The organism is Buttiauxella gaviniae ATCC 51604 (genome assembly GCF_001654835.1).
Classification (GTDB): Bacteria; Pseudomonadota; Gammaproteobacteria; order Enterobacterales; family Enterobacteriaceae; genus Buttiauxella; species Buttiauxella gaviniae.
This window is the reverse complement of record NZ_LXEP01000028.1, coordinates 1-115343: the sequence shown is the minus strand read 5'-3', so window position 1 is coordinate 115343 and position 115343 is coordinate 1. Positions and strand designations below refer to the sequence as shown.

General features: G+C 49.8%; 106 protein-coding genes, 2 tRNA genes, 1 pseudogene and 1 riboswitch (1 of these 110 running past the window's edge). Of the genes and pseudogenes, 40 read left to right on the top strand and 69 right to left on the bottom strand.

What is annotated here, in order from left to right:
• Together zapD and yacG are read left to right on the top strand one after the other, a co-directional pair.
• On the top strand, positions 1-698 hold the 3' portion of the coding sequence (gene zapD, locus M977_RS14380) for a cell division protein ZapD (RefSeq protein ID WP_064516209.1). 46 nt of this gene lie to the left of the window's left edge; 698 of the gene's 744 nt are visible here — the last part of the coding sequence; the start codon falls outside the window, past its left edge; it ends in the stop codon at positions 696-698.
• A 9-nt stretch (positions 699-707) separates the two neighbouring features.
• Entirely contained in the window at positions 708-905 is a 198-nt protein-coding gene (yacG, locus tag M977_RS14375) for a DNA gyrase inhibitor YacG (protein ID WP_034460927.1), read from the top strand.
• Here yacG and mutT read toward each other — a convergent pair.
• From mutT to secM, 3 genes are all read right to left on the bottom strand, one after another.
• A complete protein-coding gene (gene mutT / locus M977_RS14370) occupies positions 902-1306 on the bottom strand; it encodes an 8-oxo-dGTP diphosphatase MutT (RefSeq protein WP_064516207.1) in 405 nt (134 codons plus the stop codon). The genes yacG and mutT overlap by 4 nt on opposite strands.
• A gap of 64 nt (positions 1307-1370) precedes the next feature.
• Positions 1371-4076: a preprotein translocase subunit SecA gene (gene secA / locus M977_RS14365; RefSeq protein ID WP_064516205.1), complete on the bottom strand. Its 2706-nt coding sequence runs from the start codon at positions 4074-4076 to the stop codon at positions 1371-1373.
• Positions 4077-4142: 66 nt separating this feature from the next.
• A complete protein-coding gene (secM, locus tag M977_RS14360) occupies positions 4143-4649 on the bottom strand; it encodes a secA translation cis-regulator SecM (RefSeq protein WP_064516203.1) in 507 nt (168 codons plus the stop codon).
• A gap of 22 nt (positions 4650-4671) precedes the next feature.
• Here secM and M977_RS14355 point away from each other — a divergent pair, with 22 nt between their 5' ends.
• Complete coding sequence (locus tag M977_RS14355) at positions 4672-5190, top strand: DUF721 domain-containing protein (protein ID WP_064516202.1); 519 nt, start codon at positions 4672-4674, stop codon at positions 5188-5190.
• Between the two features lie 8 nt (positions 5191-5198).
• Here M977_RS14355 and lpxC read toward each other — a convergent pair whose 3' ends face one another.
• From lpxC to leuO, 20 genes are all read right to left on the bottom strand, one after another.
• Positions 5199-6116 carry a UDP-3-O-acyl-N-acetylglucosamine deacetylase gene (lpxC, locus tag M977_RS14350; RefSeq protein WP_064516200.1) on the bottom strand — a complete coding sequence of 306 codons (918 nt, stop codon included), beginning with the start codon at positions 6114-6116 and terminating at the stop codon, positions 5199-5201.
• A gap of 100 nt (positions 6117-6216) precedes the next feature.
• Positions 6217-7368: a cell division protein FtsZ gene (gene ftsZ, locus M977_RS14345; RefSeq protein ID WP_064516198.1), complete on the bottom strand. Its 1152-nt coding sequence runs from the start codon at positions 7366-7368 to the stop codon at positions 6217-6219.
• Between the two features lie 63 nt (positions 7369-7431).
• Entirely contained in the window at positions 7432-8688 is a 1257-nt protein-coding gene (gene ftsA, locus M977_RS14340) for a cell division protein FtsA (protein ID WP_064516196.1), read from the bottom strand.
• Between the two features lie 2 nt (positions 8689-8690).
• Entirely contained in the window at positions 8691-9527 is an 837-nt protein-coding gene (gene ftsQ, locus M977_RS14335; RefSeq protein WP_064516194.1) for a cell division protein FtsQ, read from the bottom strand.
• A 1-nt stretch (position 9528) separates the two neighbouring features.
• Positions 9529-10449, bottom strand: a complete 921-nt coding sequence (locus tag M977_RS14330) for a D-alanine--D-alanine ligase (protein WP_064516192.1) — start codon at positions 10447-10449, stop codon at positions 9529-9531.
• A complete protein-coding gene (gene murC, locus M977_RS14325) occupies positions 10442-11917 on the bottom strand; it encodes a UDP-N-acetylmuramate--L-alanine ligase (protein ID WP_064516190.1) in 1476 nt (491 codons plus the stop codon). Before murC ends, M977_RS14330 begins: the two co-directional genes overlap by 8 nt.
• 67 nt (positions 11918-11984) lie before the next feature.
• Positions 11985-13052 carry an undecaprenyldiphospho-muramoylpentapeptide beta-N-acetylglucosaminyltransferase gene (murG, locus tag M977_RS14320; RefSeq protein ID WP_064516188.1) on the bottom strand — a complete coding sequence of 356 codons (1068 nt, stop codon included), beginning with the start codon at positions 13050-13052 and terminating at the stop codon, positions 11985-11987.
• The gene (gene ftsW, locus M977_RS14315) at positions 13049-14293 is read right to left on the bottom strand and encodes a cell division protein FtsW (protein WP_064516187.1); all 1245 of its coding nucleotides are present in this window, start codon (positions 14291-14293) and stop codon (positions 13049-13051) included. The genes murG and ftsW overlap by 4 nt, the downstream gene beginning before the upstream one ends.
• Positions 14293-15609, bottom strand: coding sequence for a UDP-N-acetylmuramoyl-L-alanine--D-glutamate ligase (murD, locus tag M977_RS14310; protein WP_064516185.1), 1317 nt, complete (start codon positions 15607-15609; stop codon positions 14293-14295). The genes ftsW and murD overlap by 1 nt, the downstream gene beginning before the upstream one ends.
• Positions 15610-15611: 2 nt before the next feature.
• Complete coding sequence (gene mraY, locus M977_RS14305) at positions 15612-16694, bottom strand: phospho-N-acetylmuramoyl-pentapeptide-transferase (RefSeq protein WP_034460947.1); 1083 nt, start codon at positions 16692-16694, stop codon at positions 15612-15614.
• Positions 16688-18046 (bottom strand): UDP-N-acetylmuramoyl-tripeptide--D-alanyl-D-alanine ligase, encoded by a 1359-nt coding sequence (gene murF, locus M977_RS14300; protein ID WP_064516183.1) that lies wholly within the window; start codon positions 18044-18046, stop codon positions 16688-16690. The genes mraY and murF overlap by 7 nt, the downstream gene beginning before the upstream one ends.
• A complete protein-coding gene (gene murE, locus M977_RS14295) occupies positions 18043-19530 on the bottom strand; it encodes a UDP-N-acetylmuramoyl-L-alanyl-D-glutamate--2,6-diaminopimelate ligase (RefSeq protein ID WP_064516181.1) in 1488 nt (495 codons plus the stop codon). The genes murF and murE overlap by 4 nt, the downstream gene beginning before the upstream one ends.
• Positions 19517-21283, bottom strand: a complete 1767-nt coding sequence (locus M977_RS14290; RefSeq protein WP_064516179.1) for a peptidoglycan glycosyltransferase FtsI — start codon at positions 21281-21283, stop codon at positions 19517-19519. The genes murE and M977_RS14290 overlap by 14 nt, the downstream gene beginning before the upstream one ends.
• A 15-nt stretch (positions 21284-21298) precedes the next feature.
• Positions 21299-21664: a cell division protein FtsL gene (ftsL, locus tag M977_RS14285; RefSeq protein ID WP_064516177.1), complete on the bottom strand. Its 366-nt coding sequence runs from the start codon at positions 21662-21664 to the stop codon at positions 21299-21301.
• Entirely contained in the window at positions 21661-22602 is a 942-nt protein-coding gene (rsmH, locus tag M977_RS14280; protein ID WP_064516175.1) for a 16S rRNA (cytosine(1402)-N(4))-methyltransferase RsmH, read from the bottom strand. Before rsmH ends, ftsL begins: the two co-directional genes overlap by 4 nt.
• A 3-nt stretch (positions 22603-22605) precedes the next feature.
• On the bottom strand, positions 22606-23064 hold the full coding sequence (gene mraZ, locus M977_RS14275) for a division/cell wall cluster transcriptional repressor MraZ (protein ID WP_064516173.1): 459 nt from the start codon (positions 23062-23064) through the stop codon (positions 22606-22608).
• A 564-nt stretch (positions 23065-23628) separates the two neighbouring features.
• Positions 23629-24633, bottom strand: coding sequence for a catabolite repressor/activator (gene cra / locus M977_RS14270; RefSeq protein WP_064516171.1), 1005 nt, complete (start codon positions 24631-24633; stop codon positions 23629-23631).
• Between the two features lie 174 nt (positions 24634-24807).
• Positions 24808-25299, bottom strand: coding sequence for an acetolactate synthase small subunit (ilvN, locus tag M977_RS14265; RefSeq protein WP_034460956.1), 492 nt, complete (start codon positions 25297-25299; stop codon positions 24808-24810).
• Between the two features lie 2 nt (positions 25300-25301).
• Positions 25302-27026 (bottom strand): acetolactate synthase 3 large subunit, encoded by a 1725-nt coding sequence (gene ilvI / locus M977_RS14260; RefSeq protein WP_064516169.1) that lies wholly within the window; start codon positions 27024-27026, stop codon positions 25302-25304.
• Between the two features lie 411 nt (positions 27027-27437).
• A complete protein-coding gene (gene leuO / locus M977_RS14255; protein ID WP_064516167.1) occupies positions 27438-28382 on the bottom strand; it encodes a transcriptional regulator LeuO in 945 nt (314 codons plus the stop codon).
• 841 nt (positions 28383-29223) lie between these two features.
• On the opposite strand from leuO, the gene leuA reads away from it, so the two are divergent.
• From leuA to leuD, 4 genes are read left to right on the top strand one after another with little or no spacing between them, the layout of a single operon-like run.
• The gene (gene leuA / locus M977_RS14250; RefSeq protein ID WP_064516165.1) at positions 29224-30795 is read left to right on the top strand and encodes a 2-isopropylmalate synthase; all 1572 of its coding nucleotides are present in this window, start codon (positions 29224-29226) and stop codon (positions 30793-30795) included.
• A gap of 1 nt (position 30796) precedes the next feature.
• Positions 30797-31888: a 3-isopropylmalate dehydrogenase gene (gene leuB / locus M977_RS14245; protein ID WP_064516163.1), complete on the top strand. Its 1092-nt coding sequence runs from the start codon at positions 30797-30799 to the stop codon at positions 31886-31888.
• Positions 31889-31890: 2 nt separating this feature from the next.
• On the top strand, positions 31891-33291 hold the full coding sequence (gene leuC, locus M977_RS14240; protein ID WP_064516161.1) for a 3-isopropylmalate dehydratase large subunit: 1401 nt from the start codon (positions 31891-31893) through the stop codon (positions 33289-33291).
• A 10-nt stretch (positions 33292-33301) separates the two neighbouring features.
• Positions 33302-33907: a 3-isopropylmalate dehydratase small subunit gene (leuD, locus tag M977_RS14235; RefSeq protein ID WP_064516159.1), complete on the top strand. Its 606-nt coding sequence runs from the start codon at positions 33302-33304 to the stop codon at positions 33905-33907.
• Positions 33908-34046: 139 nt separating this feature from the next.
• Here the strand turns inward: leuD and M977_RS14230 are convergent, their stop codons facing one another.
• From M977_RS14230 to trmB, 3 genes are all read right to left on the bottom strand, one after another.
• On the bottom strand, positions 34047-34763 hold the full coding sequence (locus M977_RS14230) for a YggN family protein (protein ID WP_064516157.1): 717 nt from the start codon (positions 34761-34763) through the stop codon (positions 34047-34049).
• Between the two features lie 195 nt (positions 34764-34958).
• Positions 34959-35285 (bottom strand): YggL family protein, encoded by a 327-nt coding sequence (locus tag M977_RS14225; RefSeq protein ID WP_064516156.1) that lies wholly within the window; start codon positions 35283-35285, stop codon positions 34959-34961.
• On the bottom strand, positions 35285-36004 hold the full coding sequence (gene trmB / locus M977_RS14220) for a tRNA (guanosine(46)-N7)-methyltransferase TrmB (RefSeq protein ID WP_064516382.1): 720 nt from the start codon (positions 36002-36004) through the stop codon (positions 35285-35287). Before trmB ends, M977_RS14225 begins: the two co-directional genes overlap by 1 nt.
• A 158-nt stretch (positions 36005-36162) precedes the next feature.
• Here trmB and mutY point away from each other — a divergent pair, with 158 nt between their 5' ends.
• From mutY to M977_RS14200, 4 genes are all read left to right on the top strand, one after another.
• Entirely contained in the window at positions 36163-37248 is a 1086-nt protein-coding gene (gene mutY / locus M977_RS14215; protein WP_064516154.1) for an A/G-specific adenine glycosylase, read from the top strand.
• Between the two features lie 2 nt (positions 37249-37250).
• Positions 37251-37523, top strand: coding sequence for an oxidative damage protection protein (locus M977_RS14210; protein ID WP_034460971.1), 273 nt, complete (start codon positions 37251-37253; stop codon positions 37521-37523).
• Positions 37524-37586: 63 nt separating this feature from the next.
• Positions 37587-38663 carry a membrane-bound lytic murein transglycosylase MltC gene (gene mltC, locus M977_RS14205; RefSeq protein WP_064516152.1) on the top strand — a complete coding sequence of 359 codons (1077 nt, stop codon included), beginning with the start codon at positions 37587-37589 and terminating at the stop codon, positions 38661-38663.
• Positions 38664-38921: 258 nt separating this feature from the next.
• Positions 38922-40175 (top strand): nucleoside permease, encoded by a 1254-nt coding sequence (locus M977_RS14200; RefSeq protein ID WP_064516150.1) that lies wholly within the window; start codon positions 38922-38924, stop codon positions 40173-40175.
• Between the two features lie 44 nt (positions 40176-40219).
• Here the strand turns inward: M977_RS14200 and M977_RS14195 are convergent, their stop codons facing one another.
• Entirely contained in the window at positions 40220-42358 is a 2139-nt protein-coding gene (locus tag M977_RS14195) for an ornithine decarboxylase (protein ID WP_064516148.1), read from the bottom strand.
• Between the two features lie 630 nt (positions 42359-42988).
• On the opposite strand from M977_RS14195, the gene M977_RS14190 reads away from it, so the two are divergent.
• The 3 genes from M977_RS14190 (at position 42989) to M977_RS14180 (ending at position 45372) form a co-directional block, all read left to right on the top strand.
• A tRNA-Phe gene (locus tag M977_RS14190) sits at positions 42989-43064 on the top strand.
• Positions 43065-43459: 395 nt separating this feature from the next.
• Positions 43460-43699 (top strand): hypothetical protein, encoded by a 240-nt coding sequence (locus tag M977_RS14185; RefSeq protein ID WP_064516146.1) that lies wholly within the window; start codon positions 43460-43462, stop codon positions 43697-43699.
• A gap of 311 nt (positions 43700-44010) precedes the next feature.
• A complete protein-coding gene (locus tag M977_RS14180) occupies positions 44011-45372 on the top strand; it encodes an HdeD family acid-resistance protein (protein ID WP_064516144.1) in 1362 nt (453 codons plus the stop codon).
• 2 nt (positions 45373-45374) lie between these two features.
• On the opposite strand, the gene M977_RS14175 is transcribed toward M977_RS14180, so the two are convergent.
• From M977_RS14175 to M977_RS14160, 4 genes are all read right to left on the bottom strand, one after another.
• Positions 45375-46733: an 8-oxoguanine deaminase gene (locus tag M977_RS14175; RefSeq protein ID WP_064516142.1), complete on the bottom strand. Its 1359-nt coding sequence runs from the start codon at positions 46731-46733 to the stop codon at positions 45375-45377.
• A 204-nt stretch (positions 46734-46937) separates the two neighbouring features.
• Positions 46938-47363: an OmpH family outer membrane protein gene (locus M977_RS14170; protein ID WP_064516141.1), complete on the bottom strand. Its 426-nt coding sequence runs from the start codon at positions 47361-47363 to the stop codon at positions 46938-46940.
• Positions 47364-47642: 279 nt separating this feature from the next.
• Positions 47643-48203: an NlpC/P60 family protein gene (locus M977_RS14165; RefSeq protein ID WP_064516139.1), complete on the bottom strand. Its 561-nt coding sequence runs from the start codon at positions 48201-48203 to the stop codon at positions 47643-47645.
• Positions 48204-48396: 193 nt separating this feature from the next.
• Positions 48397-48900 (bottom strand): ESA_00282 family adhesion-associated protein, encoded by a 504-nt coding sequence (locus M977_RS14160; RefSeq protein WP_064516137.1) that lies wholly within the window; start codon positions 48898-48900, stop codon positions 48397-48399.
• Between the two features lie 103 nt (positions 48901-49003).
• Between M977_RS14160 and M977_RS14155 the strand changes: the two genes are divergently transcribed.
• Both M977_RS14155 and M977_RS14150 read left to right on the top strand, forming a co-directional pair.
• Positions 49004-49402, top strand: a complete 399-nt coding sequence (locus tag M977_RS14155; protein ID WP_064516135.1) for a hypothetical protein — start codon at positions 49004-49006, stop codon at positions 49400-49402.
• Positions 49402-49794: a cytoplasmic protein gene (locus tag M977_RS14150; protein WP_245163511.1), complete on the top strand. Its 393-nt coding sequence runs from the start codon at positions 49402-49404 to the stop codon at positions 49792-49794. The genes M977_RS14155 and M977_RS14150 overlap by 1 nt, the downstream gene beginning before the upstream one ends.
• A 70-nt stretch (positions 49795-49864) precedes the next feature.
• On the opposite strand, the gene M977_RS14145 is transcribed toward M977_RS14150, so the two are convergent.
• The 3 genes from M977_RS14145 to exbB form a co-directional block, all read right to left on the bottom strand.
• The gene (locus M977_RS14145; protein WP_064516132.1) at positions 49865-51316 is read right to left on the bottom strand and encodes a methyl-accepting chemotaxis protein; all 1452 of its coding nucleotides are present in this window, start codon (positions 51314-51316) and stop codon (positions 49865-49867) included.
• Positions 51317-51534: 218 nt separating this feature from the next.
• Positions 51535-51960, bottom strand: coding sequence for a TonB system transport protein ExbD (exbD, locus tag M977_RS14140; protein WP_064516131.1), 426 nt, complete (start codon positions 51958-51960; stop codon positions 51535-51537).
• 4 nt (positions 51961-51964) lie between these two features.
• The gene (gene exbB / locus M977_RS14135; RefSeq protein WP_064516129.1) at positions 51965-52699 is read right to left on the bottom strand and encodes a tol-pal system-associated acyl-CoA thioesterase; all 735 of its coding nucleotides are present in this window, start codon (positions 52697-52699) and stop codon (positions 51965-51967) included.
• Positions 52700-52887: 188 nt separating this feature from the next.
• Between exbB and metC the strand changes: the two genes are divergently transcribed.
• Complete coding sequence (gene metC, locus M977_RS14130) at positions 52888-54075, top strand: cystathionine beta-lyase (protein ID WP_064516378.1); 1188 nt, start codon at positions 52888-52890, stop codon at positions 54073-54075.
• 180 nt (positions 54076-54255) lie between these two features.
• Entirely contained in the window at positions 54256-54915 is a 660-nt protein-coding gene (locus M977_RS14125) for a DedA family protein (protein ID WP_064516127.1), read from the top strand.
• A gap of 48 nt (positions 54916-54963) precedes the next feature.
• On the opposite strand, the gene M977_RS14120 is transcribed toward M977_RS14125, so the two are convergent.
• The gene (locus M977_RS14120; RefSeq protein ID WP_064516125.1) at positions 54964-55854 is read right to left on the bottom strand and encodes an AraC family transcriptional regulator; all 891 of its coding nucleotides are present in this window, start codon (positions 55852-55854) and stop codon (positions 54964-54966) included.
• 193 nt (positions 55855-56047) lie between these two features.
• Between M977_RS14120 and yqhD the strand changes: the two genes are divergently transcribed.
• Both yqhD and dkgA read left to right on the top strand, forming a co-directional pair.
• Positions 56048-57211, top strand: a complete 1164-nt coding sequence (yqhD, locus tag M977_RS14115; RefSeq protein WP_064516123.1) for an alcohol dehydrogenase — start codon at positions 56048-56050, stop codon at positions 57209-57211.
• Positions 57212-57316: 105 nt separating this feature from the next.
• Positions 57317-58144, top strand: a complete 828-nt coding sequence (gene dkgA / locus M977_RS14110) for a 2,5-didehydrogluconate reductase DkgA (protein ID WP_064516121.1) — start codon at positions 57317-57319, stop codon at positions 58142-58144.
• A 110-nt stretch (positions 58145-58254) separates the two neighbouring features.
• Here dkgA and M977_RS14105 read toward each other — a convergent pair whose 3' ends face one another.
• From M977_RS14105 to M977_RS14085, 5 genes are all read right to left on the bottom strand, one after another.
• Positions 58255-60540, bottom strand: a complete 2286-nt coding sequence (locus M977_RS14105) for a YgiQ family radical SAM protein (protein ID WP_064516119.1) — start codon at positions 60538-60540, stop codon at positions 58255-58257.
• A 141-nt stretch (positions 60541-60681) separates the two neighbouring features.
• On the bottom strand, positions 60682-62094 hold the full coding sequence (gene ftsP / locus M977_RS14100) for a cell division protein FtsP (protein ID WP_064516117.1): 1413 nt from the start codon (positions 62092-62094) through the stop codon (positions 60682-60684).
• A 139-nt stretch (positions 62095-62233) separates the two neighbouring features.
• Entirely contained in the window at positions 62234-62989 is a 756-nt protein-coding gene (locus M977_RS14095; protein ID WP_064516115.1) for a 1-acylglycerol-3-phosphate O-acyltransferase, read from the bottom strand.
• Between the two features lie 179 nt (positions 62990-63168).
• Entirely contained in the window at positions 63169-65439 is a 2271-nt protein-coding gene (gene parC, locus M977_RS14090; RefSeq protein WP_064516114.1) for a DNA topoisomerase IV subunit A, read from the bottom strand.
• A 227-nt stretch (positions 65440-65666) separates the two neighbouring features.
• Positions 65667-66071, bottom strand: a complete 405-nt coding sequence (locus tag M977_RS14085; RefSeq protein WP_064516112.1) for a YgiW/YdeI family stress tolerance OB fold protein — start codon at positions 66069-66071, stop codon at positions 65667-65669.
• A 192-nt stretch (positions 66072-66263) separates the two neighbouring features.
• Between M977_RS14085 and qseB the strand changes: the two genes are divergently transcribed.
• The 4 genes from qseB (at position 66264) to M977_RS14065 (ending at position 69326) form a co-directional block, all read left to right on the top strand.
• Positions 66264-66923 carry a quorum sensing response regulator transcription factor QseB gene (gene qseB, locus M977_RS14080; RefSeq protein WP_064516110.1) on the top strand — a complete coding sequence of 220 codons (660 nt, stop codon included), beginning with the start codon at positions 66264-66266 and terminating at the stop codon, positions 66921-66923.
• Entirely contained in the window at positions 66920-68275 is a 1356-nt protein-coding gene (qseC, locus tag M977_RS14075) for a quorum sensing histidine kinase QseC (protein ID WP_064516108.1), read from the top strand. Before qseB ends, qseC begins: the two co-directional genes overlap by 4 nt.
• A 121-nt stretch (positions 68276-68396) precedes the next feature.
• Positions 68397-68978 carry an NAD(P)H-dependent oxidoreductase gene (locus tag M977_RS14070; protein WP_064516106.1) on the top strand — a complete coding sequence of 194 codons (582 nt, stop codon included), beginning with the start codon at positions 68397-68399 and terminating at the stop codon, positions 68976-68978.
• 30 nt (positions 68979-69008) lie between these two features.
• Positions 69009-69326 (top strand): putative quinol monooxygenase, encoded by a 318-nt coding sequence (locus M977_RS14065; RefSeq protein ID WP_064516104.1) that lies wholly within the window; start codon positions 69009-69011, stop codon positions 69324-69326.
• Between the two features lie 82 nt (positions 69327-69408).
• Here the strand turns inward: M977_RS14065 and M977_RS14060 are convergent, their stop codons facing one another.
• From M977_RS14060 to M977_RS14035, 6 genes are all read right to left on the bottom strand, one after another.
• A complete protein-coding gene (locus M977_RS14060) occupies positions 69409-70299 on the bottom strand; it encodes a dihydrodipicolinate synthase family protein (RefSeq protein ID WP_064516102.1) in 891 nt (296 codons plus the stop codon).
• 147 nt (positions 70300-70446) lie between these two features.
• The gene (locus M977_RS14055) at positions 70447-71328 is read right to left on the bottom strand and encodes a MurR/RpiR family transcriptional regulator (protein ID WP_064516100.1); all 882 of its coding nucleotides are present in this window, start codon (positions 71326-71328) and stop codon (positions 70447-70449) included.
• Positions 71329-71507: 179 nt separating this feature from the next.
• Entirely contained in the window at positions 71508-71972 is a 465-nt protein-coding gene (nanQ, locus tag M977_RS14050; RefSeq protein WP_064516098.1) for an N-acetylneuraminate anomerase, read from the bottom strand.
• 11 nt (positions 71973-71983) lie between these two features.
• Entirely contained in the window at positions 71984-73465 is a 1482-nt protein-coding gene (locus M977_RS14045; RefSeq protein ID WP_064516096.1) for a sodium:solute symporter family protein, read from the bottom strand.
• 66 nt (positions 73466-73531) lie between these two features.
• Positions 73532-74407, bottom strand: coding sequence for an N-acetylmannosamine kinase (gene nanK, locus M977_RS14040; RefSeq protein WP_064516095.1), 876 nt, complete (start codon positions 74405-74407; stop codon positions 73532-73534).
• Between the two features lie 13 nt (positions 74408-74420).
• Positions 74421-75101: an N-acetylmannosamine-6-phosphate 2-epimerase gene (locus M977_RS14035; RefSeq protein WP_064516093.1), complete on the bottom strand. Its 681-nt coding sequence runs from the start codon at positions 75099-75101 to the stop codon at positions 74421-74423.
• A gap of 550 nt (positions 75102-75651) precedes the next feature.
• Between M977_RS14035 and M977_RS24970 the strand changes: the two genes are divergently transcribed.
• A complete protein-coding gene (locus M977_RS24970; protein ID WP_167351095.1) occupies positions 75652-77376 on the top strand; it encodes an EAL domain-containing protein in 1725 nt (574 codons plus the stop codon).
• A gap of 175 nt (positions 77377-77551) precedes the next feature.
• Here the strand turns inward: M977_RS24970 and parE are convergent, their stop codons facing one another.
• The 5 genes from parE to nudF are packed head-to-tail and all read right to left on the bottom strand — an operon-like array spanning position 77552 to position 81977.
• Complete coding sequence (parE, locus tag M977_RS14025; protein ID WP_064516089.1) at positions 77552-79447, bottom strand: DNA topoisomerase IV subunit B; 1896 nt, start codon at positions 79445-79447, stop codon at positions 77552-77554.
• A 44-nt stretch (positions 79448-79491) separates the two neighbouring features.
• The gene (gene yqiA / locus M977_RS14020; protein WP_064516087.1) at positions 79492-80067 is read right to left on the bottom strand and encodes an esterase YqiA; all 576 of its coding nucleotides are present in this window, start codon (positions 80065-80067) and stop codon (positions 79492-79494) included.
• On the bottom strand, positions 80067-80894 hold the full coding sequence (gene cpdA, locus M977_RS14015; protein WP_064516085.1) for a 3',5'-cyclic-AMP phosphodiesterase: 828 nt from the start codon (positions 80892-80894) through the stop codon (positions 80067-80069). The genes yqiA and cpdA overlap by 1 nt, the downstream gene beginning before the upstream one ends.
• A gap of 25 nt (positions 80895-80919) precedes the next feature.
• The gene (locus M977_RS14010; protein WP_064516083.1) at positions 80920-81342 is read right to left on the bottom strand and encodes a DUF1249 family protein; all 423 of its coding nucleotides are present in this window, start codon (positions 81340-81342) and stop codon (positions 80920-80922) included.
• Positions 81343-81344: 2 nt separating this feature from the next.
• Positions 81345-81977, bottom strand: a complete 633-nt coding sequence (nudF, locus tag M977_RS14005) for an ADP-ribose diphosphatase (RefSeq protein ID WP_064516081.1) — start codon at positions 81975-81977, stop codon at positions 81345-81347.
• A 207-nt stretch (positions 81978-82184) separates the two neighbouring features.
• Here nudF and tolC point away from each other — a divergent pair, with 207 nt between their 5' ends.
• From tolC to M977_RS13990, 3 genes are all read left to right on the top strand, one after another.
• On the top strand, positions 82185-83678 hold the full coding sequence (gene tolC, locus M977_RS14000) for an outer membrane channel protein TolC (RefSeq protein WP_074392033.1): 1494 nt from the start codon (positions 82185-82187) through the stop codon (positions 83676-83678).
• Positions 83679-83847: 169 nt separating this feature from the next.
• On the top strand, positions 83848-84522 hold the full coding sequence (locus M977_RS13995; RefSeq protein WP_064516077.1) for a DUF1190 family protein: 675 nt from the start codon (positions 83848-83850) through the stop codon (positions 84520-84522).
• Between the two features lie 6 nt (positions 84523-84528).
• Complete coding sequence (locus tag M977_RS13990) at positions 84529-85689, top strand: glutathionylspermidine synthase family protein (protein WP_064516075.1); 1161 nt, start codon at positions 84529-84531, stop codon at positions 85687-85689.
• 153 nt (positions 85690-85842) lie between these two features.
• On the opposite strand, the gene ygiD is transcribed toward M977_RS13990, so the two are convergent.
• Positions 85843-86631, bottom strand: coding sequence for a 4,5-DOPA-extradiol-dioxygenase (gene ygiD / locus M977_RS13985; protein WP_064516073.1), 789 nt, complete (start codon positions 86629-86631; stop codon positions 85843-85845).
• 199 nt (positions 86632-86830) lie between these two features.
• Here ygiD and zupT point away from each other — a divergent pair, with 199 nt between their 5' ends.
• Positions 86831-87598, top strand: coding sequence for a zinc transporter ZupT (zupT, locus tag M977_RS13980; protein ID WP_064516072.1), 768 nt, complete (start codon positions 86831-86833; stop codon positions 87596-87598).
• A 49-nt stretch (positions 87599-87647) separates the two neighbouring features.
• On the opposite strand, the gene ribB is transcribed toward zupT, so the two are convergent.
• Positions 87648-88301 carry a 3,4-dihydroxy-2-butanone-4-phosphate synthase gene (gene ribB, locus M977_RS13975; RefSeq protein ID WP_064516070.1) on the bottom strand — a complete coding sequence of 218 codons (654 nt, stop codon included), beginning with the start codon at positions 88299-88301 and terminating at the stop codon, positions 87648-87650.
• 96 nt (positions 88302-88397) lie between these two features.
• Positions 88398-88545: riboswitch (FMN riboswitch) on the bottom strand.
• A gap of 134 nt (positions 88546-88679) precedes the next feature.
• Here ribB and ubiK point away from each other — a divergent pair.
• Positions 88680-88964: a ubiquinone biosynthesis accessory factor UbiK gene (gene ubiK, locus M977_RS13970; protein ID WP_064516068.1), complete on the top strand. Its 285-nt coding sequence runs from the start codon at positions 88680-88682 to the stop codon at positions 88962-88964.
• 45 nt (positions 88965-89009) lie between these two features.
• Here the strand turns inward: ubiK and hldE are convergent, their stop codons facing one another.
• Genes hldE through M977_RS13955 form a run of 3 tightly spaced genes read right to left on the bottom strand, consistent with a single transcriptional unit; the run spans position 89010 to position 94674 of the window.
• The gene (gene hldE / locus M977_RS13965) at positions 89010-90440 is read right to left on the bottom strand and encodes a bifunctional D-glycero-beta-D-manno-heptose-7-phosphate kinase/D-glycero-beta-D-manno-heptose 1-phosphate adenylyltransferase HldE (protein ID WP_064516066.1); all 1431 of its coding nucleotides are present in this window, start codon (positions 90438-90440) and stop codon (positions 89010-89012) included.
• A 55-nt stretch (positions 90441-90495) separates the two neighbouring features.
• Positions 90496-93345, bottom strand: coding sequence for a bifunctional [glutamate--ammonia ligase]-adenylyl-L-tyrosine phosphorylase/[glutamate--ammonia-ligase] adenylyltransferase (gene glnE, locus M977_RS13960; RefSeq protein ID WP_064516376.1), 2850 nt, complete (start codon positions 93343-93345; stop codon positions 90496-90498).
• A gap of 30 nt (positions 93346-93375) precedes the next feature.
• Positions 93376-94674 carry a CYTH domain-containing protein gene (locus M977_RS13955; RefSeq protein WP_064516064.1) on the bottom strand — a complete coding sequence of 433 codons (1299 nt, stop codon included), beginning with the start codon at positions 94672-94674 and terminating at the stop codon, positions 93376-93378.
• Positions 94675-94917: 243 nt separating this feature from the next.
• On the opposite strand from M977_RS13955, the gene M977_RS13950 reads away from it, so the two are divergent.
• A complete protein-coding gene (locus tag M977_RS13950) occupies positions 94918-95538 on the top strand; it encodes a TIGR04211 family SH3 domain-containing protein (protein WP_064516062.1) in 621 nt (206 codons plus the stop codon).
• A 60-nt stretch (positions 95539-95598) separates the two neighbouring features.
• Positions 95599-96852 carry a multifunctional CCA addition/repair protein gene (locus M977_RS13945; protein WP_064516060.1) on the top strand — a complete coding sequence of 418 codons (1254 nt, stop codon included), beginning with the start codon at positions 95599-95601 and terminating at the stop codon, positions 96850-96852.
• A gap of 79 nt (positions 96853-96931) precedes the next feature.
• Here the strand turns inward: M977_RS13945 and bacA are convergent, their stop codons facing one another.
• Together bacA and folB are read right to left on the bottom strand one after the other, a co-directional pair.
• Positions 96932-97750, bottom strand: coding sequence for an undecaprenyl-diphosphate phosphatase (gene bacA, locus M977_RS13940; protein ID WP_064516058.1), 819 nt, complete (start codon positions 97748-97750; stop codon positions 96932-96934).
• A gap of 106 nt (positions 97751-97856) precedes the next feature.
• Positions 97857-98225, bottom strand: a complete 369-nt coding sequence (gene folB / locus M977_RS13935) for a bifunctional dihydroneopterin aldolase/7,8-dihydroneopterin epimerase (protein WP_064516056.1) — start codon at positions 98223-98225, stop codon at positions 97857-97859.
• A gap of 107 nt (positions 98226-98332) precedes the next feature.
• Here folB and plsY point away from each other — a divergent pair, with 107 nt between their 5' ends.
• Positions 98333-98950 carry a glycerol-3-phosphate 1-O-acyltransferase PlsY gene (gene plsY / locus M977_RS13930; protein WP_064516054.1) on the top strand — a complete coding sequence of 206 codons (618 nt, stop codon included), beginning with the start codon at positions 98333-98335 and terminating at the stop codon, positions 98948-98950.
• A 35-nt stretch (positions 98951-98985) separates the two neighbouring features.
• Here the strand turns inward: plsY and tsaD are convergent, their stop codons facing one another.
• Positions 98986-99999, bottom strand: a complete 1014-nt coding sequence (tsaD, locus tag M977_RS13925) for a tRNA (adenosine(37)-N6)-threonylcarbamoyltransferase complex transferase subunit TsaD (protein WP_064516052.1) — start codon at positions 99997-99999, stop codon at positions 98986-98988.
• A gap of 247 nt (positions 100000-100246) precedes the next feature.
• On the opposite strand from tsaD, the gene rpsU reads away from it, so the two are divergent.
• From rpsU to M977_RS13905, 4 genes are all read left to right on the top strand, one after another.
• Positions 100247-100462, top strand: a complete 216-nt coding sequence (gene rpsU, locus M977_RS13920) for a 30S ribosomal protein S21 (protein ID WP_001144069.1) — start codon at positions 100247-100249, stop codon at positions 100460-100462.
• Between the two features lie 166 nt (positions 100463-100628).
• A complete protein-coding gene (dnaG, locus tag M977_RS13915) occupies positions 100629-102374 on the top strand; it encodes a DNA primase (RefSeq protein WP_064516049.1) in 1746 nt (581 codons plus the stop codon).
• Positions 102375-102528: 154 nt separating this feature from the next.
• On the top strand, positions 102529-104367 hold the full coding sequence (gene rpoD / locus M977_RS13910) for an RNA polymerase sigma factor RpoD (RefSeq protein WP_064516046.1): 1839 nt from the start codon (positions 102529-102531) through the stop codon (positions 104365-104367).
• Between the two features lie 207 nt (positions 104368-104574).
• Positions 104575-104650 (top strand) — tRNA-Ile (locus tag M977_RS13905).
• 57 nt (positions 104651-104707) lie between these two features.
• On the opposite strand, the gene M977_RS13900 is transcribed toward M977_RS13905, so the two are convergent.
• From M977_RS13900 to M977_RS13885, 4 genes are read right to left on the bottom strand one after another with little or no spacing between them, the layout of a single operon-like run.
• Entirely contained in the window at positions 104708-105418 is a 711-nt protein-coding gene (locus M977_RS13900; RefSeq protein ID WP_064516044.1) for an amino acid ABC transporter permease, read from the bottom strand.
• The gene (locus M977_RS13895) at positions 105408-106187 is read right to left on the bottom strand and encodes an amino acid ABC transporter permease (RefSeq protein WP_064516042.1); all 780 of its coding nucleotides are present in this window, start codon (positions 106185-106187) and stop codon (positions 105408-105410) included. The genes M977_RS13900 and M977_RS13895 overlap by 11 nt, the downstream gene beginning before the upstream one ends.
• Positions 106184-107008 carry an amino acid ABC transporter ATP-binding protein gene (locus M977_RS13890; protein WP_064516040.1) on the bottom strand — a complete coding sequence of 275 codons (825 nt, stop codon included), beginning with the start codon at positions 107006-107008 and terminating at the stop codon, positions 106184-106186. Before M977_RS13890 ends, M977_RS13895 begins: the two co-directional genes overlap by 4 nt.
• 1 nt (position 107009) lies before the next feature.
• A complete protein-coding gene (locus M977_RS13885) occupies positions 107010-107828 on the bottom strand; it encodes an ABC transporter substrate-binding protein (RefSeq protein ID WP_064516374.1) in 819 nt (272 codons plus the stop codon).
• Between the two features lie 218 nt (positions 107829-108046).
• On the opposite strand from M977_RS13885, the gene M977_RS13880 reads away from it, so the two are divergent.
• Together M977_RS13880 and nepI are read left to right on the top strand one after the other, a co-directional pair.
• Positions 108047-108769: a DUF2461 domain-containing protein gene (locus M977_RS13880; protein ID WP_064516038.1), complete on the top strand. Its 723-nt coding sequence runs from the start codon at positions 108047-108049 to the stop codon at positions 108767-108769.
• 91 nt (positions 108770-108860) lie between these two features.
• Positions 108861-110045, top strand: coding sequence for a purine ribonucleoside efflux pump NepI (gene nepI, locus M977_RS13875; protein ID WP_064516036.1), 1185 nt, complete (start codon positions 108861-108863; stop codon positions 110043-110045).
• A 52-nt stretch (positions 110046-110097) separates the two neighbouring features.
• Here the strand turns inward: nepI and tauD are convergent, their stop codons facing one another.
• From tauD to M977_RS24960, 5 genes and pseudogenes are all read right to left on the bottom strand, one after another.
• On the bottom strand, positions 110098-110946 hold the full coding sequence (gene tauD, locus M977_RS13870) for a taurine dioxygenase (RefSeq protein WP_064516034.1): 849 nt from the start codon (positions 110944-110946) through the stop codon (positions 110098-110100).
• Positions 110943-111770, bottom strand: a complete 828-nt coding sequence (tauC, locus tag M977_RS13865; protein ID WP_064516032.1) for a taurine ABC transporter permease TauC — start codon at positions 111768-111770, stop codon at positions 110943-110945. The genes tauD and tauC overlap by 4 nt, the downstream gene beginning before the upstream one ends.
• Positions 111767-112534 carry a taurine ABC transporter ATP-binding subunit gene (gene tauB / locus M977_RS13860; RefSeq protein WP_064516030.1) on the bottom strand — a complete coding sequence of 256 codons (768 nt, stop codon included), beginning with the start codon at positions 112532-112534 and terminating at the stop codon, positions 111767-111769. Before tauB ends, tauC begins: the two co-directional genes overlap by 4 nt.
• A gap of 10 nt (positions 112535-112544) precedes the next feature.
• The gene (gene tauA, locus M977_RS13855; protein ID WP_064516028.1) at positions 112545-113516 is read right to left on the bottom strand and encodes a taurine ABC transporter substrate-binding protein; all 972 of its coding nucleotides are present in this window, start codon (positions 113514-113516) and stop codon (positions 112545-112547) included.
• Between the two features lie 178 nt (positions 113517-113694).
• A pseudogene (locus M977_RS24960) lies at positions 113695-113895 on the bottom strand (glycogen synthesis protein GlgS).
• Between the two features lie 182 nt (positions 113896-114077).
• Here M977_RS24960 and M977_RS13845 point away from each other — a divergent pair.
• On the top strand, positions 114078-114530 hold the full coding sequence (locus tag M977_RS13845; protein WP_064516026.1) for an acyltransferase: 453 nt from the start codon (positions 114078-114080) through the stop codon (positions 114528-114530).
• A gap of 77 nt (positions 114531-114607) precedes the next feature.
• Here the strand turns inward: M977_RS13845 and M977_RS13840 are convergent, their stop codons facing one another.
• The gene (locus M977_RS13840; RefSeq protein ID WP_064516024.1) at positions 114608-115081 is read right to left on the bottom strand and encodes a VOC family protein; all 474 of its coding nucleotides are present in this window, start codon (positions 115079-115081) and stop codon (positions 114608-114610) included.
• Positions 115082-115343 lie beyond the last annotated feature (262 nt).

Below are 115343 nucleotides of genomic sequence, written 5' to 3'. Positions count from 1 at the left end.
GTACCTGGTTGCGTATCGAGTTCTTAATCCAACAACTCGAAAGTTCATTACCGGTAGACGAAACAGCCAAAGCACTTCATTTTTTCCGCAATATCGGTGACCTGCTCGATGTCTTTGAGCGTGGTGAGATTCGCACAGATATTCTTAAAGAGCTGGAACGCCAGCAGCGTAAATTATTGAACTGGTCTGAAGTTCCAGGCGTAGATATGCAGCGCATTGATTCACTGCGTAGCCAACTCAAAGAACGTGGTGGTGTTTTAATGGCAGCCCCTCGCTTGGGACAAGCATTACGTGAAGACCGTTTGATTGCCCTCGTTCGCCAGCGCCTGAGTATCCCAGGCGGGTGCTGTAGTTTTGATTTGCCGACATTGCACATCTGGCTATATTCCCCCCAGGATCAGCGTGATGCGCAAATTAATAGCTGGCTTGCGACGTTGCAGCCATTAAAACAAGCGCTGGATCTGGTACTCGATATTATTCGTAATTCTGCACCATTACGTAGACAAACCAGCCTCAATGGTTTTTATCAGAATAACGGGGATGACGCCGATTTACTGCGTTTACAGCTGGACCTTTCCTCACAGCTTTATCCGCAGGTTTCTGGTCATAAGAGCCGTTTTGCGATCCGTTTCTTACCACTGGATAGCGAAAATGGACTCATCCCTGAACGTCTCGATTTTGAGCTCGCGTGCTGTTAAGGAGCGAATATGACTGAAACAATAAAAGTGAATTGCCCGGGTTGCGGTAAAGTTGTCATCTGGGATGAAACCAGCCCATATCGCCCATTTTGCTGCAAACGCTGCCAGTTGATTGACCTAGGTGAATGGGCCGCCGAGGAAAAACGAATTCCTAGCAGCGGCGATTTATCAGAAAGCGACGACTGGAGTGAAGAAGACCTGCGTTAACCTTGCTGTAGTTTGTTAATAACTAATTTGCTAATTACTGGTTCATTGGCTGGTGGAAAATCTGACGCCACCAGCGCATTTTGCGCAATCCATTGACCCGGTTGCCCTTCTTTACCCCACGGTTCACCTTCCCAACTTTCCACCATGAAAAACCACAGCGTGATATGCCGGTCCGGGAACTCATAAGCCAGTTTATCAAAAAGAGTAAAGCCGGTAGCCGTGATACCTGTCTCTTCCTGAAGCTCACGAACTAATGCCTGCTCAGGCGTTTCATCGGCTTCAATCTTCCCACCGGGAAATTCAAGCTTATTGGCCATGTGAGCATCGGCGGCTCTTTGAGTAATAAAAATCTCACCCGCTTGATTGCGGATTATGCCAACGGCGATTTCTAGTTGTTTCATTTTTGTGCAGCTGCTCCATAGAAAAAAGGCGCAGCAAGCTGCGCCTTTATCAACAATTACATTCTTAGCTTAAACGGCCATGGCACTGTTTGAATTTCTTACCTGAACCGCATGGGCACGGATCGTTACGGCCCACTTTGCGCTCACCTGTTTCCGCAGCCAACTCTTCAGCAGCAAGTGTGTCAGCATCCTGATGGCTCAACTGTTGCATCTGCGCCAAACGTTCAGCTTCTTCACGACGCTGCTGCTCCATTGCCTCTACTTCTTCAGGCATACGAACCTGCACTTTGCTGAGCGTACTGATCACTTCATATTTCAGCGCTTCAAGCATTGATGCAAACATCGCAAAGGATTCACGCTTGTATTCTTGCTTAGGATCTTTCTGCGCATAACCACGCAAGTGGATACCCTGGCGCAGGTAATCCATCGCTGCAAGGTGCTCTTTCCACAGTGAATCCAGAGTCTGCAACATGACGCCTTTTTCGAAGTGGCGCATCATTTCAATGCCAACAACCTCTTCTTTACGCTTATACACTTCAATAGCGTTCTGCAAAATACGCTCACGCAGAGTTTCTTCGTGCAGTTCAGGCTCTTTATCCAGCCACTCTTTAATTGGCAGTTCAAGGTCGAAATCGTTTTTCAGGCGTTCTTCCAGGCCTTCAACATCCCACATTTCTTCCAGTGATTGCGGTGGAATGTGTGCGTCGATAGTCACTTTGAAGACGTCTTCGCGGATGCTGTTGATGGTTTCGCTAACGTCGCTCACATCCAGCAATTCGTTACGCTGGCTGTAGATCGCACGACGCTGATCGTTGGCCACATCATCATATTCCAGAAGCTGTTTACGGATATCGAAGTTACGGCTTTCAACTTTACGCTGGGCGTTAGCAATTGCCTTAGTAACCCATGGGTGTTCAATCGCTTCGCCCGGCTTCATACCGAGTTTACGCATCATGCCTGAAACACGATCCGATGCGAAAATACGCATCAGTGAATCTTCCATGGACAGGTAGAAACGAGATGAACCCGCATCGCCCTGACGGCCGGAACGGCCACGCAACTGGTTATCGATACGGCGAGATTCGTGACGCTCGGTACCGATAATGTGCAAGCCACCTGATGCCAGAACTGCGTCATGGCGAATCTGCCAGTCAGCTTTAATCTGCGCGATTTGCTCAGGCGTTGGGTCTTCAAGCTCAGCAACTTCTGCCTGCCAGCTACCACCCAACACGATATCCGTACCACGACCAGCCATGTTGGTTGCGATGGTCACAGAGGCTGGGTAACCGGCCTGAGCAACGATACCTGCTTCGTTGGCGTGGAATTTGGCGTTCAGAACGTTGTGTTTGATACCGGCTTTGGTCAATTCAGCAGAAACCACTTCGGATTTCTCGATTGAAATAGTACCGACAAGAACAGGCTGACCGTTGATCGTGCGCTCTTTAATATCTTCAATGATTGCCATAATCTTGTCTGCTTCGGTCATATAGACCAGATCAGGCATGTCTTTACGGATCATTGGACGGTTAGTCGGCACAACAATGGTATCGAGTTTGTAGATAGAGCTAAATTCGAATGCTTCTGTGTCCGCAGTACCCGTCATACCGGCCAGTTTTTCATACAGGCGGAAGTAGTTCTGGAAGGTGATGGATGCCAGCGTCTGGTTTTCGTTCTGAATGTCGACGCCTTCTTTAGCTTCAACAGCCTGGTGCAGGCCATCAGACCAGCGACGGCCTTGCATGGTACGACCGGTGTGTTCATCAACGATGATAACTTCGCCATCTTTAACGATGTAATCAACGTCACGGGCGAACAGCACGTGCGCACGCAATGCAGCAGTTACGTGGTGCATCAGCATAATGTTCGTCGGGGAGTACAGAGACTCACCTTCTTCCATAATGCCTTCGCGTACCAGCAACTCTTCAACCAGCACCAGACCGCGTTCGGTAATGTTTACCTGACGAGATTTTTCGTCCACCGAGAAGTGGCCTTCGCCCTGGAAAGTATCAGAATCTTCTTTTTCCTGACGGATTAGGCTCGGGATGATTTTGTTTACTTTACGGTACATCTCGGAGCTATCTTCAGCAGGGCCGGAGATAATCAGCGGCGTACGTGCTTCATCGATAAGAATTGAGTCAACCTCATCCACCAATGCATAGTGCAGTTTGCGCTGAACGCGTTCTTCAGGGCTGAACGCCATATTGTCGCGCAGGTAGTCAAAGCCGTACTCGTTGTTGGTGCCGTAAGTAATGTCAGCTGCATAAGCTTCGCGCTTTGCAGGTGCTGGCATGTTTGGCAAGTTGATACCAACGCTCAGGCCAAGGTATTCGAACAAAGGACGGTTGTTTTCAGCATCGCGCTGGGCCAGATAGTCGTTCACAGTAACAACATGAACACCACGGCCGCTTAATGCGTTCAGGTATGCAGGCAGAGTTGCAGTCAGTGTTTTACCTTCACCAGTACGCATCTCTGCGATGCAGCGTTCGTTCAGAACCATACCGCCCAGCAACTGCACGTCGAAGTGGCGCATGCCGAATACACGTTTACTCGCCTCACGAACAACAGCAAAAGCTTCTGGGATCAGATTCTCCAGCACTTCGCCTTTCTCAAGACGCGCACGGAATTCGCCAGTTTTTGCTTTTAATTCATCATCCGAAAGTTTTTCAATTTCCGGTTCCATACTATTGATAATATTGACAACTTTACGCATGCGACGCAGGGTGCGGTCGTTGCGGCTACCGAAAACTTTAGTTAATAATTTGATTAGCATAATTAATTCTCAAACGCCTACCGTCAGGGCAGAGCTAAAATAACGTTATAATTAAAGGAAATGGAGTTAGCTGAGGCGTTGTGGGCCAGCGCGGATACCCTGGACCTGGCTTATCCAAATGGCAGGACTAAAAGTCTCGACAGCTGGCGATTGCCAAAGTGCAGTGTGGCGCACAATAACTGGGGGTTTGCTTTCCTGGGTGAGCAGCGCACTGAGCGTGTCCAGTAAAGCGAGTTTATGTGCCTGAAGTGGCAAACTCTCTTGTGCTGCTGGCTGCGTTTGCGGCGCCATAGCAAAAGAAAGGTGACGAATTACAGTTCGAATTGCATGCTGATGCCAGTAATCGACACTAAATGATGGTCGGCGGGTACTTTCCTGCAATAATGCCAGACTATTGAAGCTGACCTTGTTGAGGTAATCGTGGCTACTGGTGGATGTTTCAGCAGGGGCTGTTGGCTCGGTATTTTGGCTGAGCGCAGGCATACCAAAACTCGCCGCGACCATCCCTAATAAGAGATGCGGCCAGAAATAACGTCTGCCAAACTGTCGCCAACAATTTAGAATACCAATCACTTTATCCGCCGGAGCATTATGTATGCGTGATAGTCGCCCACAATCTTTAGATCATTTGTTCGATGATGCTGGAGCCGAAAGCGTGTTGCAAAACGTGCAACAACGCGCAACTGCACTACTTAGGCTCAACAGGGCTGTGAAAGGGATATTACCCGCTCAACTACATCCCTGGTGCCGGGTAGCAAATTTCCGACAAGGCATTCTCGTACTTGAAACTGCAAATGCTAGCTGGCTGATGCGTTTACGCTATGAACAAGCCACGCTACTGAGTGCATTACGTGCACAAATATTACCATCATTGACATCAATCGACATCAGGATTAATCCATCACTGGCTGCAATTGGGCAAGAATCAGTACAAGAAAACAGCATTCAAACAGTGAAGGGTAAAACTGGAGGGGTTAACAGAGTTCTGAGTCAGCAAAGTGCAGAGGCATTAAGAATGGTGGCTGAACGTAGCCCGGAAAAATTAAAGGCAATAATAGAACGACTGGCGTCATTGGCCGGAGAGAGTACCAATGAAACCAGTCGCAATAAATAATTCTGGTGTTATGCCAGAACCATTTTCGGTGCTTTGAACGCTAGCGGAAGCTCAGCATCGTCTTCGAAGGTTGCCCATTCCCAGGCTTCCTGCTTCGCCAGAACCGCTTGAAGCAATTTGTTATTCAGTGCATGACCAGATTTATAGGCGGTAAACGCGCCGATAATGTTGTGGCCACACATGAACAAGTCACCAATCGCATCGAGCATTTTGTGACGAACGAATTCATCTTCAAAACGCAAGCCGTCTTCGTTCAGTACGCGATAATCGTCAACAACGATGGCACAATCGAAGCTACCGCCCAGGCACAAACCACGGGACTGCAGATATTCGATATCACGCATGAAACCGAAGGTACGAGCACGACTAATCTGGCGCATAAACGCGTCGGCAGAGAAATTCATGCTGTAGCGTTGGGTGCTGGCATCAATCGCCGGATGGTTAAAGTCGATGGTGAAATCCAAAGAGAAACCATTATACGGCTTGAATTCAGCCCATTTGTCGCCGTCTTCAACACGAACTGTTTCTTTGACGCGTACAAATTTCTTCGCACAGTTTAATTCGTCAATCCCGGCATCAAGCAGCAGGTAGACGAATGGCGCTGCACTACCGTCCATGATTGGGATTTCAGGGGCATTGACTTCAACAATGATGTTATCAATACCTAATCCCGCAAGGGCGGCATTCAAATGCTCAACGGTAGAAATCCGCACATCGTGCTCGTTCACCAGGCAAGTACAGAGCATGGTATCACGCACAGATTTGGCATCTGCCGGAAAATCTACCGGAGGATTCAAGTCAGTGCGACGATAGATGACCCCGGTATTTGCCGGCGCAGGGCGTAACGTCAGCATGACTTTCTTGCCGGTATGTAAACCGACACCAGTCGCCTGAACGATACGTTTAAGAGTCCTTTGTTTGATCATCGTATAATCTCGCCAAATTAACTATCCAACCGAAGTGTATATCACAATCGGTGGGCCAGTTTAGCACAAAGAGCGCAGTTCCCCAAATTCCGGTTTATTCTTAATCAGCTTGCTTGCGCAAAAACGCTGGAATATCCAGATAATCAGGCTCTTTCGTCGTTTGTGGCGTATTGTCATTAACTACCTTGGCAACAGGTTTCTGCTCTTGCTGAAGCGGAGCCATACCGTGTTGTTGGTAGCGATCCATAACTGGCTGTTGAGTCTGCTTGTTGGTCACCAGGGTGATTTCTGGACGTTTGTCCATGCCAATACCGGTTGCAACAACAGTTACACGCAGTTCGTCGTTCATCTCTGGGTCCAGAGAAGTACCGATAACCACAGTCGCGTTATCAGATGCGAACGCACGAATGGTGTTACCCACCGTTTCGAACTCATCCAGACGCAGGTCGAAGCCAGCGGTGATGTTAACCAGAACGCCACGAGCGCCGGACAGATCGATGTCTTCCAACAGCGGGCTGGAAATCGCCATTTCTGCCGCTTCTTCAGCACGGTCTTCACCACTTGCCACACCAGAGCCCATCATGGCATAACCCATTTCGGACATTACTGTGCGCACGTCAGCAAAGTCGACGTTCATCAGGCCCGGACGAGTAATCAGTTCTGCGATACCCTGCACCGCGCCTTTGAGCACATCGTTTGCTGCGCCAAAAGCGTCAAGCAAAGAAATACCACGGCCCAGTACTTTCAACAATTTGTCGTTAGGGATAGTGATCAAGGAGTCGACGTGCTTAGAGAGCTCAGCAATACCCTGCTCCGCGAATGCCATGCGCTTCTTGCCTTCAAAATTGAATGGCTTAGTCACAACAGCAACGGTCAGAATGCCCAGATCTTTAGCAACCTCTGCAACTACAGGTGCAGCACCTGTACCTGTACCACCGCCCATACCTGCAGCGATAAATACCATGTCTGCGCCTTCAAGGGCCGTACGTAACGCTTCACGGTCTTCTTCCGCAGCGGTACGACCCACTTCAGGGTTCGCTCCAGCACCCAGACCTTTGGTAATACCATTACCAATCTGGATAGTCTGGCCTACAGCAGTTTTACGTAACGCTTGAGCATCAGTATTCACTGCAAAGAATTCAACACCTTCGATGCGTTCGCGCACCATGTGTTCAACGGCATTACCGCCGCCACCACCGACGCCGATGACTTTAATCACCGCGTCGTTGGTCAGTTCCATAGGTTCAAACATAGTTTCTCTCCGTTTTGTGCCTGTCGCCTGAGACCGCTAATTTTGTCTGGTCTCTTATAAAATTTAAAACTCTTTTCTCAGCCAGCTGTTGATTCGCTTAATCCATGAGCCGACAGAGGTTCGTTTTTCCACTTCTGCTTCACCACTGAGATGTGTTTCTTTCCCGTAGTGCAGCAAGCCGACTGCTGTGGAGTAATAAGACTCCTGGGCATAATCAGTCAGGCCTGTAATATTGAGCGGCTGTCCGATACGTACTTGCGTATGGAACACCCGTTGCGCGCAAGCTGCCAGCCCTTCAATTTGCGCGGCGCCACCTGTCAGAACAATCCCAGCGGCCAGGTGGTGCTTCACACCTTGCTGACGAAGTTGTTCTTGTAACTGCAAAATCTCTTCGTTTACCAGGTTCAATAATTCGGTATAACGAGGCTCGATAACTTCAGCGAGCGTCTGGCGTTGCAGGCTACGCGGTGGACGTCCACCGACACTTGGCACTTCAACGTTTTCATCTTTACCCACCATCGAACCTAGCGCGCAGCCATGGCGCACTTTAATGGCTTCTGCGTCACTCGGTGGTGTGCCGAAGGCATAAGCGATATCGCTGGTCACCACGTTCCCTGCATAAGGGATAACTTTGGTGTGGCGCAGTGCGCCGCCAGTGTAGACCGCGATATCCATTGTACCACCACCGACATCGACTACGCAGACCCCTAATTCACGCTCATCTTCGGTCAAAACTGCGTAGCTTGCTGCAAGGCCTGCAAAGATCAGTTGGTCAACTTTCAGACCACAACGTTCAACAGCTTTGACGATGTTTTTAGCCATGTCGTTGTGGCAGGTAATCAAGTGCACTTTAGCCTGCATGCGAACACCTGATAAACCTACAGGATTTTTGATGCCTTCCTGGTAGTCAATTGCATATTCTTGCGGGATTACGTGCAAAACACGATGTTCGTCACGTACGCGTACTGACTTCGCGGTGTGAACAACGTTCTCAACGTCTTCCTGTGTCACTTCTTCTTCTGAAATCGGCACCATGCCAATCTCGTTTTGACAGCTAATATGCTTACCTGACAGCGCAAGGTAGACCGAAGATATCTGGCAGTCCGCCATTAATTCGGCCTGGTCAATCGCGCGCTGAACGCATTTCACGACTGACTCAAGATCGTTTACGCCACCTTTGTCCATACCACGCGATGGGCAACTGCCCACGCCAATAATATTGACCATACCGTCAGGCAGAACTTCCCCTACTAAAGCGGCAACCTTTGCGGTACCGATCTCCAGTCCTACTACCAGTTTTCTGTCCGTCGCCTTGATCATTGTTATTCTGCCTGTGCCTGATTCTGTTGCTGATTAGGATTAGGTTGTTCTGTTACGGGAGCAGGCTGCCAGCCTACTGCCGCGCCTGAGTCATAACGCAAGTCGACATAACTAATCCTTTTGTTGTCGGCTTGCTCTTGCTGCTGCAGAACAGGGTAAAGTTCTACAAAGCGACTCAAGCGTTTCATCGTATCGCCCCGGCCCAAGTTGAGCTTAATGCCATTATTCAACGTCAATTGCCAGGAACGACGAGCGGTCATCGCCGCTTCTTTCAACGTAAATTTATCCTTTGCCAGCACTGCGCCCATGTCGCGGAAGCCTTCCAACACTTCACCTTCACTGCCTTCTGGCCCGGATAACATAGGTAAAGTCTGCTTTGCAGAACGTTCTGCAGGAACACTAAACGAATTTCCTTGCGCATCAATCATATGCTGATCATTCCAGCGCGCGATGGGCACATATTCAACCAGATGAATCTTCAATTCGTCCGGCCACTGCTTTCTTACGCTCGCCTGCTTAATCCATGGTAAGCGTTCAATTTGCTGCTGGATGATATTCACATCCTGGGTCATAAAGGTGCCCGGGGGCCCAAGTGCCAGAATTGACTGACGAATATCATCGTTGCGGGTGTAATGACGTTCACCAGTAACCACCAACTTCGAGAGCGGCAGGCGCTGAGCATCTTCCATCCAGCCGACCACAATCCAGCCGCCGATAAATACCGTAAACAGTACTGCGCTCAGGAAAATTATCCCGGCCAGTCGCCCACCGTTACTGCGACGAGTACTGGTTTCTTCTTCTTCCTGGCGATTACGCGTATTCAGAGCTGCTTGCGACATATCAGTCTGCCAACTCCAGAATACGCACTACCAGTTGAGAGAAGGTCATCCCAGCCTGACGTGCCGCCATTGGCACCAGGCTATGGCTGGTCATACCTGGAGAGGTATTAACCTCCAGCAGATAAAACTGGCCGTCGCTATCAAGCATCACGTCTACGCGCCCCCAGCCACTGCAGCCCAAAACTTGCCAGGCTTGCAGCACTAAAGCCTGCAATTCTTGTTCGCGCTGCTCAATTAAACCGCTCGGGCAGAAATATTGTGTCTCATCAGAGAGATACTTCGCCTCATAATCATAGAAAATTCCAGCGGGTTGGATACGAATTGACGGTAATATTTCTTCGCCAAGAATCGCAACCGTGTACTCAGGGCCACTTAACCATTTTTCAATTAGCACTTCTTCGTCATGCTCAAAGGCTAATTCAAGCGCTGCAGGCAGAGCTGAAACGTTATCAACCTTAGACATACCAACGCTTGAGCCTTCACGGCTTGGCTTAACGATGACAGGCAACCCTAAGCTTGCGATGCGTTCAACTGTGGTTGCACTAATGCCCGCTTCAACGTCACGACGAGTTAGCGCAACCCACGGAGCAACCGGTAAATCAGCACCTTTCCACAGCAATTTGGTACGCAATTTATCCATAGTGACAGCAGAAGCCATCACGCTACTACCGGTGTAAGGCAACTTTAAGAATTCCAGTAATCCTTGCAGCGTTCCGTCTTCCCCACCACGACCATGTAAGGCAATAAATACTTTGTCGAACCCCTGCGCTTTTAGCTCAGTCACTGGCGTGTTTTTAGGATCAACTTCGTGCGCATCAATTCCTGCTTCTCGAAGACCCGCAAGTACTGCAGCGCCTGATTGCAATGACACCTCACGTTCAGCGGAAGTACCGCCCAGCAGGACAGCGATTTTATCAGCCATGTTGGTCTCCTTCCTTAGTGTGGGACTGCAATTTAAATTCAGCCAGGTTTCTGGCAACTTTCCCGACATTTCCTGCACCTTGCACCAGGATCAAGTCATTTCCCGACAAAACTGGTGCTAAAACGTCAGCGATCTGACTGGCATCTGGGACCAGAATCGGGTCCACTTTTCCGCGTCCACGAATGGTGCGGCAAAGTGAACGACTATCAGCACCGGGAATCGCAGCTTCACCAGCAGAATAAACGTCCAGCATCAGCAATGAATCCACTTGCGACAATACGTTAGCAAAGTCATCGTACAAATCACGGGTACGAGTGAAACGGTGTGGCTGGAAAATCATGACCAGGTTTTTATCCGGCCAGCCCGCGCGCGCCGCTTTAATGGTTGCATCGACCTCTGTCGGATGGTGACCGTAGTCATCCACCAGCATTGCGGTGCCCTCTTTGCCGTTGACCGGTGCAAGCGGATATTCGCCTAAGAAATCAAACCGGCGACCTGTCCCCTGGAAGCTTTCCAGAGCACGCAGAATGTCTGCATCATCAATGCCTTCTTCTGTTGCAACAGAAACCGCCGCAGCCGCATTTAACGCGTTGTGACGACCTGGTGCGTTCAGCGTGACATGCAGAGCAGGTTTGTCCTGGCGCACAATCGTAAAATGCCCCTGCGGGCCTTTCTGCTGATAGCTTTCAATGCGCACGTCCGCATCTTCGCTAAAACCGTACGTAGTGATTTTGCGACCTACGCGCGGCAACAACTCGCGAATAACTGGATCATCGACACACATTACGGCCAGGCCATAGAACGGTAAGTTGTGCAGGAAGTTAATAAATGTCTGCTTTAAATTCTCGAAGTCACCCTGGTAAGTATCCATGTGATCTGCTTCGATATTCGTCACCACAGAAACCATCGGTTGCAGGTGGAGGAATGACGCATCACTCTCATCTGCTTCTGCAATCAGGTAACGACTGTGACCTAAACGCGCGTGGGTTCCTGCGGCTTTCACCAAGCCACCGTTCACAAAAGTAGGATCCAGGCCTGCTTCTGCATAGATGCTGGAAACCATCGCCGTGGTGGTTGTTTTGCCGTGCGTACCGGCAATCGCAATGCCGTGACGGAAGCGCATCAACTCAGCCAACATTTCAGCACGGCGGATAACCGGGATACGGGCTTCATGAGCCGCAACAATTTCCGGGTTATCCATAGAGATTGCGGTCGAAACCACCACAACGCTCGCATCCAGCACGTTTTCCGGGCGATGGTTGAAATAAATCGTGGCGCCCAGCGCCGACAACTGTTGAGTGACCGGGTTCGGAGCCAGATCAGACCCACTAATCTGGTAACCTTCGTTAGCTAAAACTTCGGCAATACCGCCCATACCGGCGCCGCCGATGCCAACAAAGTGAATGTGCCGGACGCGACGCATCTCGGGCACGATAGAACGCAGTTTCGCCAGTTGTTGTGTATTCATTCTCTAACCTGCAGCGTCGAACGCCATTACTTCAAATATTCATGGGCAACACAGCCGCCCACAATGATTACGCCAGTGCTGCGGCGCTCACTTCTTTTGCTACCCGCTCTGTGGCATCAGGAATGGATACAGCACGCGCACGCTCGGCCATTGCCAATAACGTTGCTCTGTCCCATCCGGCGAGAGTTTGGGTAACGGCATCCACGGTAAACTGCGGTTGCTCCAGTATTTTTGCCGCTCCAGCTTTTTCCAACGGCAGCGCATTCCAGTATTGCTGCCGGTCTTTGTGCTGGAAGGGAACAAACAGTGCAGGTAACCCTGCAGCCGCGACTTCGCTAACGGTCAATGCACCGGAGCGGCAGACCACGACATCGGCCCACGCGTAGGCGGCGGCCATATCATCAATAAACTCGGTTACTTTATGCTGAGGCTGTCCTGCGTCTGCATAACCTTGCGTAACAAACTCTTCGCCACCTTTGCCACTCTGATGCCAAATGGTGACAGCATCGCCCAGGCGACCGGCAACTTGCGGAATGGTCTGGTTCAGCACGCGCGCGCCCTGAGAACCACCAACAACTAATACCCGCACAGGGCCTTCGCGCCCGGCAAAACGTTCTTGTGGCAATGGTAAAGCCAGCACATCGGTACGTACCGGGTTGCCCACTACGTCAGCATTTGGGAATGCCCCCGGAAACGCCTGCATCACTTTTTTAGCGATCTTTGACAGCCATTTGTTGGTTAACCCGGCAATACCGTTTTGCTCATGCAACACCACCGGAATACCCAGTGACCATGCCGCAAGACCACCAGGACCTGACACATAACCACCCATCCCCAGAACCACGTCCGGACGATAGGCTTTCATGATGACCCGCGCTTGACGCCAGGCATTGAAAATACGAACCGGCGCCAGCAACATTGCTTTCAGGCCTTTGCCACGCAAGCCTGAAATACGAATAAAATCGATCTCAATCCCATGCTTAGGAACTAAGTCAGCTTCCATACGATCGGCGGTTCCGAGCCAGCGTACTTGCCAGCCCTGAGCCATTAAATGATGAGCCACTGCAAGACCCGGGAACACATGCCCACCGGTCCCGCCTGCCATCACCATTAACCGCCGGGTTTGATTACTCATCGCACACCCTTCGTAAACGCCTGCGCTTTGGCCAGACGTGTTTCATGATCGATACGCAGCAACATCATGATTGCTGTAGACATAATTAATAGACTCGAACCACCGTAACTGATCAGTGGTAATGTCAGACCTTTCGTTGGCAGCATACCCGCTGCTGCACCCACGTTTACCAGTGCCTGAAAACTAAACCAGACTCCAATTGAGCAACCTAAGAAGCCCGCAAAACGCTGGTCCATTTCTAATGCACGTTTGCCAATGGACATCGCACGAAAAGCCACGAAGAATACCATCAATAAAGCTAGTACCACACCGATATATCCCAGCTCTTCTCCGATAATCGAGAAGATGAAGTCGGTATGTGCTTCTGGTAAATATTCAAGTTTTTGAACCGAGTTACCTAAGCCCTGCCCCCACAATTCGCCGCGGCCAAATGCCATCAGAGACTGTGTTAGCTGGTAACCACTACCAAATGGGTCATCCCATGGATTCCAGAATGACGTTACGCGGCGGATACGATACGGTTCAGCAAGGATCAGCAGAATAACGGCTGAGATACCCATACCGATAATCGCCAGGAACTGCCAGAGTTTGGCTCCCGCCAGGAACAGCATCGCAAGCGTAGTAACAAACAGTACAACCACCGTACCAAGGTCAGGCTGCGCCAGTAGCAGCACGGCTAATACCAGAATCACGCCCATCGGTTTGAGGAAGCCGCGCAGGTTATTACGCACTTCATCAACCTTACGAACCAGATAGTTGGCGAGATAACAGAACAACGACAGCTTAGTGAACTCAGCTGGCTGAATACGCAACGGGCCGAAAGCAATCCAACGTGAAGCACCGTTAACAGAGCTACCGACAACCAGTACAATCAACAGCATAGCGATAGAGAGTAACAGCATTGCGGTACTGTGACGCTGCCAGAAATCCATCGGCAGGCGCAATGTCACCATTGCCAGAGCAAACGCCAGAATGATGTACAACCCGTCGCGTTTCGCAAACAGGAAAGGATCATTGGCCAGGCGCTGCCCTACTGGCATAGATGCAGATGTCACCATAATGAAACCGACAGCTGCTAACCCGAAAGTCAGCCATAACAACGTGCGGTCATACATCACGATGTTATTGGAATCTGCTTCCTTGGTGCCCATCACCCAGCCTTTAAGCGCCGAACCCAACCAGGCCAGGATGGCAAATCCAGGCACGCGAGGCATACGCAGGCGAGGGAGAGATAAGCGCATCAGCCAAGCTCCTTCGCAAGTAAGGTGAATTGGTCACCACGTTGCTCAAAGTTTTTGAACTGATCGAGGCTTGCACAAGCAGGGGAAAGCAGAACCATATCACCTGTCTTGACACGAGAAGCGATTAATTTCATCGCCTGTTCCATCGTTTCAGTTTGCTCAGCAACATCCGGACGCAATGCAGCAAGTTCAGCACCATCGCGGCCAAAACAGTAAAGACGAATTGCAGAGCCTTGCAGGTATTGAGCAAGTGAAGAGAAATCAGCAGATTTGCCGTCACCCCCTAACAACAGATGCAGCGCACCTTCAACTTTCAAGCCATTTAGCGCCGCTTCAGTGCTGCCAACATTGGTTGCTTTAGAATCGTTAATCCAGCGCACGCCGTTACGTTCCCAGGCAAGCTGGAAGCGATGAGCAAGACCGGTAAATGTTGTAAGTGCTTTTAGGCTGCTGGAGCGCGGAAGTTTTACTGCATCAGCCAGCGCAAGTGCAGCAAGTGCGTTGGTGTAGTTATGACGACCAACCACTTTCATTTCTTTGGTGTTCAGTATTTTCTCGCCTTTCACCCGCAGCCAGGTATCGCCTTGCTGGTGATTAAGGTGATAGTCACCTACGTCTACGCCAAAGCTGATGCAGCGTTCATCTGCACCACGCACAGGCATCGTCAGCGCATCATCGGCGTTGACTACACAAACAGCGGCGTTTTCATAAACACGTAATTTGGCTGCACGATACTGCTGCAGACCAAACGGATACCTGTCCATATGGTCTTCAGTGACGTTAAGAATCGTCGCTGCAGCAGCTTTCAGGCTAAAGGTGGTTTCTAACTGAAAGCTGGATAACTCAAGCACGTAAAGCTCACGATTTGGCTCCAGCAGCATTAACGCGGGCAGGCCGATATTTCCACCGACACCCACATTCACACCAGCTGCTTTAGCCATTTCACCGACTAAAGTGGTGACAGTGCTTTTACCATTCGAGCCAGTAATCGCCACAATCGGAGCTTGTGCTTCGCGGCAAAAGAGTTCGATATCACCCACAATTTCAACACCGGCATCTGCCGCACGGGTCAAAGCAGGATGGGCTACGGCGATACCAGGGCTGGCAATAATCAAGTCAGCCGCTAACAACCAGTCTTCGTTGAGTGAGCCAGTATGTCGCGCCACCGATTCAGGCAATTTCTCAAGACCCGGCGGTGAAATGCGGGTGTCCATCACACGTGGTGTAACACCACGCGCAAGGAAAAAGTCCACGCAGGACAGGCCCGTGAGGCCTAATCCGATAATGACGACATTTTTACCCTGGTAATCAGTCATAGTTAACGCACCTTCAGGGTAGCCAGGCCAATCAGGACCAGCATCAGCGAAATAATCCAGAAGCGCACAATGACTCGCGGCTCCGGCCAACCTTTCAATTCATAATGGTGATGAATTGGGGCCATGCGGAAAATGCGCTGCCCGCGCAATTTGAAGGAGCCGACTTGCAAGATGACCGATAGCGTTTCAACCACAAACACGCCGCCCATGATTACCAGCAGGAATTCCTGACGCAGCAGTACAGCGATTGTTCCGAGCGCACCGCCCAGAGCTAATGAACCCACATCGCCCATAAATACCTGCGCCGGGTAGGTGTTGAACCATAAGAAACCAAGCCCCGCACCAACAATCGCCGTACAGACGATGACCAGTTCCCCGGCATGACGTAGATAAGGAATATGCAGATACTCTGCAAACTTAATGTTACCAGTCGCCCACGCAACCAGCGCAAAACCTGATGCCACCAGCACGGTTGGCATAATCGCCAACCCATCCAGGCCATCAGTCAGGTTTACTGCGTTACCAGTGCCGACGATAACAAAGTACGCCAACAGCACGTAGAAAAGACCAAGCTGCGGCATTACATCTTTAAAGAACGGCACAACCAGCTCGGTGGCTGGCGTTCCTTTTCCTACGCTGTACATCGTGAAAGCTACAGCCAGCGCGATGACCGACATCCAGAAGTATTTCCATCGTGCAATCAGACCTTTAGTGTCTTTACGCACCACTTTGCGGTAGTCATCGATAAAGCCAATCACCCCGTAACCGATCAGCACGAACAACACACACCAGACATAAGGATTTGATGGATATGCCCACATCAACACGGAGATAACGATAGAAGTCAGGATCATAATCCCGCCCATCGTTGGTGTACCGCGTTTGCTGAAGTGAGATTCCGGGCCGTCGTTACGCACAACCTGGCCGAAGGAGAGTTGCTGCAAACGAGCAATCATACGCGGCCCCATCCATAACGAGATGAACAGAGCAGTCAGCAGGCTGACAATGGCGCGAAACGTCAGATAGGAAAAGACGTTAAAGCCGGAATAATATTTGACCAAGTGTTCGGCCAGCCAAACTAACATGTTCCATTCTCCTGTAATGCGTGTACTACCTGTTCCATGGCGGCACTACGTGAACCCTTCACTAAAATGGTAATCATTGAATGCTCAGCGAGTAGCGCCCTCAGGCGCATAATTAAAGAAGGCTTATCGGTAAAATGTTCGCCAACTTCAGAGGCGGTACTGATTGTTTCGCTCAGTGTGCCCACACTTAGTACGCAATCAATGCCTGACGCTTTTGCTGCTTCACCCACCTGACGATGGCATTCAACAGACTCTGCACCCAACTCACCCATATCACCGACCACCATCACGCGGTAACCCGGCATTTCAGACAGCACCTGTGCTGCAGCGGTCATCGACCCCACATTGGCGTTGTAACTGTCGTCGAGGAGCAATTGGTTTTCAGAAAGTTGAATCGGGAACAGACGCCCGGGAACGGCTTTAAGACCTGCCAGGCCGGTTTTAACCGCTTCCAGAGAAGCACCCACTGACATCGCAAGTGAGGCCGCAGCCAGCGCATTAGCAATGTTATGGCGGCCAGGAAGTGGGAGCGTAACATCAACGTCACCCATTGGTGTTTTGATGGTGAAATCGGTGCCATGCGCAGTAATGTGCACATTGGTTGCAGTAAAATCACTGCCTGTGGCATTAGGTGAAAAACGCCATACTTTGCGCTCACCAATCACTTCCTGCCAGTTCAGCCAATCATTGTTATCTGCGTTGAGAATAGCGATGCCGTTCTCAGGCAAACCAGTGAAGATTTCACCTTTTGCTTTCGCCACACCGGCAAGCGACCCAAACCCTTCCAGGTGTGCAGCTGCCAGGTTATTGACCAACGCAGCTTCCGGGCGCGTGATGTTCACAGTCCAGGCGATTTCACCCTGGTGATTCGCACCGAGCTCAATAACCGCATATTCATGTTCTGGCGTCAGGCGTAACAACGTCATTGGCACGCCAATATCGTTATTCAGATTGCCAGCGGTATATAAGGTGTTACCACACTCACGCAAAATAGCTGCGGTCATCTCTTTTACAGAGGTTTTGCCGGAAGAACCGGTTAGCGCGACAATACGTGTTGGAACTTGCTGACGTACCCAGGCGGCGAGCTCGCCAAATGCCTGATGCGTATCGGCCACGACTAGCTGTGGAACATTGATAGCTAACTTGCGGCTAACCAATAACGCCCCTGCCCCACCCTTCACGGCATCTTGCGCAAAGTCATGAGCATCAAAACGCTCACCTTTCAGTGCGACGAACAGACAGCCCTGCGTTAATTTGCGCGTGTCGGTAGTGACATCAATGATATCAGCATCAGCACCATGCAACTCTCCCTTCAGGACAGTGGCAAGTTGGCTCAAGGAAACGCGGATCATGCCACAACCCCCAACAGACGGGCGACAGTGACACGGTCGGAGTAGTCCAGACGGCGTACACCCACAATTTGATAATCCTCATGACCTTTCCCGGCCACCAGAACCACATCATTCTCTTGCGCTTGCATAACTGCGTTAGTGACAGCTTCGGCACGGCCTGAAAGTACATGTACACGACCAGCATCCAGCATACCGACAAGAATATCGGCAACGATCGCTTTTGGCTCTTCAGTGCGAGGGTTGTCATCGGTAACAACAACAACATCGGCATACTGTTCAGCGATACCACCCATAATTGGGCGCTTACCTTTATCACGGTCACCGCCGCAGCCGAAGACACACCACAGCTTGCCGCTACAATGTAAACGAGCTGCCTGCAGGGCTTTTTCCAGCGCATCTGGCGTATGGGCATAATCCACTACAACCGTCGGCTTACCAGGAGCTGCGAAAACTTCCATGCGACCGCAAACAGGTTGCAGGCTCGGAGCCGTTTTCAGCAATTCTTCGAGTGAGTAATCCAGCACTAACAGAGTGGCCAGCGCTAACAACAAGTTGCTGACGTTGAAAGCCCCCATCAGGCGGCTTTCGATTTCACCATCGCCCCATGAAGAGCTGAACTGGATAGTGGCCCCACCATCGTGATAATGCACGTTGGTTGCTTTCATCCAACGGCCACGACAGCCAGGCTGTAAATTATCTTCCATCGTAACGGCAACAGCGTCAGGCAAACGCGCTAACCAATTGCGTCCGACTTCATCATCAGCATTGATAACCGCATGCCCGTAATCATGTTCTGAGAACAGCAGCCATTTGGCGGCTTCATAGCCTGCCATATCACCGTGGTAATCAAGATGATCGCGGCTGAGATTGGTGAATACGCTGGCGGCAAATTTCAATGCGGAAACACGATGCTGAACCAACCCGTGTGAGGAAACTTCCATCGCTGCAAAGCTCGCGCCTTCATCAGCCAGGGCCGCCAGCACGTGCTGCACGTCGACTGCAGAACCAGTGGTGTTTTCGGTAGGTTTCACATTTCCGAGTAAACCGTTACCCACAGTACCCATAACGGCACTGGTTTCGCCCAACAGCTGGCTCCACTGCGCGAGCAACTGAGCGGTCGTGGTTTTGCCATTTGTGCCCGTTACGCCAACCAGGCGTAATGCACTTGAGGGTTCGTTGTAAAAACGCCCAGCCAAAGCAGAAAGTCGTTGATGCAATTGGCTCAGATAAATAACCGGCACACCGTGCATTTCACGGATTTCGCCATCTACTGCTTCGCCTTCAGCTTCAGCAACGATAGCGGCTACACCTTGCGCTATTGCCTGCGGGATATATCGACGCCCGTCCGCCTGATGACCGACTATAGCCACAAAAAGGTCGCCCGATGCCGCCACGCGGCTATCGAGTGTCATTTCTCGCAGAGCTCTCTCCGGCGCTTGCGGCACCCACGGAGCAAGAAGGTCGCGCAAATTACGATCTGCCACCTGATCCCTCATTTTGATTGATTACAAATTCACTTTTTTCACCTGTCGCCAGAGCATCCGGTTCGATATTCATGGTGCGCAGAACGCCGCCCATAATGGCACCGAACACAGGTGCAGAGACGGCACCACCGTAATATTTCCCTGCTTGTGGGTCGTTAATCACCACAACCAGCGCAAATCGAGGGTTACTTGCTGGCGCTACGCCTGCGGTGTAAGCAATGTATTTGTTGACGTATTTTCCGTCCGGACCGACTTTTTTCGCCGTACCGGTCTTAATTGCAATGCGGTAGCCTTTGATGGCGGCTTTAACACCACCACCACCAGGCAATGCCACACTTTCCATCATATGAACGACGGTACGAACCAACTGTTCAGGGAAAATACGTTCACCTGGAACCGGTGGATCAACCTTCGTAATCGACAGTGGGCGATACACGCCGTAGCTGCCAATCGTTGCGTAGACTCGCGCTAACTGTAACGGGGTTACCATTAGCCCGTAGCCGAAAGAGAAGGTGGCCCTCTCTATGTCAGACCACCGTTGTTTTTGCGGATATAAGCCACTGCGTTCTCCGACCAGCCCCAAGTTGGTCGCTTTTCCCAATCCAAAACGTGAGTAAGTATCTACCAACGCTGAGGAGGGCATCGCTAACGCCAGTTTAGAAACCCCGACGTTACTCGACTTCTGTAGCACCCCGGTAAGGGTCAATTCGCTGTAGCGCGCCACATCTTTGATCTCATGACCATTAATGCGGTACGGCACGGTATTCAGAACTGTATTCTCACGTACCACGCCACGTTGCAGCGCAGTCATGACCACCATAGGTTTCACTGTCGAACCCGGCTCGAAAACGTCCGTAATGGTACGGTTACGCATCACGTCTTTCGGGGTTCCGCTTAAATTATTTGGGTTATAGGATGGGCTGTTCGCCATCGCTAATACTTCACCCGTGCTGACATCCACCAACACCGCACTACCTGATTCTGCTTTGTTGAAAGCCACCGCGTTGTTGAGTTCGCGATAAACCAGAGCCTGCAAGCGTTCGTCAATGCTCAAAGCCAGGTTATGAGCGGCCTGGCTATCGGTTGAAGAAATATCTTCAATAACACGCCCGAAACGGTCTTTACGCACGACGCGCTCGCCCGGTTGGCCGGTCAGCCATTTGTCGAAGCTTTTTTCAACGCCCTCGATACCCTGGCTATCTACGTTAGTGAAGCCAATGAGGTGAGCGGTTACTTCGCCTGAAGGGTAGTAGCGGCGAGATTCCTGGCGTAAATGAATGCCGGGAAGTTTCAGTTTTTTGATGTAATCGCCAATATCAGGGTTTACCTGACGAGCGAGATAAATAAATCGGCCTTTCGGGTTGCTGTTAACACGGGAGGCTAGTTGGTCAAGAGGGATTTTCAGAGCATCCGCCAGCGCTTTCCAGCGGTTGTCCAGCGTAATACCACCTGCATCATGCAGCTCTTTCGGGTCGGCCCAAATCGCATTCACCGGCACGCTTACTGCCAATGGGCGACCAGCGCGATCGCTAATCATGCCACGAGAAGTAGAGACTTCCTGCACACGCAAAGAGCGCATGTCTCCCTGGCGAACCAGCATATCTGGCGCAATGATTTGCAGCCAGGCAACGCGCCCCAGCAAGAAAACCAGCGCCAGCAAAATGCAACCGCAAAGCAACGCAAAACGCCAACTTACAAAGTTGGCCTGTTCTTCCTGGCGTTTCGGTTTAAGCGTTTTTGCCGCTGCTCTCATCTGCCACGCGATTCCTTATTGCTGAACTACAATGTTTTCCTGCGATGGGTCAACATGCTGCAATTGCAGCTTTTCCGTTGCGACCCGCTCCACCCGGCTATGATCGCCCAGTGCATTTTCTTCCAAAATCAGATTTCGCCATTCGATATCCAGCGCATCACGTTCCACAACCATTTGCTCACGCTGAGCGGTAAGCAGACGGGTGTGGTGAGCGGTTGTCACAACAAAAATGGCGGTAACGATAATGGCGATGAACAAGATCAGCGGTAGTTTCCCATGACGCAGCAAATCACCACCAATCACTGTTGGTAATGCATGCCGCTCGCCACTGCTTAACTGGCCAGTAACTTTATTCAGGGCTTCTGCCACTCTGCTGATCATGCGTTCGTCCTTTCAGCGATGCGCAGAACCGAACTACGCGCGCGCGGGTTTTCCGCCACTTCTTCATCGCCTGGCATCATTTTGCCAATTGATTTTAAATATCTGCCACCAAGCTTATTCAACTGGGCTTCAGTCATTGGGATACCGGCCGGAACCTGTGGTCCACGGGTGTTTTCACGCATAAAGCGCTTAACAATTCGGTCTTCCAGAGAGTGGAAACTGATAATTGACAGGCGGCCACCCGTTGCGAGCGTTTCAATCGAGCCTTTCAGTGCCTTTTCGATCTCATCAAGTTCGCTGTTGATCCAGATACGAATTGCCTGGAAAGTACGCGTGGCCGGGTGTTTGAATTTGTCTTTAACCGGCATTGCTGCTGCTACAACCGTCGCAAGTTCTTTAGTGCGTGTCATTGGCTGTTCGCGGTTGCGCTCGATAATGGCGCGCGCAATACGTTTGCCGAACTTTTCTTCGCCGAAGGTTTTAATCACCCAGGCGATATCTGCTTCTTCAGCACTGAGCAACCATTCGGCAGCTGACTGGCCACGAGTCGGGTCCATACGCATATCCAACGGGCCATCACGCATAAACGAGAAGCCGCGTTCTGCATCATCGAGTTGCGGGGAAGAAACGCCAAGATCCAACAGGATGCCGTCAATTTTTCCCAGCAAGTCGCGTTCGCGTGCGTATTCAGCTAATTCAGAGAAAGGCCCATGAATGATAGAGAAGCGCGGATCATCAATTGCCCTGGCAGCCTCAATCGCTTGAGGATCACGGTCGATTGCCAACAGGCGCCCTTCTGGTCCCAGTTGGGAAAGAATCAGGCGAGAGTGACCACCGCGGCCAAACGTGCCATCAATGTAGATGCCATCCTGACGAATGTTGAGACCATTCACGGCCTCATCAAGCAGGACTGAAGTATGTTTAAAATTTTCCATCATTATTTATAGTGACAAGTCCTGCAGACGGTCCGACAAGGTGGTTGTCGTAGCCTGCTCAGCGTCGATGTCTTCCTTGACCTGTTGATGCCAGGTCGTTTCATCCCACAGTTCAAACTTATTGAACTGCCCAACCAGCATCACTTCTTTGGTTAGCCCGGCATATTGGCGCAAAACAGGTGCTAGCAATAATCGCCCGGCGCTATCCATCTGACATTCGCTGGCATGCCCCAGTAATAATCGCTGCACGCGACGCTCAACAGGGTTCATGCTCGACAGACGAGCTAGCTTTTGTTCAATAATTTCCCACTCGGGAAGGGTATAAAGCAGCAGGCATGGGTGATGGATGTCGATGGTACAAACCATCTGACCTTCAGAGGTTTCGACAAGCGCATCCCGGTAACGGGTAGGTACGGCAAGCCGCCCTTTGCTGTCGAGATTGACTAATGTTGCCCCACGGAACATGCCAGCCTCACCCTTAAATTCCCCTTTCCACCACTTTGACCCACAAAATCCCACCTAAAGGAGTTTACGGAGCGGAGGAAAACCTTGTCAAGCAAGCTACAACGCTAATGGAAATAATTTTTATCTCCTAAGCGATTGATAAATGACTGGCGTGAAAAGGCGCTACATCCACGATGCAAAATTAACGTTATGAATATTTGAAAGAAAAAAGATCAATAAGCATAAATATCGTTAAATCGACTGAAAACCTGCAAGGTAAAATATGAAGTGTTCAGTTTGCGACGCGGTCGGCATTTTAAGGTATTTCTCTGCAGGATAACAGCGCCAGATGCAGGCGAAACGCGGGCTGCGGGTTAGTTTGAATGGTCACTGAGAACTATTGTTTAATTATCGGGCACTTTTACACACTGCTATGTAACAAAATAATTCAGAAGAAGGAATTATATCGATTCTGGAATTAAGAGAAGTGTCTATTATCAATGAAAAATAATTACCTGAATAACTATGGGATATAAAACGGGATTATTCTTAATTAAGAATGGCAGCCGTAACTGCCATCTCTTGTTAGTGCCGACTTAAACTGCCACGACGATATAGATTACGACGAATACGGGTTAATCCAGGCTTAGGTTTACGTGGCTCATCGAGGCTTGCCAATACCAATTCCAGTACTCGTTCCGCTACATCACGGTGGCGCTGCGCAACAGCCAATACTGGACATTGCAGGAAATCGAGCAATTCATTGTCCCCGAAAGTGGCAATAGCCAGTTCTGACGGCAAATGACCTTCACGTCGTAAAGTTACATCCATCACACCCTGCAATAATGCAAATGAGGTGGTATAAAGCGCCTGTGGCATTGGGTGCGTTTCCAACCACTTATCAAAAAGCTGCGCTGCGGCTTCACGCTCATAACTGTTGGCATATAAGAAGTGCACTTCACGTGGATCATCTTTCCACGCGGTACGGAAACCTTGTTCGCGCAAGTAGCTCACTGACAGCTCCGGCAACGCGCCAAGATAAAGAACCGTTTCTGCAGGGAAAGTACGCAGCTCACTGGCCAGCATTTCCGCATCTTCCTGGTCTGCACCGACTACGCTTATGAAATTTTCGCGATCTAATGCACGATCGAGCGCGATGATGGGAAAAGGATCGTTCGCCCAGCGTTGATAGAATGGATGTTCAGGTGGCAGTGACGTTGAAACAATGATCGCATCAACCTGGCGTTGTAGCAGGTGCTCAATACAACGCATTTCATTGTCAGGCTGATCTTCCGAGCATGCGATAAGCAACTGATATCCACGCTGACGAGCCTGGCGCTCCAGATAGTTGGCGATACGGGTATAGCTTGTGTTTTCAAGATCTGGAATAACTAATCCGATAGAACGCGTGCGCCCGGCACGCAATCCTGCAGCCACAGCATTCGGGTGATAGTTATGTTCGCGTACAACTGCCATGACTTTCTCAACGGTCTTATCGCTAACGCGATACTGTTTTGCCTTACCGTTGATGACGTAGCTCGCCGTAGTGCGCGAAACTCCAGCCAGGCGCGCGATTTCATCCAATTTCACAGTAGCCCCTTATTTAGGATTTCCATAACCATACCCTGGTCATGGTTTCATTTTTATCATCTAAGCGCAGAATAATACCTCGGGCAACCGCTTTTGCTGGCAGTTGCTGCGCTATTTGCAAAAAAAAACCCGGTACGTGTTTTACCGGGTTTATTATTTAGCCGCCATTACAGGCTAGCGCATAATCTTATCGCCACGCGATACGCCTACAATACCTGAGCGTGCTACTTCGACAATCTTAGCCACTTCACGAATGGTATTCAGGAATGCGTCCAGTTTGTCGCTAGTCCCTGCCAGTTGAACCGTGTAGAGCGTTGGTGTGACATCAATGATTTGCCCACGGAAGATTTCCGCGTTGCGCTTCACTTCTTCACGCCCGTAACCACTCGCCTGCACTTTTACCAGCATGATTTCACGCTCGACATGCGCCCCTTGCACCAGTTCGCTGACACGCAGGACATCCACTAGTTTATGCAGCTGCTTTTCAATCTGCTCCAGCACTTTCGCATCACCAACCGTTTGGATAGTCATGCGAGATAGTGTGGGATCGTCAGTTGGAGCCACGGTCAGACTTTCAATGTTGTAACCGCGCTGAGCAAATAAGCCTATTACACGGGACAGCGCCCCGGACTCATTTTCGAGTAATACAGATAATATCCGGCGCATAATCAGGTTCTCTCCGTTTTGCTTAACCACATCTCATCCATACCACCGCCACGGATCTGCATCGGGTACACATGCTCAGTGCCATCAACTGCGACGTCGACGAATACCAGACGCTGGTTACGCACGGCCTCCAGCGCTTCGATCAACTTGCTTTCCAGCTCATGCGGCTCGTTAATGTTGATCCCTACATGCCCATAAGCTTCCGCAACGCGCACAAAATCAGGTAACGACTCCATATAGGATTGAGAATGGCGGCCAGAATAAATCATGTCCTGCCACTGTTTCACCATACCGAGATAGCGGTTGTTGAGGTTAAGCACCAATACCGGCAAACCATATTGCAGCGCGGTAGAGAGTTCCTGGATATTCATTTGAATACTGCCATCACCCGTAACGCAAACCACGGTCTCGTCTGGCAATGCCAGCTTCACACCCAGTGCGGCTGGCAAACCAAAGCCCATAGTGCCGAGGCCGCCAGAGTTAATCCAACGGCGAGGTTTATCAAAGGTGTAATAAAGTGCAGCAAACATTTGGTGCTGACCGACATCAGAGGTGACGTAAGCCTCACCCTTGGTCAGACGATAGATAGTTTCAATAACCGCCTGTGGCTTAATCTTATCGCTTGTTCTGTCAAACTCCAGACACTGGCGCGCACGCCATTGCTCAATCTGTTGCCACCAGTCACGGATATCATCGCAGGACTGCGACGTATCTTCCTGCGCCATCAGCTCCAACATTTGCTGTAAAACCTGACGCGCATCGCCAACAATAGGAATATCCGCACCGACCGTTTTAGAAATAGAAGTTGGGTCGATATCAATATGCAGCACTGTCGCATTCGGGCAGTACTTCGCGAGATTGTTGGTGGTACGGTCATCAAAGCGCACACCTACCCCGAAAATCACGTCGGAGTTGTGCATCACCATGTTAGCTTCGTAGGTTCCGTGCATCCCCAGCATGCCTAAAGCCTGCCGATGAGTCCCTGGAAACACACCAAGACCCATTAACGAGGATACGACCGGAATATTCAGCTTCTGGGCTAGTTCAAGCAGTTCATCATGACAGGCAGAAGTGATCGCACCGCCACCGACATACATGACCGGCTTTTTCGCCGCCAGCAAGGTTTGCAATGCGCGCTTAATCTGCCCCTTGTGACCTTGAGTGGTCGGGTTATAAGAACGCATACTGACGGTTTCGGGATAACTATAAGGGAACTTATTTGCCGGACTCATAATGTCTTTTGGCAAATCGACCACAACCGGACCTGGGCGGCCACTTGCTGCAAGCCAGAAGGCTTTCTTGATGATGCCAGGAATGTCTTCTGCTTGTTTGACTAAAAAGCTGTGTTTCACGACCGGGCGAGAAATCCCCACCATGTCGCATTCCTGGAATGCATCATAGCCAATCAGCGATGTTGCAACCTGACCAGAAAGCACCACCATTGGAATGGAGTCCATGTAAGCCGTAGCAATGCCGGTGATTGCGTTTGTAGCACCGGGACCGGATGTCACCAGCACGACCCCCACTTCACCGGTTGCACGTGCCAGGCCATCAGCCATATGCACTGCCGCTTGTTCATGGCGTACCAGCACGTGATCAATGCCGCCAATAGTATGAAGCGCATCATAGATATCGAGTACTGCGCCTCCTGGGTAACCGAATACATGTTTAACGCCCTGATCGATAAGCGATCGGACGACCATCTCGGCTCCTGACAACATCTCCATGGTTTGCCTCCAGGCTTACGTGTTTGACCGACCACCGAAATCATTTCAGCTAAGTCGTTGAGGCAGGTTATTGCGCCCTGCATATGTCTTTTTATTATTGATAGTTGCCTAACATAACCGTTGAAAATCAGGCAATCAATTGCCAATCTTCAAGTCTCAAACAAGGATTTTCTTACGAACACTACAAAACCCTCTACTGACAGAGTTATGCTCTGACCATAAGCGGAAACTATGAATGAAAATATTATGGATAATGGCTTTGCAGGATAAATCTAATTAGCGGACGATTTATCATATGTTCTGGAGAGAAAGCACAAAAACAACTAAAGAAGAAAAAACTACAAAGGCTAATAAAAGAAGGATAACCGGATAGTTTTAACCATCCGGATTACTCAGACAAGGATTCTAAATCTACTTACTGCACACTGTAGTCAGTAATTTTTCCATCCATTGATGCCCTTTATCGCGCCCTGCTGCTTCATGCCACGATAAATAACAAGTAGCTGTATTTTCTTTAAGCGGCAGTGTGAATGTTTGTAAATTCAGCGAGTCAGAAAACTCCTCAGCTAACCAGCGTGGTGCTATCGCAACCAGTTGAGTCTGCGACACAATATTTAAAACGCTGATCATTGCCATCCCTTGATAAGCAATACAGGCCAGTTTATCTGCTGTTGGGTACCATGGTGCACTGAATGATGCAAAGCGATCCAGAGAAACAACCGCATGTTTTTCGTTATAAACGTCTTCTTCAGTTAATGGTTTAACTAAGCGTGGATTTTTCTTACTCGCCACCAGAACCATTTCATCTTCAAATAGTGGAATACATGTGAACTCAGGTCGACGAAATTCAGAATAGCTAATAACAAACTCTGTTTCCTGATAACGTAATTGGTGTTCAATATCTTTATTTAAAGAGGATTTAAAGAGTAACTGAATACCTGGCGCAAAGCGTTTCACATTATTAAAGATAACAGAGGTTAAAAAATTATCTAAAGGGCTGCTAACACAAATGTTAAACACCCTTTCACTGCTGCTCGGGTCGAAACCTGCTCCTGGTAACTCATTCTGTACCAGCTGCAATGCCTGGCGAATGGAGCCAAACAGTTGGAAGGCCCGAGCCGTAGGTTGTATGCCTCGGCCATAACGTACAAATAGTTCATCATTGAACATTATTTTCAACCGAGCTACCGCATTACTCACTGCGGGCTGAGACATCCCCAGGGTTTGAGCAGCACGGGTAATATTCTGCACTTGCATAACAGCATCAAATACTGTTAATAAATTTAAATCAACAGAACGTAGTTGAGGTTTAAACCCATCATGAACTGTTGGTTGTTCTACATAATTATCAGACATGGCAAACTCCACTAAGATGGTTCGTCCTTTTTCACAGATTAACTCTGCGGGCTATCCCTATTATCACTTGCTAAGCAGAACATGCTGATCAATACAATTGAAAACATTATTTAAAAATAAAATTAAAATTTTTAATTCACGTTTCCTGACACGCCAACACGGCTTCAGCTACTGACAAGTCTGGTATAACTATAAAGATGTATATAACTTTTTTGTGTCAGTTGATTTCCTGAACATGCTAATGAAATCACAAAATGACTTATCGCACAATGATTCACCTACTGAATTATATATCAACCATGGATGACATCGCTGGTCGGAAACAATAGTTCTACTGAGAATCGAGTGATAAGGAAAGGAGATAAATTCCTAAAATAGGATTCTTGCCTTGATTAACCCTCGCAAATCATAACTATGATGAATGACGATGGTAATAAACATATTATTTTTAATTGTTTCTGACGATTTCATTTTTACATAAAACGGTAAACAGTCCTTTTTCATACCTTTTATAAATATTATGAAAAATTGATATACCAGCACAAATAACTGACCGTCACACCCACCTTACTATCGCCAAAACTGTGTCTGAGAGAATCGATTGTTGACACAGCAGGGCAGATCAAGTACCAATAAATGCATAACGAATTCACTTGGGGCTTGAAAACATGATTCGCACCATTCGCCTACTAGGTCTACTACTAAACGCAACTTCTTTGCGCGGTAGGCTGGTGGGCGAAATCGAGCGTTGATTCAAGCCATCAGACAGAAAAACCCGCGCCACTGCGCGGGTTTTTTTATGCTCGTAGCAAGGGCCCCTAAGACGAGAAAGGACCACAACATGAGCCAACAAGTCATTATTTTCGATACTACTTTGCGTGATGGTGAGCAGGCATTACAGGCAAGTCTGAGTGTAAAAGAGAAGCTGCAAATCGCGATGGCGCTGGAACGTATGGGTGTTGACGTGATGGAAGTCGGCTTCCCGGTTTCATCTCCAGGCGACTTCGAATCCGTGCAAACCATCGCTCGCAATATCAAAAATAGCCGTGTGTGTGGCCTCGCTCGTTGTGTTGATAAAGATATTGATGTTGCTGCAGAAGCGTTGAAAATTGCCGAAGCCTTCCGTATTCATGTGTTCCTGGCCACGTCCACTATGCACATCGAAACCAAATTACGAAGTACCTTCGATGATGTTTTAGCTCGTGCAGTCAATTCTGTTAAACGCGCCCGTAACTACACCGACGACGTAGAGTTCTCATGTGAAGATGCTGGCCGTACTCCAATCGATAACCTGTGCCGTATTGTTGAAGCCGCTATTGGCGCAGGTGCTACAACCATCAACATTCCAGACACTGTGGGCTACACCACTCCAGTCCAGTTCGGTGGCATTATCCAGACTTTGTATAACCGCGTCCCTAACATTGATAAAGCAATTATCTCCGTTCACTGCCACGACGATTTAGGCATGGCGACCGGCAACTCTATCGCTGCGATTCAGGCCGGTGCCCGTCAGGTTGAAGGCACACTGAACGGCATCGGCGAACGTGCCGGTAACACCGCGCTGGAAGAAGTCATCATGGCGATTAAAGTACGCGGCCAAATGTTAGACGTGCATACCAATATCAATCACCATGAAATCTACCGCACCAGTCAGATTGTCAGCCAGCTGTGCAACATGCCAATCCCTGCCAACAAAGCAATCGTCGGCTCCAATGCTTTCGCACACTCCTCCGGTATTCACCAGGATGGCGTGCTGAAAAACCGCGAAAACTACGAAATCATGACCCCGGAAACTATCGGTCTGAATCAGGTGCAGTTGAACCTGACATCCCGTTCTGGCCGTGCGGCGGTGAAACACCGCATGGAAGAGATGGGCTATAAAGAAGAAGATTACAACCTGGATTCTTTGTACGACGCCTTCCTGAAACTGGCCGACAAAAAAGGTCAGGTCTTTGATTACGATTTGGAAGCACTGGCCTTTATCGGCAAACAGCAAGAAGAACCAGAACATTTCCGCATGGAATACTTCAACGTGCAGTCCGGCTCAAGCGTGATTTCTACCGCTTCTGTCCAGTTGCAGTGCGGTGAAGAAACACAGTCTGAAGCAGCAACAGGTAACGGCCCGGTCGATGCGGTTTACCAGGCGATTAACCGCATCACCAATTACGATGTCGAACTGGTGAAATACCAATTGTCTGCGAAAGGTCAGGGTAAAGATGCGTTGGGTCAGGTAGATATTGTTGTGACCCATAAAGGCCGCCGTTTCCATGGCGTTGGTCTGGCGACTGATATCGTTGAATCTTCGGCAAAAGCGATGATTAACGTGCTGAACAACATCTGGCGTGCAGGAATCGTTGAAAAAGAATTGCAACGCAAAGCTCATAATAAAGAAAATAATCAGGAAACCGTGTGACATGTCAAAAACTCATCATATAGCAGTATTGCCGGGTGACGGCATTGGCCCAGAAGTTATGGCTCAGGCGCTGAAAGTGCTGGATGCAGTTCGTACGCGCTTCGATATGCGCATTACCACCAGTCAATATGACGTGGGTGGCATTGCTATCGACCGCCACGGCAACCCGCTGCCACCCGTTACCGTTGAAGGCTGCGAGCAAGCAGACGCAATTCTGTTCGGCTCCGTGGGCGGCCCTAAGTGGGAACACCTGCCTCCGGCCGAGCAGCCAGAGCGTGGCGCATTATTGCCGCTGCGTAAGCACTTTAAGTTGTTCAGTAACCTGCGCCCTGCTCGCCTGTACCAGGGTCTGGAAGAGTTTTGCCCACTGCGTGCTGACATCGCCGCGAACGGTTTTGACATTCTGTGTGTGCGTGAACTGACTGGCGGGATCTACTTCGGCCAGCCGAAAGGCCGTGAAGGTTCCGGTATGCACGAGAAAGCATTTGATACCGAAGTGTATTACCGTTTTGAGATCGAGCGTATTGCGCGCATCGCTTTTGAATCTGCTCGTAAACGTCGCAGCATCGTCACCTCAATTGATAAAGCGAACGTGTTGCAATCGTCGGTGATGTGGCGCGAAATCGTTGGTGAAATCGCGAAAGAATACCCGGACGTTGCGCTGTCACACATGTATATCGACAACGCCACCATGCAGCTGATTAAAGATCCGTCCCAGTTTGACGTGCTGCTGTGCTCCAACCTGTTTGGCGACATTCTGTCTGACGAATGCGCGATGATCACCGGTTCTATGGGCATGCTGCCTTCAGCAAGCCTGAACGAGCAAGGTTTCGGCCTGTACGAACCTGCGGGCGGTTCCGCGCCTGATATCGCCGGTAAAAATATTGCTAACCCAATTGCGCAGATCCTTTCTCTGGCTCTGTTACTGCGCTACAGCCTGGATGCTGAAGAGGCTGCTTTGGCCATCGAAAACGCTATCAACCTTGCGCTGGAAGAAGGTTTCCGTACCGGCGATTTGGCTCGTGATGGCAATGCAATCAGCACCGACGAAATGGGCGATACCATTGCTCGCTTCGTGGCAGAGGGGAAATAATCATGGCGAAGACGTTATATCAAAAGTTGTACGATGCCCACGTCGTCTACGAAGCAGTCGATGAAACACCACTGTTGTACATCGACCGTCATCTGGTGCACGAAGTGACCTCCCCGCAGGCGTTTGATGGTTTGCGTGCGCATAAGCGCCCGGTGCGTCAGCCAGGTAAAACATTTGCCACCATGGACCACAACGTTTCTACGCAGACTAAAGACATCAACGCTTCCGGCGAAATGGCCCGCATTCAGATGCAGGAATTGATGAAAAACTGCAAAGAGTTCGGCGTTGAATTATATGACCTGAACCACCCGTTCCAGGGCATCGTCCACGTGATGGGCCCAGAGCAGGGTATTACTTTGCCTGGCATGACCATCGTTTGTGGCGACTCGCACACCGCAACCCACGGCGCATTTGGCGCACTGGCGTTCGGTATCGGTACTTCGGAAGTTGAACATGTTCTGGCAACGCAAACCCTGAAACAGGGCCGCGCCAAAACTATGAAGATTGAAGTGACTGGCACCGCTGCACCGGGCATTACCGCGAAAGATATCGTGCTGGCAATCATAGGCAAAACCGGCAGTGCGGGTGGCACCGGTCATGTAGTGGAATTCTGTGGTAGTGCGATTCAGGCGCTGTCGATGGAAGGCCGCATGACATTGTGCAACATGGCAATCGAAATGGGTGCCAAAGCGGGCATCGTTGCACCAGACGAAACCACGTTTAACTACGTGAAAGGCCGTCTGCACGCACCGAAAGCAGAAAGCTGGGATGACGCCGTCGCCTACTGGAAAACCTTTAGCACTGACGAAGGCGCTAAGTTCGACAGCATTGTGACCCTGGATGCTGCTGACATTGCACCGCAAGTCACCTGGGGCACCAACCCAGGTCAGGTCATTTCCGTCACCGAAAACATCCCGAATCCTGAATCTTTCGCTGATCCGGTTGAACGTGCCTCTGCTGAAAAAGCTCTGGCATACATGGGCCTGAAACCAGGCATTCCATTAACCGAAGTCGCTATCGATAAAGTGTTTATCGGTTCATGCACCAACTCACGCATTGAAGATTTGCGCGCTGCGGCAGAAATTGCCAAAGGCCGTAAAGTTGCACCAGGCGTGCAGGCGTTGGTAGTTCCAGGTTCCGGTCCGGTCAAAGCGCAGGCCGAAGCAGAAGGTCTGGATAAGATCTTTATTGAAGCTGGCTTTGAATGGCGCTTACCTGGATGCTCCATGTGTCTGGCGATGAACAACGACCGCCTGGAGCCGGGTGAACGCTGTGCATCCACCAGCAACCGTAACTTTGAAGGCCGTCAGGGCCGCGGTGGTCGTACACACCTGGTTAGCCCGGCAATGGCAGCAGCCGCCGCTGTTTCTGGTCATTTTGCTGACATCCGTACATTGAAATAAGGGAAACACCATGGCAGAGAAATTTATTCAACACACCGGCCTGGTCGTTCCGCTGGATGCCGCAAACGTTGATACCGACGCAATTATTCCTAAGCAGTTTTTGCAGAAGGTGACCCGTACTGGTTTTGGTGCTCACTTGTTTAACGACTGGCGTTTTCTGGATGATGCCGGCCAGCAGCCAAACCCAGAGTTCGTGCTGAACTTCCCGGAATTTAAAGGCGCTTCAATTTTACTGGCACGTGAAAACTTCGGCTGTGGTTCTTCGCGTGAGCATGCGCCGTGGGCATTAACTGATTACGGCTTCAAGGTGGTTATCGCGCCAAGTTTTGCGGATATCTTCTACGGCAACTCATTCAATAATCAGTTGCTGCCGGTGACGCTGAGCGAAGCAGAAGTCGATGAGCTGTTTAAGCTGGTCGCGGCAAATCCGGGGATTAAATTCGTGGTCGACCTGGAAGCACAAACCGTGATTGCGGGTGAGAAAAGCTATTCGTTTAATATCGATACTTTCCGCCGCCACTGCATGTTAGAAGGGCTCGATAGTATCGGTCTGACGTTACAGCACGAAGGTTCAATTTCAGCTTACGAGCAGAAACAACCGGCGTTTATGCGTTAATAAGCAGCAAGTCTTATACCCAAAATAATTCGAGCTGCATCGCGGCGGCAAGTGTTCGAGGCCCAGGGAGCTTACATGAGTAAGTGACCTGGGCGAGAGCACGAAGCCAACAAAGAGTCAGCCTAAAGTATGAAGGGTATTACTTAAGTGTCTCAACCAGCCCTTTACGTTGCCCTTCCAGCGTCACCACTTTGCTACACACATCGCGGCCAAACTGCTCGAAATCTTTTTCCTGATTTTTCCACTCATTCTGAATCGAGGTCTGTAAGCCACCAAGGCTTCCCAGTACGCCTTGCAGCGGATTGCCGCCACCTTTCAGAACCGCTTTAGCACCCATTTCGTTAATGCTGTCCTGCAAGATGCCGCCCATCGCCTGATTCACCAACTGTTGCCCTTCGGAGCGCACTTGATCAATCGCTTTATAGTGGAAGGTTAAACCATCCGGGCGGGTTTCAATAATACGGTTCATCTGCTCTTTAAGCTGCGCGTCGAGTTTAGTCAGACGGCCACGCATATTGCTGCTCTCACCCACTTCTTTAGCGATGATTTTATCCAGCGCGACACGACCCTTTTCAACACGTGTCAGTGCACCGTTGTTGATCCAAGGGAGATCGGTGCGCAACGCTTTCTGGTAATCCAGGGCCAACTGGCGCTGCGTTGCGTTTAATGTGTGTGGCTTGCCGTTAAATTTCAGGCTGCCATCGGGGGCAATAACCAGATTGCCATTCTCACCAACAACCTGAACGGATTGCGGGTTGATTACCACGTCATCGCGAGGCGTGACGCTGCATTTATAGTCGGCCTGCGCCTGCATCGCAGTTAGCAGCAGAACGCCCATCAAAGCCTTACGAATCATAGTCACTCCTGAACATCTAAAAATTTAAGAAAAAAAAGGCCGGTTTTCACCGACCTGATTATTCTGCATATACCCACAGATTTCGAGTTGCAGGAAGGCGGCGACGCAGTGAATTCCCAGGAGCTTACTTAAGTAAGTGACTGGGGTGAGCGAGGAAAGCCAACGCACGTGCAGCTTGAAAGATTAGGGTATATATCAATCCCACCAGACATCAAACAGATCGCTAGTGCGAACGTCTTCTGCCTTGTGATCTTCAAGCCATTTGCGCACCAGAGCCTGATGCTCTTCGGTACATTTGCCGATTTCCTGCAGGCAGATTAAGCCTTCCCAGGAAAGGTGGCCGCCGCCATCAAAAGCCAGACCATTTTTATCGATAACTTCATCGATGAATTCATCAACGATTTTATCGATTTGTTCTTCGGAGGTGCCTTCTGGGAAACGCCATGCAACAGAGAACCCCACTTCCTGGAATTCGTCGATGTGCATTTTCTTACGCAAACGACGGCTACGATTAATTGCCATTACTTTACCCTCTCGAACATTAAGTCCCATACGCCGTGACCAAGACGATGGCCACGTTGTTCAAATTTGGTCACCGGACGTGAATCCGGGCGCGGTACGTAGTCGTTAGTCTCTGACTGGTTTTTATAACCATCAATAGAGGACATCACTTCGAGCATGTGTTCCGCATAAGGTTCCCAGTCGGTTGCCATATGGAACACACCCCCCAGTTTAAGTTTGCTTTTCACGAACTCGGCAAACGCCACTTGAACGATACGGCGCTTATTATGACGCGCTTTGTGCCACGGATCAGGGAAAAAGAGCTGAACCATGGATAAAGAATTGTCAGGAACCATTTTTTGCAGCACTTCGACCGCATCGTGGCACATCACACGCAGGTTCTCGACACCTTCTTCGTGAGCCGTCGCGAGACATGCACCCACACCCGGTGAATGCACTTCTATGCCCAAAAAATTCTGCTGTGGATTAGCCTTTGCCATTGCCACCAGCGACGTACCCATGCCGAAACCGATTTCCAGCGTGACTGGCGCTTCGCGGCCAAACAGCTCGGTAAAATCAACAGGCGCGTCTTGATATTCAACGCCCATCACCGGCCAATAGTTTTCCAGAGCGAACTCCTGGCCCTTAGTCAGGCGGCCCTGACGGCGCACAAAACTACGAATCCGGCGCATTGCGCGGCCTTCTTCATTAAATTCCGGTGAGATGACGTCATTTTTCATGGTGTTCAGGCTTAAGTTAGTTTTCGGGAAACGGGCATTATCCAAAGTTAATGGTGAGAAGCAAGCACCAGAAAGTTCCGGTTTACAGCACAGAGTCGTCTGTGCTGGAATCAGCCCCCTAAATCACACACTTATTATTTATCGGATGCCGGGTAACAATGACACATGCGCCGCAATTCTCCCACCAGGTTCTCGACTGGTACCAAAAATACGGGCGCAAAACACTGCCATGGCAACTCGAAAAAACGCCTTATAAAGTATGGCTGTCTGAGGTGATGTTGCAACAAACGCAAGTTGCCACGGTCATTCCTTACTTTGAGCGTTTTATGGAGCGCTTCCCGACTATCACAGATCTCGCCAACGCCCCCCTTGATGAAGTGCTACACCTGTGGACTGGGCTGGGTTATTACGCTCGCGCCCGAAACCTGCATAAAGCTGCTCAAATGGTGGCGAATCTTCACATGGGCGTGTTTCCAGAAACCTTTGAAGAAGTGGCCGCATTGCCAGGTGTTGGGCGCTCGACTGCGGGCGCTATTCTTTCTCTGTCGCTTGGTAAACACTTCCCGATTCTCGATGGCAACGTAAAACGCGTGCTTGCACGTTGTTATGCCATTGGAGGCTGGCCCGGTAAAAAAGATGTTGAAAAGAAACTTTGGGATATCAGTGAGCAAGTCACGCCCGCGCAAGGTGTAAGCCAGTTTAACCAGGCAATGATGGATCTTGGAGCGATGGTTTGTACCCGCTCGAAGCCAAAATGCGAACTTTGCCCGGTGAATAATATCTGCGTGGCCTATGCCAATAACAGTTGGGCCAGTTATCCAGGTAAGAAGCCTAAAGTTACAATACCGGAACGCACCGGCTACTTATTGATGATGCAGCACCAGGACAGCGTACTACTTGCCCAGCGTCCACCGGTTGGTCTGTGGGGTGGCTTGTACTGTTTCCCACAATTCGAAACCGAAAATGAACTACGCGACTGGCTGGCGCAACACCAGATTCCAGCAGATAATCTCACGCAATTAACCGCCTTCCGCCATACATTCAGCCACTTTCATTTGGACATCGTCCCAATATGGCTCCCAGTGCCTTCATTTAGTGGGTGCATGGATGAAGGAACAGCTCTCTGGTATAACTTAGCGCAGCCACCGTCCGTAGGACTGGCCGCCCCTGTAGAGCGTTTATTACAGCAATTGCACGCCGAGCCGGTAGTCGTAAAAGCGGCCCGAGCCGTTGAAGAGGAATAATGATGAGCAGAACTATTTTTTGTACTTACCTACAACGTGACGCAGAAGGCCAGGATTTCCAACTTTATCCAGGCGAACTAGGCAAACGTATTTATAACGAAATCTCTAAAGAAGCGTGGGCGTTGTGGCAGGCAAAGCAAACCATGCTGATTAACGAACGTAAAATGAGCATGATGAATCCAGAACATCGCAAAGAGCTGGAAGCTGAAATGGTCAATTTCCTGTTCGAAGGCAAAGAAGTCCACATCGAAGGCTACACGCCGCCAGAAAAATAAAAATACGAGGGCCTTCGGCCCTTATGCAAACCAACAAGCACAAGCATACGCATACACGGAACGATGAAAAAATTTCTCGCGCTAGCTCTGGTTGTCCCGTTGCTCATCTCCTGTTCGAGCAAAAAAGATGATTCCTATAACGAAGCTTTTGTTAAGGACACTAATGGTTTTGATATTTTGATGGGGCAATTTGCTCACAACATCGAAAATATCTGGGGTATGAAGGAAGTGTTGATTGCGGGTCCAAAAGACTACGTAAAATATACTGACCAGTACCTGACACGTAGCCACATCAACTTTGACGACGGTACGATTACTATTGAAACCATTGCTGGTACCGATCCTGCGGCGCACCTGCGCCAGGCGATCATTACAACTTTGCTGATGGGTGACGATCCTGGTTCTATCGATCTTTATTCCGATGCCAACGATGTGTTGATCTCCAAACAACCATTCCTGTATGGCCAGGTTGTGGATAACACCGGCCAGGCAATTCGTTGGGAAGGTCGCGCTGCCAAATTTGCTGACTATCTGCTGCAAACTCGCCTGAAAAGCCGTAGTACCGGGCTTAAAATTGTTTATAGCGTGACTATCAATCTGGTACCAAACCACCTTGATAAACGTGCACATAAATATATCGGCATGGTGCGTAAAGCATCGAAGAAATACGGTGTCGATGAATCGTTGATTCTGGCCATTATGCAGACGGAATCAAGCTTCAACCCCTACGCAGTAAGCCACGCCGACGCGCTCGGTTTGATGCAAGTTGTACAGCATAGTGCAGGGGTTGATGTATTTAAATCTCAGGGGAAATGGGGCAAGCCAAGCCGCAGCTATTTGTTTGATCCTGAAAGCAATATCGATACGGGTACTGCTTATCTGGCCATTCTGCAAAACAGCTACCTGAGTGGAATTGATAACCCAACATCACGTCGCTACGCTGTGATAACTGCTTATAATGGCGGTGCGGGTAGTGTTCTGCGCGTGTTCAACAACGACAAGAACCGTGCCTACAACATTATCAACAGTATGGATCCGGGCGATGTGTATCAGACTCTTACTACACGCCACCCTTCAGCGGAATCACGCAACTATCTATACAAAGTGAATACCGCACAGAAGAGTTACCGCCGACGCTAACTTCTGATGCTTGTCCTATCTCCCACCAGCCGTTTCTACGGTGGGAGATATCCCTCTCCTCTCCCGTTTTATCGCCTGATTGCGCAAAAAGTGTAACCCAAATCACTATTTTCGAATGCAATTTGAGGATGTTTTCATTTATTTGCTGAATGTACCAAAAATTACTTCACGGCACTGCTAATGTTACTTTCACAACATATTTCATGTCATATGTTAGAAATGAAACATTCAACACCAAAATCCTGTGAGGAAATTTACATGAACCTTAAGCTGCAGCTAAAAATACTTTCGTTTCTGCAGTTCTGCCTGTGGGGGAGTTGGCTCACTACGCTCGGCTCCTATATGTTCGTCACCCTCAAGTTCGATGGCGCAGCTATCGGCGCGGTGTACAGTTCTTTGGGTATTGCTGCGGTATTCATGCCGACGTCACTCGGCATTATTGCGGACAAATGGATTAGTGCGCGCTGGCTCTACGCGGCTTGCCACATTGTCGGTGCCATAACCTTGTATTTCGCCGCACAGGTCACAACGCCAAGCGCGATGTTTATCGTCATTCTGCTGAACTCTCTGGCCTATATGCCAACGCTTGGGTTGGTGAACACCATCTCTTACTATCGCCTGCAATCAGCGGGGATGGATATCGTGAGGGACTTCCCGCCAATTCGTATCTGGGGAACCATTGGCTTTATCTTCGCCATGTGGGGCGTTAGCTTCTCAGGCTTTGAATTAAGCCATATGCAGCTTTATATCGGCGCAACACTGTCCGTCGTTTTAGCGCTGTTCACTCTGACGCTGCCGCACATCCCGGTCGCCAACGCGCAGAAAAACCAGAGCTGGACTTCAATGCTTGGCCTGGATGCTTTTGCGTTATTCAAAAACAAGCGCATGGCTATTTTCTTCATTTTCTCCATGCTGTTGGGCGCCGAACTGCAAATTACCAATATGTTCGGTAACACCTTCCTGCACAGCTTTGACCAGAACCCGCTGTTCGCCAGCAGCTTTATCGTCGAACACGCGTCGGTGCTGATGTCGATTTCTCAGATTTCCGAAACCGTATTTATCCTGACGATTCCGTTCTTCCTGATTCGTTACGGCATTAAAAACGTGATGCTTATCAGCATCGTAGCGTGGATGCTGCGCTTTGGTCTGTTTGCCTTTGGCGACCCATCACCAATGGGTACCGTATTACTGGTGATGTCGATGATAGTCTACGGGTGCGCCTTCGACTTCTTCAACATTTCCGGTTCAGTATTCGTTGAAAAAGAGGTGAGACCAGAAATCCGTGCCAGTGCACAGGGCATGTTCCTGATGATGACAAACGGTTTTGGTTGCATCCTGGGCGGGATTGTCAGCGGTAAAGTGGTAGAGCACTTCACGCTGCAAGGTATTACTGACTGGCAAAGCGTGTGGCTGATTTTCGCCGGTTATTCACTGGTGCTGGCCTTCGCCTTCGTCGCACTGTTCAAATATAAACATGTCAGGACGCCAGCGGCCGTTCAGCCAGCAGTCTGATAATCAATGTCTCCCGTTTCATTCAGAAACGGGAGACATTGTTCTTACGCCTGAATCATATAACCGTACAAACGCTTAATTCCATCAGCATCCGTTTCGCTATACACGCCCTGCAACTCCGGCGAGAAGCCCGGTAGCATATTCACGCCCTCTTCAAGCGCCAGGAAATAACGCAACGCGGCACTGCCCCAGACTTCGCCTGGCACCACACAAAGCACGCCCGGCGGGTACGGTAACGCTCCCTCCGCTGCAATACGCCCTTCTGACTGACTCAGGCGTACCAGTTCCACATTGCCGCGAATAAACTCGCTGTTGGCATCCTGCGGGTTCATGGCAACGGCAGGGAAACTGGCTTTGCGGAACATCGCTTTTTGCAGATCCTTCACTTCAAAACTGACGTACAGATCGTGCATCTCCTGGCAAAGTTGACGCAGCGTGTAGCCTTTATAGCGTTGGGAATACTTCTGATAGATCGTCGGCAACACATCCACCAGCGGCGTATCGTCTTCAATATGCTGTTCAAATTGCGCCAGCATCGCTACCAAATGAGCCATCTTCTCCGCGCTTTCCGCAGGCGTGAGCAGGAATAGAATCGAGTTGAGATCTGCTTTTTCGGGGACAATACCGTTTTCACGCAGGTAGTTTGCGAGAATCGCCGCAGGTACACCGAAGTCCGTATATTGCCCAGTTTGCGGATCGATCCCCGGCGTAGTCAGCAGCAGCTTGCAAGGATCGACAAAGTATTCATCCTGCGCATAGCCTTCAAAACCATGCCACTTTTCACCCGGCTCAAAGCTAAAGAAACAGCGTTCCTGGGCAATTGCTGTCGTTGGGTGATCCTGCCACGGCCTGCCCGCAACTACCGGAGGAATAAACGGTTTGATCATCTTGCAGTTAGCGATGATCGCTTTACGCGCTTCAATCCCCAGATCGACACACTCAGCCCACAAACGGCGGCCGCTCTCCCCTTCGTGAATTTTCGCATTCACGTCGAGTGCCGCAAACAGCGGGTAGAACGGGCTGGTTGAAGCATGCAGCATGAAAGCATTGTTCAACCGCTTATGCGGGCAAAAACGATCCTGCCCACGGAGGTGGTTATCTTTCTTGTGGATCTGCGAAGTTTGCGAGAATCCAGCCTGCTGTTTATGCACTGATTGCGTAACAAAAATGCCAGGATCATTTTCATTAAGATCCAATAACAACGGCGAGCAATCAGCCATCATCGGGATGAATTGCTCATAACCGACCCAAGCTGAATCAAACAGAATGTAATCGCAAAGATGGCCGATGTTATCCACTACCTGGCGTGCGTTATAAACCGTGCCGTCATAAGTACCGAGCTGGATAATTGCAAGGCGGAACGGGCGTTTTTGCTGAGCACGTTCTGGTGCAACTTCTGCAATCAATTCACGCAGATACTTTTCATCAAAGCAGTGCGCATCGATTCCGCCGATAAAACCAAATGGGTTGCGAGATGCCTCCAGATATACCGGCGTGGCCCCCGCCTGAATCAATGCACCGTGATGGTTTGATTTATGGTTATTGCGATCGAATAGGACCAAATCGCCACGAGTCAGCAACGCATTGGTCACGACTTTATTTGCAGCCGAGGTACCGTTTAAAACAAAGTAAGTTTTATCGGCATTAAATACTTTGGCGGCAAACTTCTGCGCATGTTTGGCCGACCCTTCATGGATCAGCAAATCCCCGAGTTTAACGTCCGCATTGCACATATCAGCGCGGAATAGATTCTCACCGAAGAAATCATAAAACTGGCGCCCTGCTGGATGCTTTTTAAAAAACTCACCATGTTGGTGACCAGGACAGGCAAAAGTGCTGTTTTCCATCGCGACATATTTCGTCAATGTATCGAAAAACGGAGGGAGCAAGCTTTCTTCATAATCTACAGCAGCGGTTTCAAGCTCCAGATAGTCCTGAGCTTTGCCGGTGATCAACCCCGTAATACCTTCCTGCTCGCCTGAGCAGGTATCAGCCGCTAGAAAAACGGGTATCGAAAAACCAGTCCGTTTAAGCAACGCAAGAATACCGCTGCGGCTATCGGCTTCAGAAAGAACAACAGCGGCAATATCGGTGAAGTCTGTGCTATCAAGCGCAACCACTTCACGATGCGTGGACAGAGTTGCAACCACATCGTGGCTGGCGGCAATTTTTAAAGATTTCATATGCACAAATCCCAGAGGCCAAGGATGAGTGAGTGCCTTATGGCACAGCAAAGGGAGCATTCCCCGGCGAATGTGTCTTGATGGTCTGAAGGATGATACCCACTCCGACCGCCAGACATCAGTAAAACCAGGCATTGCCTAATTTTACTGATGTCCTGCAGTGAGCATGCGTTGCCCTCACCGCATGGTGAGCAAGGGTCTTCGGGATATAGTAGAAAGGTGAACGAGCGCCATCGAGATGCTGGAAATCATTGACTATATACCCAAAATAATTCGAGTTGCGGGAAGGCGGCAAGAGAACGAATCCCGATGAGCTTACTGTTGTAAGTGATTATTCGGCCCATTCATGGGCCTCCCCCTTCGGGCCGCTGCTAGCAGCGTTTAAATCTGCGAGAGCAGATTTATCGGGTGAGTGAACGCTGCCAACGCATCCGCAACTTGAAGTATGACGGGTATAAACATCAATAAACGCCCCGTTGCAGATGTGTGAAATTTCGCACAATCATGGCACCTTCTGCCCTGTCGTTCAACCCGAGTTGCCACGCAGAGCACATTATTCGTGCAAACGCACGGCTTATTAACACAAAAGCGTTGACGCCAAACGGCCTTTACGGTTTAATGCGCCCCGTTGCCCGGATAGCTCAGTCGGTAGAGCAGGGGATTGAAAATCCCCGTGTCCTTGGTTCGATTCCGAGTCCGGGCACCACTATTTAAAGAAACCAGCCTAAGGGCTGGTTTTTTGCTTTCTGGGATTCGGACTCTCCATCGAACTGCGTTCGATTACTCGTCGCCTCCAAGGTCACTTCTCTGCTTCTAACGTCAAAACAGACCATTTCTCTTTAGCGATTCCCTGCCCTTTCGACCAAAATGCCGTTGGCTGTCGATTTCAAACTAGTGCCGCTCATAAATCGATTGAAATGACGGCCCGATACTGGGAACAGGTTCGTTCAACTACACACCGACCGCAGAGAAAACCACTAGCGAAAATATTATGCTTCTCAGGCATTTATCACGAGTGATCAAACTTTGTCAGGAACACTTCGACATACGATGGCAGTATGGTGTGCCATATCAAAAGAATAAGTTTTGAGAGGAAACATCATGGCACTTCAAGATCAGCCCGCTTATATCATCAAGATGCGTGCAAAGCCTGGCTTGGGCGACAAGCTTTTCGAACTGGCAACTATCGGAATGACGAAATCAGGAGCCTCTGACCGTTTCATTATCGCTCGCGAGGAGTTAGCTGATGAGCTTCGCGATGAGATAATCGCTCTCCTGGTTGAACCGCCCATGCGTATTGCTGTTCATCCATATTCCGCCCTTCCTTTGAAAGAAGATTGATAACGAATCAGCAAGTCCTGATTGCTCGGCAGTAAATGCCTTCCGGGAACAACTATTCCTCAACGCTCGCGGAATTTGCTTCCCGGCCTAATCAAAATAGCGCGAGATGGAACTCCCGGCTACAGATGTGCTGTAGCACGCGACTAATAACGTATCGCCTAATGAACGGTCATCCAGAGCATTATCGTGTTGAGAGACATCTTCCAGTTCCGGTTAAAATCACAAAAAAACTGACTTACAGAAGCGCCAATCACGCATTTCACGGTCTTGTGGGCTATATATGTGTTGAACTGATTCTCGGAATAACATCCATGATGCGACTAACAATGATCCTGCTTGGTGTTGATTTCCTGCGCTCCCACTGGCGCGGGCTACGCCGTTTTGGCTGGATCACGCTTATTGCCGGAGTGGTGATTATTGTTGATGCTTTGGATGGCTCGCTCTATTTCCCTATCCAACCCTTTGCCTGCCTGTTGTTGTTTGAAGGTGTTGCAACATTGATGGTGGCGCACAGCGGTATGGGCGGGCAACGCGTGCTGCGCTACGTAAAAGGCGGGGCATTTACTGTCGCTTCGCTATTGATTCTGGCGGGCCATCATCACGGTAACTTCGTTTTATCCATGATCTTTGGTTTGTTGTTTTTATTTGATGGCGCACTGCAAATTGCTTCAGCCGTGGTGGTTCGCTACCGACGCTGGCGGCCTGCTTTATGGGGCGGCATTGTTGAGATTGCGCTGGCGATATTTTTCTTCCAACCGTGGCCGACCCACTATTCCGGAACGGTGCCCTACTGCCTCGGATTAGGCCTGGCATTTGCTGGCTGGAACCTGTTTATCCTCGCTAATCGCGTCAAAAATGCCGCTGAGAATCCAGCTCTGAAAGGTACTGTATTCATGGAAGAAGCCGCTCATCTTCCACCTGACGTTGTGGAGTGGGACGGCCCACCGAACGATGACGAAAAAGCGCTTACGGTGCATGTCTGGACGCCCGTCGGTTCAGCCGCTGGTGAAGCCATCCCTCGCCCGGTAATTAGCCGCTATATCGCCGCAGTCGACCGCAACGGGGTTATTTCAACCGGCCACGCCGCACTTGAATCCCCCGGAGGCATTTACATCAGCCTCTATCCTGCTGAGCTTATTGACCAGTCTCCGGATGAGTTCGCTCGCCTGCTGCGCGCCACACCCGAAAATAACGTCCCAGGGCTGTTTCAGCGAGATTATGCGACGGAAGCCGCAAAGTGGTGCCCGTCGACAAGGCAAGTACGCATCCGCAATTACAGCGAATCCCGGCTTAAGGCTTTCTGGGAAAACTATCGCCAGAATGAATCGTACAATTTGACGTATCGGAACTGTTCAAGCAGCGTGGCGCGGGCTCTGGAAGCCGCACTCGAGGGTTCGGTTGGCAGGCTTTGGCAAAAACGTGGTTTCTGGATGGCGATGGGGAAACTGATGTCGACGCCAGAACTGTGGGTAGCTCTGCAACTGCGTAAACGCGCTGAAACTATGGCATGGACGCCAGGCCTGCTGCTCGATTACGCCCGCGCATTGAGCATGCTGGCCGATCCGCGCCCAACGGGCTGGTTAAATACCACCGGGCGGGCGCTGAAAAAAATGCTCCAGCGCCGCGTTGAATGGGGAAAAGGCAAAAGCGGCGAGGAACTGACGGAAGACTAATATTAAATATCAGCGACTAATTTCTTCGCAGCCTTTCGATGGCGGGAGATAAGATCCGGTACATCCAGACCAATGATATTGCCCTGCGTCACCCGCCACTTACCTCCAACCATCACATGCTCTGCCTTTTCAGCACCGCATAGCAACAGGGCTGCGATGGCATCATGGCTGCCGCTAAAACGCAGCTCATCTTGTGCAAACAACGCCAGATCCGCCTGTTTCCCGACGGCAATTTCACCGATGTCACTGCGGCCAATCAATTTCGCAGAACCTTGAGTCGCCCAACCCAGCACACGTTGCGGCGTAATCGCTTCGGCGCCATAGCGCAGGCGTTGCAGATAGAGTGCCTGCCGCGCTTCATACATTATGTTTGAAGCATCGTTAGATGCAGAACCATCCACGCCAAGCCCCACCGCGGCACCTGCATTTTCTAAATCCACTGTCGGACACATGCCTGATGCCAGGCGCATATTGGAAACAGGACAATGGCAAACGCCAACTCCCGCGCGCCCAAGCCGTAGAATTTCGCGCTCATCAAAGTGAATACCATGTGCAAGCCATGTTCTGTCATTAAGCCAACCCACGCTTTCCAGATAATCCACAGTTCGTAGGCCGAAACGTTGCAGGCAGAAGTTCTCTTCATCCAGTGTTTCAGCCAGATGAGTATGCAAACGCACATCTTCTTGCTGAGCAAGTTGGGCGCTGTCACGCATGATTTCGGTAGTCACAGAAAACGGCGAGCATGGCGCGAGGGCTATTTGTAACCACGCCCCTTCCCCTCGCTGATGGTAGCGTTTAATCAACCGTTCGCTGTCGCGTAATATTGTCTCCGCCTGCTGTACGGTGTGCCGTGGAGGCAAACCGCCGTCGTCTTCACCAAGGCTCATTGAGCCGCGCGTCAATACCGCCCTCATTCCGAGCTCATTAACCACATCAACCTGCACATCAATCGCCTCTTCCATTCCCTGCGGGAAAAGATAGTGATGATCCGTGGTTGTGGTGCAACCAGAAAGCAGCAGCTCTGCCATTGCGACTTTGCTGGCAAGAGCCAAGGCTTCAGCATCGAGACGAGCCCAAATGGGGTAAAGCTGCTTTAACCACGGGAATAGTGGCACGTTAACCACTGGAGCCCAGGCGCGCGTCAGAGTTTGGTAGAAATGATGATGTGTATTGATAAGGCCGGGCAGTAGCACGAGATCGCGGGCGTCGAACACCGCATCGCAAGGCATGGAAGGCTCACCACCAGCAGGCATTAATTCACGGATAACCGCGCCTTCTATCACCACGCCACCGGAGGCATCTTGTGAATTAGCGGTAAAAACTGCGCGGGGATTTTTGATCCACAAACGTTGTGCAGACATAACTGGCTCCTGAAAATGAAGATAAAGGGAAGCCAGCTCAGTTATGGCCTGTCTGCTGATCCAGGCATTGCTTGGGCAATAGTCGCCATTCTACCCAGGAATTTTGAGCGGTATTATCGCATTTACTTATGGGGGTTTTGACAGGAGCTCTCGGATGAATTGAAGCTTCGCTGAGTGTTTCAACGAAGCTTTTTGCTTACTGGACTATTTTGCAGCAGGTCCACTCGCTTTAACGGCGAAATCTGGCAGTTTTGGGAATTCTAGTTTTGTGGTTTTAAGCTTCTGGGTCAGATCGGCACTGATATCCAGTTCCGGCGAAACTGACATCGCTACTTGTGTCGGCAAAATCATGCCAATTTTGTTGTCGTTACGGTAAGCATCGGTCGCACTCTTCAATGCAGCCATCACCACATTACGCGCAGCTTGTTGCTGCCCTTTCCATTGTTGCGTAAGAACATTTCTATCCGCTTTTCGCGCGGCATCAACTTTATTCGCAGGCAGACTGGTGTAATTCTTTTCAGCCAATTGTTGGCCTTTATGCAAACTTTCATTCACGGCTTTGAGGTGATCCTGCTCTTGCTTCAGCAAACCAGAATCCACTAAGACCATTTCTACATTTACAAATTTCATTGACGCTTCTCCTGCTTGTTTTGCATCACAACCTATGAGCATCGTACCCGCAACAAGGACCACCATTACTGCACTAGCCATATGGTGAATTAAATTACTTTTCATTTAATAACAATCTCGTTGAAAATAATAATATAAACCCCATGAACTTATATTCGAACCAAATACATTAATACGATCTCATTCATTAAATACATGAGTTAGAATGAACATTTCAAAATGAATGGCCATAATAATGGTAGTGACAGCAAAATAAAACCTCAGAAATATTATTTATATTCAGCCAATCATTTTTAAACGCCGAGCCGTTTCATAATGATCCATCCAGTAACGGTTAGCCAGTGAGGAAATGGTTACTCCCACGCTGCTTGAGGCATGGATAAACTCGTTATTACCGACATACACGCCAACATGACGGGTGCCAAGTGAAGTTTGAAAAAAGACTAAATCGCCAGGCTTGAGCATTTCTTTATTGACGTGCTCACCATTTTGAATTTGCTGAGTTGTTGTTCTTGGCAAAGACTTGTGGAAAGAATCACTAAAAATATGCTGCATGAGGGCAGAGCAATCCACACCTTTATGTGTAGTACCACCAAATCGATAGTGTGTTCCTTTCCAATTGGAAAATTCAGCCAATATGGATGACCTGATATTATTAGAAGTTGCTTTTCTTTCAGATTTTATAAAAGAAGCTTGCTTAGAAAACACATCTTTATTAGAAAGAGTTTTAACCCCTAATGATGCAAATTCCTTTGGCATATTAAAAGCAAAGGAATTTGCACTAATAACTAAAGGGATAATTAAAAGTGAAGCGGTAATCATTTTTTTAAACAAATACATGAGTCATATCTTTTTTGATGGCAAATACTGTATTACTGAATCTTCAGCAACGTGGCGAACAACTCCTTTTGGGTGAGCAAATAATAAACAGTACTGAACGTTAATCCAGCAGATAATCAGTCCATTTTAAGATTTGGCTTTTTTTAGTTTAAAAAACAGCCTGATATAAAATCAGCCTAATTGGCAAAAGGCGCTATACATTCTCAAGGCAGACTTCCGGTCGCTGAAGATGCGGCCATACTAAAGCAACCAACGCGGGATAAGCATCATGACTGAACTCATCAAAGCACTGGCGTAAATTCAGCAGCTCGATATCAGCAAAAGGTACCTTCTCCCCCTCGGAACAGCGTTTTCTGAGGTTATCGTAATAGCGGTAGATGGCAGAGTGTAAATCACTACAACGTCGCTGAGCGTTAAAGAGTGTAAGGTCAGCGCTAAGTTCGTCGATATGCATCCTTTTGATAGTGGCATGATTGAAATCCACATATTCATGGCTCACTCGCCAGTAATAATCAGGCGTTATTTTTGACATTAACTTAGCAAAATAATCTTCACGCTCGTCAATTTCAGATAAATTTAATTTAGGGACGCTACCGGGAGTTAATTTAACTTTGGGACGCGAAATCTCGCGCATCAGCACCAGTACTATGCACAGCAATAACAATATTAATACAATTGAATAAAAGACGCTTTGCATGGGAACTCCTGTTTTTTTTATAGTAATTTTGAGGCAACATATAGTCAACCTGGCGTCTGTTAAACATAAAAATTTATTCTATTGATATAAAAGGACATCCTTAATGCTGCCCAACACCCTGGTGCCAGTGACCTTTCCTGTCTCGCAGGCTGATATTGCCGGTTCAGAAGAACATAGCGCTCTAACACTAAATCCTCAGGATAATATTTTAGTTCTGGAGAAAATGATTCTGAGCGCCCCTCATTATGCTGGACAAGCGAAAAATACATTGTTTGAAGAGAACGACCGGCATTTAAAAGATCGTTTGTTTTATGCAGTGAAAATTGAAGCCATAGTGAAAGTATTAAATGAACTCATAGAACAAGAAAAAATCAACTCTGCCGATCTGCAAATGCTAATAGAAGATAAAAAATTGCAGATAAGTCATCATTCACAGCAAATCTGGGTCAATCAGTTAACTCAGGAAAAAAGCTGGCCTCTATTTTATTCGCTGGATGAGTAATGCCAATGTCAGAATTGCAATTCCCCCCTCTTCAAACGGCTGCACCATCTGACGATACTGCGTCTGACAATACGTTATTACGTGAAAATATTGCCGCGCTGGTACAAATTAAAAATGAAAATATTGCTCGCATCGCGCAAGGTCAGGTCAATATCACTGCGGCATTGGTTGAACAAAAATGGCATAACCGCCATCAAATTTACCCATATCGTGTGAAAGATGAGATTTACGGCGCAGTTCTCAGCGAGATCATCAGCCACCAGCCCAGGCTTAAAACCGAAGTTCTGGCTCGACTGGAGGCGGTGTATCAGAAGTTGAGAGATGAAGAAGCACAAACGCTCTCACGTACGCGTGCATTGCTGGAAAACAGTTACAAAACTCCGCATTTATAAGATTTCTGGAGCGCCTGCGGCAAGCAGGCACTCTTTTTTTGCGACATAAATACGCTCGAAAAACCTGTTATCAGGCCAGACGAAATACAGAGATTGCCTGCTGTAAATCATCAGCCTGTTGCTGTTGTTGGCGCGCGGCCTGTACGGTTTGCGCAGTATGTTCCACGTTATACCTCACGCTTTCATCGATACTGGCGATGCTCTCATTCATTTGCGTGATGCTGATGCTTTGCTGGCCACTCATCTCGGAAAGCTCTTCCACCAACTCTGCCAACGCATTGATGGAACCAATTACTTCACGCATGGTTTGCCCCGCGTTCTCCACTTGTACCGAGCCTGTCCGAGTACACTCTACCGATACGCTTATCAACTGGCGAATGTCTTTGGCCGCGTTTTCGCAACGTAACGCCAACGTGCGTACTTCAGAAGCTACCACCGCGAATCCTCGACCATGAGCGCCTGCCCGGGCTGCTTCAACGGAGGCATTTAGCGACAAAATATTAGTCTGGAAGGCAATGCCATCGATCAGTTCAAGAATGTTGCTGATGTGGTCAGACTCTTCGCGGATTTGTTCCATAGTGTGTGTGGCAGCATCAATACTGACTCCACCTTTGCTGGCGAGATTACTTGCCTGAGTGGCAAGCATCCTGGCACTTTGCGCTTTGTCACTAGTCGAGACTGCGGAGGAGCTGAGCTGTTCCATGGCACTGGCAGCAATGGCAAGTGCGGCTGCCTGCTCGTCAGTGCGTTTAGACAGTGCGGTATTACGCTGGATGATACTTTCCGAAGCTGTGAGTACTGATGCCACACCAGCGCTCACCTGGCTTAGCGTGTTCCTCATCGTGGTAAGCGTAGTATTAAAGGTTTGAGCAAACGGCGTGCGGCTTTCTCTTTCACTACTTGTAAGGGTCAGGCAACCCGGCTGGCGATTTATCTGTGCTGCTAACTGTGCCACTTCGCTGGCTGAACGTGCGTCATCGGCCATGCGCAATGCCATGTAAATGAGTATCGCCGTTTGCGCCACCACAAAAATGGCATGGAATACCACCATATGAATGCCGGGATGCATAAAGCAGGTGATACCGAATAAGTCATTAGCTTGCAGCCAGGCAAATAAAACATGGTGAAGTGCTGCAACTACGGCCCCCATTAATAATGGTCTATAATCGCGATAAGCTAATAATGCTGATAGTAATACAAAAACCGAAAAGTGATATTCAGTTTCACCGTCACCTAATTGAATGAGCAATGCGGCAAAACCGATTAATGTGAACGCATAATACAAGCGGGTAAATAGCGTACCGGGTAGTAATACTTTGATAACACTGGAACTCAACGCAAGTAAACTGCCCGCTACCAGCGCCACCGGGATCGCATCATAAGCCCACCCCACCGCTAGGGAAATAACAAACATTCCCCACACGACCCAAAACATTAAAACATCAGCATGCAGATAAATGCTTCTCAGAGACACCACGTCGGGCTGTTTATTGCCAGTATGCAAAACAGTCATCGTTGCCATATTGTTATCCACGCATTTGTCATTATGTATTTTCATGACGGAATAATCCCGCATAGAAATAGCATAGATAAACATTGATTTATCGCGAATAAGTTTCACACGTTATCAATAATACGTTCGTGTGATTTTAAAATTTGAATTAAGTCAGACGGGAATGCGGACAAAAGAAAAACGGCCCGTTAGTTGAGCTAACGGGCCGTTGTAAGATCATGCAAAAATTATTTGGCGGCAGTGACTTCTTGTCCCACCAACCCAATCTTCAAATACCCTGCCTGATGCAGCGTATCCATCACGTTCATCATGGTTTCATAATCAACCGTTTTGTCTGCGCGGAAGAAAATCGTGGTGTCTTTCTTGCCTTCAGTCGCAGCCATCAGAGCATTGATCATGTTCTCTTTGGTCACTTCATCATTGCCAATAAACATCGTGCGATCGGCTTTGACAGACAGGTAGACCGGCTTTTCCGGGCGCGGTTGCGGCTGGCTTGAAGATGCAGGAAGGTTAACCTTCACATCCACTGTCGCAAGCGGTGCGGCCACCATGAAAATAATCAGCAATACCAACATGACATCGATGAACGGTGTCACGTTGATTTCATGCATTTCGCCGTTATCGTCGTGGTTTTCGTTAAAACTCATTGCCATGGGATCAACCTACACGCAGTTTCTGAGCCGTACGTACCGGGCGAGCCTGAGAGCTAGCGTCTAAATCCAGGTCACGGCTTTGCAACAACAGAACCTGAGCCGCAACGTCACCCAAAGAAGCTTTATAGCCACCAATAACACGGGCAAATACGTTGTAGATAACCACCGCAGGAATTGCTGCAATCAGGCCGATAGCCGTTGCTAACAATGCTTCTGCAATACCAGGTGCCACTACAGCAAGGTTAGTGGTTTGCGACTGCGCAATACCAATAAAGCTGTTCATGATGCCCCAGACCGTACCAAACAGGCCGACGAACGGAGAGATCGCACCGATGGTCGCAAGGAATCCATTACCACGCCCCATGTGGCGACCCGCTGCCGCAACACGACGCTCAAGGCGGAAACCGGTACGCTCTTTAATGCCTTCGTTATCTTCGCTGCCTGCGGAAAGCTCAAGCTCATTTTGCGCTTCATTGATAAGCATTGTGCTCAGGCTCTTCGCATCAAATGCTTCAGCCATTTCACTGGCTTCGTTCAGAGAGCGGGCATTAGCCAGTTGTTGCTGTTCACGCTTCAAACGACGCTTTTGCGAGGATAGCTCAACACTTTTGCTAAAGAAGATTGCCCATGTGACGACAGAGGCCATAATCAGGCCGATCATCACAATCTTTACCACGATGTCGGCATGTTGATACATGCCCCAGACAGAGAGGTCTGTCTGCATCAAATTATTCGTCACTCTTACTCTCCACCACGAAATGATACAAAAACTGTGCGCAATAATATCAAAACGACATCGAATTGATAGTAGTTCTCATTAGTATTTAAAGAGTGCCTTAAATTGTCTATGCATTCCTTGCGCTTACGCAGCAAAAGCATGATAAGTTAGATTTAGACATCCAGATGGTTAAACAGGGTAAAGTGAAGATGAGTAAAAAGCACATTGAAACGGCGCTGGTTAATGCCGGGCGCGATAAAAAATTCACCCAGGGTTCGGTTAACAGCGTCATTCAACGCGCTTCCTCGTTGGTTTTTGAAACTGTTGAAGCTAAAAAACAGGCGACGGCTAACCGCGCGAAAGGCGAACTTTTTTATGGTCGCCGTGGCACCCTGACCCACTTCTCTTTACAAGAAGCGATGTGCGAACTCGAAGGCGGCGCGGGTTGTGCGCTTTACCCTTGTGGCGCCGCAGCCGTTGCCAATGCGATTCTGGCGTTCGTCGAGCAGGGCGACAATGTACTAATGACCGGCTCCGCCTATGAGCCAAGCCAGGACTTCTGCACCAAAATTCTCGCAAAACTCGGCGTGAGCACCACCTGGTTTGACCCAATGATTGGCGCAGGCATCGCAGAGCTTGTGCAACCCAATACTAAAGTCGTATTTCTGGAATCGCCTGGCTCTATCACAATGGAAGTACATGACGTTCCAGCCATTGTTAAGGCGGTACGCAGCGTTGCCCCAGACGCCATCATCATGATTGATAACACCTGGGCGGCAGGCATTCTCTTTAAGGCGCTGGATTTCGGTATCGATATTTCGATTCAGGCCGGCACCAAATACCTGATTGGCCACTCGGATGCGATGGTTGGCACAGCTGTATCAAATGCACGTTGCTGGGATCAGCTGCGTGAAAACTCTTATCTGATGGGGCAAATGTTGGATGCCGATACCGCTTATATGACTAGCAGAGGTCTACGTACTCTTGGTGTGCGCCTGCGTCAACATCATGAAAGTAGTTTGAAAATTGCCGAGTGGCTGGCACAACACCCGCAGGTTGAACGTGTTAATCACCCTGCACTGCCCGGCAGCAAAGGGCATGAATTCTGGAAACGAGACTTTACAGGTAGCAGCGGCTTGTTCTCATTCGTGCTGAAGGATCGTTTAAATAACGAGCAATATCAGTACTACCTGGACAATTTCCACTATTTTAGTATGGCCTATTCCTGGGGCGGCTATGAATCGCTTATCCTTGCCAACCAACCGGAAGAGCTCGCTGAGATTCGCCCGGCAGGTGGCGTAGACTTCACTGGAACGCTAGTGCGCGTACACATTGGCCTGGAAAATGTTGACGATCTCATCGCCGATCTTGAAGCAGGTTTCCAACGGATCGCCTAAAATTGCCAGAAGTGGACGTCCATAAGGACAGTTTTTGCTATCCCATAATGATTTGTTGAGCCTGCGATCAAGATGTCGCAGGCTTTTTAGCGTTACACTAGGTTCCTAAAACTAAGGTGTGCCTAATCTAACTACTGTAGATTCAGGCCTGCTCAATAAAGCGGTTCCACAGGATTTGCCATGGCTGTTATACACAATATCGTTCAAGCGCTTTGGCAACATGACTTTGCTGCACTCGCGGACCCTCATGTTGTTGGAGTGGTTTATTGCGTCATGTTTGCGACGCTGTTTCTCGAAAATGGATTACTGCCCGCCTCGTTTTTGCCAGGCGACAGTCTGCTATTACTCGCAGGAGCGTTAGTGGCAAAAGGGGTAATGAATTTCGTCCCGACAATCGTTATTTTAACCGCGGCGGCAAGCCTCGGTTGCTGGTTGAGCTATGTGCAAGGCCGCTGGCTCGGTAATACCCGGGTGGTGAAAAGCTGGCTGAAACAACTTCCACCGCAATATCACGAGCGAGCGACGGTGATGTTTGACCGACACGGTTTATTCGCTTTGTTAGCTGGCCGTTTTTTGGCGTTTGTGCGCACACTGCTGCCAACCATGGCGGGCATTTCTGGCCTTAGCAATCGCCGCTTCCAGGTATTTAACTGGCTGAGTGGGTTGTTGTGGGTTGGTAGCGTCACCAGCCTGGGTTATGCCCTGAGCATGATTCCATTTGTGAAACGCCACGAAGATCAGGTGATGACCTGCCTGATGATTCTGCCGATGGTTCTGCTGGTTGTGGGCCTGGTAGGCACGCTATTTGTGGTTATCAAAAAAAGATTTAACCCCGCATAAAAATTACAGAGTGGGTAATGCGAAATTATCCACTCTGTAAGCTTCAGCTTAAATGACTCGCATACGCGCGGCATCTTCCCCCGGGGTCACCCCAAAGTAGCGTTTAAACTCGCGGCTAAACTGCGAAGCACTTTCATATCCCACGTGAATAGCCGCAGCACTAGCTTTCAGCCCATCATGCAAAATCAACATCCGCGCTTTATGCAGGCGGTAGCTTTTAAGGTATTGCAGCGGCGAAGTACTGGTCACCGATTTAAAGTTATGGTGAAACGCAGAGACGCTCATATTCGCTTCAGCGGCAAGTTGGTCCACTGAGAGGTTCTCGGTGTACTGCGTTTCAATACGACGCAACACACGGCTAATCAGGCTGAAATGCGTCTGCCGACTGACCAATGCCAACAATGCTGCACCGCATGACCCCACCAGAATGTGATAGAGGATCTCGCGGATAATTTGTTTACCCAAAATACGCGCGTCGAGCGGATGCTCCAGCACGTCCAGCAAACGTTCAGCCGCGCAAAGGATCTCTTCGGAGAGCTCAGCTGAGTTAATACCGGTTGAACAGGTCTGCGGGTGCGATAAATCATCCTCGCCGATATCCATCAGCAAATCCTGCAACTGCAAAATATCGATATTGATACGCACCCCAGCCAGAGGTACTTCAGGTGTGGCGAAGGTTTCACATTCAAACGGCAGCGGTACTGTCAGCAGCAGGTATTCATTGGCGTCGTAGCGGAAAACACGATCGTTCAGATAACCCGTTTTATGACCCGAAAAGAGAATAATGATCCCCGGTTCATACATTACTGGCGTGCGCGCATAAGGTTTAGTGCCATACAATAAAGTAACGTTTGGCAATGAAGAAAGACCACTATTTTCTTTTTGTATCAAACAATTAATCTTATTTGTTAATTGCTGGCAAATCTCTTTCCGCTTCATTCCCTTCCGCTCCACAAGGCTGTTATGACGTGATAAGTCTGCGACTTATTTTTATTTTTCTCCAGAGGAAAGTAGAAATAGGCAAGACAAAGGCAGGAATAAGCATTGAGAGATAGCCATCTGAAGCCGACAATGGCTACCATCAAATTCGATAAGTATTGTCTCTAACGATCCAAACCACAGGAATCAAATAATGAACAACTTCAACCTACATACCCCAACTCGCATCCTGTTTGGTAAAGGCGCTATTTCCGAATTGCGCGCACAAATTCCTGCTGATGCCCGTGTTCTGATTACCTACGGCGGTGGCAGCGTAAAGAAAAATGGCGTACTGGACCAGGTTTACGCCGAGCTTAACGGGCTGGATGTACTGGAGTTCGGCGGCATTGAGCCTAACCCGACTTACGAAACGCTGATGAAAGCGGTCGAAATCGTTCGCCAGCAGAAAGTGACTTTCCTATTAGCAGTCGGCGGCGGTTCTGTGCTGGATGGCACTAAATTCATCGCCGCAGCAGCCAACTACCCGGCTGATATCGACCCATGGAACATCCTGCTGACACACGGTAACGATGTTAAGAGCGCAATCCCGATGGGCTCTGTTCTGACGCTACCTGCGACCGGTTCTGAATCCAACAAAGGTGCTGTAGTTTCTCGCCGTGAAACAGGCGACAAACAAGCGTTTATGTCTGAACACGTACAGCCTGTCTTCGCGGTACTTGACCCGGTTTACACCTACACTTTGCCACCGCGCCAGGTCGCAAATGGCGTAGTCGATGCCTTTGTTCATACCGTTGAGCAGTACATCACTTACCCTGTGAACGCCAAAGTGCAGGACCGTTTTGCCGAGGGCATTCTGTTAACGCTGGTTGAAGACGGCCCAATTGCACTGAAAGAGCCAGAAAACTATGACGTGCGTGCCAACGTAATGTGGGCGGCGACCATGGCATTAAACGGCCTGATCGGTGCAGGTGTGCCGCAGGACTGGGCAACTCACATGCTGGGTCATGAACTGACTGCGATGCACGGCCTGGATCACGCGCAGACTCTGGCGGTGGTTCTGCCATCTTTGTTGAATGAAAAACGTAACGAGAAACGCGGCAAACTGCTGCAATACGCTGAGCGCGTGTGGAATATCACTGAAGGTTCTGAAGAAGAACGTATTGATGCGGCAATTACAGCAACACGTAATTTCTTCGAGCAAATGGGTGCCCCAACTCGCCTGTCTGCCTACGGTCTGGATGGCAGCACCATCCCGGCGTTACTGGTGAAACTGGAAGAAAAAGGCATGACCAAATTGGGTGAGCGCCAGGACATTACTCTGGACGTGAGCCGTCGTATTTACGAAGCAGCACGCTAAGTAATTTAGCCATTTGGTTCTCGTTTTTGAGTATTTGGTCCAGACTTAAACGCAATTGTTACACCGGAAGCCCCTTCCGGTGTATCGCTTATTAAGGAGGAATACATGGCAAATCCAACAGTAATCAAGCTTCAGGATGGAAATGTAATGCCACAATTGGGGCTCGGTGTCTGGCAAGCCAGCAACGATCAAGTCCTGATTGCCATCGATAAAGCGCTGGAAGTCGGCTATCGCTCCATTGATACCGCTGCGGCGTACAAGAACGAAGACGGCGTGGGCAATGCGCTAAAACAGGCTGGAATTCCGCGCGACGAACTGTTTATCACCACCAAACTGTGGAATGACGATCAGCAAAGGCCACCTCAGGCGCTGGAAGACAGCCTTGAAAAGCTCCAGCTCGATTACGTCGATCTGTATTTGATGCACTGGCCGGTGCCAAGCAAAGATCACTATGTTGAAGCCTGGAAAGGTATGATTGAGCTACAAAAACAGGGGCTGGTCAAAAGCATTGGCGTCTGTAATTTCCAGCTTAACCATCTCCAGCGTCTGATTGATGAAACGGGCGTCTCGCCGGTTATCAACCAGATTGAACTCCATCCATTACTGCAACAACGCCAGCTCCATGCCTGGAATGCGACACACAAAATTCAGACCGAATCCTGGAGTCCACTGGCTCAGGGCGGAGAAGGTGTGTTTGATAAGAAAATCATCCGCGACCTGGCCGATAAATACGGCAAAACCCCGGCACAGATTGTCATTCGCTGGCATCTGGATAGCGGGCTGGTTGTGATCCCGAAATCGGTGACCCCATCGCGTATTGCTGAGAACTTTGACGTGTTTGATTTCCGTCTTGATAAAGACGAGTTAAGCGAGATTGCGAAGTTGGATAGTCATAAGCGTCTGGGACCAGACCCTGATGTGTTTGGCTCGTAAAACTGTTCATAGTGTCGGATGGCGCTTACGCTTATCCGACCTACGAATGATATTGTAGCTGTAGAGCGGATGTCGTTCGCGGCATCCGCTCTACTGTTTTACAACAATCGTTAAGCCGGGCGCTTCCTGCTTGTAGGCTTCGATACAACTTTAGGTGCAGGTCTTGCACCTGTAGCCGCTTTAGCACCAGCTGTAGGTTTAGCGCCAGCATTAGGTTTCGCACCAGCAACTGGTTTCCCACCGACAGCAGGCTTAGTGTCGCCAGGCGCACGACGTTGATGTGTCATTGGCGTGTGTTTCGTCAATGCCGGACGCGCACCACGGTTGTAGCGACGCGCTTCACGCATCTCTTCAATCGTTGGCGAAGGCACCAGGCATTCACGACGACCACCAATCAGGTGCTTTTTACCCATCGCTTCCAGCGCTTCACGAATCAACGGCCAGTTGGCTGGATCATGGTAACGCAGCAGCGCTTTGTGCAAACGGCGCTGACGATCGCCTTTCGGCACCACCACATCTTCACTCTTGTAACCAATCTTACCCAGCGGGTTCTTGCCGGTGTAATACATGGTGGTCGAGTTCGCCAGCGGTGACGGATAGAAGTTCTGCACCTGATCCAAACGGAAGCGGTTCTTCTTCAGCCACAGTGCCAGATTCACCATGTCTTCATCACGCGTACCAGGGTGTGCTGAGATAAAGTAAGGAATCAGATACTGCTCTTTACCAGCCTGTTTAGAGTAAGTATCAAACAGCTCTTTAAAGCGCTGATAACTGCCCATACCCGGCTTCATCATCTTAGACAGCGGCCCTTCTTCGGTATGTTCCGGAGCAATCTTCAGATATCCACCAACGTGGTGCGTCGCCAGCTCTTTGATATAGCGCGGATCTTCAACGGCAATATCGTAACGAACACCGGATGCGATCAGGATCTTCTTAACACCTTTAATCTCACGAGCGCGGCGATACAGATTGATCGTCGGCTCATGGTTGGTGTCCATGTGCGGGCAAATGTCCGGATACACGCAAGACAAGCGGCGGCAAGTTTGTTCCGCACGCGGTGACTTACAGCGCAGCATATACATGTTAGCGGTTGGGCCACCGAGATCCGAAACCACGCCGGTAAAGCCTGGAACGGTATCGCGCATCGCTTCAATTTCGCTGATGATCGAATCTTCGGAACGGCTCTGAATGATGCGCCCTTCGTGTTCGGTAATAGAACAGAATGAACAACCACCGAAGCAACCACGCATGATGTTCACCGAGAAACGAATCATCTCATAAGCTGGGATACGCGCCTTGCCATAGGCAGGATGTGGAACGCGCTTGTAAGGCAGTGCGAACACGCTGTCCATCTCTTCGGTGGAAAGCGGGATGGCTGGCGGGTTAATCCAGATATAGCGGTCACCGTGTTTTTGCATCAATGCACGAGCACAACCTGGGTTGGTTTCATGGTGCAAAATACGTGAAGCATGCGCATACAGCACTTTGTCGTTTTTGACTTTTTCAAAGGACGGCAGCAACACGTAGGTTTTTTCCCACGGCTTCATCGGTGCAGGTTTCACCACGATAGCCTGAGCTTCGTTAATTGGCTTATCCGGCTTACCGGTTTCCGCACACGGCAAATCTTCACCGTATGGGTGTGGAATCGGGTCAATACGGCCAGGCATATCCAGACGCGTAGAATCCACGCCAGACCAGCCCGGCATCGCTTCTTTACGCATCATTGCGGTGTTACGCACATCGCAGATTTGGTCGATTTTCTCGCCCATTGCCAGGCGGTGAGCCACTTCTACCAGCGGGCGCTCGCCGTTGCCAAAAATCAGCATATCGGCTTTAGCATCCACCAGGATTGAGCGACGAACGGTATCAGACCAGTAATCGTAATGCGCGGTACGGCGCAGGCTTGCTTCAATGCCGCCAAGAATGACGGGCACATCACGCCAGGCTTCTTTACAACGCTGGGTATAAGCAAGCGATGCACGATCCGGGCGTTTACCCGCCACGTTATCAGGCGTGTACGCATCGTCATGACGCAGCTTACGGTCCGCGGTGTAGCGGTTGATCATCGAGTCCATGTTGCCTGCGGTCACACCGAAAAACAGATTCGGTTTGCCAAGGCGCATGAAGTCTTCTTTAGTGTTCCAGTCTGGTTGGGCAATGATACCCACGCGGAACCCCTGGGCTTCCAGCATACGGCCACAGATAGCCATACCAAAACTTGGATGGTCAACGTAGGCATCTCCGGTAACCAGAATGATGTCACAGCTATCCCAACCTAACTCGTCCATTTCCTTACGTGACATGGGTAAAAATGGTGCCGGGCCGAAACAGGCTGCCCAGTATTGTGGCCACGAAAAGAGTTCGCGATCGGGCTGGATCAAGCTAATAGAGCTCATAATGCTTCCGAAAAATGAATAAAAAATGATTTAAAAATAACCAAAGCCGGCGATTATACGCTGGTATGGGGTCAAAAATGAAGTGTTATTGCCATGTTAAAAATTAAGGCCCTTTCGCTGATGGAAAGGGCCTAAAATGGTTTATGGCGCAGGCTGCACCAGTAGTTGCCCGATAGAACCACGGTCTGCCATTTCAAGCGTCTGACTTGTATAGAGGAATGGGAAATGTTCCCAGGAAGGCTGGCCAAAATAGACCAATAACTCAACCTGCCCATCGACCCAAACGGTATCTTTCCAACCGCGGTCTTCACCAAATGGTGCTGCGCCATTGACGTTTTTAATCAGGAAACTCACACCTTCAATATGGAAGGATTGCGGCATATCGGAACGCACGGTCCAGCGCTCCCAGGTGCCTTGCTGAGTCTGAATATCAATGCGTTTCATATCCCATAGCTGACCGTTAATGCCAGGATCTTCGCCGAGTGTAATTTCACGGCTACGGGCCGGGTTGCCGTTAATAATTTCATCCGGCAGCAAGCGCATTGGCAATGTATCGGTCACTAATGGCAGCAGACCGGTGGCACGCAACGTCAGAACCAGCGTGGAGATAAGAATGCTCGACGGTTCAAAGAAGCCACGGATACGGTCCATGATACCGGCCGCTTCACCGCAGGTTATCGACACTTCTTTGCCGTCACTCATATCGACCAGAATCTCACGGCGTTCACCCGGTGCCAGCGAAAGCTGTTTCACCGAAACAGGAGCGGTGAGAAAACCCTGGTCGCTGGAAATAACATGCATCGCACGGCCATCGCTCATTTGCAGTAAATAGCGGCGCGAGTTGGAGGCATTAAGCAGACGCAAACGTACCCAGCCACGAGAGACCTCAACATATGGTCCCTGCACACCATTAACCAGCAGTGTGTCTCCCACAAATCCACCATTGCCCGGCTCTTCATATTCAGGCGCGCCAAAGTTATCGAGGCGCTTATCCTGGATGATGACCGGGAAGTCATCGACGCCATAGTGGTTTGGAATTGGCAACGATTTACTGACTTCATCTTCGATAAGCCACATACCTGCCAGGCCGTTGTAGACCTGTTTGGCGGTGCGATTTGGTGTGTTGGCGTGATACCACAATGTTGCGGCCTGCTGGCGAATCGGCAGCACGGGCGCCCAATCAACATTCGGCTGCATCAGACGTGCGGCACCACCCATTAGCGGGCCTGGAACTTGCAAACCGGCAATCGTCATAGCAATGTTTTCTTGCAGACGATTGCTGTAAATCATCTTCACGTCATCGCCGCTCCATACACGGATGGTCGGCCCCAGATAACGCCCGTTCAAACCCCAGACTGGAGCCTTAGCGCCGCCGGTAAATGACCAGTGCGCCCGCTGTAGCGTCAGGAACAAAGGCTGCCCACGGCGGGACTCAAGTAAAGGTGGAACGGGTAAAGGTTGCTGCAGTCCTGCTGCGTTTGCCCTCAGTGGCACCGAGCCTGCACAAAGTGCGACTCCTGATGCCTGTATAAACTGACGCCGACTGAGTGACATATTAACTCCATGTGAAACTTAACAACGTAGGGCGATACAAATACCCACCATACTTTAAGTTGTGGGGGTGTTAGCTGCACTCACTTACCCCTACCCACAACTCAAATTATTTTGGGTATACCGCCAAAATAAACAGCGATCAGCTCGCCTGCTTTTTCTCAACTCGGCCGGAGGCTTCACGCTCCGCGACTTCTTTATCTAATTCGGCGATTTTTTCCCTCATGATATCGCGGCAATGAGTCGCAAGCTTACGCGCCTGATCTTTGCCGTAATCACTGATATCAATGGGATCCAACATTTCGACAATCACCAAACCGTTATTCCAACGGTTTAGCTTAATTTTATTGCTGGTATTGGAAACGCACACCGGAATAATTGGGACGCCCGCAGCAATCGCTGCATGGAATGCGCCGGTTTTGAACGGCAGCAGGCCACGACCACGACTACGTGTGCCTTCAGGGAACATCCAGACCGAAATTTTACGTTTCTGAATCTGCGCCACCACCTGGGAAATGGTGCTCAGGGCTTTGGCGCGATTGTCACGATCAATCAGCATATTTCCAGTTAACCAGTAGATTTGGCCAAAAAAGGGAATCCACAGCAGGCTTTTTTTCCCGACGGTCACTGTCGGCGGCTGCACAATACTCGCCGCTGTCACCATGTCGAAGTTATTCTGGTGGTTACAGATATAAATCGCCGTCGGGTGATTTTTATAACCCGCCGGTAAACGGGTTTCGACTTTCAAACCAAACACAGGCGCCATGCGCCCAAACAGATGACCAAAGGTTGCAACATGGCGCGGGTTACGTGGGCTGAACAGGCAATAAATACAGCCAAAAATGCTCACCAGGATGCAATAAATTATAACGATAATAAAACGTACGATGGATAGCATAACAACCTCAAAAGCCAAAAGCGCTGACAAGTATACCCTAAATAATTCGCGATGCAGGAAAGCACCAGACTGTAAGTATGGGGGTAGTCAGGGCACTGCAACTTGAATGATGACGGGTGTACGACTTGCTTAAGCGTAAAATATACCAATCTGGCGGCCTTTCAGCCGCCATTTTTCGATTACTCTTCGCTATCACCTGCACTTGCGCGAAGTGGAGAATCAACTTCAACACGATCAATACGTTGTAGACCACGCATCAATGTGCCGCGACGACCACGCTCACCAGTGATTTTTTGCAGCTCTTCTGGACGAAGTTTAATTTTGCGCTTGCCGACGTGCAAAGTAACGGTGCTTTGCGGCGGCAATACAAATAGATGAACCAGTTTGTCTTCGCCTTTTGCTGCTTCTGCAGTTGGAATAGAGATAATTTTATTCCCTTTCCCTTTAGAAAGCTGCGGTAAATCGCCAACAGGGAACATCAACATACGGCCCGCTGCAGTAATTGCCAGCAGCATGTCATCAACACTTGAAATCTCTACCGGCGGCATCACTTTCGCATTTTCCGGCAATGAGATGAGGGTTTTACCCGCACGGTTACGAGACACTAAATCATTAAAGGTACAGACGAAACCGTAGCCTGCATCTGACGCCATCAGTAATTTTTGCTCATCCGGTGCCATTAATACGTGTTCAACGACGGCTCCCGGCGGCGGTGTCAGTTTACCGGTAAGGGGTTCGCCCTGCCCGCGCGCAGACGGCAGCGTAATTGGGTCGAGTGCGTAGCTACGCCCGGTAGAGTCGATAAACGCCACCGGCTGATTACTCTTGCCTTTAGCACAACCCAGGAAGCTATCACCCGCTTTGTAATTCAAACCTTGCGCGTCGATATCATGGCCTTTGGCGCTACGCACCCACCCCATTTGCGACAGCACAATGGTGACGGGTTCAGACGGCGTCATGTCATGCTCGCTCATGGCTTTCGCTTCGCCACGCTCACGCAACGGGGAACGGCGATCGTCGCCATAAGCGTCGGAGTCGGCCTGCAACTCTTTCTTCAGCAAGGTATTCATTTTACGTTCAGACGCCAGAATGCCCTGCAATTGATCACGCTCTTTTTCCAGCTCGCTCTGCTCGCCGCGAATTTTCACCTCTTCGAGTTTTGCGAGGTGACGCAATTTCAGCTCGAGGATAGATTCAGCCTGGGTTTCGCTTAACTCGAAACGCGACATAAGCACCGGCTTCGGCTCGTCCTCAGTACGAATGATATGGATCACTTCGTCAATATTGAGGAATGCCACCAGCAAACCTTCGAGGATATGCAGACGTTTGAGAACTTTTTCGAGACGGTAGCTAAGGCGACGGCGCACCGTTTCGCGACGGTAAACCAGCCATTCGGTCAAAATTTCCAGCAGGTTTTTCACCGATGGACGGTTATCCAGGCCGATCATATTGAGGTTAATACGATAGCTTTTCTCAAGATCGGTGGTGGCAAACAGATGGTTCATCACCTGCTCAACGTCGATACGGTTGGAACGTGGAACAATCACCAGACGCGTTGGGTTTTCGTGGTTCGACTCATCGCGCAAGTCTTCAACCATTGGCAGCTTTTTAGCGCGCATTTGGTTGGCGATTTGCTCAAGCACACGCGCACCGGAAACCTGATGTGGTAATGCGGTGATCACCACATCGCCATCTTCTTTTTTCCACACCGCGCGCATGCGCACAGAGCCACGACCATTCTGGTAGATTTTGCGGATCTCAGCACGCGGGGTGATGATTTCAGCTTCAGTTGGGTAATCCGGGCCCTGAACAATATCCAGCAGCTCATCGAGCGTAGTTTTCGGCTGGTCAATCAGAGTGATTGCCGCTTTCGCTACTTCACGTAAGTTATGCGGAGGAATGTCGGTTGCCATACCAACGGCAATGCCGGTGGTGCCGTTAAGCAGAATATTTGGTAGACGCGCAGGTAGCATTTTCGGCTCCTGCATGGTGCCGTCAAAGTTCGGCACATAGTCAACCGTCCCCTGCCCTAATTCACCCAGCAGGACTTCAGCATATTTCGACAGGCGCGATTCGGTATAACGCATCGCGGCGAAGGATTTCGGATCATCCGGCGCACCCCAGTTTCCCTGGCCATCAACCAGTGGGTAGCGATAGGAGAAGGGCTGCGCCATCAATACCATGGCTTCATAGCAAGCGCTGTCGCCATGCGGATGGTATTTACCCAGCACGTCACCAACTGTACGAGCTGATTTTTTGAATTTAGCGCTGTTGCTTAATCCCAACTCCGACATCGCATAAACGATACGACGCTGTACGGGCTTTAAACCATCGCCAATGAACGGCAAGGCGCGGTCCATAATGACGTACATGGAATAGTTGAGATAAGCATTTTCCGTGAATTCGTGCAGCGCAAGGCGTTCTGCACCATCATGAGTTAAATCACTCATTAATTATTCATCCTCAAACTGACGAGCCGAGTGTGGCCACATACCCTAAATAATTCGAGTTGCATGAGTGCAGCGAACGAACATGCAGCTTGAAATATGACAGGTATAAACGGCGTAATTGCCGCCGATAGTAACCTATCTGGCAGTCGTAGTCACAGAGGAGTGCGTATCTTTAAGAGAAGTGAGGGAGGAAGAAATGAGCCGCAAATTGCGGCTCATTCGGGGCATTATTTTACTTTAGTAATTTGCTTCACGTCGATTTCAACAGAATTCCAGTCCTTATCGACTTCACCTTGAATCTCAACGGTATCTTGCGGAGTGATAGTCTGGCCGTTCCAACGCTTATGATCGATATCGACATTAATGGTGCCAGATGTATCACGGAAAATGTAATGGTCACCGCCGATGCGTGACTCAATTTTGCCGCGCAAAGTGACCCAGGTATCGTCAGACAGTGACTTGGCCTGTGTCGCCGTGGTGTTGCTGCCACTTGGGCCGACAAAACCGCCTGCGGTTTGAGTTTGTGTGGTGGCAGGAGCTGCGTTCGGATCAGAGAACCCGCCCTGATTTGCAGCCAGTGCAGGTGCTGCGGTAATAGCGAGAATAGTTATAATAGCGGCTATTTTTTTCATTTTAATTTTCCTTTTATGAATGATTTCATGAGTGCTATTTAACGTGATAGATCTTAACGCGATCTTAATTCTCCCATCAAAAATCGCTTTTTTTAGTAAATTGCGCACCATGCCGAAGCATCGTATTTTTCCCCTGTACACACCCTCGCAAAAGTTATTAACTTCCCGCAAATGGGCAGTAAGGGAAACACCATGCGCATATTACTAATTGAAGACGATAAACTCATTGGCGACGGACTCAAAGCCGGACTGACAAAGATGGGTTTTACCGTCGACTGGTTTACTGATGGCCTTCAAGGTCAGTCAGCTCTAAGTTTAGCCCCCTACGACGCAGTGGTACTGGATTTAAGTCTGCCGGGAATCGACGGGCTGGATATCTTAAAAACCTGGCGTCGTAATGGCCGAACTGAACCTGTGCTAATTCTAACCGCGCGCGATGCACTGGAACAACGAGTTGAGGGATTACAACTTGGTGCCGATGACTATTTGTGTAAACCCTTTGCGTTAATAGAAGTTGCCACCCGCTTACAGGTTTTAATCCGCCGTAATCATGGGCAGGCTCAATCTACCCTTTGCCATGCTGGTGTCGAACTTGATCCGATTAAATTAACCGTTACCCGCGACGGTGAACCACTGCAACTAAAACCCAAAGAATTTGCCTTGCTGGAACTGTTTATGCGTAACGCCGGGCGCGTATTACCGCGCTCGCTTATTGAAGAAAAACTTTATAACTGGGACAACGACGTTTCCAGAAACGCCCTGGAAGTTCATATCCACCATTTACGCCGCAAACTCGGGAGTGGTTTTATTCGCACGGTGCACGGCATCGGTTATACGTTGGGTGAAGCATGATAAAAAAGCTCACCCAAAGTTTACGCGCCAGATTAATTGCTGGGTTTATTTTACTCACCCTGGTGGCGTGGGTTGGCGCAAGCCTCGCCGCATGGCAGCAAACCAGCAAAACCCTCAATAAACTCTTTGATACCCAACAAGTGCTGTTTGCCAAACGTCTGAGTGCATTAGAGCTCGATGGCGTGCAAAGCGATACACAGTTGCCCCGTACTAAAAAGATGATTTCTCATCATCGCGGCAAACAAGATGATGACACCCTCGCCTTCGCCATTTATACCGCCAACGGGCAGTTGCTGCTAAACGACGGCGACAACGGCAGGTATCTCAGCTATCGCTACCAGCGTGACGGATTTGTTGATGGAAAACTGGTAGGCGATGACGATATGTGGCGCATGGTCTGGGTGACAACACCAGACGGAAAATACCGCATCGTGGTAGGTCAGGAATGGGAGTACCGCGAAGACCTGGCGCGGGACATCGTTTTGTCCCAGCTCACGCCGTGGCTAATCGCTTCGCCAGTGATCCTGCTGATGCTGGTGTGGCTGGTCAGCCGGGCACTCTCTCCGCTTCACAAGCTGGCGCTGCAATTACGCAACCGAAAACCAGACGATGCCAGTGAACTGCCAACACAAAACCTGCCGCAAGAAGTGCGCCCTTTGGTGATTGCGCTTAATCAGCTATTTACCCGCACCGGGGAATTTATGCAGCGCGAACGGCGCTTTACCTCTGATGCCGCACATGAGCTACGCAGCCCGCTCGCCGCATTAAAAGTACAGGCCGAAGTGGCACAGCTTGCACAAAATGATGAACCGATGCGCGATCACGCACTGAATAATCTGAGCGTAGGCATCGATCGTGCGACTCGCCTGGTCGATCAACTGCTCACTTTATCGCGCCTCGATTCTTTAGCTGGTCTGGATGATGTGCAGGACGTGGCTTTTCAGCCGCTACTGCAAAATGCGGTGATGGATGCGTATCACGAGGCACAGCGTGAAGGCATTGATATTCGCCTTGATATTCAGGACGCAAAAGTAAAACGTCAGGGCCAACCGCTACTACTTAGTTTGATGGTCAGAAATATGCTGGATAATGCCGTGCGCTACAGCCCGCGCGGCAGTGTAGTCAATGTCGTTCTCCAGAGCCACGAAATCACGATTACCGACAACGGCCCCGGCGTAAGCCCTGAATATCTGACCTCTCTGGGTGAACGCTTCTTCCGTCCACCCGGGCAGGAAAAAACTGGCAGCGGCCTCGGGTTATCTATCGTCAGGCGAATCGCTGCATTACACGGTATGCAGGCGAGCTTCGTAAACGCCCCCAGCGGTGGATTTCAGGTACAAATACGCTGGTAGAAACGGATTCAGCCCTCTGATTATTGCGTTTTTAGCAAAAGTCTTTGCCTGTATATGGCATTTAACTGTGACAATGATCACGCTAAACTCCGCGCCAGACGCAATTATTCGAGGACTAACTATGAGCAATATTCTGATTATCAATGGTGCGAAAAAATTCGCCCATTCTAACGGCCAACTTAACGACACCCTGACCGACGTCGCGGAAAGCTTTTTGCGCGACCTCGGGCATGATGTTCAGGTCACACGTACCGACAGCGAGTACGACATTAAAGAAGAAGTCGCGAAATATATGTGGGCCGATACCGTGATTTACCAGATGCCAGGCTGGTGGATGGGCGCACCGTGGACTATGAAGAAGTACATTGATGATGTATTTACTGAAGGTCATGGCTCACTGTATGCAAGCGATGGTCGTACCCGTTCTGATGCAGAGAAAAAATATGGTTCCGGCGGCCTGATCCAGGGCAAAACTTACATGCTGTCATTGACCTGGAACGCCCCGCTGCAAGCATTTGAAGACAAAGAACAGTTCTTCCACGGTGTTGGTGTGGATGGTGTTTACCTGCCATTCCACAAAGCTAACCAGTTCCTTGGAATGGAAGGCCTGCCGACCTTTATCGCCAATGACGTAATGAAAGCGCCTGATGTACCGCGTTTTATCGCGCAATACCGCGAGCATCTGGGCCGAGTTTTTGCTTAACTGTCTTATGTCGACAACAAGGAGTTGAACATGATTACAGTAATAGCTGAAATTCGTACCCGTCCTGGTGTTCACCATCGCCAGGCTGTACTGGACGCGTTTGCAAAAATTATTCCTACCGTGCTCGAAGAGGAAGGCTGCTTTGGTTATGCGCCACTCATCGACCATAACGCACAAGTCGCGTTCCAGACTACTGCACCAGATTCTGTGTTTATGCTGGAAAAATGGGAGAGCGTGGCTCACCTGGAAGCTCATCTGCAAACACAACACATGAAAGATCACAGCGTCACTGTTAAAGACGACGTTCTGGACGTTCATATCCATATTCTGGAAGACGCAATTAAGTAATTGGGTTTACCGAATGATTAGAGGGAGCGGTGTTTACACCGGCTCCCTTTTTTATTGTCTAAACCAGAATATTGCTAGCCGATTAAAGGAAATCAGCCTTGCGGAAGGCTTGCAGCGCATCTTGCTTTTGTTGCTCAGTCATTGGGCGCAGCGGACGACGCGGGTCACCTACATCAATGCCGTGCAGTTTCATCGCAACTTTCCCAGCCGCAACGCCACCGTACTGCACCAGCACGCGGATGATAGCGATGACCTTATCCATGCAACCTGCAACATCTGCCTGGTCACCACGATTAAAGCTATCAATCAGGCGGTGATACAACGGCGCTGCATAGTTATAGGTACTGCCAACTGCGCCAACTGCACCACATGCCAGGCCCGCGGGTAAAAACTCATCAACACCAAATGGAATATCAAACTGGCCGTTATTGACGCGCACACAGCGTTGATACTCATACATGTCGCTGGAGTTAAACTTCATGCCAGTGAGGTTAGGAATACGATCGGCTGCAACCTGTAAAAATTGCTCCATATCGAGATTCACACCAGACATGCCGGAATGGTAATAGTAGAAACCTTTAGATGGTGCTGCCGCCGCATTAATACGGCAGTATTCCACTAAGTCTTCAATGTTGCCTGGCTTGAAGAAGCAAGGACCAATTACTGAGGTCGCAAAGATATCCAAAGTTTCAGCGTGGCGGCTAAGTTCAACGGAGTCCGCGATACTCAGAGCACCTGTATGCAAAGTAATACTCAGTTTACCCGCACTTGCACTCACCCAACGTTCTGCAATTTTTTTGCGCTCATCGACCGAGCAATGAATACCCTCACCGGTAGTCCCCAGCACATAGGCACCTTTAACGCCTTGCTCAATCAGATGCGCGGCAATTTGGTCAATAACCGGATAATTAACACTTCCATCAGCGGTAAATGGGGTGTGTGGCGCGGCGATTAAGCCAGTTAACTTTTCCATGCAAGCCTCTTTGGAGTTTTACTTCTAATGATTTGTGATTATGAAGTTTAACTCTATATTAAGGCGGCTAATGGAGTGATGCAACCATCGTGGCATCGCTAAAATGGCTTAATACATTGAAGTGTGATCAATGCCGCTAATGTGGCATTACTTTGCGATGTTAAGTGCATCCATGGTACGCAACTTACTTTCGCGAGCTTGCTCTGGCGCAGCCTGTACCAGCAAGGTGTAGAGCAAATCCAACACAAATAGTTGTGCTGTCTTAGTACCGATCGAATCGCCTTGCAGCATCCCCTGGCGGTTACCGTTGATCAGGCTAAAATCCGCTACTTCGATTAACGGGGAACCTAAATTATGGGTCAGAGCTACGGTGGTTGCTCCCGCTTGTCTGGCAAGTTTGAGGGCATGGACCGTTTCCGGAGATGTTCCGGTGTGGCTGATAGCAATCGCAACATCACCCGCTTTGAGTAATGTGGCCTGCATATACATAAAGTGATTATTGGTAACAGCATCGACCCGAAAACCAATACGCATCAGCTTATGCTTCATATCTTCTGCAGTAATTCCCGACGAGCCAACACCGAAAATGTATACCGAGTTGCTGGTGCGTAATGCGTCGACGACCTGATTAACCTGATTCATATCCAGCAAATTTAGGGTTTCAGACAACACATTATTAATGGTGCTTTGCAGTTTCAAACCAATGGTGCGCGCATCGTCTGACTCACTGATTTCCCCATCTAACAACGGGCTACTGGTATCGGTATCCACTGTAGCCAACTCAATGGCCAAATCCATTTTAAAGTCTTGAAAACCCTTGTAACCCAGGGTGCGACAGAAACGAATGACGGTGGCTTCGCCAGCCTGTGTTTCGCGTGACAACTCGGCAATAGAGAGCTGAGTGACCTGCTGTGGAGAGGTCAAAATATAGTGCGCGATCCGCTGTGAAACACGCGTCAGGCTATTTTGCATCGCACCCAGTGTGTCGAGGATTTTTCCGGGTTTAAGGCGTTGGACTTGAGACTCCATAATTTCCTGCTCTTGAGTGCGTGATATGGCAAAAAGCCTGCAATATTGAATGGTTGAGAGCGTAACAAGTCTGTGGCATTAAAAAAAGCGCGATGTAAGCATAGGGGGTATGCGTACATTGCGCCGTCAAAGAAGAACTCATTTACTGCTTAATATTATTATGACGTTAAAACATCGTGTTATAGACAGCGATAATGCACTTTGATGACTACCTTGCTAATAGACTGCGCCGTTTCGCTGATACAACCTGGTTTATGTGGCTCGCCCGGAAGAAATATCGCAAACATTCCGGGTCGCATATGCAAAGTCTGGCAAGGAGCAACCTCATCGCAAAGCAGATAATCATCATCTTCGTGATAAACATCTGGCTCTATTGCCGCACCAAACGGGCCAAAATCAATGCGCTCCTGGCCACTGAGTAACACCTGAATATCAAGATATTCGCGATGCTGCTCGTAACGCTTGCTCTGCGGTTCTGAGGTATCAAAGCTCATAACATTCATAAAGATATCGTCGCCGTCTATTTCATGGCGGCCCGCACTTAGTGTTTCCGGATGCATCGCCAGTGCCTGCTTAATAATGGCCAATAACTGAGGTGCAATACCAGTCTGAGCACTGAGCTCTGAAATTCGTCCTAAAATCATGATGTCACCTTTTATTCACGTGTTTCATCAAGCGTCAGCGCTGGCGCTGAAGCAAATAATGGGGCGAAAATAACGCCACTGATAACCACACTCAGACAGCCAACCACGCCATAGAAGAAGAAATTCAAGTCTGTGGCATAGCGGGCAAACAGAACCGCTACAATACTGACCACAATGCCAAGAGTTGCACTACCCGCATTGGCGCGTTTGCAGAAAATCCCCAGCATAAACAGACCCGTCATCGGGCCACCCATCAGCCCAATCAAGCTGTTAAAGGCATCCCAGATTTCTGATTCATTCGCCATCACCAACCATATCGTTGCAGCACTACTAAATAGCCCGGCAATAAGGATCACCAGTTTCGCCATGCGCATGCTGTTTTCTGGGGTTCTTTTTTTGCTGCTCAGTCTTTGATAAATATCGGAGTTAAAGCAACTGGAGATACTGTTCAGGCTGCTTGAGATACTGGACTGCGCAGCAGCAAAAATAGCGGCGATAATCAAACCGGCAATACCTGTAGGCATTTCCGTCACCACGAATAGCGGCAAAATCCCCCCGATATTAAAGCCTGCTGGTAATAGACTTGGGTTTTGTTTGTAGTAAACAAACAGAGCCGAACCGATGGCAAAGAAGAAAATTGGAATAATGGCGATAAGCTTAGCGTTGGTGAGCAGTGTTTTCTTCGTCTCCTCAATGGAGTCCGTCACGATATAGCGCTGGACCACATCCTGGCTGGCGGTAAATTGCTGAATATTGGCAAACAAGAAACCAATCATCAGAACTGGCACGGTACTTTCTGTCCAGCTCCAGCGGAACTGTGACGCTGGGAAGAATTTATCGGCATGTTGTGTCACGGTGAAAATCTCACCGAACCCGCCCTGTACCTTGAAGCAAATCACGATGAAAATAAGGACCGCACTGCCCGATAACAACAATCCCTGAATAACGTCAGTCCAGATAACCCCTTCAATACCGCCCATCCAGGTATAGATAATGCACATAACACTAATCAGTAGCACCAAAACGATTGGGTCAATACCGATAAATGGTCGCAGAGCCAACACCGTTAAGTAAGTGATAATGGCGATACGGCCTATGTTAAACATCATAAAAGAGAGGCTGGCGAATAAGCGGCTACGAACATCGAAACGAGCTTCAAGATATTCGTAGGCAGAGGTTACCTTTAGCTTACGGAAGAATGGAATATAGAAGTAAAAGACCACCGGCAATATGGCAATAACCAGATATTGGCCGAGAATAAACGTCCAGTCAGTGGTGAATGCCTTGGCAGGAATGGACATAAAAGTAATCGAGCTTAGCGTGGTGGCAAATACACTAACACCTGCCGCCCAGCCAGGAATTCGGCCGCCGCCACGGAAATAATCATCAGCCGTTTTCTGCCGCTTTGAAAAATAGACACCGACTAACATCATGGCTAGTAAATAGCCGAAAAGAACAACGTAATTAAAGATGCCGAAAGAATGAGTCATTATGGCACTTTCCTACTTATGGTTTTATTAGGATGAGGTAACTGTCTGAATTTTAAATTTTATAAACGATCAGACTGCGTGATATTCAGACCAGAGGGCAGCCCCCATTAACCCCGCATCATGCTGATAGTGAGCGGAATAAACAGGAACATGGAATGCCGCGGGTAGTGTTGCGAGCTGCTTTTCCACCTGTAGACGGTAACCCGGAGCAAGTCCGACACTGCCGCCTAGCACGATGCATTCGGTATCCAGCAGAGCTTTAAGATTGGCGATTAGTTGGCAAATCGCCTGTGCTGAACGCGCAAATAGCTGTTGTGCCTGCTCGTTACCTTCTTGTGCCAAAGCAAAGATTTCACGGGCATTTTTGCCCAAAAGATCATGCTGGGCCCCTGCTGCAATGCCGCGACCGGAAGCTATAGCCTCAACACAACCAACGCGTCCGCAACCACACATTGGGCCATTAGGATCGGCCTGAGTGTGTCCAATATGGCCTGCGAAGGCATGAGGACCCGTTAGCAGCTCGCCATTGATAACGATGCCGCCACCTACTCCGGTGGAAACCGTAATAAACGTAACGTGTTTGAATTGAGCTGAAAGATGGCAATATTCTGCCCAGGCGGCAGCCTGCGCATCGTTGAGAACCGCGCACGGCAACCCTGTGAGGCGTTCAACTGTCGCCTGCAACGGGAAATGATTCAGGCCACCGAGATTATCTGGATTTAGCGCGGTAAGAATTCCGTTATCAATAATACCTGTAGAGGCAATCGCCACTCGCTGTGCTTTCCCCTCATAGGCTGCAACCAAATGAGCCAAAGCCTGCTCAAGTGCTCGAGGCTCAGCATTTGCCGGAGTAGGGATCTCCGTGCGTAAAGAGATTTCATGCTGCGAGTTGATAAGCGCCGCGGCCAGTTTTGTGCCGCCGATATCAATGGCAAGTGTGTTCATTGTTTTCTCCGGCTTAGCGCTTAACGGCATCGCTGAACCACTGGCAAATATGTTCAATACGGGTGATGGCTGAACCAACAGTAACAGCCCATGCGCCATGATTGATAGCCTGTGATGCAAGCTCAGGTGAATTGTAACGACCTTCAGCAATGACGCGGCAGCCAGCGGCGCTTAACTCTGACACCATCATCAGATCCGGTCCTTCAGGCGTAACTGAAGTAGTGTAACCAGACATCGTTGTGCCAATGAACTCGACACCTTTTTGTTTGCAGTTGAGGCCTTCTTCTACCGTTGAGCTGTCTGCCATTGCCAGTAATCCATGATGGTGAATACGTGCGATCAGTTCATCAATAGCCACCGGGCGTGGGCGGAATGTTGCGTCAAAGGCAATAATGTCAGCCCCGGCTTTTGCGAGCGCATCAACGTCATGCAAAAACGGAGTGATGCGCACCGCGGAGTCTTCCAGGTCGCGTTTCATAATGCCAATGATGGGAACTGAAATAAGTGGCCGTACCGCCTCCAGATTGGCGATTCCTTCAATGCGGATGGCAACAGCTCCCGCAGATACAGCTGCTTGCGCCATTGCTGCCACGATATCAGGCCTGTCCATTGGGCTTCCGGGTACGGGCTGGCAGGAGACGATAAGCCCCCCGCAATCACGCACGCTTTGTTCTAATTTTGTTAGTAGTGACATTCTGCTCCGCCTTGCAAACCTAAATGAAGTTTAACTCCAAAAAAGAATAGCGGATGGAGTATTACTATTTCAAGCTGCAAACCGGAAAAATGTGAGGAGGGTCATGCGCAAGGGAAACGGAGCTATCTGGGATGAAAACCCAGAGCCATGATTTTTTAACCGGCGAACCTGATTCGGGAAGTGAAAATCAGCAGCCCAGAAAAGCAAAGTGGGCCTCTATTTTTTTCAGTCAGATTAAGGATGTCTGTTGATGTGACAGGTTTTATTTCCTTCGTGGAAAACTGGATGTTATTTCTCAATATTTTTATTCAATTCACCATTATTGATTAAAATTATATTAACTTTTTCATATTTGAAATCACTATCTGAGGCAGCACCACGAATACTTGATTCAATGCTTTCCGCTGGTACTCATTTGCTTTCAAGCCACGTGTAAAATAATGCCCCTTAGAAATAATCAAATCAAAACATTGAATACATAATCTAATTACTTAATAATAACGCATAAATACTTATAAATACCTCATAAATAATGAATAAAAAGCATCTATTGTTAGTAATTTGGGTTGTTTGCGTTGCTGCCATGTTGGGCTCATATTGGGAAAAAGATACTGTTAGTATAAATGAAACAGTTGATTCATATATAAAAAACATAAGTGAAAAAATAAACGTAAGCATTGTGTTATGTGAAATGCTGCGAAAACAGATGGAAATTAACTTACAATCCAGCAATAATTACAATCAAATTTCAATGCCAAAAAATAACAATAGCTCATCAGAGAATTGGCATTTTAAAATAACACCTCACAATAATATTACTGGCGGAATGATTAGTGGTCTTGGTTCTTATGAGAAGTTAGATGCTGATATAAAAAATGAAGCAAATGCTGCAGCATCTCTTAACATTGATGTAGGGAATGGCTACTTTACAAAATTATATTCATGGATTTACTACACCTCAAAAAACTCATTCGTTTATATAGCTCCATATTCATCTAAAAAAGAGGTTAGCACTTATTACTTTAATCCTGGCATGTACACCGATCCATTCTGGAGTTTAATTACACCAGAAAACAATCCTGAACGTGAAGTAAAAATCACAACACCCTATATTGATATTGCTGGAAAGGGGCAGATACTAACAGTTACAGCGCCTGTTTATAATAAAGATGAATTCAAAGGGGCTATATCACTTGATCTCAACCTCGATTATATAAATAAAATAGTCAAAAGAAATGATAATAATTATCACGTAACAGTTTTTGACAAGAATAACAAAATTATAATTTCCAGTGACAATGACATTTCCAATAAATCTATTTCCTCTATAGTTAAAAATAAAGGTGGCATTTATTCCAACCATACTAATAAAGAGATCTTAAGCGGCGTACTCTATATTGAGCAATATACAACTCTACAAGAAAAAATCATCAGGGTAATAACTCAAGCAGGATTACCAATAGGTATTATAACATTTATTGTTTTTTCTTTTATGTTCCTCCAATCGTTTTCTCATTATAATTTTCTTTCTAAAAGATATATGCTCCGCGCCATGAAAAAAAATGAATTCATACCTTTTGCGCAAGCTATAATGGACACAAAAAACAAAAAAATCATTGGTTGTGAAATACTTCTTCGATGGAAACATCCAACAATGGGGCTCATTCCCCCAAATACATTTATTCCGGCGATGGAATCAAGCGGTATCATTGTGAAGGTAACGCATCAATTACTTGAAAATGTGCAAAAAATCTTACAAGACAAGGCACATAAACTGCCAAAAGATTTTCACTTATCAATTAATATCTCTCCTGAACATCTAGAAGATCCGGAGCTAGTTACCAAAAGTAGATCATTTAAAGAAAGTTGTAATTCGATAACCACCATATTTGAAATAACAGAAAGAAACTTTAATACTGATGCTAAAATTGCGGTAAAGGGTGCTGTGGCGCTTAAGAATCTAAATATTCTTTTTGCGCTTGACGATTTTGGAACAGGGTACGCCACTCACCACTACCTTCAAAAATTCCCAGTAAGTTATATCAAGATTGACCGTAGTTTTATTAAAATGATTGGTCTTGATGCTATCTCTCACCATATCGTAGAAAATGTTGTCTCATTATCAAAATCACTGAATTTAAAAGTTATTGCGGAAGGTGTTGAAACTGAAGAGCAGGCAAAATATTTGCATGAGAACAACGTTGATTATCAGCAAGGCTATTTGTATCACCGCCCGGTTCCTTTATCCGATTTTTTGGATACATTGGGGGCATAGGAGGGGTTTTACTTCGATACCGCAAAGGATCGATTTCCGACAATTCGATATAATTGCCGGAAATCAAAAAATAATTTTCACACTAAATCTTACGAGCTGGTTCTGATATTTTACAGCCTGACCAGAGCTTCCATGCTCAAAGCTAAGCTAATGTATCAATTTACTCTTAGGGATATTAGACGTCGAGATCTGCCATATCGCCTTTATCCTGCAACCAGTTACGACGATCTTCAGAACGCTTCTTCGCCAGCAACATATCCATGATTGCCATTGTTTTGTCGTTGTCTTCATCGTCAATGGTGAGCTGCACCAGGCGGCGAGTATTTGGGTCAAGCGTGGTTTCACGTAATTGCAGTGGGTTCATCTCGCCCAGCCCTTTAAAGCGCTGTACGTTCGGTTTCCCTTTCTTACGCTTAAGTTGCTCAAGCACGCCTGCTTTTTCTTCTTCATCCAGCGCGTAGTAAACCTCTTTACCTAGGTCGATACGGTAAAGCGGTGGCATCGCGACATAGACGTGACCACCACGAACCAGGGAGCGGAAGTGGCGCACAAACAAGGCGCACAGTAGTGTGGCGATGTGCAAACCATCGGAGTCCGCATCCGCAAGGATACAAACTTTACCGTAGCGCAGTTGGCTCAGGTCTTCGCTGTCTGGATCGATACCGATCGCGACAGAAATATCATGCACTTCTTGTGATGCCAGCACTTCATCCGACGAGACTTCCCAGGTGTTGAGGATCTTACCTTTGAGCGGCATGATCGCCTGGTATTCACGGTCACGAGCCTGTTTAGCAGAACCGCCTGCTGAATCCCCTTCCACCAGGAACAATTCGGTGCGGCTTAAATCTTGTGCAGAACAGTCAGCCAATTTGCCAGGCAATGCCGGGCCGCTGGTCAGTTTCTTACGCACCACTTTTTTGGCGGCACGCATACGGCGCTGGGCGCTGGAAATAGCCAGCTCAGCGAGTTGCTCTGCAATCTGAATATTCTGGTTCAGCCACAAGCTGAATGCGTCTTTCACAACACCGGAAACAAATGCCGCACACTGGCGTGATGACAGGCGTTCTTTGGTTTGCCCGGCGAATTGAGGGTCCTGCATTTTAACGGAGAGCACGTAGGCGCAACGTTCCCAGATGTCCTCAGCAGATAGCTTTACGCCGCGCGGCAAGATATTGCGGTATTCGCAAAACTCGCGCATCGCATCAAGCAGACCCTGACGCAATCCGTTGACGTGAGTACCGCCCTGCATGGTTGGGATTAGGTTGACGTAGCTTTCCGTCAGCAACTCACCGCCTTCCGGGAGCCACAGCAGCGCCCAGTCAACTTGCTCGACATCACCGGCAAAGTTGCCGACAAATGGCTTTTCCGGAAGCGTCGGCAGGCCGTTTATCGCTTCGCACAGATAGTCTTGCAGACCATCCTGATAACACCAGCGCTGCTCGGTGTTGTTCACTTTATCGGTAAAAGTGATCTCTACACCCGGGCAAAGTACCGCTTTGGCTTTCAGCAAATGGCTTAAACGAGAAACGGAGAAACGTGGGCTGTCGAAGAACGAAGCATCTGGCCAGAAGTGAACACTGGTGCCGGTGTTGCGTTTGCCGCAAGTGCCGACCACCGCCAGTTCCTGGACTTTATCGCCGTTTTCAAACGCGATGCTGTAAACCTGCGCATCACGACGCACAGTGACTTCAACACGTTTTGACAAGGCGTTAACAACAGAAATGCCCACGCCGTGCAGACCACCAGAAAACTGGTAGTTTTTGTTGGAGAATTTACCGCCCGCATGCAGGCGACAAAGGATAAGCTCGACCGCCGGAACGCCCTCTTCCGGGTGGATATCTACCGGCATGCCCCGCCCGTCATCAATGACTTCTAATGACTGGTCGGCATGGAGAATAACATCAACACGCTTCGCATGGCCTGCCAGCGCTTCATCCACGCTGTTATCAATGACTTCCTGGCCCAAATGGTTTGGACGGGTGGTGTCGGTGTACATCCCGGGGCGACGGCGAACAGGCTCAAGCCCGGTGAGTACCTCAATGGCATCGGCGTTATAACTGGATTGCGTCATGGTTTATTCGTTCAGATAGCGAAACAAGAATCCGACATCAGGCCTTAGTGCAGGCCAAGAAAGTCGACGATCTGTGTGAAATAATCTTCGAAGCCTACAAAGGCGTGATTGCCACCGGATTCTACCGTCTGGCGACAGGGGGTGTAGTAAGTAACCGCCTGGCGATAATCAAGCACTTCGTCGCCCGTCTGTTGTAACAGCCAGATGAGATCTGGCGAATCTAACGGGTCAACTTGCATGACTTTAAGATCGTAAATATGGCGAGACTCTAGCACATATTGCTGCCCGGTGTAGGGGTTCTCGTTGGTGCCGAGATAATCCACCAGCAATTCAAAAGGCCGGACTGCGGGGTTTACCACTACTGCTGGGAGCGTAAAACATTGCGACAGCCAGGTGGCGTAATAGCCGCCCAAAGACGAGCCAACTACACCTAACGGTTCGCCACCATGCTCCAGCACCAACGACTCCAGCAACTCTGCCGCATCGGCAGGATACGGTGGAAGTACCGGTACAATCATATTGATATGCGGATGGTTCTGCGCAAGCCACGCTTTGAAACTGGTGGCCTTGGCTGAACGCGGCGAACTGTTGAAGCCGTGTAAGTAAAGTAGCGTTGACATCAATAACCTTCTGACGCGGTATCAGGGTTAAATACCGCACCCTTCAGCCGGCAAACCTCCGTGGTCACCTCACCGTTTGGATGAAGTTCCAACCAACGCCAACCCGGCTCGATGGTATCGAGTGTGAAGTTGGAGCAGTGAGGTTTGAATTGCACGCAAGTCGAAGGTGTTGCCAGCATGCGCCGACCATTCCAGTCGAGATCTAACTCCTGATGAATATGCCCACACACCAGAGTTTTCACTTTTGGGAATTTTTGCAGTACGTTATCAAGCTCAGCGGCATTGCGCAGGCTATGTTGGTCCAGCCAACTACAGCCCGCAGGGACTGGGTGATGATGTAACAGCAATAGAGTATGGCGTTCAGGCGCACCGGAGAGCTTGCGCTCCAGCCAGTCGAGCTGATAGTCACTCAATTCACCATGTGGAACACCAAACACCTGGCTGTCCAGCAACAAAATTTGCCAGCTATCACCTAAGAAAACTTGTTTAGCCGGGGAAATTCCTGCTTCCAGCAACGAGCTGAACATCGCCGGTTGGAAATCGTGGTTACCAGGGAGCCAAACGCAGGGCGCAGGAATCTCCGCGATGCCTTCAACAAAGTGTTGGTAGGCTTGCGCACTGTGATCCTGGGCCAAATCCCCAGTTGCAACGATAAGGTCATAATGACGCTGCTCAGCGAGGATGGCGTCAATAACAGCCTGATAACTCATCCAGGTATTGATACCAAGCAGCGTTTCGTTCTTTCCAGAGAACAGGTGGGTATCTGTAATTTGCAAGATCCTGATCTGGCCCCCACCGGCCACAGGAAGATTTAACAGGCTTTCCAAATGGTGTCCTTAGGTTTCACCCTCACTAACAAACCGGAACCGCCATCGCTCCATGCGCCAAACAATAACGCAGCCAATCGGCTAGAAACTGGTTAATTTGATGCTTTTCGTCGCGTTGATGCAACTTTTTATTAGGATAATCATAACGCGCTTTGAAGCGAAAGATCTGCTGACTTGAACACACTTCCGCGACCATCGCGTCATGATATAGCCTCACCGACATCGATGGTAGGCTCCAGTAGCTCACCGCTGGGGCCGTTTGTTCGATCTGCACAAGAGTTGTATAACGTGTCGACTCAAGAATAATGAGTCGATATTGGGCGCTACTGACCTGATAAGTGACTTTTTCACCTACCTCATCATTACGAGGAAGCAGACGTCGTAGTTGCGCGAAATTGGTTTCGCACAGGCGCATCATTTCCGGGAAGTCAGGTGTGTAGCGCTTCATGTTTAATTGTTCCACTCGGCTCTTAATTTCTCATGATGCAATTGCAGCCAAAGCAGTGCGATGACTGAAGCTGCGTTGTCGATTTTCCCTTCTTCTACTAACTGATAAGCCTGTTCCCGGCTCACGACATGAACACGAATATCTTCGTTTTCATCTGCCAGACCATGTATACCCTGCGCGTTCGAAGCATCAACTTCTCCCACAAGGATAGATAAACGCTCGCTGGTCCCACCCGGACTTGCCAGGTAGTTGATAACCGGTTTAGTTCGACCCACAACCAAACCTGCTTCTTCGACGGCTTCACGGCGTGCAACGTCTTCGACGCTTTCACCTTCTTCAATCATTCCTGCAACCAATTCGAGCAACCACGGGCTTTCGCTGGTGTCATAGGCAGCAATCCGAATCTGCTCTATCAATACAACTTCGTCTCGCACAGGGTCATAGGGTAGCAGTACTGCAGCGTGCCCGCGTTCTAAAATTTCACGCCGAACCTCACCACTCATTTCGCCATTAAACAGGCGATGGCGGAAGCGATAAAGATCTAGCGAAAAAAAACCGCTATAAAGCGTTTCCCGTGCAATAATTTCAACATCGTTTTTACCTAACGTGACAAGTTGATCTTTTTGCTTAGTCATATTGGTTTCCTGATATTTTTATGGTCATGAAATGTGCGAATTCAAGTTGGTATGACTGCCGTTTCATTTCCTATGTGGTAGATTGATGAAAATTAAGGGCAGATGGCACATTACGCCAAGCTTCCCAGCTGGCAGACTCTGCTAGAATCGGCGATCATTTTCGGCTCTTGTCAGCGCTAACAAACAATTTCTGCTTCACAACAAGGAATGCAAATGAAGAAACTGCTCCCAATTCTTATCGGTCTGAGCCTAACGGGTTTCAGTGCCATGAGCCAGGCAGAAAACCTGATGCAGGTTTATCAGCAGGCACGTTTAAGCAACCCGGACTTACGTAAATCCGCTGCTGACCGTGATGCCGCATTCGAAAAAATCAACGAAGCAAGAAGCCCATTACTGCCACAGCTCGGCCTTGGTGCTGATTATGAATACAGCAATGGCTTCCGTGATTCGAATGGCATCGACTCCAATACGACCAGTGCCTCTTTGCAATTAACGCAAACTATTTTTGATATGTCGAAATGGCGTGCGCTTACCCTGCAAGAAAAATCTGCCGGTATCCAGGATGTTACTTATCAAACTGACCAGCAAACGCTGATCCTGAATACAGCGACTGCCTATTTCAATGTGTTGAGTGCCATTGACGCCCTCTCCTACACAGAAGCACAGAAACAGGCTATTTATCGCCAGTTAGATCAAACTACTCAGCGCTTTAACGTAGGCCTGGTAGCCATCACAGACGTTCAGAACGCCCGTGCACAATACGATAACGTATTAGCGAACGAAGTGACTGCACGGAATAATCTGGATAACGCGGTAGAAACGCTGCGCCAGGTCACTGGTAACTACTATCCGTCTCTGGCTTCGCTGAACGTTGATGGCTTCAAAACCAACAAGCCTGACGCGGTGAATAATCTGCTGAAAGAAGCAGAAAAGCGTAACCTGGCATTGTTACAGGCACGTCTGTCTCAGGACTTAGCACGCGAGCAAATTCGTTACGCTGAAACTGGCCATATGCCAACCGTGGGCTTAACCGCTTCGACAGGTGTTTCTGACACTGACTACAGCGGCTCTAAAACCACTAGCCAAGCGTATAGTGACCAAGGTGTAGGCCAGAATAAAATCGGTCTGAATTTCTCTCTGCCACTGTATAGCGGCGGTTCTGTAACTTCTCAGGTGAAACAAGCGCAATACAACTTTGTAGGCGCAAGTGAGCAACTGGAAAGCGCACATCGTAGCGTGGTGCAAACAGTTCGTTCTTCGTTTAACAACGTTAACGCCTCTATCAGTACCATCAACGCCTATAAACAAGCTGTTGTCTCTGCCCAAAGCTCTTTAGATGCAATGGAAGCAGGCTATTCCGTGGGTACACGTACCATCGTTGATGTGTTGGATGCGACGACTACGCTATATAACGCAAAACAACAGCTCTCTAGTGCTCGTTATAACTACCTGATCAACCAGCTGAATATTAAATCAGCTCTGGGTACGCTTAACGAACAAGATTTGATTGCGTTGAACGGCACATTAGGCAAACCAGTACCAACTACTGCCGAAAGTGTCGCGCCAGAAACGCCAGACCAGAACGCTCGTGCAGATGGTTACTCAGCTGATACAGCAGCAACCACTGAGACGGCAACACCAGCAAAAGCAACTCCGGTCTCTGCAACAAACAAAAAATCAGCTAACCCATTCGGTAACTGATCGGGTATTTCGGGGGCATGACAACATGCCCCCGTCACAACTTACGCAGCCGAACGTAAGGCAAAGTAAAGATCTCCCTCCAAACAGCCGTCATCGCTTTAATTTCAACCATTCATCCCCTATTCTAAACGCAATATTAGCTTCATTCCTTTGGGCTCAGGACAGAACAATGAAACGGACAAAAATCATAAATCACGCATCGTTCCGCAAAAGCTGGAACGCCCGCCATTTAACGCCGGTCGCACTGGCGGTTACCGCTGTGTTTATGCTTGCCGGTTGCGAACAAAATGACGAAACAGTTTCCATGTATCAAAACGCGGATGACTGCTCGCAGGCCAACCCTGGTAAAAGTGCTGAATGTACTACTGCCTTTAACAACGCGCTGAAAGAAGCAGAACGTACCGCACCGAAATACGCTTCGCGCGAAGAATGTATTGCTGAGTTTGGTGAAGGCCAATGTCAGCAAGCCCCTGCACAAGCCAGCATGGCAGGTGAACAAGCTCAGGCTCAGCCACAACAAAGTGGCAGCTTCTGGATGCCGCTGATGGCGGGCTACATGATGGGTCGTCTGATGGGCGGCGGAGCGGGCTTCGCGCAGCAACCGTTGTTTAGCTCTAAAAATCCAGCAAGCCCGGCTTACGGTAAATATGCAGATGCCACCGGCAAAAGCTATGGTGCAGCCACACCAGGCCGTACGGCTACAGTTCCAAAAACAGCCATGGCGCCAAAACCTGCAACCACCAGCACTGTAACTCGTGGCGGTTTCGGTGACTCAGTCGCCAAACAATCAACTATGCAGCGCAGCAACAGCGCAACAGGTTCTTCTCGCTCCATGGGTGGCTAAGAAATTATGGAAAGAATTGCGATTACTGAGCGCCCGGACTGGCGCGAGAAAGCCACTGAATACGGTTTTAACTTTCACACCATGTATGGCGAGCCGTACTGGTGTGAAGACGCATATTACAAGCTAACGCTCCCTCAAGTTGAACGCCTGGAAGAAGTCACCGCTGAACTGCACCAGATGTGCCTGAAAGTTGTGGACAAAGTAGTGAGTAGCGATGAGCTGCTGGCTAAGTTCCGCATTCCTAAGCACACCTGGGAATTTGTACGTCAGTCATGGCGCACTCAGCAGCCGTCTCTTTACTCACGCCTGGATATCGCGTGGGATGGGATTGGTGAACCTAAGCTTCTGGAAAACAATGCCGATACGCCAACGTCTTTATACGAAGCGGCATTCTTCCAGTGGATCTGGCTTGAAGACCAGGTTCAGGCTGGGAATTTGCCTGCGGGAAGCGATCAATTCAACAGCCTGCAAGAGAAGATCATTGAGCGTTTTGCTGAATTAAAACAGCAACACGGTTTCAACCTGGTACATTTTGCCTGCTGCCAGGACACTGTAGAAGATCGCGGTACTGTCCAGTATTTGCAAGATTGTGCAGCTGAAGCAGAAGTGGCGAGCGAATTCGTCTACATGGAAGAAATCGGTCTGGGCGAGAAAGGCCAGTTCACGGATGTGCAGGATCAGGTTATCAGTAACCTGTTCAAGCTCTATCCGTGGGAATTCATGCTGCGTGAAATGTTCTCCACCAAACTCGAAGATGCTGGCGTTCGCTGGCTGGAACCTGCCTGGAAGAGCATTATCTCCAACAAAGCGTTGCTGCCAATGCTGTGGGAAATGTTCCCGAATCATCCAAACTTGCTGCCTGCTTATTTCGCTGAAGATAACTATCCGGCGATGGATAAGTACGTTGTGAAGCCCATCTTCTCCCGCGAAGGTGCGAATGTGAAGATCATCGAAAACGGCGAAGAAATTGCCCGTGTTGATGGCCCTTACGGAGATGAAGGCATGATCGTGCAGGAGTTCTATCAGTTGCCAAAATTTGGTGACAGTTATGTGCTGATCGGCAGCTGGCTTATCAACGATCAACCTGCGGGTATTGGTATTCGTGAAGATCGCGAGCTGATCACTCAGGATCTTTCGCGCTTCTATCCGCATGTGTTTGTAGAGTAAATATTAAAAGGTTTAGATTTTCGCCTTCGTAGGTCGGATTAGCGTAAGCGACATCCGACATAAATTGGTGGATGTCGCTTACGCTAATCCACCCTACAAAACCCGTTTATCTACCTTTCCCAGCAATCTGAGGCGCGAAATTCGCGCCTTTTTTTATCCGATAACAACAGAAAGCATACTCAACGATCCCATCTCAATACCGTCTGTCGGCAGCGTAATTGGCTCTTTGCCATCCCATGCCCCGAGAACATACAACAACGGCAGGTAGTGATCCGCTGTTGGATTAGATAACGATCCGCCTTCATGCTCCAGGTAATTCACAAGAGGGTGTTCGGCTACCGGCCCAAGCCAGGTGAGATTGTCTTTAACGTATTGGTTAAATGACTCAGCCCATGGATATGGCGTGTTTTCACCGTGCCAGCGCGCAGTTCTCAGGTTATGAACCACGTTACCACTGGCAATCAGCATGATGCCCTGATCGCGCAATGTCGCCAGCTTGCGGCCAATCTCAAAATGCCATGCCGCCGGTTTAGTGCTGTCGATACTGAGCTGTACCATTGGAATATCGGCATTCGGGTACATCTTAATAAGCACGCCCCAGGAGCCGTGATCAAATCCCCAGGCTTCTTTGTCTTGCATCACCGGAACGGGTGCCAGAAGGTCAACTAACTGTTGTGCAAGCGCAGGGGAACCCGGTGCCGGGTAATGGGTATCGTACAAGGCCTGTGGGAAACCACCGAAATCATGGATAGTTTTTGGCGTTTCCATTGCCGTAACACCCGTGCCTTTAGTGAACCAGTGCGCAGATACCACCACAATTGCTTTTGGACGCGGTAAGGTCTCTCCCAAATGGCGCCAGGCCTGGGTATATTGGTTATCTTCCAGCACGTTCATTGGGCTACCGTGTCCTAGGAACAGCGCAGGCATTCGTTGAGTTTTCATGGTGGTGTCCTTTAATCAGGTAATTCAGTTTATGAAAGCTACAGTACGCGCTTTTACGCTATGAAGAACTCAGATAAGCATGATGAAGATCTTCAGGAAATTTGAATGTAAGCGATGTGTAAAGCTTCTCAACTGGCTCTCGATTTTTATCACATCGCCCATTAATATTAATGAGAATCATTATCAAAAGGAGTGATAAATGTCAGTACCCTTGATCCTGACCCTATTAGCAGGGGGAGCCACTTTTATTGGTGCTTTTCTTGGCGTGCTCGGCCAGAAGCCATCAAACCGTGTGCTGGCATTTTCTCTCGGCTTTGCAGCGGGCATTATGTTGCTTATCTCGCTTATGGAAATGCTGCCTGCCGCACTCCACACCGAAGGAATGTCGCCCGTATTGGGTTATGGCATGTTTATGCTGGGTTTGCTGGGTTACTTCGCACTTGACCGCGCCCTGCCCCATGCACATCCGCAAGACTTGATGGACAGCAAACCGCAGCCGCGTAATTTACGCCGCACAGCGTTGTTGCTGACTCTTGGTATTAGCCTGCATAACTTCCCAGAAGGTGTGGCGACCTTTGTTACCGCCAGCAGCAACCTGGAATTAGGCATGGGAATTGCACTCGCAGTGGCATTGCACAATATTCCTGAAGGTTTGGCCGTGGCAGGACCTGTCTACGCGGCTACGGGTTCAAAGCGCAAAGCTATCTTCTGGGCAGGTATTTCCGGGCTGGCAGAAATTCTGGGTGGCGTGTTGGCCTGGCTGATCTTAGGCCCGATGATTTCGCCTGTTTTGATGGCAGCAATTATGGCTGCCGTCGCGGGCATTATGGTGGCATTGTCGGTCGATGAATTGATGCCGCTCGCGAAAGAAATCGACCCACATAACAATCCGAGTTACGGCGTTCTTTGCGGTATGGCGGTGATGGGGTTTAGCCTGACGCTGCTACAAAGCAATGGAATCGGCTAAAAAAGAAGCCCGGTGTAGAAAAACCGGGCTTTTTGCTTTTTAGCGAGAGTTAGCTGGCTTTGCGTTCATGAGCCTGACGGTATTCCACCAGGTCTTCAATCGTCACAACAGCCATATTGTGCTGGCGGGCAAAGGTCATGCACTCTGGTGCACGCGCCATGCTGCCATCATCGTTGGTCAACTCACACAACACACCAGCAGGTTTGAAACCCGCAAGCGTGACCAAATCAATGGTTGCTTCAGTATGGCCACCGCGAGTTAACACGCCACCAGGCTGAGCACGGAGCGGGAACACATGGCCTGGGCGATTCAGGTCGCTTGGTTTTGCGCCATCAGCAATCGCGGCACGCACAGTCGTAATACGGTCTGCAGCAGAAACACCGGTAGTCACACCGCTTGCAGCTTCGATAGTCACAGTAAACCCTGTGCCATAGGCACTGGTGTTGTTCTCAACCATCATTGGCAATTCGAGTTGTTTACGGCGTTCTTCGGTCAGGCACAGGCAAACAATACCGCTACCGTGGCGAATGGTCAGAGCCATTTGCTCAACGGTCATGGTTTCCGCTGGGAAAATCATGTCGCCTTCGTTCTCGCGATCTTCATCGTCAAGAACCATTACCCCGCGGCCTTCACGCAGTGCTTCAAGAGCATGTTCAACGCGTTGTGTAGGGGTGCCAAATGCAGAAAGGAGCGTCTGATTCATGGTAAAAAAACCTCATTAATATTATGGTTACCAGAATCAGGGCAGTCTTAGGAGCTATAAAAATAACGTGAGCAGGCTTAAAAGCTTGAGCTTAGTCGTTACTCTCTCCCATCCGGACTTTAACCGTCGGCTCCGGAATTACACCGGATCTGCTGACCTCCAGATTGCTCTGGAGCGCTCGCGGGCTTTCAGCGTTTGCTGATTTACCGCCGGTGGGGAGTTACACCCCGCCCTGAGAATAAGCAGACTTACTATAACGCCGATGATTTTCTCTGGCAACGCCAAACCTTATAACATTTCGGGTTTCTAACGAGCCTTACAGGCATTACAATTAAAACTAATCGCGTATGACAATCCCGTAAGATGATGGAAGCCACTATGATTGACCCGAAAAAAATTGAACAGATCGCACGCCAGGTCCACGAGTCAATGCCGAAAGGGATTCGTGAATTCGGGGATGATGTCGAGAAGAAAGTACGTCAGGTTTTGCAGTCACAGTTAACCCGACTGGATCTGGTAAGCCGCGAGGAGTTTGATGTGCAGACTCAAGTACTGCTGCGCACCCGAGAAAAACTGGCGTTACTGGAGCAGCGTTTAACCGAGCTTGAGAGCCGTAGCGTTCAGGCACCGGAAGTTACTCCGCCGACCGAACCACAGATGTAAAAAACGCCCCTGACCAGGGGCGTTTCTTATTGTACTTTGCGGGGCTTATGCGTCGTGGCTTTGAATCTTTTTAATGATGTTCGTGGTTGAGCAACCATCTTCAAAATTCAGCACCATCACTTCACCACCGTTGGCCCAGACTTCTTTACTCCCGGCAATATCATCCGGTTTGTAATCGCCACCTTTGACCAGCAGGTCAGGCAAGATCTCGCCAATCAAGCGTTGTGGAGTATCTTCTTCAAACAACACCACCCAATCCACCGCTTCCAGTGCTGCTAACACGATCATGCGCTGATCCTGCGGGTTTACCGGGCGGGTTTCACCTTTCAGGCGTTTGGTTGAAGCATCACTGTTTGCCGCAACAATCAGGCGGTCGCCAAGTTTGCGTGCATTCGCCAGATACGAAACGTGGCCTGCGTGAAGAATGTCGAAAACGCCGTTAGTCATTACGACTTTTTCACCGCGTTTACGCGCGTTCGCCACAGCAACTTTTAACTCAGCTTCGGTCATCACGCCAAAACCTGAATCCGCACGACCACGCACTGCGTTTTCCAGCTCAATTGGCGAAACGGTAGAAGTACCCAGTTTGCCCACCACTACGCCTGCCGCTGCATTGGCAAAGTAGCATGCTTCCTCCAGCGAATTACCCGCAGCAAGCGTTGCCGCCAGTACGCCAATGACCGTGTCACCTGCACCGGTCACATCGTAAACTTCCTGCGCCTGCGTCGGCAGATGGAACGGTTCAATACCCGGTTGCAGCAGCGTCATGCCGTGTTCAGAACGGGTGATCAGCAAAGCAGAAAGATCGTATTCAGCGATGAGCTTCATACCGCGTTCCACCAGCTCTTCGTCGTTCTTACACTTGCCAACAACCGCTTCAAATTCAGAGAGGTTTGGCGTTAGCAGCGTAGCACCGCGATAGCGATTAAAGTCGGTTCCTTTCGGATCGATAAGCACAGGAACGTTTGCAGCACGCGCAAGGCTAATCATATGCTGAACACTTGCCAGCGCGCCTTTTGCGTAGTCAGAAAGCACCAGCGCGCCAATGTGCGGCAAAGCCTGGCTAATACGCTCGTGCAAAGGTTCCGGATCAACACCTTCAAAGCCTTCTTCAAAATCGAGGCGAATCAGCTGTTGGTTGCGGGAAAGTACACGCAGTTTGGTGATTGTCGGATGAGTCGGCACCGAAACGAAATCGCACTTAACGTTCACACCGGCCAGCGTCTGGCTGAGTGCCCGCGCAGCATCGTCGATGCCCGTCAAACCCACCAGGCGAGAATTAGCACCCAACGAAGCAATATTCATTGCCACGTTAGCCGCGCCGCCAGGACGTTCTTCAATGTTATCGACTTTCACCACTGGTACCGGAGCTTCCGGGGAGATGCGGCTTGTAGGGCCATACCAGTAGCGATCCAGCATCACATCACCAACTACCATGACGCCTGCACGGCTGTATTCGGGCAGCGTTACTTTCATTCCTGACTCTCCAGAGAGGGATAAAATTTTGTCGCGGATAATATCACAATTAATCTTATGCGCGTGTTTGCGGCTCACTCAGCCACATACGCCAGCTTGTTAATACCTGCTCGCGCTCTTGAGTGAATGTATCCATTGCCACGTTTCCAGGCAGCTCTTGCAATGCCAGGTGATGAAGTTCATCGCGCAACGTGACATAAGCATGCGTCAGCGCTTTCGCTTCGTCATCACTCATGATGTCGTTTTGCGCCATTAATTCCAGAATGCGCACATTGTCAGACCAACGCGTCAATTTTGGGGCCTGCGCCGCATAACGTAATACTAGATATTGAGTGATAAACTCAATATCGGTAATGCCACCTTCATCGGCTTTAATATCAAAGCGTTCACGCGTTTTCCCACCCAGATGCGCGCGCATTTTTTCACGCATCTCCCGCACTTCAGTCTGGAGTTTTTCACCTTCACGCGGTACACACAAAATCTTGCGGCGAATCGCATCGAACTCCTGCTTAAGCAGCGGATCGCCATAGACAATTCGCGCCCGCACCAGGGCCTGATGCTCCCAGGTCCAGGCTTCGTTTTGCTGATAATCAGCAAAGGCTTCAGTGGTGGTGACGAGCATTCCCGCCGCGCCAGAGGGGCGCAAACGTGCGTCCACTTCATACAAAATACCTGAGGAAGTACGGGTGCTAAACAGGTGCATAACTCGTTGCGCTAGACGCAAATAGAACTGGCGACCATCAATTTCACGTTCGCCATCGGTCATGACATCCGATGGGCAATCGTGCAGGAATACCAGATCCAAATCGGAGCTATAACCCAGCTCCCAGCCGCCGAGTTTGCCGTAGCCGACAACCGCAAAACCGCGCCCTTCACGGTTCTGTAAGTGCTTCGGCTGGCCGTATCGCAAGACCATTTGCGCCCAGGCTTGCTGGACAACAGCGTCAATCATCGCTTCAGCAAGCCAGGTTAAGTGGTCACTCACTTTCATCACCGGCAGTGTGCCCGTAATGTCAGCCGCCGCCACGCGTAGCAACTGTGCCTGTTTAAACTGACGCAACGCTTCTAGCTGCTGTTCTTCATCGTCATCCGGCACGCGCAGCAAATACTGGCGTAACTCATCACGATAAGCATCGGTGGCGGTCGGTTGGTAAAGGGTATTCGGATCGAGCAGTTCATCAAGCAGAAGCGGGTAACGCGCCAGTTGACTGGCAATCATCGGTGACGCAGCACACAGCGTAATCAGGTGTTTAAGCGCCCCCGGATATTCCGTCAGCAACTCAAGATAAGTCGTGCGCGTAACTATGCCGAGTAACAGCGGTATTAAACGAGACAATGGCAACGGTGCATCGCTGCGGGAACAGGCCTCACACAGCAAGCGTGGCATCAGTTGATCCAGCACCTGACGGCCACGCGGCCCAATGGTGCGCTTGTCAGTGTCCTGGCGGAAATCACTCACCAGGCGTAAAACTTCACCCCGCGCTTGCGGCGTTAAATGCTCGAGAACCGGCGTGTTCACATCGGCATCCAGCGCATCCTGCCATAGCTCACGCCAGGCTTCAGCGAGCTTATCTTCACCCGGTTCCGGTTCGTCATCGCCAATCAATTCGTTAAACACCTGGCGCACGGCACTCATATGCTGTTGCAAGGTGACTTGCAGCTCGTCCCAGGTTTGCGCATTCATGCCCCACGCCAGGCGAGCACGGTTCAGCTCATCGCCAGGCAAAGTCTGCGTTTGCTCGTCATTAATGCTTTGCAGCAGGTTTTCGAGACGGCGAAGGTATAAATAGGCCGCATTGAGTTTTACGGCATTTTCTTCTGGCAGCAGGTGTAAATGCTGGATAGCTTCAAGAGTGGGTAGCAAAGAGCGCGACTGCAAAGATGGCTCGCGCCCGCCACGAATAAGCTGGAATACCTGGACGATAAACTCAGTTTCACGAATGCCGCCCGCGCCGAGTTTGATGTTATCGGTCAACCCTCGGCGGCGCACTTCACGGGCAATCATCCCTTTCATGTTTCGTAGCGACTGAATAACACTGAAATCAATATAGCGACGGAAGACAAAAGGCCGCAGCATGTTGCGCAGCTCCTGGCTCCATGCGTCATCGTTATCGCCCATGATACGCGCTTTAACCATCGCGTAGCGTTCCCAGTCGCGGCCTTGTTCCTGGTAATAATCTTCTAATGCGGCGTAGCTCACTACCAACGGGCCGCTGTCACCGAACGGACGCAGGCGCATGTCGACGCGATAAACAAAGCCGTCTTGCGTCGGTTGATCGAGGACTTTAATCAGGCGCTGACCGAGGCGTGTGAAGAACTGGGCATTGTCCAATTCACGGCGCCCACCCTGGGTTAAACCGTTTTCCGGCCAGGCAAAAATCAGGTCGATATCGGAGGAGAAATTCAGCTCCCCACCGCCAAGTTTGCCCATCCCGAGTATCATCAGCGGTTGTGCGACACCCGCCTGGTTACACGGCGTGCCCCACTCGCGGCAGCATGCTGCATAAAGCCAGTCACGGGCGGCGATAATCAACGTTTCTGCAAGGGCACTTAATTGCTGGAGGGAGCTTTCAGTCGGCACCTGCTGCAACGCCTGTGACCAGGCAATTCTCACCATCATGCGACGGCGGAACAGGCGCAGTGCGCTCATTAATGCGGGTTCACTATCGACCTCCTGCAACGCTTGCTGCAGCCAGGCCGCGTAGTCCTGCCATTCGTCGGCAAGCGGTGGAGAATGCTGTAATTCTTCAAGCCATGCGGGATAGGCCGCCATGCTGTCACAAACAAAATCACTAAACGCCAGAACAGCCTGAGCCTCAGGGCTTAACGTCTGGCGGTCAATCTCTTGTGGCAGACGCGCCAGCGCCGCCTGCAAATGCTGCTGTAATAGTGGCGCTTGCGACATCATGGTCGTGTCCCTTAGAAACGGTGGTTACTACTTACCGCTATGCAGCCAGAAAGGAGCCTGCGCAATAGCTTCATTACGAAAATGTTCGATTTCTACCTGTTGGCGCGTCGCAATGGCGTGACGCAGCCCTTGCCAGTTATCCAGCCACGGTTGCGTTTTCGCATCGTCATAAACGCCTGCCAGCAGGCGAATGGAGCCAGTTTCACGTGCCAGACGCGGCAACTGATCAGCATAGCTATCGCCCAATGGACGCTGGAAAGTTTCTTTCAGTTCTGCGGCATGACGCGAAAGATGGGTATCCGCAAAACGCTTAAACGAACCGGCCAGTTTGACGTTAGCTTTTTCGTCGGTGAATTTCTGCCACTGACGCCCAACCAGCCACTCGGTCAGCACCAGTTTGGCCTGGCTGCTTTCCGCACTGAAAGCCAGTTCCTGTGCTTTCAGGTCTGAGGCCAGCATGGTTTCGTAAGTTGCGGTCAGTTCGCGAACTTGCGTGCTCGCCTTGCGTGGAATAATGCCGCCGAACAGCGCCAGCGCGTAGCGCACAAGGCCAACCGCTTCCAGAACCTGTGCTTTCGCCTTGCCGTTGCCACGCAACCACAGCTCTTCGTGGTATTGCCAATGGCTAAGCGCCAGTTCCAGTGAACCTTCCAGTCCTTGTTCAACCGTCGCTTTTGGGGGAACGCGTAATACCGTTAACGGCTTAATCTCTCTTTCCATATTTCCCTGCACCAGATGGTATCCACGCGCGGCTTTGCTCAGGCTGCCCTGGCGTAAACCCGGATGAGTAATCAGTTGCTTCGCAAAAACTAAAACGTCTGCAGTTTCGCCTTCGAGTAATTCCAGTTCCAGCTCGCACAGTGGTTCAGACAGTTCACCCGCTTTCACTTCTCCGAGATCCAGCGCCAGTTCGATACGGCTTTTGCCGTGCGTTACCACCCATTTTTCACGGGCAAAATCAGTGCTGAAAAGTGGGTTTAACTGGGATTGCAAATCGTCCGGGGAAAGGCCCTCAGGCCAGACTTCCTTTGGCAGCAGCGACAGGTCAAGCTCAGCCTTGCTTAGCTCAACATTATATTCCGGCCGCTGGTGCAGTCCGCCAGTGACACGGCCTGCGATTTTCATCGTCATTTCATAGCGGCCATTATCGCCACGGATGCGCAAACCCATATCATGACGGCGCAACTGGTTGTCGGCAGTTTCATAATAGATGTTGAGCAATTGGCGAGGTTCGCTATGCTGGCTTTCCAGCGAATTTAATGTATTACGAAGAGAATCCAGTTCAGCTGGATTAACGATAAATTTGAGTTCGATTTCCTGAGTCATCGTCTTTTTACTTTTAGTTGTGTCACATCGAGCTAACGCCCGGCGAACTTAGTCTCACAATAGCGGTCAGTAGATAATATTTTTCGCCAAATTACCATGAGTGGCGCGCATTTTGACGAGCCATAAGCTGTGAGCAATTGGTCAAATTCACACCAGGATGATTCTCATTCAGGTTTACGGATTGCGCCGTCAGACTGATGCCACTACTATCGTTCCACTATTTATGACAATAACGACGAAATCATGCACAAATTCCGCCTAATTTGCCTTACTTTGCTCTCCCTTAGCGTTTCCGTAGTGGCCCATGCCGATGAAAAACGTTATGTATCTGACGAATTGAACACCTGGGTGCGTAGTGGTCCTGGGGATAATTACCGCTTGCTTGGCACCGTAAATGCGGGCGAAGAAGTGACCTTGCTGCAAAGCAATGAAGAAACTAAATATGGCCAGGTGCGCGACAGTAATGGCCGCACCTCTTGGATCCCATTGGCGCAACTGAGCACCAATCCAAGCCTGCGTACGCGTGTGCCGGACCTGGAAAACCAGGTTAAGACACTGACTGACAAGCTCACAAATATCGATACCACCTGGAATCAGCGCACGGCTGAAATGCAGCAGAAAGTCGCGCAGAGCGACAGCGTAATCACCGGTCTTAAAGAAGAAAATCAACAACTTAAAAACCAACTGATCGTCGCAAAGAAGAAAGTCGATGCCGCGAATGTTCAGTTGGATGACAAGCAACGTGCCATCATCATGCAGTGGTTTATGTATGGCGGCGGTGTCGCTGGGTTCGGTCTGCTGCTCGGCCTGTTACTGCCGCACATGATCCCAAGCCGCAAGAAGAAAGATCGCTGGATGAACTAATCTGCAACCCTGTATCCTACACTTACGTATTATCGTAATTGGATGCAGGGGCATTAAAGCGTGAAGATTTATCTGGTCGGTGGTGCAGTACGTGATGGGTTGTTGAGATTACCGGTCAAAGATAAAGATTGGGTGGTTGTTGGTGCAACACCACAAGAGATGCTTGATGCTGGTTACCAGCAGGTTGGGAAAGATTTCCCGGTGTTTCTGCACCCTAAATCACGTGAAGAATATGCACTCGCGCGTACTGAGCGCAAATCAGGCCAGGGTTACACGGGTTTTACCTGCTATGCCGCGCCTGATGTCACACTTGAGCAGGACTTGTTGCGCCGCGATTTGACCATCAACGCGATTGCCCAGGACGAACGCGGCGAATTTATCGATCCGTATAACGGACGTGTCGATATCGAAAAACGCCTTCTACGCCATGTGTCGCCAGCTTTCAATGAAGATCCCCTACGCGTTTTACGCGTAGCGCGCTTTGCAGCACGCTACGCTCATCTCAATTTCCAGATTGCCCCGGAAACTCAGGCGCTGATGTCCGCGATGGCAGCTAACGGCGAACTTGAGCACCTCACACCGGAACGCGTCTGGAAAGAGACTGAAAACGCCCTCACCAGCCGTAACCCACAAGTTTATTTCGATGTGCTGCGCAAATGCGGTGCGCTGAAAGTCCTGTTCCCGGAAATCGACGCGCTGTTCGGTGTGCCTGCCCCTGAAAAGTGGCATCCGGAAATCGACACCGGCATTCACGTACTGATGACGCTGTCGATTGCCGCTCAGCTCAGCCCGGAAGTTGACGTGCGCTTTGCCACGCTGTGTCACGATCTTGGTAAAGGGCTCACGCCAAAAGAGTTCTGGCCGCGTCACCATGGGCATGGCCCAGCAGGGGTAAAACTTGTCGAACGGTTATGCCAGCGCATGCGTGTGCCGAATGAAATTCGTGACCTCGCCAAACTAGTTGCCGAATATCACGATCTGATTCATACGATTGCTATCCTGCAACCGAAAACCATCATCAAATTATTCGATGCCATCGACGCGTGGCGCAAACCGCAGCGTGTTGAACAAGTGGCGCTCACCAGCGAAGCCGATGCCCGCGGGCGCACTGGTTTTGAAGCCAGTGATTACCCGCAAGGCAGGTTGCTGCGCGCGGCATGGATTGCGGCGCAAAGCGTCACCAACAAAGAAGTGATTGATGATGGTTTCAGCGGCCCGGCAATTCGCGATGAATTAACGCGCCGCCGTATTGCCGCCGTGGAAGCATGGAAAAAAGAAGCAGGTTTGGCCACGCCTTTGCCATCCGCTAGCTGATGGATATCTGCTACAAACGAAGACGCCAAACAAAAAGCCACTCAACATGAGTGGCTTTTTTATTAGTGAGTGGAGAACTTTAGAAGAATACGAAATACACCACTGCGGCAACAGCAAAACGATAAATTGCAAAAGGAATAAACGAAATACGTTTAATAATTTGCAGGAAGGTTTTAATCGCAATCAGTGCAACGATAAATGCCGTGATAAAACCAACGGCAAACATTGGCAGGTCAGCCATGGTTAAGAAGCCGATGCTCTTATACACATCCAGCACCGTGGCACCCATCATCATAGGCACCGCCAGCAGGAAGGAGAACTCAGACGCTGCATAACGGCTAACGCCCATCAGCATGCCACCAGATATAGTCGCACCGGAACGAGAGAAACCCGGCCACAAAGCTAAACACTGGAAACAACCAATCGCAAACGCCTGCCGATAAGTCATGTCATCCACGCCTTCTGCACGCGGAACTTTAGGTTTGAACACTTCCGCCACAATCAGCAATACGCCGCCGACGACTAATGCGTACATGACGTTTATAGGGTTAAAGAGTGATTTAATGGCATCGTGGAATACCAGCCCCAGAACCACAGCAGGCACCATACCCAGCAAGATATGGATCAGCGATAAACGCCCTGTTCCAGTGCCTTCGTGCGGCTGGCGGCCAAAATGAATGCCAATCAAGCCAAACAGGCGACGCCAGAACATCACCACAACAGCTAAGATCGAACCAAGCTGGATTACCACTTCAAATGTTTTCGCGGTATCACCTTCAAATCCCAGAAGGTGACCAACAATAATCATATGGCCGGTGGACGAGACGGGTAAAAACTCCGTTAACCCCTCGACAACACCAAGAATCGCGGCAATAACCAACGAGTGCAGATCGCTCATTAAAAAAATCCTCTAACCCCAAAAACAAACGTTAAAAAAGCGGCATTTGCCGCGAAAGATCACAGTTAAGACCAGGTTACCTACTTTTGGTTTAACTATGATGAACCTATTTACTGAGTTTAAGATTAACGCCACGCTCAATCACCACACCAACATTCGCGGCCTGTGCCACAGCACCTGGCTTGCTGACTTTTAACCTGACCCAAGGTGAGTTAAAGCGAGTTAGTAGCAATTGCGCAACCTCTTCAGCAACGCGTTCTACCAATGCAAAGCGACCACCAGAAACATGGCTTATCACTGCTTCGCTAACATCGGCATAGCTTAAACAATCGTTTACATCATCGCTGCTGGCGGCCTGGCGGTTATCCCATGCCATTTCGATATCGAATACCAGCTTCTGGGAGATCGTTTGTTCCCAGTCATAAACACCAATCGTGGTGATTACAGTAAGTTGCTCTATAAATACAATGTCCATCACGCCCTGCCCGGTTTTTAGTCACGCCAGATACCACTTCCGGCGAAATATGCGTATTATCCACAGATGCAGAGAATACAACGACACTTTCAAAATGGAACAGCGTTATGAGTGCAATCGCGCTTGGCATGATCCTTCTTGCGTATCTTTGCGGCTCAATTTCTAGTGCCATCCTGGTCTGCCGAATCGCGGGTCTTCCTGATCCGCGGCAAAATGGTTCTGGCAATCCGGGTGCGACCAATGTCTTACGTATTGGCGGTAAAGGCGCAGCCGTAGCGGTACTGATTTTTGACGTTCTCAAAGGGATGTTGCCCGTCTGGGCGGCATACGCTCTGGGCGTAACACCATTCTGGCTGGGGCTTATCGCCATCGCTGCCTGTCTTGGTCATATCTGGCCGGTTTTCTTTAATTTCCACGGTGGTAAAGGCGTTGCAACAGCTTTTGGTGCCATTGCCCCTATCGGCTGGGACTTAACCGGCGTGATGGCAGGAACCTGGCTGCTGAGCGTTTTACTCAGCGGTTATTCGTCAGTGGGTGCGATTATCAGCGCACTGATTGCACCGTTCTACGTCTGGTGGTTTAAACCGCAGTTCACCTTCCCGGTAGCCATGCTTTCATGTCTGATTTTAATGCGCCACCACGACAATATTCAGCGGTTATGGCGCGGGCAAGAAACCAAAATCTGGAAGAAACTGCGCAAAAATAAAGACAAAAAAAAGGAGTGATTACTCACTCCTTCTCGACTAATTCTGCAAAGTTTTCACGCCGCTGGTAACTCAGCCAATGGCCAGCGAGGGCGAACTGTAACGCTTAATTCGCCAACCGTTCCTGCTTTCAAACGAATCATACCTGCGTAGGCAATCATCGCACCGTTATCGGTACAAAACTCAGGACGAGCGTAGAAGACTTCGCCACGGCGTTTAGTCATCATTTCTGCCATGCGCGCACGCAGTGTACGGTTGGCACTCACGCCACCAGCCATCACCAGACGTTTAAAGCCAGTTTGATCCAACGCACGTTTGCACTTGATTGCGAGGGTATCGACAACCGCATCTTCAAAGGCACAAGCAATATCGGCACGCGTTTGCGGATCTGCTTCGTTGCCGCGAATAGTGTTCGCAGCAAAGGTTTTCAGACCAGAGAAACTGAAATCAAGACCAGGGCGGTCAGTCATCGGGCGTGGGAAAGTAAAGCGCCCCGCAGTGCCTTCAGAAGCCATTTTTGACAACATTGGGCCACCAGGATAATCCAGGCCCAATAGTTTAGCAGTCTTATCAAAAGCTTCACCTGCGGCGTCGTCAATTGACTCCCCCAGAAGTTCGTATTGGCCAATGCCCGTCACACTAATCAGCTGCGTATGGCCGCCGGAAACCAGCAATGCCACGAACGGGAACTCTGGCGGATTGTCTTCCAGCATCGGAGCTAATAAATGCCCTTCCATGTGATGCACCGGCACAGCGGGCACATCCCAGGCGAACGCCAGAGAACGGCCAATTGTTGCGCCTACAAGCAGTGCTCCTACAAGCCCTGGTCCGGCGGTATAGGCAACACCATCAATATCTTTTGCTGTTAATCCAGCCTCCTTAAGAGCCGCCTGGATCAATGGCACGGTTTTGCGTACATGGTCACGGGAAGCAAGCTCCGGCACCACGCCGCCGTAGTCAGCATGCAATTTCACCTGACTATACAATTGATTGGCTAACAAACCCTTTTCATCGTCGTAAATGGCGATGCCGGTTTCATCACAGGATGTTTCTATACCCAGTACACGCATGGCGTTCTCTACCTCAAAGTCTTGCGGCGAAGTTTAAGCCCATGAGCGCTTATTGTAAAACTTTGCTCACATACTGGGCGTAGGTGGTGTATAATCCGCACCCCTGGAAGATTCCGGCCTTAAAAGCCAGGTTTCTGGTTGTCCGGTGCTTTACAAAGCAGCAGTAGTTGCAGTAAAATTCCGCACCATTTTGAAATAGCTGACGCCTCAGTCAGCGGCAAACCGAATTTATCAAAGGTGAGAGTTAATGCCGGTAATTAAAGTACGTGAAAACGAGCCATTCGACGTAGCACTGCGTCGCTTCAAGCGTTCTTGTGAGAAAGCAGGTGTTCTGGCGGAAGTTCGTCGTCGTGAGTTCTATGAAAAACCAACGACTGAACGTAAACGCGCTAAAGCTTCTGCTGTGAAACGTCACGCTAAGAAACTGGCTCGCGAAAACGCACGCCGCACTCGTCTGTACTAGTATCCTGGAGGTTTCTACCTCCGGAACAGACTTGTAGTAGTTGTAAAGGCCGTGCTTCCGAAAGGAATGCGCGGCTTATTTTCGTTCATGAACTGACATACTTCCTGCTCTTTCGTACTGCTGCAACATCGCATGTCTGAAGGAAAGCGAGTACCAAACGGGGCCTATGGCTGGACGAATTCCACGTGTTTTCATCAATGACTTGCTGGCTCGCACCGACATCATCGATCTGATCGATGCGCGTGTTAAGCTCAAAAAGCAGGGCAAGAACTATCATGCGTGCTGTCCGTTCCATAACGAAAAAACCCCCTCTTTCACCGTAAACGGTGAAAAACAGTTTTACCATTGCTTCGGCTGTGGGGCACACGGCAACGCCATCGATTTTTTAATGAACTATGACAAGCTTGAGTTTGTCGAAAGCGTTGAAGAATTATCAGCGATGCACAATCTGGAAGTGCCTTACGAAGTCGGTAGCGGACCGAGCCAGATTGAGCGTCATCAACGGCAAAGTCTTTATCAATTGATGGATGGCCTGAACGCCTTCTATCAGCAATCCCTGGCTCAACAATCGGCTGAATCTGCGCGCAAGTATCTGGAACGGCGTGGTTTAAGTAACGAAGTTATTCAACACTTCGCCATTGGCTATGCTCCTCCCGGCTGGGATAACGTCTTAAAGCGTTTTGGTGGCAATAGCGAAAACCGTCAAGCACTGACGGATGCAGGCATGTTGGTAACTAACGATCAGGGACGCAGTTACGACCGTTTCCGCGAAAGGGTGATGTTCCCCATCCGCGACAAACGGGGCCGGGTAATTGGTTTTGGTGGACGTGTGCTGGGCGATGGCCAGCCTAAATACCTAAACTCCCCGGAAACCGATATTTTCCATAAAGGCCGCCAGCTCTATGGCCTGTATGAAGCACAGCAAAGCCAGCCTGAACCAGCACGTTTATTGGTTGTTGAAGGCTACATGGATGTGGTGGCATTGGCGCAATACGGCATATCGTACGCCGTTGCTTCATTGGGCACCTCAACTACCGCTGACCATATCCAGTTGTTGTTCCGGGTGACGGATACCGTTGTCTGTTGTTATGACGGGGATCGCGCAGGGCGTGACGCTGCATGGCGTGCTCTGGAAACTGCGCTACCTTATATGACGGATGGGCGTCAGTTGCGCTTTATGTTCCTGCCTGACGGTGAAGATCCCGACACGCTGGTGCGTAAAGAAGGAAAAGAAGCATTTGAAGCGCGCATGGAACATGCTCAACCGCTTTCGACGTTTCTTTTTAACAGCCTGATGCCTCAGGTTGATTTGAGTTCACCTGATGGCCGTGCGCAATTAAATACATTGGCTGATCCACTTATTAGCCAAGTTCCAGGTGAAGTACTACGAACTTTATTACGCCAAGAGCTTGGCAATAAAATCGGTGTACCGTACGAGCAACAATGGGAAAAATTTGTTCCTAAGCATGTTGAAGGCACTGGTGTTAAACCGGCTCCACAGCTAAAACGCACAACCATGCGTATACTGATAGGACTGTTGGTGCAGAATCCGGAGTTGGCACCGAGTGTGCCACCGCTTAGCGGTCTGGAGCAGGCGAAGTTGCCAGGGTTGAAACTCTTTATCGACTTGGTTAACACCTGTCTGGCGCAACCTGGTTTAACCACCGGGCAGCTTTTAGAGCTATATCGCGGCACAAATGAAGCTGCCACCCTTGAAAAACTCTCTTCATGGGACGATATAGCAGATAAGGACATTGCAGAAAAAACGTTCAACGATGCACTCGAACATATGTTTGATTCCGTGCTGGAGTTGAGGTTTGAAGAATTGATGGCACGTTCCAGAACTACCGGGCTTACCCCAGCGGAACGTGAGGAAGTCCGTGTGATAACAGAATCACGCGCGAAAAAGTAAATTTTATCGGCTTAAGTGCCGAACATTAATCGGGTCAAACCCGAACGCCGCAAGGATGGGCAGCGGCACTAAAATAAGTCAGCCCTCGTTACGTTATTGTTGGCGGTTTCGCCGACCGACACCAACCCTAATACTGAAGTGTGGATACCGTCTTATGGAGCAAAACCCGCAGTCACAGCTTAAACTTCTTGTTACCAAGGGCAAGGAGCAAGGCTATCTGACCTATGCCGAGGTCAATGACCATCTGCCGGAAGATATCGTCGACTCTGATCAGATCGAAGACATCATCCAAATGATCAATGACATGGGCATTCAGGTGATGGAAGAAGCACCTGACGCCGATGACCTGTTGCTTGCTGAAAACTCAAACAACACAGACGAAGATGCGGAAGAAGCTGCCGCTCAAGTACTGTCCAGCGTAGAATCCGAGATCGGGCGTACTACTGACCCGGTTCGCATGTACATGCGTGAAATGGGTACCGTTGAGCTGTTAACCCGTGAGGGTGAAATCGATATCGCTAAGCGTATCGAAGACGGTATCAACCAGGTTCAGTGCTCCGTTGCCGAATATCCGGAAGCGATCACTTATCTGCTTGAGCAGTATGACCGCGTTGAAGCAGAAGAAGCTCGTCTGTCTGATTTGATCACTGGTTTTGTTGACCCGAATGCTGAAGAAGATCTTGCCCCTACCGCCACTCACATTGGTTCTGAGCTAACTACTGAAGAAAACAGTGACAGTGACGATGAGGAAGATGAAGACGACGACGCAGACGATGACAACAGCATCGACCCTGAACTCGCGCGTGAGAAATTCGGTGAGCTGCGTACGCAGTACGAAAAAGCTCGCGACACGATTAAAGCAAAGGGCCGCGCTCACGCGGATTCTGCCGCTGAGATTCAGCAACTGTCTGAAGTCTTCAAACAGTTCCGCCTGGTACCGAAGCAATTCGACTACCTGGTAAACAGCATGCGCGTCATGATGGACCGCGTTCGTACTCAAGAACGCCTCATCATGAGATTGTGTGTTGAACAGTGCAAAATGCCGAAGAAAAACTTCATCACACTGTTCACCGGCAACGAAACCAGCGAAACCTGGTTCAACGCAGCCATCGCAATGAACAAGCCGTGGTCTGAGAAGCTGCATGACGTTTCTGATGACGTGCATCGTAGCTTGCAGAAACTGCAACAGATTGAAGAAGAAACCGGCCTGACCATCGAGCAGGTTAAAGATATCAACCGTCGTATGTCCATCGGTGAAGCGAAAGCTCGTCGTGCGAAGAAAGAGATGGTTGAAGCAAACTTACGTCTGGTTATTTCGATCGCCAAGAAATACACCAACCGTGGTCTGCAATTCCTCGACTTGATTCAGGAAGGCAACATCGGCCTGATGAAAGCGGTTGATAAGTTTGAATACCGTCGTGGTTATAAGTTCTCTACTTATGCAACATGGTGGATTCGCCAGGCTATCACACGCTCTATCGCCGACCAGGCACGTACCATCCGTATTCCAGTGCATATGATTGAGACAATCAACAAACTCAACCGTATTTCGCGCCAGATGCTGCAAGAGATGGGCCGTGAGCCAACCCCGGAAGAATTGGCTGAACGTATGCTGATGCCGGAAGACAAAATCCGTAAAGTGCTGAAAATCGCTAAAGAGCCTATCTCCATGGAAACGCCAATCGGCGACGATGAAGATTCGCATCTGGGTGATTTCATCGAGGATACCACCCTCGAGCTGCCACTGGACTCTGCAACATCAGAGAGCCTGCGTAATGCGACTCACGATGTGCTTGCGGGCCTGACAGCGCGTGAAGCGAAAGTTCTGCGTATGCGTTTCGGTATCGATATGAACACCGACCACACGCTGGAAGAAGTGGGTAAACAGTTCGACGTTACCCGTGAACGTATCCGTCAGATTGAAGCGAAGGCACTGCGCAAACTGCGCCACCCAAGCCGTTCTGAAGTACTGCGTAGCTTCCTGGACGATTAATCTTATCGCCCTTCTAAAGAGCCCTCCTCGTGAGGGCTTTTTTATGCCTGCACGAAAACAATTTCCATCTGTGTTCCTTGCCTTATTGCCCACGAAAATACCAGAAGTGAAAAGTATAAGAGTTTGATTAGGCTTTGATTATAAAAACAGCAGATGTCACGCAATCACTGGATTGAAGCGCCAAGTTACATTATAATCCTGCGCCACGGCCCCTTAGCTCAGTGGTTAGAGCAGGCGACTCATAATCGCTTGGTCGCTGGTTCAAGTCCAGCAGGGGCCACCAAATTTTAGTTTTAAAATCATATGATTAAGCCACCTTTCACGGTGGCTTTTTTGTTGTCTAAACTTTGAGTGGCGACGGAGTGGCAATAGTGCCGCGTCGGCGATACCTGAGAGACACCATGTAATTCAGGCCACTGCACAGCAGGTAATACACCAATCCCGTAAAGATAAAGATGGCCGCGGGATAGACCTGCACCCGGCTGTTGACCTGTCCCGCCACGGTGGTTAGCTCTGGCACATTGACGATGAACGCCAGAGAAGTGTCTTTAAGCAGCGCGATAAATAGCCCCATGTAGGAAGGAAAGACGTTGCGCATCACCTGTGGCAGCAATACCAGGCGCAGTATTTGCCATGCATTCAATCCACCAGCCAACGCCGCTTCATGTTGCCCGGACGGGAGAGCCTGTAAACCCGCGAGCGTGGTGTGCATCACTGCTGCAGAGGTAAACCACGCCAGCGCCAGAGTGACGGTCAGCACACCGGGTAAATCGCTACCGGTGATAATCGGCAGCAAGAAGTAGAGCCAGAAAATCACAAAAATAAGCGGGATACCGCGGATGAATTCAGCCCAAATAAACAGTAACCGCCGCACAATGCCATCAAACCGCCAGGCGAGTCCTGCCAGCAATACGCCCCCCACCAGCGCCAACACTGCCGCTCCAGCCGCCATTAGCAGCGTGAGCAGTACGCCGCCCGGTTCACCCTGCGCCATTCTTCCCCACAGTAGATAATCCAGGTTGTCGGTAATCACCGTCAGATTAGCTATCATGCTGTGCCTCCGTATCCCGCACTTTAGTCACCTGGCGCTTATGTTCAGACGGGCGCGGGCCAAGCCAGGCGAACAATCCACCCATCACCAATCCTAAAGCCAGATACAGCACTGTTCCCACAGCAAAAGCCTCCAGCGCATGTGCGTTGTAGCTTTCGATTTGTCTGACCTGATAAGTCAGTTCCGCAAAGCCGATACCAGTGGCCAGCGACGAGAGCTTCATCAAATTAAGATACTGCCCCACTACCGGCTGCCAGGCATTCCTCATCCCTTGTGGTAGAAGGATCCAACGGAAGATAGACCAGGATGAGAAGCCTTGCGAAAGCGCAGCTTCCACCTGTCCCTGAGGTACGGCCTGCAACCCGCTGCGCAGTTCTTCGAGCAGAAATGCAGAAGTAAACAGCCCAAGCCCCCAGGCAGCGCAGAGAAACTCCGGAGTGAGCCACCACACATTTCCGGGTAGTATTGACCAGCTGTGCTCATCGTTAATAAAGCCACGCAACGCCTGCGGAAGGACATTCCACGCGGCGAAATACCAGAACAGCAGTTGCACCAGCAGCGGCGTGTTGCGAAACAGAGATACCCATACCGCAACCACCGCACGACCAATTCGCCCGCTGGCAAGTCTCAACCCGAGTAATAACAGCGTTAAAGCCGTTGCCAGCAGTACTCCCGCCAGGGTGACCCAGACCGTGGTTAAAAAGCCGGAAGTAATCCACTGCAACGGCTGTCCTGTCAGGACTCCAGCCCAGTCTATGTGCCAGTTCATGGTTCATCCTTAAACCCGGCATGCAGAGGGTCGAGTACCTTTTGTAGAAAACGCCGGGTGCGTGGATGTTGCGGTGAGCTGAAGAACCGCGCCGGAGGAGCCTGCTCAAGAATTTCGCCGCCATCGATAAACACCACCCGATCGGCAATTTCCCGGGCGAACTGCATTTCATGGGTAACGACAATCATCGTAATGCCACTGTGGGCCAGGGATTTCATCACCATCAGCACTTCACCGATCATTTCCGGATCCAGTGCCGAAGTGGGTTCATCGAACAAGATTATCTGCGGCGAGGATGCTAAAGCCCGGGCGATGGCCACACGCTGCTGCTGCCCGCCGGAAAGCTGCGCAGGATATTGATGTGCTTTCTCGGCAAGCCCGACCCGAGTCAACAACGTTACTGCCTGCTGTTTAGCCTCATCAGGTTCCCAGCCATGAACATGCATCAGAGAAAGTGTGATGTTCTGCTCGGCGGTGAGATGAGCATATAAATTGAACTGCTGGAACACAAATCCGATGCGGCTACGCAAGGCTCGCAGAGCTTTGCCCTGCAAATCCCGTGTCGGTTTGCCATCAATAAAAATGTCTCCCGCACTTAACGGTTCGAGCTGGTTTATCAGTCGGATTAACGTCGATTTACCAGAGCCCGAAGGCCCGCAAATCGCCACCACTTCACCTGCGTTGATTTTCAGGTCGATGGACTTGAGGACCTGGTTTTCATCGTAACTTTTGCCAGCCTGGCGAAACTCAACGCTGGCATCCTGTAAATGTGCAAAATCCGCGGCCTGCACCGCGGATCGTTTGGAGAAGGCACTCACCATGTTACTGAGCTTCTATTTTAAAGCCGCGTGGCTGGGGAGTTTTACTGCCAGGACCAAACCAGCTGTCGTAAATCTTCGTCGCTTCACCGTTTTGCTCAAGCTTCACTAACTCGCCGTTAACTGCTGTAAGCAGCGCCGTTTCACCCTTCTTCACCCCGACGCCAATCTCTTCTTTGCTGAGCAGGTCAGGGAGAATTTTGAACTTCACTTTATCCGGTGCTTCAGCCAACAGACCGGCCAGAATGGTGCTGTCCTGGGTAATCGCCTGCACGTTGCCGTTACGCAGCGCCGTCAGCGCCAGTGGAATATCGTCATAGGAAAGCACGCGAGCGGATGGGAAACGCTGATGCAGCGCCTGCTCACCGGTCGTGCCTTTTACTGCACCAATACGGTCGTGCCCGTAGTCATCAAGTTTATCCGCTGACGCCGCCGGTACCAGGAATTGCTGGCCCGTCACGAAATAAGGCGTGGAGAAGTCGACAACCTGCGCGCGCTCCGGCGTGATGGTGATATCAGCGACGATAAGATCCACTTTGCCAGATTGCAGCAAAGGAATGCGGTTGGCTGGATTGGTTGCCACCAGCTCCAGTTTTACGCCAAGAGACTTTGCGAGAGCCTTCGCAAAATCAACATCATAGCCAACGATATCGTGAGTTTTAGCATCGATGGAGCCAAATGGCGGGTTAGCGTCAAAAGTGGCGACGCGCACGACGCCTGCTTTTTGAATATCGGCCAGTTGGTCAGCCTGAGCCACTGTGGCGGTAAGGCCGAACAGTGCCAGTAAAACGAGTGATGCGATCTTATTTTTATGAGAGCTCATTGCGTGTGCCATAGTTTTTCCTTGTTGTCCCAGCTTTTAGCAAGCTAAGGCCTTACACTCCCATATCCAGAATTGCACCACCAATGCTTAAAAAACATTAACATATGAGGAAAATATATTAAGGTTGGAGACGTTTCACATCGAAAGACAGAGAAATCCGCCATCCTTAAGCTCGCAGATATAGCCGCTTAAATGGTTCAAATAAGGGTCCATCAATAATGAATGCTCAAATAACGAAAACCCCGACGTCCACGATATCTGCCAGTACAACTTTTAGTGCAGCCAGTCTGCAGTTCCTGAACAAGCTCGCGCAAAACAACTCCCGAGACTGGTTTAAAGAACATCAAGAGGAGTACGAGAATACTGTGCGCACTCCTGCCCTGCGGTTTATCGAGCAGATGCAGCCCGGTATTCTTGCCATTTCATCGAAGCTCACTGCGGTGCCGAAAAAAGTCGGCGGTAGTCTTATGCGCCCGCAGCGAGACAGTCGTTTCAGTAAAGATAAAACACCTTATAAAACCAATGTCGGGATTCAGTTCCGTCATTTCCAGGGAAAAGACGTTCATGCACCAGGCCTCTATCTCCATATCGCCCCTGAAGGTTGCTTTATTGCCGCAGGAATTTGGCATCCGGAATCAAAAGCCCTGAGTGCTATTCGCCAATGCATTGATGAGAACCCCAACGCTTATCAAAAGGCGTTACAGGAGCTACAAAGCCAGGGGTTTATCATGGATGGCGATAGCTTAAGTCGCCCGCCAAAAGGCTTTGATAAAACCCATCCTTTGCTTACTGAATTGAAGCGCAAAGATTTTATAGCGTTGAAAAACATCGATTTCGAAGAGCTGTGCAAACCGGATGCTATTAATTTCTGTGCCGAACAATTTCAGCATTGCTCGCAATTGATGGCCTATCTCTGTTTTGCCCTGGAACTTGATTTCTAAAACATATCGAAAAAGTTGCCAAAACGTTAAATGCATCACACTTACGATGCTACACTACGCGGCTTTATTGGAAGCAGCGCCGGGTGGATAAATGAGTGAGCATGTAGAAGTGATAAACGAGCCAGTGGCCGTAACACGGCCTAACTGGTCGGCGGTTTTTGCCGTGGCGTTTTGCGTCGCCTGCCTGATTACCGTTGAGTTTTTGCCGGTTAGTTTGCTGACACCCATGGCACAAGAGCTGGGCATTTCCGAAGGCGTTGCCGGGCAGTCCGTTACCGTCACGGCTTTCGTGGCAATGTTCGCAAGCCTTTTTGTGACCAGCATTATCCGCTCAACTGACAGACGCTATGTAGTCATCCTTTTCTCTGTGCTGCTCACCCTCTCCTGCCTGCTGGTTTCCTTTGCTGAAAACTTCTCCATGTTGCTGATTGGGCGCGCCTGTTTAGGGATTGCCCTCGGCGGCTTCTGGGCAATGTCAGCCTCTTTAACCATGCGCCTGGTTCCAGCACGTACAGTGCCAAAAGCGCTCTCGGTCATCTTCGGTGCTGTCTCTATCGCACTGGTTATCGCCGCCCCGCTCGGTAGCTTCTTAGGCGGTATTATTGGCTGGCGCAACGTCTTCAATGGCGCGGCATTAATGGGCGTGGCTTGTATCATCTGGGTGTGGAAAGCACTGCCGCCGCTGCCAGGTGAATCAACACAGCATAAGCAAAACATGCTTGGCCTGCTTAAACGACCGGGCGTACTGGCGGGTATGACGGCAATCTTTATGACCTTTGCCGGGCAATTTGCCTTCTTCACTTACATCCGCCCGGTGTACATGACGCTTGCAGGGTTTGATGTCGACGGCCTGACGCTGGTGCTGTTGAGCTTTGGTATCGCCAGTTTTGTTGGCACATCGCTTTCTGCTGTTTTCCTCAAGCGTTCACTCAAACTTTCTCTCACCTGTGCCCCGCTGATTCTGGCACTGAGCGCTCTGGTTCTGGTGTTGTGGGGGAGCGATAAAATCGTCGCATCAGCAGTTGCCATTATCTGGGGCTTTGCCTTTGCTCTGATTCCCGTTGGCTGGTCGACATGGATCACCCGTTCACTTGCGGATCAAGCAGAGAAAGCGGGATCTATTCAGGTTGCGGTGATCCAGTTAGCAAACACCTGTGGAGCGGCAATTGGCGGGTTGGCTCTGGATAATCTCGGCATAATTTCGCCGCTGGTGTTATCAGGAAGTTTGATGTTACTGACAGCGTTGTTAGTAGCGGCAAAGGTACGAGCAAAATAACTGCGTCGGATGGCGCATTGCTATCCGACCAGCTTCATCCACCAAAATCCCATTACCCTCGCCAGAAAGGCTTATCCCCCAGAATCGTTGCACGATGCATGATGCGGCGAGCGGGGAGATAATCAGCATTCGCATAATGCTGCGTGACACGGTTATCCCAAATAGCGATGTCGTTTTCCTGCCAGCGCCAGCGAACCTGGAACTCCGGCTTCGTAATATGTGCAAACAGGAAGGCGAGCAGCGCATCGCTCTCTTTTTGTGAGAGCTCGACAATCCGCGTGGTGAACCCCTCGTTAACAAACAGCGCCTGCTTGCCGCTTACCGGATGGGTACGCACCACTGGATGCAGCAACGGCGGATTCTTAACAACCGCCTCACGCCAACGCTGATGCTCTTCTTCGCTGCGGAGATGTTTATATTCCGGGAATGATTTGCGGAAATCGTGTTCCGCCTTCAGCCCTGAGAGCAAGCGCTTAAACGGTTCTGAAAGTGCCTCGAACGCAGCAATGCCACTGGTCCACAATGTATCACCGCCAAATTCTGGAAGCTGTTTTGCTGCCAATATCGCACCGGCTGGCGGCGTTTCGATAAAGGTCACGTCGGTGTGCCAGTTATCGTTATCAGGCGGGTTATCGTTGTGCGTATCGAGCACGATAATCTCCTCCACGCCTTCCGCATGTGGATAAACCGGATGGATGTGCAGATCGCCAAACCGCTGTGCCAGCGCACGTTGCTGTGCAGGTGTAATAAGTTGATCGCGCAGGAACAGTACCTGATGGCGGATCAGCGCGTGGTAGAGCTGCTCAAATTGGTTATCCGTTAAGCCCCGGCTCAGCGTTAAACCACTAACCTGCGCACCGATGTAAGGCCCCAGTGGTGTAATATTCACTTTCTCGCTCATTGCCCTTCTCCATGCCATGGGGTTAAACGGCGCTGCAATGCCCGTAACCCTAGTTCTAAACAGAATGCGATAACCGCAATCACACCAATACCCGCAAGCACTACATCAGTTGCCAAAAACTCACCCGCCGATTGCACCATAAAGCCGAGCCCACGGGTGGCGGCGATAAGCTCAGCGGCAACCAGCGTTGACCAACCGACGCCAAGCCCAATACGAAAACCGGTTAGAATTTCCGGCAGCGCACCGGGCAAAATCACATGCCAGACAACCTGGAGTCGTGATGCCCCCAAAGCTTCGGCGGCACGAATGCGAACCTGTTTTGCGCTGCGCACTCCCGCCATGGTCGACATCGCGACAGGCGCAAATATCGCCAGGTAAATCAGTAAAATCTTCGAGGTTTCACCGATGCCGAACCAAATCACCATCAGCGGTAAATAAGCCAGCGGCGGCACCGGGCGATACAACTCAATCAGCGGGTCGAGAATACCGCGCACTGTCGGGTTTAGCCCCATCGCGATACCCACGGGAATACCAATTAATACTGCAGCGAAAAGTGCCGTGAGAATGCGCAGCAGGCTGGCGGCGAGATGCTGCCAGAGTGTTGCATCCATAAACCCCTGCGGCCCGGCGATGCTAATTAGCTTTGTCAGCACCTGAAGTGGCGGCGGTAAAAATAAAGGGCTAACCCATTGCTGTGCTGCAACCCACCACCACAACAAGATGATTGTCACCACCGTCGCAATGCTTAGCGTTATCTGGCGCGAAAATGGCCAATGCAACGCCAGCCGTTTGCGGCGGGCTTTATCCTGAATAACGATGCTCATAAGAAGCCCTCGCGCTGTTCAAATACCCGGCTCAGCACGTACTCGCGCTTCGCGATAAATTCCGGATCGGATTTGATGCTGCGGCATGGCTCACCCGCGGTGAACCGGCGGCCAAAGTCGAGCGGCATACGCTCCAGCACACGCCCAGGCCCCGGTGAAAGCAACACCAGTTCAGTTGCAAGAAATACGGCTTCTTCAATGTCATGAGTAATTAACAACACCTGACGGCGGCTTTCATGCCACAGCTTGAGCAGCAAGGTCTGCATTTGCTCGCGAGTAAAGGCATCCAGCGCGCCGAAAGGCTCATCGAGCAGTAAAAGTTGCGGGCGAGTCGCCAACGCACGAGCAATCCCTACTCTCTGGCGCTGCCCGCCGGAGAGCTGCCAGATGGCACGTTTCGCCTTATCTTCCAGCCCCACTTTACGCAACATATCGAGCGCGATTTCCTCACGTGCAGGCTTTGGCTGCCCGGCAAGCTGCAAACCAAATGCGACGTTATCCAGAACCGAACGCCACGGCAGTAGCCCTTCATTCTGAAATACTACGCCGCGCTCAGCACCCGGCCCCGTGACCTGTTTGCCCGCTAGTGTAATGCTGCCGGAGTGATAAGGAACAAAGCCAGCTATCAGGTTAAGCAGCGTAGTTTTCCCGCAGCCAGACGGGCCGAGAACCACCAGTAACTCGCCTTCGTCTACGGTCAGGTTGATGTCATTGAGAACCGTTTTACCGTCGAAATCTGCGCTTAAATGCGAAACCTGTAACATGGCTAACTCCTTACTGCGCCAACGGTTTTACGAAGCGGTCTGTAACGAACTGGCTGTAATCCGTTTCAACGGCCGGGACTTTGCCTTGCGCTTTGAGGAACTGAGCGGTATCGACAATCGCTTTATTTACCGGGCCGCTAAGTTGCTCGGTTTGCTGGTTCGCGGTGAGGTAAGTATTTCCCTTCACCAGCACTGGAACATCACTTTCCGGCACACCACTCAGGCGTGACAGCTTGCTCAGGTTATCTGGTTGTTTCAGCCAAACATCTGGATTGTCGATATAGCTTTTCTGCGCGGCGAGAGCGCTTTTGGCGAAGGCTGCGACAACTTCCGGATGCTGTTGCGCGAAGTCTTTACGTACTACCCAGACATCCAGAGTTGGAGCGCCCCACGTACCCACTTGTGCAGAGTCGGTCAGCACTTTGCCCTCTTTTTCCAGCTCGTTAACCGCAGGTGCCCAAACATAAGCACCGTCAATATCACCGCGCTGCCAGGCCGCAATAATCGCCGGAGGCTGAAGGTTAAGGATTTCTACCTCGCCAGGCTTAATTCCCCAGTGTTTCAGGGCCGCCAGCAGGCTGTAATGCGTGGTGGAAATAAACGGCACGGCAATACGCTTACCGATAAGATCTTTCGGGCTGGAGATACCTTTCTTCACAACCAGTGCTTCGGAGTTACCCAATTGTGAGGCGAGCAAGAAGACCTCGATAGGGACATTCTGGCTTGCCGCAACAGCGAGTGGGCTGGAACCGATATTGCCAATTTGTACATCGCCTGATGCCAGCGCACGAACCACACTCGCGCCGCTGTCGAATTTACGCCATTCAACTTTTGCTCCGCTGTCTTTGGCAAAAGTGTTATCAGCCTGCGCGACCTTGGCGGGTTCAGCAGAAGTTTGGTACGCGACGGTCACATCCACCGCGAATACTGGCGTTGCAATAAGGGCAAGCGTAGCCAGCCAGAGAGAATGTCGTTTTGCCATGAGGAATGCTCCTGTGTCGATGATGGGAGCAGTATTTCCAATGGCGGTGATTAGATAAAGGAATTAAATATTATCGCTAATGCTTTTATGTTTTTAGATGAAATACAGGGAAGGATAGTTGGGAAATGGGAATGGGATGGTGCTTAGAAAAAGAAATGGGCCCGAAGGCCCACAGAGATTAGTGTTCCAACTCAAGTTCACAAGCCCGAGTCGCTTGCTGGCAATAATACTCATAACGCCCTAGAAATCAGGCCTTTTGCTCCATGTTCATGTTGCCGGTCACGGCTCGAATATCGAGAGCTTGCCCAAGTGCATACATACGAGCAAAACTACGCGCCAGAAAATCGAAATTCTTCACTGCCTGTAGGTCTTTATTCATCAGCATATTCCTGTGGTTAGCTTATTTCTAAGGAAGGGCTATATGCTTTATCTGAATTCAGTATCCACCTGTTATTGATTGTTTTATGAGCTATCAGTGCTGGTTTTTGGAAAGTAGTAGGTTGAGAATAAAAGGTTTGAAGTGACTCACAAAATGGGCAATGTTACAGCTACGGGACAAAAATGAAAATACTGAAAAGCGGCATCAGAAATGTGACAGCCAGCGACAAAGTAACGGTATGCGAACCGGTAAACCTTTACGAATGCACCCTGCACGATGATGCCTTTGTCGGCCCTTTCGTGGAGATTCAAAGACACTGTGTTATTGGCGCAGGAACCCGCATCCAGTCACATTCATTCCTTTGCGAGAAGGTAACAACCGGCAAAAACTGCTTTATTGGCCACAATGTGACGTTTGCCAACGATCTCTTCCGCTCCGGAAAACTCAATCCAGATCCCGAAAGTTGGATCAGTATTCATCTTGGCGACAACGTGATCGTGGGCAGTGGAAGCACGATCCTGACAGAATTTATTTGTAGTGGTGCGGTGATAGGCGCTGGGAGCGTGGTCACGAAGGATATTCTTAAGCCGGGGATTTATGCAGGCAACCCGGCTCGGTTGTTGCGGGAGATTTAGGGCCGGGATTTACCATTTTATGACGAGCAAGGCGTCTGCGACATGCATTGACTATAGGTCCAATGCGCTTCAACTCATCAACCAAGTATTGCCGCTTCGATAGCAGCCATATCTATTTTCTTCATCCACATCATCGCTCCAAACGCACGCCTGGCGGTGTCTCCACCCGTAGCCAGGGCTTCAGTCAGTACGCGAGGGGTAATTTGCCAGCTAACACCCCACTTATCTTTGCACCAACCGCAGTCGCTTTCCTGGCCGCCATTACCAACAATTGCGTTCCAGTAGCGGTCCGTTTCAGCCTGATCTTCGGTAGCGATCTGAAAGGAAAAAGCTTCACTGTGTTTGAAATGCGGCCCACCGTTGAGGCCGATGCATGAAACACCTGCGACGACAAATTCGACAACTATTGTGTCGCCAGCCTTGCCATCTGGATAGTCTCCTGGGGCAGGAATAACGGCACCGACGCTGCTGTCTGGAAAGGTCGCAGCATAAAAATGAGCTGCGTCTTCCGCATCATGATCAAACCAAATACAGATAGTATTTTTAGCCATAAGTTAGCCTGCTTGTCGTGGATAACCGAACCGCAGTGCCTTGCTAGCATTGCGTCTTTTATGTTTTACCAACCATAAGTATGTACTGGATCTGATTCATGTGAGTGTCAGAAGTATGATCTGTGGTCTGTATCGCTTAATGGATGGGAGGTTTAGCTACGGGAATAGTAAATAAGTGGGATGTGGAAATTTAAAATAGTTAATTAAACTGCTTAATGCCGTGTTATTTAGATGATTATAGCGAGGAAATGAGAGTGGTTTT

Bases quoted from the DNA above. Each gene is read 5' to 3' on its own strand.
- yacG (WP_034460927.1), top strand. From the start codon at position 708: ATGACTGAAACAATAAAAGTGAATTGCCCGGGTTGCGGTAAAGTTGTC.
- mutT (WP_064516207.1), bottom strand. From the start codon at position 1,306: ATGAAACAACTAGAAATCGCCGTTGGCATAATCCGCAATCAAGCGGGT.
- secA (WP_064516205.1), bottom strand. From the start codon at position 4,076: ATGCTAATCAAATTATTAACTAAAGTTTTCGGTAGCCGCAACGACCGC.
- M977_RS14355 (WP_064516202.1), top strand. From the start codon at position 4,672: ATGCGTGATAGTCGCCCACAATCTTTAGATCATTTGTTCGATGATGCT.
- lpxC (WP_064516200.1), bottom strand. From the start codon at position 6,116: ATGATCAAACAAAGGACTCTTAAACGTATCGTTCAGGCGACTGGTGTC.
- ftsZ (WP_064516198.1), bottom strand. From the start codon at position 7,368: ATGTTTGAACCTATGGAACTGACCAACGACGCGGTGATTAAAGTCATC.
- ftsA (WP_064516196.1), bottom strand. From the start codon at position 8,688: ATGATCAAGGCGACGGACAGAAAACTGGTAGTAGGACTGGAGATCGGT.
- ftsQ (WP_064516194.1), bottom strand. From the start codon at position 9,527: ATGTCGCAAGCAGCTCTGAATACGCGTAATCGCCAGGAAGAAGAAGAA.
- M977_RS14330 (WP_064516192.1), bottom strand. From the start codon at position 10,449: ATGGCTGATAAAATCGCTGTCCTGCTGGGCGGTACTTCCGCTGAACGT.
- murC (WP_064516190.1), bottom strand. From the start codon at position 11,917: ATGAATACACAACAACTGGCGAAACTGCGTTCTATCGTGCCCGAGATG.
- murG (WP_064516188.1), bottom strand. From the start codon at position 13,052: ATGAGTAATCAAACCCGGCGGTTAATGGTGATGGCAGGCGGGACCGGT.
- ftsW (WP_064516187.1), bottom strand. From the start codon at position 14,293: ATGCGCTTATCTCTCCCTCGCCTGCGTATGCCTCGCGTGCCTGGATTT.
- murD (WP_064516185.1), bottom strand. From the start codon at position 15,609: ATGACTGATTACCAGGGTAAAAATGTCGTCATTATCGGATTAGGCCTC.
- mraY (WP_034460947.1), bottom strand. From the start codon at position 16,694: ATGTTAGTTTGGCTGGCCGAACACTTGGTCAAATATTATTCCGGCTTT.
- murF (WP_064516183.1), bottom strand. From the start codon at position 18,046: ATGATCCGCGTTTCCTTGAGCCAACTTGCCACTGTCCTGAAGGGAGAG.
- M977_RS14290 (WP_064516179.1), bottom strand. From the start codon at position 21,283: ATGAGAGCAGCGGCAAAAACGCTTAAACCGAAACGCCAGGAAGAACAG.
- ftsL (WP_064516177.1), bottom strand. From the start codon at position 21,664: ATGATCAGCAGAGTGGCAGAAGCCCTGAATAAAGTTACTGGCCAGTTA.
- rsmH (WP_064516175.1), bottom strand. From the start codon at position 22,602: ATGATGGAAAATTTTAAACATACTTCAGTCCTGCTTGATGAGGCCGTG.
- mraZ (WP_064516173.1), bottom strand. From the start codon at position 23,064: ATGTTCCGTGGGGCAACATTAGTCAATCTCGACAGCAAAGGGCGGCTT.
- ilvN (WP_034460956.1), bottom strand. From the start codon at position 25,299: ATGCGCCGGATATTATCTGTATTACTCGAAAATGAGTCCGGGGCGCTG.
- ilvI (WP_064516169.1), bottom strand. From the start codon at position 27,026: ATGGAGATGTTGTCAGGAGCCGAGATGGTCGTCCGATCGCTTATCGAT.
- leuO (WP_064516167.1), bottom strand. From the start codon at position 28,382: ATGTCTGATAATTATGTAGAACAACCAACAGTTCATGATGGGTTTAAA.
- leuA (WP_064516165.1), top strand. From the start codon at position 29,224: ATGAGCCAACAAGTCATTATTTTCGATACTACTTTGCGTGATGGTGAG.
- leuB (WP_064516163.1), top strand. From the start codon at position 30,797: ATGTCAAAAACTCATCATATAGCAGTATTGCCGGGTGACGGCATTGGC.
- leuC (WP_064516161.1), top strand. From the start codon at position 31,891: ATGGCGAAGACGTTATATCAAAAGTTGTACGATGCCCACGTCGTCTAC.
- leuD (WP_064516159.1), top strand. From the start codon at position 33,302: ATGGCAGAGAAATTTATTCAACACACCGGCCTGGTCGTTCCGCTGGAT.
- M977_RS14230 (WP_064516157.1), bottom strand. From the start codon at position 34,763: ATGATTCGTAAGGCTTTGATGGGCGTTCTGCTGCTAACTGCGATGCAG.
- M977_RS14225 (WP_064516156.1), bottom strand. From the start codon at position 35,285: ATGGCAATTAATCGTAGCCGTCGTTTGCGTAAGAAAATGCACATCGAC.
- trmB (WP_064516382.1), bottom strand. From the start codon at position 36,004: ATGAAAAATGACGTCATCTCACCGGAATTTAATGAAGAAGGCCGCGCA.
- mutY (WP_064516154.1), top strand. From the start codon at position 36,163: ATGACACATGCGCCGCAATTCTCCCACCAGGTTCTCGACTGGTACCAA.
- M977_RS14210 (WP_034460971.1), top strand. From the start codon at position 37,251: ATGAGCAGAACTATTTTTTGTACTTACCTACAACGTGACGCAGAAGGC.
- mltC (WP_064516152.1), top strand. From the start codon at position 37,587: ATGAAAAAATTTCTCGCGCTAGCTCTGGTTGTCCCGTTGCTCATCTCC.
- M977_RS14200 (WP_064516150.1), top strand. From the start codon at position 38,922: ATGAACCTTAAGCTGCAGCTAAAAATACTTTCGTTTCTGCAGTTCTGC.
- M977_RS14195 (WP_064516148.1), bottom strand. From the start codon at position 42,358: ATGAAATCTTTAAAAATTGCCGCCAGCCACGATGTGGTTGCAACTCTG.
- M977_RS14185 (WP_064516146.1), top strand. From the start codon at position 43,460: ATGGCACTTCAAGATCAGCCCGCTTATATCATCAAGATGCGTGCAAAG.
- M977_RS14180 (WP_064516144.1), top strand. From the start codon at position 44,011: ATGATGCGACTAACAATGATCCTGCTTGGTGTTGATTTCCTGCGCTCC.
- M977_RS14175 (WP_064516142.1), bottom strand. From the start codon at position 46,733: ATGTCTGCACAACGTTTGTGGATCAAAAATCCCCGCGCAGTTTTTACC.
- M977_RS14170 (WP_064516141.1), bottom strand. From the start codon at position 47,363: ATGAAATTTGTAAATGTAGAAATGGTCTTAGTGGATTCTGGTTTGCTG.
- M977_RS14165 (WP_064516139.1), bottom strand. From the start codon at position 48,203: ATGTATTTGTTTAAAAAAATGATTACCGCTTCACTTTTAATTATCCCT.
- M977_RS14160 (WP_064516137.1), bottom strand. From the start codon at position 48,900: ATGCAAAGCGTCTTTTATTCAATTGTATTAATATTGTTATTGCTGTGC.
- M977_RS14155 (WP_064516135.1), top strand. From the start codon at position 49,004: ATGCTGCCCAACACCCTGGTGCCAGTGACCTTTCCTGTCTCGCAGGCT.
- M977_RS14150 (WP_245163511.1), top strand. From the start codon at position 49,402: ATGCCAATGTCAGAATTGCAATTCCCCCCTCTTCAAACGGCTGCACCA.
- M977_RS14145 (WP_064516132.1), bottom strand. From the start codon at position 51,316: ATGGCAACGATGACTGTTTTGCATACTGGCAATAAACAGCCCGACGTG.
- exbD (WP_064516131.1), bottom strand. From the start codon at position 51,960: ATGGCAATGAGTTTTAACGAAAACCACGACGATAACGGCGAAATGCAT.
- metC (WP_064516378.1), top strand. From the start codon at position 52,888: ATGAGTAAAAAGCACATTGAAACGGCGCTGGTTAATGCCGGGCGCGAT.
- M977_RS14125 (WP_064516127.1), top strand. From the start codon at position 54,256: ATGGCTGTTATACACAATATCGTTCAAGCGCTTTGGCAACATGACTTT.
- M977_RS14120 (WP_064516125.1), bottom strand. From the start codon at position 55,854: ATGAAGCGGAAAGAGATTTGCCAGCAATTAACAAATAAGATTAATTGT.
- yqhD (WP_064516123.1), top strand. From the start codon at position 56,048: ATGAACAACTTCAACCTACATACCCCAACTCGCATCCTGTTTGGTAAA.
- dkgA (WP_064516121.1), top strand. From the start codon at position 57,317: ATGGCAAATCCAACAGTAATCAAGCTTCAGGATGGAAATGTAATGCCA.
- M977_RS14105 (WP_064516119.1), bottom strand. From the start codon at position 60,540: ATGAGCTCTATTAGCTTGATCCAGCCCGATCGCGAACTCTTTTCGTGG.
- ftsP (WP_064516117.1), bottom strand. From the start codon at position 62,094: ATGTCACTCAGTCGGCGTCAGTTTATACAGGCATCAGGAGTCGCACTT.
- M977_RS14095 (WP_064516115.1), bottom strand. From the start codon at position 62,989: ATGCTATCCATCGTACGTTTTATTATCGTTATAATTTATTGCATCCTG.
- parC (WP_064516114.1), bottom strand. From the start codon at position 65,439: ATGAGTGATTTAACTCATGATGGTGCAGAACGCCTTGCGCTGCACGAA.
- M977_RS14085 (WP_064516112.1), bottom strand. From the start codon at position 66,071: ATGAAAAAAATAGCCGCTATTATAACTATTCTCGCTATTACCGCAGCA.
- qseB (WP_064516110.1), top strand. From the start codon at position 66,264: ATGCGCATATTACTAATTGAAGACGATAAACTCATTGGCGACGGACTC.
- qseC (WP_064516108.1), top strand. From the start codon at position 66,920: ATGATAAAAAAGCTCACCCAAAGTTTACGCGCCAGATTAATTGCTGGG.
- M977_RS14070 (WP_064516106.1), top strand. From the start codon at position 68,397: ATGAGCAATATTCTGATTATCAATGGTGCGAAAAAATTCGCCCATTCT.
- M977_RS14065 (WP_064516104.1), top strand. From the start codon at position 69,009: ATGATTACAGTAATAGCTGAAATTCGTACCCGTCCTGGTGTTCACCAT.
- M977_RS14060 (WP_064516102.1), bottom strand. From the start codon at position 70,299: ATGGAAAAGTTAACTGGCTTAATCGCCGCGCCACACACCCCATTTACC.
- M977_RS14055 (WP_064516100.1), bottom strand. From the start codon at position 71,328: ATGGAGTCTCAAGTCCAACGCCTTAAACCCGGAAAAATCCTCGACACA.
- nanQ (WP_064516098.1), bottom strand. From the start codon at position 71,972: ATGATTTTAGGACGAATTTCAGAGCTCAGTGCTCAGACTGGTATTGCA.
- nanK (WP_064516095.1), bottom strand. From the start codon at position 74,407: ATGAACACACTTGCCATTGATATCGGCGGCACAAAACTGGCCGCGGCG.
- M977_RS14035 (WP_064516093.1), bottom strand. From the start codon at position 75,101: ATGTCACTACTAACAAAATTAGAACAAAGCGTGCGTGATTGCGGGGGG.
- parE (WP_064516089.1), bottom strand. From the start codon at position 79,447: ATGACGCAATCCAGTTATAACGCCGATGCCATTGAGGTACTCACCGGG.
- yqiA (WP_064516087.1), bottom strand. From the start codon at position 80,067: ATGTCAACGCTACTTTACTTACACGGCTTCAACAGTTCGCCGCGTTCA.
- M977_RS14010 (WP_064516083.1), bottom strand. From the start codon at position 81,342: ATGAAGCGCTACACACCTGACTTCCCGGAAATGATGCGCCTGTGCGAA.
- nudF (WP_064516081.1), bottom strand. From the start codon at position 81,977: ATGACTAAGCAAAAAGATCAACTTGTCACGTTAGGTAAAAACGATGTT.
- tolC (WP_074392033.1), top strand. From the start codon at position 82,185: ATGCAAATGAAGAAACTGCTCCCAATTCTTATCGGTCTGAGCCTAACG.
- M977_RS13995 (WP_064516077.1), top strand. From the start codon at position 83,848: ATGAAACGGACAAAAATCATAAATCACGCATCGTTCCGCAAAAGCTGG.
- M977_RS13990 (WP_064516075.1), top strand. From the start codon at position 84,529: ATGGAAAGAATTGCGATTACTGAGCGCCCGGACTGGCGCGAGAAAGCC.
- ygiD (WP_064516073.1), bottom strand. From the start codon at position 86,631: ATGAAAACTCAACGAATGCCTGCGCTGTTCCTAGGACACGGTAGCCCA.
- zupT (WP_064516072.1), top strand. From the start codon at position 86,831: ATGTCAGTACCCTTGATCCTGACCCTATTAGCAGGGGGAGCCACTTTT.
- ribB (WP_064516070.1), bottom strand. From the start codon at position 88,301: ATGAATCAGACGCTCCTTTCTGCATTTGGCACCCCTACACAACGCGTT.
- ubiK (WP_064516068.1), top strand. From the start codon at position 88,680: ATGATTGACCCGAAAAAAATTGAACAGATCGCACGCCAGGTCCACGAG.
- hldE (WP_064516066.1), bottom strand. From the start codon at position 90,440: ATGAAAGTAACGCTGCCCGAATACAGCCGTGCAGGCGTCATGGTAGTT.
- glnE (WP_064516376.1), bottom strand. From the start codon at position 93,345: ATGTCGCAAGCGCCACTATTACAGCAGCATTTGCAGGCGGCGCTGGCG.
- M977_RS13955 (WP_064516064.1), bottom strand. From the start codon at position 94,674: ATGACTCAGGAAATCGAACTCAAATTTATCGTTAATCCAGCTGAACTG.
- M977_RS13950 (WP_064516062.1), top strand. From the start codon at position 94,918: ATGCACAAATTCCGCCTAATTTGCCTTACTTTGCTCTCCCTTAGCGTT.
- bacA (WP_064516058.1), bottom strand. From the start codon at position 97,750: ATGAGCGATCTGCACTCGTTGGTTATTGCCGCGATTCTTGGTGTTGTC.
- folB (WP_064516056.1), bottom strand. From the start codon at position 98,225: ATGGACATTGTATTTATAGAGCAACTTACTGTAATCACCACGATTGGT.
- plsY (WP_064516054.1), top strand. From the start codon at position 98,333: ATGAGTGCAATCGCGCTTGGCATGATCCTTCTTGCGTATCTTTGCGGC.
- tsaD (WP_064516052.1), bottom strand. From the start codon at position 99,999: ATGCGTGTACTGGGTATAGAAACATCCTGTGATGAAACCGGCATCGCC.
- rpsU (WP_001144069.1), top strand. From the start codon at position 100,247: ATGCCGGTAATTAAAGTACGTGAAAACGAGCCATTCGACGTAGCACTG.
- dnaG (WP_064516049.1), top strand. From the start codon at position 100,629: ATGGCTGGACGAATTCCACGTGTTTTCATCAATGACTTGCTGGCTCGC.
- rpoD (WP_064516046.1), top strand. From the start codon at position 102,529: ATGGAGCAAAACCCGCAGTCACAGCTTAAACTTCTTGTTACCAAGGGC.
- M977_RS13900 (WP_064516044.1), bottom strand. From the start codon at position 105,418: ATGATAGCTAATCTGACGGTGATTACCGACAACCTGGATTATCTACTG.
- M977_RS13895 (WP_064516042.1), bottom strand. From the start codon at position 106,187: ATGAACTGGCACATAGACTGGGCTGGAGTCCTGACAGGACAGCCGTTG.
- M977_RS13890 (WP_064516040.1), bottom strand. From the start codon at position 107,008: ATGGTGAGTGCCTTCTCCAAACGATCCGCGGTGCAGGCCGCGGATTTT.
- M977_RS13885 (WP_064516374.1), bottom strand. From the start codon at position 107,828: ATGAGCTCTCATAAAAATAAGATCGCATCACTCGTTTTACTGGCACTG.
- M977_RS13880 (WP_064516038.1), top strand. From the start codon at position 108,047: ATGAATGCTCAAATAACGAAAACCCCGACGTCCACGATATCTGCCAGT.
- nepI (WP_064516036.1), top strand. From the start codon at position 108,861: ATGAGTGAGCATGTAGAAGTGATAAACGAGCCAGTGGCCGTAACACGG.
- tauD (WP_064516034.1), bottom strand. From the start codon at position 110,946: ATGAGCGAGAAAGTGAATATTACACCACTGGGGCCTTACATCGGTGCG.
- tauC (WP_064516032.1), bottom strand. From the start codon at position 111,770: ATGAGCATCGTTATTCAGGATAAAGCCCGCCGCAAACGGCTGGCGTTG.
- tauB (WP_064516030.1), bottom strand. From the start codon at position 112,534: ATGTTACAGGTTTCGCATTTAAGCGCAGATTTCGACGGTAAAACGGTT.
- tauA (WP_064516028.1), bottom strand. From the start codon at position 113,516: ATGGCAAAACGACATTCTCTCTGGCTGGCTACGCTTGCCCTTATTGCA.
- M977_RS13845 (WP_064516026.1), top strand. From the start codon at position 114,078: ATGAAAATACTGAAAAGCGGCATCAGAAATGTGACAGCCAGCGACAAA.
- M977_RS13840 (WP_064516024.1), bottom strand. From the start codon at position 115,081: ATGGCTAAAAATACTATCTGTATTTGGTTTGATCATGATGCGGAAGAC.